The organism is Pseudomonas sp. W2Oct36, assembly GCF_041060465.1.
Classification (GTDB): Bacteria; Pseudomonadota; Gammaproteobacteria; order Pseudomonadales; family Pseudomonadaceae; genus Aquipseudomonas; species Aquipseudomonas graminis_B.
Map to the genome: position 1 here is coordinate 453,286 of NZ_JAUERW010000002.1, position 115,343 is coordinate 568,628.

The window sequence follows — 115,343 nt, forward strand, 5'->3', positions numbered from 1 at the left end:
ATAGGACGCTTGACCCTATAGTGGCTACAGGGTGTTCACTTGGCAACACGCACATTTAGAGACTCAATCCATGAGTGACTCTGTACACAAATCTTCCTCGCACAAACCCGCTCACGACGCGCCCCAACATGCCGAGCACGAGCACGAGCACGCTGCCCATGATCATTCCGGCCATGACCACGCCGATCACGATCACGCCGGTCATGACCACGGCCATGCCAAACTCACGCCCGTGCACAAACACGACCACGCTGCCCACGCGTGCTGCTCCCATGACAGCGCACCGTCCGTCGTGACCATCGATGGCGCATCAGACGCTGAAGGTCAGCTCAGCAGCTTCCGCATCGAAGCCATGGACTGCCCCACCGAGCAGACGCTTATCCAGAACAAGCTCGGCAAGATGAAGGGTATTCAGAAGCTTGAATTCAATCTGATGAACCGGGTGCTGGGCGTGTGGCATGAGCTGCCGTCCACCGATCCCATCCGCGAAGCCATTGGCGCGCTGGGCATGCAGGCGGACTTGATCGAGGAGGGCGCCGACAAGGAAACCGCGTCGCTGCCGCCCGCCAACAAACCGTGGTGGCCGCTGGCGTTGTCGGGTGTCGCTGCGTTGACGGCGGAAGTCATCCATTTCACCAACGCCGCACCCACCTGGGTGGTCGCCATCGTCGCGCTGATCGCCATTTTCAGCGGCGGCTTGACCACGTACAAAAAGGGCTGGATCGCCCTGAAAAACTTCAACCTGAATATAAACGCGCTGATGAGCATTGCCGTTACCGGTGCAGTGCTGATCGGGCAATGGCCGGAAGCGGCGATGGTGATGTTTCTGTTCACCGTCGCCGAGCTGATTGAAGCCAAGTCGCTGGACCGTGCCCGCAACGCAATCGGCGGCCTGATGCAGCTGACGCCGGAAACCGCCACCGTGCAGCAGAACGGCGAGTGGCTTGAGCTTGAGGTCAAGGATATTGCGTTGGGCAGCGTCGTCCGGGTCAAACCGGGCGAGCGCATCGGGCTGGACGGTGAAGTGGTTGCCGGCCAGTCGAGTATCGATCAGGCGCCGATCACCGGTGAAAGCCTGCCGGTCGAGAAAACCGTGGGCGACAAGGTCTTTGCCGGCACGATCAATCAGGCCGGTTCGCTGGAATACAAAGTGACCGCCGCCGCCAACAACTCGACGCTGGCGCGGATCATCCACGCCGTCGAGGCGGCCCAGGGTGCGCGTGCGCCGACTCAGCGTTTCGTTGACAGCTTTTCCAAAATCTACACGCCCGCCGTGTTCGCGCTGGCGCTGGCGATTGCGATCATCCCGCCGCTGTTCATGGGGGCGGTGTGGTTTGACTGGATCTACCGCGCGCTCGTGTTGCTGGTGGTGGCGTGCCCGTGTGCGCTGGTGATTTCCACGCCAGTGACGATCGTCAGTGGTCTGGCGGCAGCGGCGCGCAAAGGCATTCTGATCAAGGGCGGCGTGTACCTGGAGATGGGGCACAAGCTCGATTATCTGGCCCTCGACAAGACCGGCACCATCACCCACGGCAAGCCGGTGCAGACCGATTACGTGTTGCTCGATGCGTCATTGGGCGAACAGGCGCTGGCGATCTCGGCGAGTCTGGCGGGCCGCTCGGATCACCCCGTTTCTCAAGCCATTGCCAAGGCGGCGCAGGAAGGCGCTCGGTTGCCGGTTGAAGCGTTCGAGGCGCTCGCAGGGCTTGGCGTGAAGGGCGAAGTGCAAGGGCGTTTGTACCATTTGGGCAACCACCGTCTGGTGCATGACGCCGGGTATTGCTCGCCGGAGCTGGAAGCGCAACTTGAAGCGCTGGAAAGCCAGGGAAAAACCGTGGTGCTGCTGTTCGATGCCTCCGGCCCGTTGGCGTTGTTTGCGGTGGCCGACACGGTCAAGGACAGCAGCCGCGAGGCCATTGAGCAGCTGCATGCGCTGGGCGTGAAGACGATGATGCTGACGGGTGACAACCCGCACACGGCCAAGGCCATCGCCGCTCAGGTGGGCATCGATCAGGCCCAGGGCAATCTGATGCCGACCGACAAGCTGCAAGCCATCGAAGCCCTGTATGCGCAGAACCATCGCGTGGGCATGGTCGGCGACGGCATCAACGATGCGCCGGCGCTGGCCCGGGCGGAGATCGGTTTCGCCATGGCGGCGGCTGGCACGGACACCGCCATCGAAACCGCCGACGTGGCGCTGATGGATGATGATCTGCGCAAGATCCCGACCTTCATTCGCCTGTCGCGGGACACGGCGGCGGTGCTCAAGCAGAACATCGCGCTGGCGTTGGTGATCAAGCTGATCTTTCTGGCGGTGACCTTCGCCGGCATGGCGACCATGTGGATGGCGGTGTTCGCCGACATGGGCGTGAGTCTGTTGGTGGTGGCCAACGGGTTGCGGTTGTTGAAGAAGTAACGCTGATGACCAGGAATTGATGGCGCTCAGACTTGCCTCTTCCCGGCTGAAGCCGGTCCTACTAACGCCACGCGTACATTGATGATGGTGCCCATGCTCTGCGTGGGCACCATCATCCGGTTACTTCCCGTACTTCTCCCGTCCCCAGGCGATCATTTCTTCCAGCAAGCCTTTCAACACCGCCTGCGTTGGCTCGGCCAGATCGGGGCGGTAGTGGAAGGGCACGAACTCGTCCATGTAGGTGCTCTGCGCCAGTTCCAGTTGCACCGCGTGGATATGGTTGGCCGGATCGCCGTAGTGGCGGGTGATATGGCCGCCCTTGAAGCGCCCATTCAGCACATGGCTGTAAAGCTTCGCGGCAGCGCATGCGGTGTCCAGACGCTGGGCCAGCGCTTCATCACAGCTCGCGCCGTTGAACGTGCCCAGGTTGAAGTCGGGCAGTCGACCATCGAACAAGTGCGGGATGTGCCCACGAATGGAATGCGCATCGAACAGCAGTGCGTAGCCGAACTCGGCGCGCAGGCGTTCGAGCTCGCTGCGCAGCGTGTCGTGATACGGCGTCCAGATATTCTCCAGATAGCTCGCGCGTTCCTCCTTACTCGGCGCCAAACCCTCCCTGAACAGCGGATCCCCCTCGAACAGCGTCGAGGGGAACAACCCGGTGGTCGCGCCGGCGTACAGCGGCGTGTCGTCGGACGGGCGATTGAGGTCGATGACGAAGCGCGAATATTCCGCCGACAGCACGCTGGCCCCCAGATCAGACGCAAAGTCGTACAGGCGCGGAATATGCCAGTCGGTGTCCGGCAGGCTCACGGCCTCGTCCACCAGACCGTCACGCACAACGGGCGTCAGGTGCAGCCCCGGGTGCGGCATGCTGATCAGCAGCGGTACGCGACCGCGAGTGAAACTCAGAACCTTGTCCACAGTATTCCCCTGATTAGAGAGTGCGTTCCACGCCATGACGCACGACGCGTTTGTCCAGATCGCCGCCCAGCCAGTAGGCGAGGTCGGCAGGCCGTTCGATGTGCCAGGCGACGAAATCCGCCTTCTTGCCCACCTCCAGCGAACCATGGGTCCCCGCCATGCCCAGCGCTTGAGCGGCGTGGATGGTTGCGCCGGCCAGGGCTTCTTCCGGGGTCATGCGGAACAGCGTGCAGGCCATGTTGAGCATCAGCCGCAGCGACAGGCCCGGCGACGTGCCCGGATTGAGGTCGGTGGAAATGGCGATCTTCACCCCGTGTTTGCGCAGGGCATCCATTGGCGGCAACTGAGTTTCGCGCAGGAAGTAGAACGCCCCCGGCAGCAAGACGGCGACCGTGCCTGAGGCTGCCATCGCAATGGCGTCTTCTTCGGTCATGAATTCCAGATGGTCAGCCGACAGCGCCTGATAACGCGCCGCCAGACTCGAGCCATGCAGCGAGGACAACTGCTCGGCATGCAGCTTGACCGGCAGGCCCAATTGGCCCGCGGTGATGAACACCTGTTCGACCTGTGCCGGCGAGAAGGCGAGGTATTCGCAGAACGCATCGACGGCATCCACCAGATTTTCCGCCGCCAGCGCCGGCAGCATCTCGCTGCAGATGTGGGCGATGTAGTCATCGGCGCGGTCTTTGTATTCGGGGGGCAGGGCATGGGCGGCGAGGCAGGTGCTGCGCACGGTGACCGGCAGGTTTTCGCCCAGTTGGCGAATGACCCGCAGGATTTTGCGTTCGCTGGCGAGGTCCAGGCCGTAGCCGGATTTCATCTCGATCGTGGTCACGCCATCCCTGAGCAGATGAAGCAGACGACGTTCGGCGCTGGCGTAGAGTTCTTCTTCACTGGCGGCCCGGGTAGCGCGCACGGTGCTGGCGATGCCGCCACCCGCTGCGGCGATCTCGGCGTAGCTCACGCCCTGCAAACGCTGCTCGAATTCACCGCTGCGGTTACCGCCGAACACCGTGTGGGTATGGCAATCGATCAGGCCGGGCGTCACCCACGCGCCGTTCAGGTCGACGCGCTTGACGTCGCCCGGGTCCGGCAGGTCTCGGAGAGGACCGATCCAGACGAGCTGCGCTGCATCGGTCACGATGGCGGCGTCCTCGATGATCGAGTACGTGCCGTTCGCCATGGTTGCTGCGTGACAGTGGTGCCAGAGCGTTTTCATCGATGCCTCCAAGAGTTCGGCAATTCATCAGCTGTTTGGGGTGGCCTTTATCAGGTCCTGCTTCGGCTTGACCCATACCCAGTACGCAACCACCAGCAACCCGATCCACACCGCCCCCACCGCCAGCGCGGCCTGGCTGTCCGGGAAATAACCCAGCACGCCAAACACAAACACCATGAACAAGGTGGCAACAATCGGCGCGACGGGCCAGAACGGCACCGGGAATTTCAGCTGGGCGACTTCCTCTTCGCTCATCGAGCGGCGCATGGCGATCTGCGTGACCAGAATCATTAGCCACACCCAGACCGTCGCGAAGGTCGCAATCGAGGCGATCAGCAGGAACACGTTTTCCGGAATCAGGTAATTCAGCACAACGCCGCAGAGCAGCGCGACGCCCATCACCAGCACCGTCATCCACGGCACGCCCTGAGCAGACAGCTGAGCAAAACCCTTGGGCGCCTGACCCTGTATGGCCAAACCGTACATCATGCGTCCGGCACCGAAAATGTCGCTGTTGATCGCCGAAACGGCTGCGGTGATCACCACGATGTTGAGGACGGTGGCCGCGGATGAAATCCCCAGGTGATCGAAGATCTGGACGAACGGGCTGCCCTGGCTGCCGATCTGCTGCCACGGGTACAGCGACATCAGGACGAACAGCGTGAGCACGTAAAACAGCAGAATCCGCAGCGGCACCGCGTTGATTGCCCGGGGGATCACGCGCTCCGGGTTGCGTGCTTCACCGGCGGTGATGCCGATGATTTCGATGCCGCCGAAGGCAAACATCACCACCGCCAGCGAGGCCACGAGGCCGCCGATGCCGTTGGGCATGAAGCCGCCGTAGGCCCACAGATTGCTCACGCTGCTGACGCCGCCGCCCGACACCGAACCGATGCCGAACAGCATGATGCCGAAGCCCGCGAGGATCATCGCGATGATCGCGCCGACCTTGAGCAGCGACAGCCAAAACTCCGTTTCACCGAACACCTTGACGCTGCACAGGTTCAGCGCGCCGATCAGAAAGACGATGCCGAGCACCCAGATCCAGCGGGGCACCTCGGGAAACCAGAAGCCCATGTAGATGCCGAACGCGGTGACATCGGCCAGACAGACGATGACCATCTCGAACGCGTAGGTCCAGCCAAGGACAAACCCGGCGAGGGGGCCCAGGTACGTGGTGGCGTACTCGCCGAACGAGCCGGACACCGGGTTGCGCACGGCCATCTCGCCGAGGGCGCGCATGACCATGTAAACGGCAGCGCCGGCGATGATGTACACCAGCAGCACGGCGGGGCCAGCCAGCTTGATCGCCGACGCGGAACCGTAGAACAACCCGGTGCCAATGGCCGAGCCCAGCGCCATGAAGCGTATGTGACGCGCGCTGAGCCCGCGTTTAAGATCTGTAGCGTTTTGCGATGTCATTTCACACGTTCCTAGTCTTACTTTTTGCTGCGAAATGAGCGGCTCTTGTGGGAGTGAGCTTGCTCGCGATTGCGGTGTGTCAGACGGCAAATGCGTTTCTGACTTATTGCATCGCGAGCAAGCTCATTCCTACAGGGGTAATCCCCCACTCATTTCAACGACAGGCCATCCTGGCCTGTCCCGATCAAAAACTCGGCAGCAGGTCAGCAGAAACCAGGTCGCTCAGGCAGTTGGAAGCCAGCAGCTCGATGGCGGCCTCGATATCAGGGGCGAAGAAGCGGTCTTTCTCGTAGAACGGGACTTTGCCGCGCAGCGTGGTGCGGGCGATTTCCAGTTTTTCAGAGGTCTTCAGACCGTTGCGCAAGTCCAGACCCTGACACGCAGCCAGCCATTCTACAGCCAGCACGCCGCGAGTGTTCTCCGCCATTTCCCATAACCGCTTGCCGGCGGCAGGCGCCATCGACACGTGGTCTTCCTGGTTGGCAGACGTGGGCAGGCTGTCGACGCTGTGCGGGTGGGACAGTGCCTTGTTTTCACTCGCCAGCGCTGCAGCCGTGACCTGGGCAATCATGAAACCTGAGTTCACGCCGCCGTTGGCCACCAGGAACGGCGGCAGCTGCGACATGTGCTTGTCCATCATCAGCGAGATGCGGCGTTCGCTCAGTGAGCCGATTTCAGCGATGGCCAGGGCGATGTTGTCGGCAGCCATGGCAACCGGTTCGGCGTGGAAGTTACCGCCGGAAATGACTTCACCTTCGGCTGCGAATACCAGCGGGTTGTCCGACACTGCGTTGGATTCGATCGCCAGCACTTCGGCGGCCTGACGCAGTTGGGTCAGGCAAGCGCCCATGACTTGGGGCTGGCAGCGCAGGGAGTAGGGGTCCTGAACCTTGTCGCAGTCCCGGTGGGAGTCGGAGACCTGACTGCCTTCGCCGAGCAGCTCGCGATAGGCCGCAGCCGAATCGATCTGGCCGCGCTGACCGCGAGCCGCATGAATGCGTGCGTCGAACGGCGCGCGGGAGCCGAGCACGGCTTCAACGGTCAGTGCGCCGCAGCTCAGGGCACCGGCGAACAGGTCTTCGGCTTCGAACAGGCCGCGCAGCGCGTACGCCGTCGACACTTGGGTACCGTTGAGCAGCGCCAGGCCTTCTTTGGCCGCGAGGGTCAGCGGCGTGAGCCCGGCAATCGCCAGAGCTTCCACGGCGTTCAGCCATTCGCCCTTGTGGCGCGCCTTGCCTTCGCCCAGCAGCACCAGCGACATGTGCGCCAATGGCGCGAGGTCGCCGGACGCGCCCACCGAACCCTTGAGCGGGATGTGCGGGTAAACCTCGGCGTTGATCAGGGCGATCAGCGCGTCGATGACCTGACGGCGAATCCCGGAAAAGCCGCGGCTCAGGCTGTTGACCTTGAGCACCATGATCAGGCGCACCAGCTCATCGCTGATCGGCCCGCCAACCCCCGCAGCGTGGGACAGCACCAGCGAACGCTGCAGGTTCTCGAGGTCAGCGCTGGCGATGCGCGTCGAGGCCAGCAGACCGAAACCGGTGTTAATGCCGTACGCGGTGCGATTTTCGGCGAGGATCTGGTCGACGCAGGCCACGCTGTCTTCGATCTGCCGATCGGCGCTGGCGTCGAGGGTCAGCGTGACGGGTCGCTGGTAAATCGCGCGCAGCTGGGCGAGGCTCAACTGGCCAGGGATCAGATTCAGCGGGGTCGCCTGTTGGGTGTCGGTCACGATGCTGCTACTCCTGAATGGGTATCGGTCGTCTGCGCTGAACCGGCTCCTGCCTGTCCCGCGCGGGGGGCGCTTGCGCTGCGACCGTTGTTGTCGGTGTCGGGACTAGCGCCTGCCGCGTAGTCGCGGCAGCGCTGGAATACGGTTTCCAATGACTCTTCGTTCTTCAGCAGCGTCACGCTGCTGGCAATGTCCGGGGCCAGCCAGCGGTCTTCGTCGTAGGCCGGCACGCGTTCGCGCAGCAAACGCCAAGCCGCCTCGGTGCCGACGCCAAAGCGCGGGCCCTTGAAAAACTCGAACGCCTGGGCGGCCAGCAAATACTCGATGGCGAGGATCTGCGTCACGTTCTCCAGCACCTTGTGCAGCTTCAAGGCGGCGCTGGTGCCCATGCTCAGATGATCCTCCTGCAGGCCGGACGTCACGTAGTTATCGATGACCGCCGGTTGTGCCAGCTGGCGGTTTTCCGCGCACAGCGAGGCGGCGACGTATTGGGTGATCATCATCCCGGAATTGACCCCCGGCTGGCTGACCAGAAACGCCGGAAGCCCGCTGACTGTCGGGTTGATCAGCCGGTCCAGCCGCCGCTCGGCAATCGAGCCCAGTTCGGCCATGGCAATCGCCAACAGATCAGCGGCCATCGCCACGGACTGGCCGTGGGGGTTGGCCTGGGAGACCACGCGATACGCGTCGGGCCTGCCCAGCAGCAGCGGGTTGTCGGTGGCAGAGTTGAGCTCGATCTCGATCTGCCGGGTCGCATGGGCCAACTGGTCGCGCGTAGCGCCGTGGACCTGGGGGATAGAGCGGATGCTCAAGGCGTCCTGGGTGCGGATGCCCTGACTGTTGGCAAGCACTTCGCTGCCGGCGAGCAGACCGCGCAGGTTTTTGCCCACCTGTTGCATGCCGGGGTGCGGCTTGAGGGCGATGATGGTTTCGTCGAAGGCGTCGAGTTGCCCACGCAGGCCTTCGAAGGTCATGGCGCTGATGACATCGGCCCACTGCATCAGGCGATTCACGTCGGCAATCGCCAGGCAACTGAGGCCGGTCATGCACGGCGTGCCGTTGACCAGACACAGACCGTCTTTCGCACCCAGTTCCACCGGCGACAGGCCTTCTTCGCTGAGCGCCTGCAACGCCGACATCACTTGCCCGCGATAACTGACCTGACCCACGCCGAGCAGGGCAACGCCGATGTGCGCCATGTGGGTGAGATACCCCACCGACCCCTGGGACGGCACTTGCGGGGTGATGCGTCGATTGAGCAAGGCGAGCAAGGCCTCGACCACTTGGCGGTGAATCCCGGACTTGCCCTGGCTGTAATTGATGATCGCGGCGCAGGTGATCGCGCGGGTCTGCTCGTCGGGCAACGCCGGGCCGACGCCGCAGGCATGGCTGAGCAAGGTGTTGCGCGACAGCCGGCCGAGTTGCTCTCCCGCCAGCGACACATTGCACAGCGCGCCGAGGCCGGTGTTCACGCCATAGGCGCGCTCGCCGCTGGCAACGATGCGCTGCACGATCGCCTGGGCATTGTCGATCCGCGCCCACGCGCCTTCGGACAACGACAGCGTTGCGCCATGGCGGGCAACGGCGGTCACGTCCCGCCAACTGAGCGGGCCTTCGCCAATGATGATCTGTTCTGCTCGCGACATGACCGCAGCGTCCTTAGAGAGTCGCCACGCGCCGTTGCACGAAACGATCAACGTAATCGTCTGCAGGCGAGTAGAGGATTTCTTTCGGTGTCCCGACCTGGATCAGCTGACCGTCCTTGAGAATCGCAATGCGGTTGCCGATGCGCACGGCTTCGTCGAGGTCGTGGGTGATGAAAACGATGGTTTTCTTCAGGTTCGATTGCAGCTCCAGTAACTGATCCTGCATCTCGGCGCGGATCAGCGGATCGAGTGCGCTGAACGCTTCGTCCATCAGGATAATGTCGGTGTCAGCCGCCAGCGCCCGTGCCAGGCCGACGCGCTGACGCATGCCGCCGGAGAGCTGATGGGGGTACTTTTTCTCGTAGCCCTTCAGGCCCACCGTGGTGATCCAGTGCTGCGCGCGCTCGGCGCATTGCGTTTTGCTCTCGCCACGAATGGTCAGGCCGTAGGCGACGTTGTCGATCACGGTCTTGTGCGGCAGCAGGCCGAAGCTCTGGAACACCATGCTGATCTTGTGCCGACGGAAGTTTCGCAACGCTTCCATGTCGTAGGTCAGGATGTTCTCGCCGTCGACCAAAATCTCGCCGCTGGTGGGATCGATCAGGCGGTTGAAGTGGCGCACCAGGGTCGATTTGCCGGAGCCCGACAGGCCCATGATCACAAAGATCTCGCCGCTGGAGATAGACAGCGACAGGTCGTTCACGCCGACCACGCAGCCGGTCTGCGCCAGCACCTGATCCTTGCTCTGGTTGTTCTGAACCATCGCCAGGGCATCCTTGGCGCGGTTGCCGAAGATCTTGTACACGTTCTTGACGACGATTTTGCCGCCCGTATTCTCTGGAACGCCCGTGCTCAGTGGATTGCCCGAGCTCGCTGGATTGATAGTCTCGACGCTCATTTGTTCGCCTCATGCCGTGGACGGCCGTAGGCCTGCGTAATACGGTCGATCACGACCGCCAGAATGACGATGGCCAGGCCCGCTTCCAGGCCGCGTCCGACGTTGAGGGTCTGAATGCCGACCAGCACGTCTTCGCCCAGCCCGCGAGCACCGATCATCGAGGCGATCACCACCATCGACAGCGCCATCATCGTGGTTTGGTTGATCCCGGCCATGATGCTTGGCAGGGCCAGCGGCAGTTGCACGCCGAACAGTTGCTGCCAGCGGTTGGCGCCGAAGGCGTTGATCGCTTCCATGACCTCGCCATCGACCTGACGAATGCCCAGATCGGTCAGGCGAATCAGCGGCGGCGCGGCGTAGATGACCGTGGCGAAGATCGCCGGGACCTTGCCCAGACCGAACAGCATCAGCACCGGAATCAGGTACACGAAGCTGGGCATGGTCTGCATGATGTCCAGCAGCGGCATCAGTATCGAGCGCAGGCGATTGCTGCGCGCCGACAGAATGCCGAGCGGTATGCCGATAATCACCGAGATCAGCGTGGCGACCAGCATCAGCGCCAGGGTCTGCATCAGCTTGTCCCACAGGCCAACGGCACCGACCAGAAACAGCAGGCCGACGATGACCACGGTGGTGGTGATCTTGCGGGTCGCGTGCCAGGCGATCAGGCCGACGATGGCCAGCAGCAGCCACCACGGCGCAACGCGCAGCAGGCCTTCGAGCTTGACGATGGCCCACAGCAGCGTGTCGGAGATGTGCCGGAACACGTCGCCGTAGTTGGTGACCAGCTTGTCGACCCAGTCATTGACCCAGTCGGCGATGGAGAACGTGAAGCTTTCGGGGAACATATCGTTATCTCGATGTTTAGAGTGGCGGCCTGGTTCATGTAGGAGCGTGGCTTGTCCCGCGATCTGTCGCGAAGCGGCAGCAAAATCAAACGCTGCGGTGTGTCTGACATACCGCGTTCGGCTTATCTACGACCGGTTCCCGGCCGCTCGCGGGACAAGCCACGCTCCTACAGACAGCGGTGCCTGTCAGAGAGAGGCATCCACCTTCTTCGCCGCATCCTCGCTCACCCACTGATGCCAGACTTCCGGGTGCTCCTTGAGGAAGATTTTCGCCAGCTTCGGCGACTCGATGCGCTCTTTGGTCATGCGCGCCAGATTCTGGTTGAGCAGGTCGATCGGGATGTTGACCTTCTCCATCACCGACACCAGTTCAGGCGCCTGTTCGTGGAACGCCTTGGACAGGCCGACCTTGATCTCGATGGTCTTGTTCACGCCGGCTTTCTCGTCCAGACGCACCATGTCCACCTGGCCCATCAGCGGGGTCGGCGACCAGTAGTACGCCAAGATCGGCTCGCCACGCTTGTAGCTGGACAGAATCGCCGCATCCAGCGCCGGGCCGGTGCCTGGGCGGAAGTTGGTGTATTTGCTTTCCAGGCCATAGCTCTTCAGCATTTCGCTGTTTTCCAGCTCGCAGGTCCAGCCGGCCGGGCAGTTATAGAAACGGCCTTTTTCCGGCTCTTCGGCGTCCTTGAACAGGGCTGCGTATTTGCCCAGATCGGCGATGGACTTGAGGTCCGGTGCCTTGGCTTCCAGCTTGCGCTTGGCGTCGCCTTCGATCACGTAGCGCGGCACGTACCAGCCTTCCACCGCACCCTTGACCGGCGAACCGACGCCGACCACTTTGCCGGCGGCTTCAGCCTTGTTCCAGACTTCGCTGCGGCCGACCCACTCTTCGGCAAACACTTGAATATCGTTGGTGCTCAGGGCGTTTTCCATGGTGATGGAGTTGCCCGGCAGGCTGTCCACTTCGCATCCATAACCCTTGTTCAGCACCACTTGCAGCACATCGGTCAGCAGCATTGCGCTTTCCCAGTTCAGGCCGGCGAATTTCACCGGCTTGCCGGACTCGCACCATCCCGCCGCCTGACTGGCGCCACTGGCGAGTACGCCCGCGGTAAGCAACGTGGATAGCAGGGCCTTTTTCGTGTTCATTGAGTGACGCTCCGGTCTTGTAGTGGATGACGGCAGTAACGAAAACAGACGGCTTCCAGCCGGGGGAGAGGCACTTGTCGGCCTCGTCCCGCTTCTCTCTCCAGCATGCCTCCTGCAACAGACGTGCAGGACGAACGGTCAGTTCACCGCCACGTGCGCAGGGGCAGCGGCGCGACTTGCCTGAGGTGCCCCCGAATCCGTCGGCAGGATCAAGCGATCGGCCACGTTGCCCGGCCACCTCTTCGCCGCCCCGTAGTACAGCACAGCCGGCACGATGAGGCCGATGATCCACGAGATGTCGGTGTCATCGAGGCTCGCCACCAGTGGCCCGGTGTAGAAATGCGTGGAGATGAACGGCATCTGAATCAGCACGCCCAGCACGTAAATCCCGATGCCCATCCCGTTCCAGCGACCGTAGCGACCGTTCGGGTCCGAGAGCGCCGGAATGTCGTAGCGCTCTTTGGTGATGCAATAGAAATCCACCAGATTGATCGCGCTCCACGGCGTGAAGAATGCCAGCAGAAACAGGATGAAGGCCGAGAAGTCCTTGAGGAACGAGTCCTTGCCCAGCAGCGCCAGGGCCGTCGCGATCCCGACCATGGCGAAGATGTACGTCAGCCGCAGCGCGCTGGAGATGTGCCGATTGCCACGGAAGCCGCTGACGATGGTGGCGATGGACATGAAGCTGCCGTAGGCGTTGAGCGTAGTGATGGTCACCTTGCCGAACGCGATGCTGAAATACAGCGCTGCCGCGACCGCGCCGGTCCCGCCGAGGCCGACGATGAACGAGACCTCGTGATGGGCGAAGTTTTTACCGGCCAGCGCCGCCGCGAACACGCCGAACACCATCGACGCCTGCGCGCCGATCACCGACCCCAGACCTACCGCCCAGAATGTTTTGCCGGCTGAGGTGCTACGCGGCAGATAGCGCGAGTAGTCCGCGACGTAAGGGCCAAAGGCGATCTGCCAGGACGCCGACAGGGAAATCGCCAGCAGGAAGCTGCTCAGCGAGAAGTGCTTATTGCCCAACAGCGCGCCGACGTCGTTGCCCGCCAGCAGTGCGGCGAACAGGTAGACGAACGCGATCACGCCAATGAGGCTGGCGACCCGGCCGATCAGGTGGATGACCCGGTAGCCCAGAATGGTCAGTACCACGATGGCCGCCGCGAAGATCACCACGCCCTGCCAGTCCGGCACGTTGATCAGTTGTGCCACCGCCTGGCCCGCGAGCAGCGAGCCGCTGGCGGAAAAACCGATGTACATCAGGCACACCAGCACCAGCGGAATCACCGCGCCATAAACGCCGAACTGCACCCGACTGGAAATCATCTGCGGCAGACCGAGCTTCGGGCCTTGTGCTGCATGGAGTGCCATCACGCCACCGCCGATGAGTTGCCCGATGAACAGCCCGATCAGCGACCAGAACACATCGCCGCCCAGCACCACGGCCAGCGCCCCGGTGACAATCGCTGTGATTTGCAGGTTGGCGCCCAGCCAGAGGGTGAACTGACTGAACAGACGGCCGTGTCGTTCGGCATCAGGGATGTAATCGATCGAACGCCGCTCGATCACGGAAGCAGGTGCAGCACGATCATCTGGAACAGCCATCTCAAACATCCCCGAAACAGTTCTGGAAGCGCTAGTCGTCAGGCACATTTCTACGCGGATCTGTGGGGGCGAGCTTGCTCGCGAAGGGGCCGGTACATCCGCAGCATCACCTGCGTCTGACATTCAGCATTCGCGAGCAAGCTCGCTCCCACAGGGTTCAGCGCGATGGCCACTGAAGTATCAGATCATCGGCAGGTTCAGGCCCTGCTCTTTGGCGCAGTCGATCGCAATCTGATACCCGGCATCGGCATGACGCATCACGCCGGTGGCCGGGTCGTTGTGCAGGACGCGGGCGATACGTTCGGCAGCTTCATCGGTGCCGTCGCAGACGATGACCATGCCCGAGTGCTGCGAGAAGCCCATGCCGACGCCGCCGCCGTGGTGCAGCGAGACCCAGGTCGCGCCGCTCGCGGTATTGAGCAGCGCGTTGAGCAGCGGCCAGTCGGACACGGCGTCGGAGCCGTCCTGCATCGATTCGGTCTCGCGGTTCGGGCTGGCGACGGAGCCAGAGTCCAGGTGATCACGGCCGATCACCACCGGCGCCGACAGCTCGCCGCTGCGGACCATTTCGTTGAAGGCCAGGCCCAGCTTGGCGCGCTGACCCAGGCCGACCCAGCAGATACGTGCCGGCAGACCCTGGAAGCTGATGCGCTCACGGGCCATGTTCAGCCAGTTGTGCAGGTGCGCATCGTCCGGGATCAGCTCTTTGACTTTGGCGTCGGTTTTGTAGATGTCTTCAGGATTGCCCGACAGCGCGGCCCAGCGGAACGGACCGACGCCACGGCAGAACAGCGGACGAATGTAAGCGGGCACGAAACCGGGGAAATCGAACGCGTTGGTCACGCCAACTTCCTTGGCCATCTGACGGATGTTGTTGCCGTAATCGAACGTCGGCACGCCCATTTTCTGGAACGCCAGCATGGCTTCGACGTGCTCGGCCATGGATTGCTTGGCGGCCTTGACCACGGCGGCAGGCTCGGTGGCGGCGCGCTCGCGGTACTGCTCCCATGTCCAGCCTTTGGGCAGGTAGCCGTTGAGCGGGTCGTGGGCACTGGTCTGGTCGGTGACCATGTCCGGGCGCACGCCACGGCGGACCATTTCCGGGAGGATCTCGGCGGCGTTGCCGCACAGGGCGATCGAGATCGCCTTGCCTTCGGCGGTGTACTTGGCGATGCGGGCAAGGGCGTCGTCGAGGTCCGTGGCTTGCTCGTCGACGTAACGGGTTTTCAGGCGGAAATCGATGCGGCTCTGCTGGCATTCGATGTTCAGCGAGCAGGCGCCCGCCATCCCTGCCGCGAGTGGCTGCGCGCCGCCCATGCCGCCCAGGCCTGCGGTCAGTACCCAACGGCCCTTCAGGTTGCCGTCGTAATGCTGGCGACCGGCTTCGACGAAGGTTTCGTAGGTGCCTTGGACGATGCCTTGGCTACCGATGTAGATCCAGCTGCCGGCGGTCATCTGGCCGTACATCGCCAGGCCTTTAGCATCCAGTTCGTTGAAGTGCTCCCAGCTCGCCCAGTGCGGCACCAGGTTGGAGTTGGCGATCAGCACGCGGGGCGCGTTGCTGTGGGTCTTGAACACGCCGACCGGTTTGCCGGACTGCACCAGCAGGGTTTCGTCGTCGTTCAGGTTCGTCAGGCTCTCGACGATCTTGTCGTAGCACTCCCAGTTGCGCGCTGCTCGACCGATACCGCCGTAGACCACCAGTTCGTTCGGGTTCTCGGCGACTTCCGGGTCGAGGTTGTTCATCAACATCCGCAACGGCGCCTCGGTCATCCAGCTCTTGGCGGTCAGTTGCGTGCCACGGGCTGCGCGGATTTCCACATCGCGGCGTTTGGTCCATTGCTGAGCAGGGGTGTTGTGGTCAGTAGTCACTTAACAGTCCTCGATGATCGATCCGGCCTGGACGCGGGAGTCCGTGACGAACGTGGGAATAAGGTTCTGCATGAGTGCTGCCGTTGTAATCCGAACCGGCTGGGAACAGCTTTTATCGACTCATGCTTACTTGTACATACAAGCATATGCAACCAAGAGGCCAACGTTGCTTTTGCAGGTGCAGAAACCCCTTCGGCCCGCATTGCTGCGCGCTTGCCAAGGTTTCAGCCGTGCGAAGGCTTACGGATTCAAGGAAGGTGAAAAGAAGGGAATTGTTACTTTTCGGTGCGAACGCCCCAGCTCAGTGCATGACTGGGGTAACAGAAGAGTTATTTACGGAGCCACTGACCTGTGGGAGCGAGCTTGCTCGCGAAGCGGTTGATACATCCGCAAAATCTCCTGCTGATGTACTGCCATCTTCGTGAGCAAGCTCACTCCCACAGGGCCAGTGTCTGCAGCGCGATACCGTTGTGTCTGGACTCAATCAGTGCTGGGCCAGCTTGCTGCGCAACAGCCACACCCCGGCCAGCGCCGACGCGATCGAGCCCAGCAACACGCCCACTTTCACTTCATCGATCAGATGCGCTGCGCCCGGGAAGGCCAGGTTGCCGATGAACAGACTCATGGTGAACCCGATGCCGCAGAGCAGGGCCACGCCATACAGCTGGGGCCAGTTGCTGCCTTCCGGCAGCGTCGCCAGCCCGGACCGGATCGCCAGCACCGCGGCGAGGAACACGCCGATCTGCTTGCCGACAAACAGCCCCAGCGCCACACCCAGCGGCACCGGGTCGACCAGATTGCCGAGAGTAATGCCCGACAGGGACACGCCCGCATTGGCAAATCCAAAAATCGGCACCACCGCGAACGCCACCCAGTAGTGCATTTTCTCTTCAAGAAACAGCAGCGGCGAGCGGGCTTCTTCCTTGCGCGTGCCCAGCGGAATGCACAGCGCCAGGGCTACACCCGCCAACGTTGCATGCACGCCTGACTGCAGCACAAAGAACCACAACAACAGGCCGAGCAGCAGGTATGGCAGCAATCGCTGCACGCCCATGCGGTTCATGATCACCAACACGGCCAGCGTCGCGAAGGAGGCGCCCAGCATCGGCATGTTCAGGCCGGTGCTGTAGAACAGCGCGATGATGGTGACGGCGCCCAGGTCATCGAGAATCGCCAGCGCGGCCAGAAACACCTTCAGCGAGGTCGGCACCCGCTTGCCCAGCAACGACAGCACGCCAAGGGCGAAGGCGATGTCAGTGGCTGCCGGGATCGCCCAGCCGCTCATGGTTTCGGCGTTGCCCATGTTGACGCCGATGTAGATCAGCGCCGGCACCAGCATGCCGCCCGCTGCCGCGAAACCGGGCAGCGCACGCTGACCCCAACTGGCGAGACCGCCGGCCAATACTTCGCGTTTGATTTCCAGGCCGACCATCAGAAAGAAGATCGCCATCAGCCCGTCGTTGATCCACAGCTCGATCGACAACCCGCCCCAGACACTGTGCAGTGCGGCGAAATACGAGGGGGCGAGGGGGGAGTTGGCGACGATGATCGCGGCGAGGGCGGCGCCCATCAGCACAAGGCCGCCTGCCGACTCCGATGCAAGGAAACTGGCAAGAATGGCGAGGGCTCGTGGGCTTTCTTTATTGTCGTTGAGCATCGTCATGGTCGTCCTTGTGCTGGCGAAAAAAACGCAATCTAACACAGGGACGGCTGGACTCAGACGCGCGACAGCTCGATCACGCACACGCGGCTGGGGCGCGGGGCGTAGAGCACCGCTTCCACGAGCGCGCCCGGGGCGTTCTCCAATTGTAAGCAGTCATGTTTTTCGAGCATTTGCGGGGGGTGCTCGCCGATATTGGCGGTCATCTGCTCGGCGGTGCTGAACACCACGAACACGTCAGCGGAACTGAAAAACCGCTGGGGCTGCATCACGTCGATCCACTGCAGGCGCGCGCGGTAACGGGCTGGCGAATAGATCAGGTTGAAGTCGCGGATCGGGCCGTCGAGCAGCGTGCACGACACCGCGCTGTCGCCGCTGAACGCGAACGGATCGGACGGCAGCAGTGGCTCGCTGTCCTTTCCATCGATAGTCAGCGTCATGCCTGCACCTTGCAGCACGGTGATGATGCGCTGATAACCGAAGAACACCGAAAAGCCGCCCGACTCGGCAATGTCGGCAATCGACAGCCGCCAGCCGAAACCTTCCAGGCCTTCGCCGGCATCGCGGGTGATTTCCTCGGTGCTGCCGCCGCCGTTTTTCCAGGGCATTCGCGGGTAGTCCGCAGCGCGCAGAACAGTCAGTTGAGTCATTTGCTGAAGCGTCCTTCCAGGCGGTGGCGTGAGCCGGGATGAATCAGGCGGGCAGCAGTCACCGGCTGGCGCCCGGACCAGGTGCGCCGACGCACCAGCAGGCACGGTTCGCCCTTCTCGATCTGCAGCAATTTACACTCGTCAGGCTCGGCGAGAATCGCCTCGACCACGTGCTCGCCTTCGGTCAGCGGCGCGACCTGGGAGAGGTAGGCGTAGGGCGTTTGTTGGGTGAAGTCCTGCTGCAGGTAGTCCGGCGCGACGAGGGCGTTGACGAAACGGTCTTCGATTTGCACGGGAATATCGTTTTCGAAATGCACGATCAGCGAGTGAAACACGCGCTGGCCTTCACGCATGTCGAGCGCCAGCGCGCGTTCGGAACCGGCGGCTTCTTCGGTGAGAATGATGACCTGGCAGGTGTGGACATGTCCGCGAGCGGCGATCTCATCGGCAATGTTATGCACTTCGAACAGCGCGGATTGAGTCTTGGGCTCGGCGACGAACGTACCGACGCCTTGCATGCGCACCAACATCCCTTCGGCGGTCATCTCGCGCAGGGCGCGATTGATCGTCATGCGGCTGAAGCCCAGTTGCGTCACCAGTTCGCTCTCGGACGGCACGCGGTGGTGCGGCGGCCAGGTGCCGTTCTGAATCTGCTGGGTGATCATGTGCTTCACCCTGGCGTACAGCGGCGCCGGACTGTCACCCATCTGGGAAGCCAGCGGCAAATTGGCAGGCGGAGTCGGCACAGAGAAATCCTTGTTATGGCGTTATTCAGGCGAGAGAGGTTACAGCGTCCACGCTAACCATTAACACGTGTGCCGACAAGCGCGGCGCAGTTTACCGGCCATGTAAACGTCTGTATATGTATAGACAATTTCACGCAAGGGGTGCCGAGTCATGTCCGTTTTCTTTGCCGAACGCGCGTTGTTGCCCACCGGCTGGGCCAGCAACGTACGTTTCGAGGTCGGTGCCGATGGCCTGCTGAGCCAGGTGCAGACCGACGCCGAACGTGGTGACGCCGAGTGGCTCAACGGGCCGGTCGTGCCGGGCATGCCCAACCTGCACTCCCACGCTTTTCAACGCGCCATGGCCGGTCTGGCAGAAGTGGCCGGCAATCCCAATGACAGTTTCTGGACCTGGCGCGACCTGATGTATCGCCTCGTCGGGCAGATCAGTCCCCGGCAGCTCGGCGTGATCGCGCGGCAGCTGTACATCGAGATGCTCAAGGGCGGTTTTACCTCGGTCGCGGAGTTTCACTACGTCCATCAGGACACCAGCGGCAAGCCCTACGCCGACCCCGCCGAGCTGGCGCTGCAGGTCAGTCAGGCGGCGAGTTCGGTCGGCATCGGTATGACCTTGCTGCCGGTGCTCTACAGCCACTCGGGGTTTGGCGGCCTGACGCCGAACGAGGGGCAGCGCCGGTTCATCAACAGCACCGACAGCTACCTGGATTTGCAGTCCCGCCTGAAGCCCGTCATCGCCGCGCAACCCGCCCAGGCGCTGGGGCTGTGCTTTCATTCGCTGCGCGCCGTGACGCCGCAGCAGATCAGCGACGTAACCGCCGCCAGCGACCGCCATTGCCCGATCCATATCCATATCGCCGAGCAGCAAAAGGAAGTCGACGATTGCCTGAGCTGGAGCGGTCGCCGGCCATTGCAATGGCTGTACGAAAACGTCGAGGTCGATGGGCGCTGGTGCCTGGTTCATGCGACCCATGCCCAGCCGGACGAAGTGGCGTTGATGGCGAAAAGTCGTGCGATCGCGGGGCTGTGCCTGACCACCGAGGCAAATCTGGGCGACGGGATATTCCCGGCGGTGGATTACATCGCACAAGGCGGGCGTTGGGGCATTGGTTCCGACAGTCATGTGTCGCTGAGCGTGGTCGAAGAGTTGCGCTGGCTGGAATACGGTCAGCGTCTGCGCGATCAGCGTCGTAATCGTCTGTACCGGCCGGATCAGCCGATGGTCGGACGTACGCTGTACGACGCGGCGCTGGTGGGCGGTGCGCAGGCGATGGGGCAACCGGTGGGCGCGTTGGAAGTGGGCAAGCGTGCGGACTGGCTGGTGCTCGACGGCAACGATCCTTATCTGGCAACCGCCTCCGGTGATGGCATTCTCAATCGCTGGTTGTTCGCCGGAAGTGATCGTCAGATCAGGGATGTGATGGTCAATGGCCGCTGGGTGATCCGCGACGGCCATCATGCCGATGAAGGGCAGAGCAGCCGTGCGTTCGCTCAGGTGTTGCGGGAGTTGCTGGGCTGAGTCAGTCCGCAGCCGCGCCTACTTTCGAATCCGCTACCCGCCAGATCAGCTTGGTGGTGTCGTAACCCTGTTGCTGCGCTTTCATCAGCAGGTCGTTGCGCACCCCATCCGGCACGTGAGGCGTGCGCGACAGCAGCCACAGGAACTTGCGGCTCGGGCTGCCCACCAGCGCCACTGTGTAGTCGGGGCTCACGTACAGCACCCAGTAATCGCCCTTCGCCACGCCCGGGAAGAGGTTCGAGAACCAGTTATCGAATACGACCCACAGCTTGTCGGTCTTGCCCTGAATCTGCGGTGAAGCGGTCCCGGTTGCCTGCTCCCACTTGCCCTCGAGGGTGCGGCAACGGTTGGTGACGGCAATGTTCCCGTCAGCCTTCAGCGTGTAGTGCGCTTCGGACTGCGCGCAGTTGCGCTGAAAGAACATCGGCAGCCGCGCCACCTCGTACCAGGTGCCTTGATAGCGCTTGAGATCGACATGATCAACCGTCTTAGGCGCCATGGATTCGCTTTCAGGCTTGACCGCACAGCCAGCCAGCCAAACTGCCGCTATCGCCACGGCGCCGAGCTTCAGTGCCTGACGAATATTCATTCAAGCCCCTGCGCTGAGAACAGTACGACCTTGTCGGCGGCGTACTGGACGCTGATGAACGTCTTCGCATCGCCCCACGTGCAGCTGGACATGCCCAGCGCGCCGGAGCATTCCGTCGGGCTGCCGAGCAACTGCTCGACCTGCGCCTTCGACATGCCAGCGGAGATTTTCGAGTAGTTTTCCTGGGTGACCTTGCTGCAGGCCGCCAGCAGAACGCAGAACGACAACACCGCGAGAGTGCGCAAAGACATGAGATGAAACTCCTGAATCCAATGGGGGAGGCAGCGACGCAGCGCCCGGCGATAGCCGCACAGCGCCGACGTGATGCCGCAAGTTTAGAAGAGAAAAGGCGAGGACTGGTTCCGAGGGGCATAGATTTATCCATCGGGCGTGCCCCCCACCAGACAAACAGCCTCACGGTATGAACCAAATTCAGACTAAAATCAGTTTTTTGGCAGGGGAGTCGGACAGATGAAATTTTCATCGCAAGTCAAACCGATCAGTTATTTGAAAAGTCACACTGCAGAAATCGTAAAAAACATCTCAGAAAGCAGGGAGCCTATGCTGATCACCCAAAATGGTGAGGCAAAGCTTGTGGTGATGGACGTCAAGTCCTACGAAGAGCAAATGGAAACTTTCGCACTGCTGAAAATATTGGCGTTAGGAAGCAGGGAAATCGAGAAGGGCGAGTATGAAAGCGTTGAAGATGTTTTTGATGAGCTAGAAAGGATTGGCAAGGAATGAGTTTGAAGGTCGTCATTCTCAACTCCGCAAAGCAGGATTTGAAAGAGCTCCGCAGTTATGTATTGGCCAGATTCTCTGACTCAGTATGGTCAGATACCTCGATGCAGCTAAAGAACGCGATGCAGCTGCTGGCCGTTGCCCCATACGCAGGGGCCGTCCCTGAAGAAATCGAGATGCTGAACCTGAATGAATATCGCCAGGTTGTGTCCGGTAAAAACCGCATTATTTATGAGATCAGGCAGGAGCTTGTATTTATTCACGCAATAATTGATGTGCGCCGAGATATGGTCTCGCAGCTGACGAAGCGCCTGCTACACATCAGTCATTAACGTTTTATCGCGGTTCTTTGGTCATGGCTGTTGCGAGATCTGGAATTCAGACTGCGAAATGACATAAATCCGCCAACAAGGGTGATGGCCGCCAAAGGCGGCCATTCAGAACCTTATTCCTTGTGATACGCCGTTGCGCGTTCCACTTCTTCTTTCGAACCCAGGAACACAGCAACACGCTGGTGCAGGCCTTCGGGCTGAATGTCGAGGATGCGCTGATGGCCGTCGGTCGACGCGCCGCCGGCTTGTTCAACCAGGAACGACATCGGGTTGGCTTCGTACATCAGGCGCAGCTTGCCCGGCTTGGAAGGCTCGCGGGAATCGCGCGGGTACATGAACAGACCGCCACGGGTCAGGATGCGGTGGACGTCGCCCACCATCGCCGCGACCCAACGCATGTTGTAGTTCTTTTTCAGCGGGCCGTCTTCGCCCGCCAGCAGCTCTTCGACGTAGCGCTTGACCGGGGCTTCCCAGTGACGCTGATTGGACATGTTGACCGCGAATTCCTGAGTGGACTCCGGGATCTTGATGTCTTCGTGGCTGAGGACAAAGCTGCCCATCTCACGGTCCAGGGTGAAGCCTTTGACGCCGTCACCCAGGGTCAGCACCAGCATGGTCTGCGGGCCATAGATGGCGTAACCGGCGGCGACTTGCTGAGTGCCAGGCTGCAGAAACGCCTTCTCGTTCAGCGCTTCGTTCTGGCTCAGGTACTCGTTCGGGCAACGCAGCACCGAGAAGATCGTGCCGACCGGCGCGTTGATGTCGATGTTGGACGAGCCGTCCAGTGGGTCGAACACCAGCAGGTAGGCGCCTTTCGGGTATTTGCCGGGGATCTGGTAGGCGTTGTCCATTTCTTCGGACGCCATGCCCGCCAGGTGACCACCCCATTCGTTGGCTTCGAGCAGAATCTCGTTGGACATCACGTCCAGTTTCTTCTGCACTTCACCCTGCACGTTCTCAGTGCCCATGCTGCCAAGCACGCCGCCCAGGGCGCCTTTGGATACCGCGTGGCTGATCTCCTTGCACGCACGCGCCACGACTTCAATCAGAAAGCGCAGATCGGCAGGGGTGTTGTTGGTGCGGGTCTGCTCGATCAGATAACGACTCAAGGTAACGCGGGACATGGAGAGCTCCGAAATGGGGGATAAAAACGCGCACAGTCTAGCGTGAGCGGAAATTTAATACTGCCTGTCAGACCGGGTAGGTAGTGATTCAGTTCACGGGCTACATCCTGGTGGGACCGGCTTTAGCCGGGAAGAGGCCAGTGTGAACACCAAAAATCTTGCAGCGTGACGACCGACGCCTTCCCGGCTGAAGCCGGTCCCACAAGGGATCGCCGTACCCAGTCGCATCGGTTGTACGTTAAGCGTAACGCGATCAGGGTGACGAATTGGCGGGCATCGTCTGCAATTTTTTCGATGCCGGGGCGATTCAGCGTCATCACCCCTACACTTATAATTTGGCGCGTTGTTTTGCGCGTTACTTGCTACGCGACCCGCGCAGTGTGCCAAGCGCCATCCATGCCAGAAAAATCACCCCGAGTATCAGCACGGCCCACAGACCGATGCGCTTCATGTCGGGACCACTGGCCTCCACGGGCGCTGCCGGAGCAACCGGCGCCACAGGTGTCGCGGCCATGGACGCGCTGCCCAGTGCTGCCAGCTTCTCCGGGCTGACACCGGGAATCAGCGTCGCCAGTGGCAACGCCGCACTTTTCACCGTGGCGTTGCCGACGGCCAAGCTGTAAGGCGGCGCGCCGCGACCGAGGAAGACCAGTTGCGTGGCGCGCACGGCAAAGCTCAGCGTCGGCGCGTCATTGCCCAGGCCGCCGCCGCGGTCATCGACCTCAAGTTTAAGCTGCTGCACGACATTGCCGGGCAGCTCCATTTCGTCCTGCACAACGTCCTGACCGTTCTGGCTGAGCCGATAAAGCAGGCCGTTGTCGATCAACTCCCACGCTGCGTTGCTGTCACGACGCCCATAGAGCGTGGCAGGCGCGAGGCTGTTGGGTTGCGCGATGTCGATCCGCATGCGTTCCAGCGGCAGGGCCACCGGCAGTTGCCACACATACACGCCAGGTTTTTCGACGCGGCCATTGATGGCCGGCGACCAGCTCAACGGCAGCACGCCGGGCTGCGTGCTGATCAGTTGCACGGCGTTCAGCGTCGGCGCGGACAGGGGCGATTTCCACAGCAGACGCAGATAGCGGGCGCTGCGCCCCGGCAGACTGACGACGCGCTGCTCAACCAACTCTTCAGCAAATGACAGCCTCGCGACCTGACCCTCGCCCCAGCGCTGCCAGTGCTGGAGGTCGTCGCTGGCCTCGATGCTGAACCGCTGAAAGCCGTCGCGCTCGCTGCTCCAGTCCAGGATCAATTGATCCAGCGGCGCGTTGATCGCGCTGGTGTCGAGCAACCAGCCGCGCAGGATCTCTTCGCCCGCCTCGATCTCACCCTGGGGCTGCACCTCCACCAGCGTGCCGTTCGGCGTTCGCTCGACGCGGATTTTCGGCTCGGCGTCTTTCGCGGCATCACTGTTGTACAGCGGGAACCACTTCACCGAGACCGGGCTTGCGTCGGCTGCACGCTGGGGCGGGCTTTGGGTGATTGCGTAGGGCTGGGCCTGGCCGTCTGCGTTGAAAACGCGCACATCGTTGAGAGTGCTCTGGCGCGCGTTCAACTGCACGCCGAGGGGCAATTCCAGCCGATACCAGGGCCCTTCGCCGCTGACGGTCAGCGGCGCGTGGGTGGTGAAATCATCCGGCAGATCCTCCGCCTGGCTGAGCGGGGCCGCGCACAGCAGCGAGCCCAGCAACGGGGCAAGCAGGGCGGCCTTGATGACGAACTGACGACTCAACTGAACACTCCTTACGCGCTTTATTTCGATGCCCGGTCCGCCGCGTCGGCGTCGGTCAGACCCTCGCTTCGAGCTGGATGCCGGGGCGGCAGGGGGGCGAAATATCCCACCACCAGCAACAGAACGCCAACGCCGATAAAGGAAATGATCCGCTCCAGACCGCCACGATTGCTCAGCTCGACGAAGAACAGTTTGGCCACGACGACCCCGATCAGTGCGGCGCCGGCAATCCACAGGTCCCGACGCGCGCGCAGATGGCCGCCGATCATCAGCGCCAGCGCGGTCAGCGTCCAGACGATGGAAAGCCCGGCCTGCACACGCATCGATTCAAACAGCGCGTCGGGGTGCCAGGCCACGCCGGCCCAGTGATGGGCCGTGCGCAGCACCATGGCGGTGATCAGTGCGAACAGCGATGCGCCGGCAATGACCAGCGCCGCTTTCTGAGCACGCCCCTCGCTGACGCCCAATTGCGGAAGTTGCTGGCGGGTCCAGCTGACGATGCCGGTCAGCGTGATCAACAGACCCAGTTCCAGCGGGTTCAGCAATGGAAGATAGGGCAGGGGGGCGGCAGCGCCTTCGCTGAACCCGTTCGCCAGCCAGAACCAGGCGAGCATCAATGCAGCCAGCGGCGCCGCAGCCCAGACGCGGTACTCACGCGGATACGCACTGACAGGCCAGAGCCACGTGCGGGAAGCCGTCATCGCCAGCAAGTACAGGCTCGGCAGCAACGCCCAGCCCAGCCAGCGCCAGGCGTTATACGCCTCCGACAACACCAGCAGTCCGTAACGAAGTTGCAGCGAGAAAACGCTGATGATCAGCCAGCAGCCGATCACATGGGCCCCGATACGCAGGCGCGGGAGCAGCAGTTTGTCGAGCTTCTTCAAGGACCACAGGTGAACCGCAATCACCGCGAGCCAGCCCAGCCAGCCCCAATCGGCGGCAGGGTTGTAATAGGCGTTGAAGCTCATCAGCACGAGCAACACAGCGCTCATCGGCGTCAGCAGCGTCGTCAGCTGTGCGATCCCCGTCCAGTTCAGGCGCAGGGCTGCCATGGTCCACAGCCCAACGCTAACGCCGCCCAGCACCAGCAACGTCGAGAACACGTTCGGGCCTGCTACGTAGTCAGTCATGATGAACAGCGCTACGGACCACCAAAGCGTTCCCCACATCAGCAACGCAGGTTGCAATACACGCTTGCTTAGCGACAGACGCAAAGTCCCGATGCGCTCCACGGAGAACGCGCTGACCAGACCAGCGAGTGCGATGATCAAGGGGGTCCAGAAATCCCCCTGATTGAACGTCGGCACATACCAGCGCCCGACCACGCCCAGAAACGCGATTCCCGCGCCCAGTTGCAGCAGCAGGCCGAAACCCCGTGCCAGCAAGCGGTTCTGACGCATGCCGAGCCAGAACACCGCCGCGCCTTCGACCGCCCAGGCGACCGTCGTCCATTGCGCGCTGAGGCCGAGGGGAATCGCCAGCGTTCCGAAGACAACGCCCAGCGACAGGCACGTTTCGACCAGCAGCAACGCCCGACCCGGTGCGCGCCCGGCCAGGAACCGAGCGATGCCCATGTACAGCAAGCCCAGCGCCAGTGCGCTCAACGCAGCGCCGAATTCGATGTGTTGAACGAGCGCGTACTGCAGGCCGAAGCCGACGATGGGTGTGCCGAACAACAGGCTGCCGTCGACGTAGTGGGTCTGACGCGAGGACCCGCGCAGGGTGGCTTCCCGGCTGTCGTTGTCGGGCCCGGCGGCGTGTTCTTGCAGCGTGCGCCGGGCGAACAGCAGGCCGATGGCCAGGTACATCAGGAAGAACAGGATCAGGAAGGGTTCCGTGCTCCAGAACAGCTCGGGCGTGTACGCGTCCATGCCCCAGGCGAAGCCGATGCCGAACGTGCCGATGAAGCCAATCAGGTTCAGCGGGCGCCAGGCCTTGAACCACCCGATGGCGACAATGCCGGCGTTGAGCAGGGCGAAATAACTGAACAGCGCGACGTGACTGCCGTCGCCGGAGGATGTCAGCAGCGGCGCGGCAAATCCGCCCAGGGCGGCGACGCAGGCGAGGGCCAGGGAGTTTTGCGTGACGGCGAGAATGGCCGAAAACACGGTGACCGCAACCAGCAGGCTGAATGCCATGCCCGGCGCCAGCAGGGTGTGAACTTTCATCGCGGCGAACACGGTTAGGTACAGCACCGCGACGCCCGTCCCCTGCAGCATCAGCGCAAACGATTCATTGCGATTTCGCAGCCCCCAACCCAACCCCAGCAGCGCCAAGGCTGCCCCCGCGACACCGGCATAACGGGCTTCGATCGGGACGACCATGCCTTCGGTGGCGTAGCGCAGCAGAAACGCCAGGCCGAGAAACAGCAATACGACGCCGACCCGCAGCACGGTGTTGCCACCGAGCAGCCAGTTTTTTGCGCGCATGAAGGCGCTGTCGAACAGGCTTTGCTCGGCAGGGGCGGGCTGGGTTGAAGCGGGCAGGGAGGCGGATGCAGCAGCGGGCGCGTAGCTCGGGGTTGTGGGTGATGGCGCCGGTGCAGGTCGACTCCATTCCAAATCGCCAACGTCCGAGGCGGCCGGCTCGAGGTCCGGTAGATCCCACAGCAGCTCCGGGCCATCGTCTGCGATGGGCTGAACATTCAACGGCGCGGACACGGGTGCATCCGGCAACTGGGCGGCGGCGGAATCCAGCTGGCTGAGGCGTTGTTGTACGGCGTCGAGGTCCTGCCGGGTCTTGGCAAGTTCGGCTTTCTGCACGGCGGTTTCCCGCGTCAATGCACTCAGCCGGAAGCTCAAGCCCGCCGCCAGGCCAATGACCGCCCCGACCGCGCCGCCCAACAGCGACCCATCAAGAAGCGCTCCGACCACCATACCGGCCAGCAGAAGAATCCATTGCACGCGACGACATCCCTTTTCAGCCGATCAACGGCGATGGCGAAAAGTATATCGGGCATCAGGAAAGGGGAAACATTTTGTGTTGGGGAGGGGAGCCAAGTAAAAAAGGACTGCGGTGGAAGTGCGGAGGAAGGGGGATTGGTGGAAGGGGACTGATTTATTTACAACGCTTCACCGTAAATTAATCTGTCCCCGGCCAGGCATTTCTGGTGAATGAAAGTAAGTCTTCGCGAGCAAGCTCCCACAGGAGTTGTACTTGCTGCGAGAGCGAGCGGTCACATCAAGGTGATCGTCTCGGCTGAGACAATCACCTCAAGCGCCCTTAATCCAGCGCGTTCCAGATTTCGGTCGCGTACTCGCGGATGGTCCGGTCCGAAGAGAACCAGCCCATGCGCGCAGTGTTGAGCACCGCCGAACGCCACCATTCTTTCGAATCGTGCCAGCGCGCTTCGACCTTGGCCTGGGCGTGCCAGTACGACTCGAAGTCAGCGCACACGAAGAAGCGGTCGTAGTTGATCAACTGATCGATCAGCCCGGCGTAGCGATACGGATCATCCGGCGAGAACACCCCGCCCCGGATCGCTTGCAGCACGTCATTCAAACGCCCGGACGCTGCGATGTCCTGATGCGCGTTGAACTCACCGGCATGCTTGCGCGCTTCAACTTCCTGCGAGGTCATGCCGAAGATGAACATGTGCTCCAGACCGACCTGCTCGCTCATCTCCACGTTGGCGCCGTCGAGGGTACCGATGGTCAGTGCGCCGTTGAGGCCGAACTTCATGTTGCTGGTGCCGGACGCTTCCAGGCCCGCCGTGGAAATCTGCTCCGACAAATCCGCCGCCGGAATGATGCTTTCCGCCAGGCTGACGTTGTAGTTGGGCATGAACACCACTTTCAAACGGCCCCGCAACGTCGGGTCATTGTTGACCGTGCGCGCGATGTCGTTGGTCAGCTTGATGATCAGCTTGGCCGAGTGATAACTGGCCGCCGCCTTGCCGCCGAAGATCTTCACGCGCGGCACCCAATCGGTGCTCGGGTCGGCACGCATGGCCTGATACAGCGCCACGGTGTGGAACAGGTTAAGCAACTGACGCTTGTACTCGTGGATGCGCTTGACCTGTACGTCAAACATCGCCTCAGGGTTAATCACGATGCCCAGGCGGTCCTGAATGATCGTGGCCAGAGCCTGTTTGCTTTGCAGGCGTTGAGCGGCAAATTCCTGCTGGAATCGTGGGTCTTCAGCCAGCGGCTCCAGTTTCAGCAGCGCGGTCTCGTGGTTGTCGAGTACCTGCTCGCCGAGCTCCTTGACCAGCATGGAAGTGAGTTGCGGGTTGGACTGGAACAGCCAGCGGCGGAAGGTGATGCCGTTGGTTTTGTTGTTGATGCGGTCCGGGTGCAGCTTGTGCAGATGAGCGAAAACGGTCTTGCGCATCAGCTGCGTGTGCAGCGCCGACACACCGTTCACACTGTGTGAGCCAAGGAACGCCAGGTTACCCATGCGCACGCGACGGCCGTTGTCTTCTTCGATCAGCGAGACGGCGCGCAACAGGTCGAACAGGCCAGGATCGTCTTTGAAGTCCAGGCGGACCTTGTCGATGTGCTGGGCGTTGATCATGTAAATGATCTGCATGTGGCGCGGCAGCATGCGTTCCATCAGGCCGACGGACCAGGTTTCCAGCGCTTCAGGCAGCAGCGTGTGGTTGGTGTACGCCAGGGTGCCGACGGTGATGCGCCAGGCTTCATCCCATTCCACGTCGTGCAGGTCGATCAGGACGCGCATCAGCTCCGCCACGGCGATCGACGGGTGGGTGTCGTTCATCTGGATGGCAACGTGTTCCGGCAGGCTGCCGATGCTGTAGCCCATGTTCTTGTGGCGGCGCAGCAAATCCTGCAGCGACGCCGAGACGAAGAAGAATTCCTGACGCAGGCGCAGTTCCTGGCCCGCTTCGGTGCTGTCGTTTGGATACAGCACACGGGAAATACTTTCGGCCCGCACCACTTCCGCCACCGCACCGACGTGGTCGCCGGCGTTGAAGCGTTCCAGATGCAGGTCTTCCACGGCGCGCGCACGCCACAGGCGCAGCGTGTTCACCGCTTTGCCGCGCCAGCCCACGACCGGCGTGTCGTAAGCAATCGCGCGAACGGTTTCGCCTGCGGTCCAGACCTGACGGGTTTCGCCCGAGGCGTCCAGCACAGGTGCGCCGGCTGCATCAAGCAGAGGCTGCACGCTGCCGCCAAAGCCGATCTGGTAAATCACTTCAGGACGTTCGAATTCCCACGGGTTACCAAAGTCCAGCCAGTTCTCGGTCTGCTCCTGCTGCCAGCCATCGACGATGGCCTGACGGAAGAGGCCGTGCTCGTAACGAATGCCGTAGCCATGGCCCGCAATGCCGAGGGTCGACATGCTTTCCATGAAGCAGGCGGCCAGACGACCGAGGCCGCCGTTGCCCAGTGCAGCGTCAGGCTCCAGCGAGCGAATCTGCTCCAGGTCGACGTTCAGGCCTTTCAACGCTTCGCGCGCGGTTTCGAGGATGCCCAGGTTACTCAGGCTGTCGAACATCAGACGGCCGATAAGGAACTCGAGGGAGAGGTAATAGACGCGCTTTTTTTCCTGCCGATAGACGTAGCGCGTGTGGTTCATCCAGCGCTCGGCCATTTTGTCGCGAGTCGCCAGCGCGATGGCCATGAACCAGTCATGGTCGAAGGCATGGTCGGGGTCTTTACCGACGGCATACTCGAGTTTGTTCAGCACAGCTTCTCGGAAGGCTGCCACTTCAGCGTCACGAACGTTGGGTTCCGGAGACATCGGGTACGACCTCAAGTTGGTTTGACGATTAAATGGGTGGGTTGACTGTAGGGCGTGTCATTGGTTATTTCCTCCCGGTCGGACGGAAAATACGCGGTTGCACAACCCTCGGTTCGACTCGAACAAGCTACCCCGGTTCGCCGTCATTGCACATCGAAGGCAATTCTCTGGCGCATTCCCCCGTATCTGGAGACGCCTTGCATTGATCGTTCCACTCTGGCGTTGATCTTGCTCATGTTTTGCTGTCAGCGGGCATGTGCCTGTGACACAGGGGATAACAGTTGGCCGGAATCAGGCAGGCATGTTCATTCGCCGATTCAGGTTTATGATGCCCAACGGCAGATAGACCGCAGCCCCTGAACTGGACTTTTGGAGCACCTATGCAGACTTTGTACCCGCAGATCAAACCTTACGCCCGGCACGATCTGGCGGTGGAAGAGCCGCATGTACTGTATGTCGATGAAAGCGGCTCGCCGGACGGCCTGCCCGTCATATTCATTCACGGGGGGCCGGGTTCGGGATGCGATGCACAGAGCCGCCGTTATTTCGATCCTAATCTCTATCGCATCATCACCTTCGATCAGCGCGGCTGCGGTCGTTCAACGCCTCATGCCAGCCTGGAAAACAACACCACCTGGCACCTGGTCGATGACCTCGAACGCATCCGCACCCACCTGGGCATCGACAAATGGGTGGTGTTCGGTGGCTCGTGGGGTTCGACGCTCTCCCTGGCCTACGCGCAGAAACACCCGGATCGGGTCCATGCTTTGATTTTGCGCGGCATCTTTTTGAGCCGGCCCCAGGACATCAAGTGGTTCTACCAGGAAGGCGCGAGCCGGCTGTTCCCGGATTACTGGCAGGACTACATGGCGCCGATCCCGCCGGACGAGCGCCACGACGTGCTCGGCGCATTCCACAAACGCCTCACCGGCAATGATCAGATCGCCCAGATGCACGCCGCCAAGGCGTGGTCCACATGGGAAGGGCGCACCGCTACATTGCGTCCGAACCCGCAGGTGGTCGACCGCTTCACCGAACCCCATCGCGCCTTGTCCATTGCGCGCATCGAATGCCATTACTTCACCAATGGTGCGTTCCTCGAAGAAAACCAGCTGATTCGCGACATGCCGAAAATCGCCCATCTGCCGGGCATCATCGTCCATGGCCGCTACGACATGATCTGCACGCTGGACAACGCCTGGGAGCTGCACCAGGCGTGGCCGAACAGTGAACTGCAGGTCATCCGCGAAGCCGGTCACTCGGCGTCCGAGCCGGGCATCACCGATGCGCTGGTGCGGGCGGCGTCAGAAGTGGCGCGCCGTTTGCTGGATCTGCCGCCGGAAGAGGCATAAATGAAGGCCTTGCTTCAGCGCGTTTCCCAGGCGCGCGTCGACGTTGCCGGCCAGACCATTGGTGCGATTGATCAAGGTTTAATGGTCCTGATTGGCATCGAGCCTCAAGACACGCCGGCCAGCGCCGACAAGATGTTGCACAAGCTGCTTAACTATCGGGTATTCAGTGACGCCGACGGGAAGATGAATCTTTCGTTAATCGACGTTAATGGCGGCTTACTGCTGGTCTCTCAGTTCACACTGGCGGCAGATACCAAGAGCGGGATGCGGCCGAGCTTTTCAAAAGCTGCACCCCCGGCCCTCGGCGCCGAGCTGTTTGGCTATTTGGTGACGAAGGCCAAAAGCTCCCACGAGACGGTGGAAACGGGCCAGTTTGGTGCAGATATGCAGGTGCACCTGATCAATGATGGCCCTGTGACATTTTTGCTTGAAACCTGAGCGCCCCGGTCTTTTTGATGGCCCCGGATTTACTGGCTTCAAACGCAATAAATAGTTTGCGTCCCCTGATGCGTTGTAACGCGAGCTACTGGATAATCGCGCGCTACAAGGACGGGCCAAAGCCCGTTAAATCGGTAAAACGCAGACTGGTCCGGCACCGCTTGGGGAATCATTGGCCCCTTTTGGAGTCGGAACAGTGCTCGCCAACCCGGCATTTGATAGCTGGCCGTTGGTTTCTTCATCTGTTTTCGGCGAGGGTTGCTCGTGATTGTTAGTCCATGTAATGCACCAAAGAACCCGGGCGGGCGCTTGCGCAGCGCGCTGCTGGCAGGGTCGGCTTTGTTTTGTCTGTTCGGCGCCAGTCAGCTCTGGGCGTTCGATCTAGACGACGTGGCGACAAAGGCCAAAGATCTGGCCGGACAGAAATTCACCGCGCCGAAGAGCAATCTTCCGGCCGAATTCCGCGACATGAAGTTCGCGGACTATCAAAAGATCCGCTTCCTGCAAGACAAAGCCGAATGGGCGAATGACAAGACCCCGTTCAAGGTGTCGTTCTACCACCAGGGCATGCACTTCGACACCCCGGTCAAAATCAACGAAGTCACCGCCAACTCCGTCAACGAGATCAAGTACGACCCGACTCGTTTCGATTTCGGTGACGTGAAGTTCGATCCCAAGTCGACCGAGAACCTGGGCTACGCCGGTTTCCGCGTCACCTACCCGATCAACAAAGACGACAAGCAAGACGAAATCATGACCATGCTGGGCGCGAGCTACTTCCGCGTCATCGGTAAAGGTCAGGTTTACGGTTTGTCTGCGCGCGGGATGGCGATCGACACGGCGATGCCATCAGGTGAGGAATTCCCTCGCTTCACCGAATTCTGGATCGAGAAGCCAAGCCCGGATGACAACCATCTGGTCATCTTCGCCTTGCTCGACTCCCCTCGCGCCACCGGCGCTTACAAGCTGACCCTGCGTCCGGGCACCAACACACTGGTTGATGTCCAGTCGCGCATGTACTTGCGTGACAAGGTCGGCAAATTGGGCGTTGCGCCGCTGACCAGCATGTACCTGTTCGGCGCCAATCAGCCGTCGAAAGTCCTGAATTACCGTCGCGAGCTGCACGACTCCAGCGGTCTGTCGATCCAGGCAGCCAATGGCGAGTGGATCTGGCGCCCGCTGAACAACCCTAAACACCTCTCGGTCAGCAGCTTCTCCGTAGAGAACCCGCGCGGCTTCGGTCTGCTGCAACGTGGCCGCAACTTCAGCCATTACGAAGATCTGGATGACCGCTACGACAAACGTCCAAGCGCCTGGATCGAGCCGAAGGGCGATTGGGGCAAGGGCACCGTTGACCTGGTCGAGATCCCTACTGCTGACGAAACCAACGACAACATCGTTGCGTTCTGGAAGCCGGAAACCCAGCCAGAGCCGGGTCAGTCGATTGACTTCAACTACCGTCTGCACTGGACCATGGATGAGGATGCCATTCACTCGCCAGATCTGGGCTGGGTCAAGCAGACCCTGCGCTCGACGGGTGACGTGAAGCAGTCGAACCTGATTCGTCAACCGGACGGCAGCGTTGCTTATCTGGTGGATTTCGTTGGCCCGACCCTCGCCAAGCTGGGCGAAGATCCGTCGATCCGCAGTCAGGTCATCACCGATGACAATACCGATCTGGTCGAGAACAACCTGCGCTACAACCCGGTGACCAAAGGCTGGCGTCTGACGCTTCGCCTGAAGGTCAAGGATCCGGGCAAGGCGGTTGAGATGCGTGCTTACCTGCTGCGCGAAACCCCTGCCGAGCCGGGCAAGGAGCCAGCGGTCATCACTGCCGATAAGTCGGACAAGAAGCCGGCCGCCAAGGCTGATGCCAAGGCTGCTGTTGCTGCGGCGCCAGTGGTTGCTGCACCGAAGGACGAGAAAGCTGAACTCGTTAAGACCGATGCCTTGAAGGCCGGCGATGCGAAAGACGCGAAAGACATGAAGGACGCTAAAGGCCCTAAAGCCGACAGCAAAGATGCCGCCAAGTCGGCCGAAGCTACCAAGGTAGCCGAAGCCAAGTCGGATGAGGCGTCCAAGCCTGAAGCCGCACTGGGCGACGCTGCCAAGGCCAACAAAGGCATGAAAGAGACCCCGCAGCCAGCGGTAGAGGCTGCATCCACCCAACAGGGGCCGGCCATGATTCAACAAATCCTGACCGAAACCTGGAGCTACCAGTTGCCAGCCGATGAGTAATTCACACGCGGTGCCAGAGCCTTTGAATGAGTCTCTCAGCGAGTACCTGGCGCATCTGCCGATGACCGACGCGCAGCGGGCAGAACTTGCCAGCTGCACCTCGTTCGCTGAGCTGCACGAACGCCTTTCGGCGCAAACCGTCGCTGATCCTGCCGAGGCCTCCCAGGCCTCGGTGGGTCGTCGCCTGACCCTGACGACCGCTGATGAGCTGCACGAAGCCGAGATGCTGAGTGTCGACGCCAGTGGCCGCGTTGTCCTGAAAGCCACGCCGCCGATTCGTCGGACCAAAGTCGTGCCGGAGCCGTGGCGGACCAACATCCTGCACCGCGGCTGGCGTCGACTGACCGGCAAGAGCAATCCTCCTCCGCCCAAGGACGATCTGCCACGCGATCTGCCGAAGGCGCGCTGGCGTACCGTCGGTTCAATCCGTCGCTACATTCTGTTGATCCTCATGCTGGGCCAGACCATCGTCGCCGGCTTCTACATGAAGGGCATCCTGCCGTATCAGGGCTGGTCACTGGTTTCATTCGACGAAATCAGTCATCAAACCCTGTGGCAGACCGCTGTTCAGGTCATGCCGTATGCGCTGCAGACCAGCATCCTTCTGTTGTTCGGGATTCTGTTCTGCTGGGTGTCGGCCGGTTTCTGGACCGCGCTGATGGGCTTCCTCGAACTGCTCACTGGCCACGACAAGTACCGTATTTCCGGTGCAAGCGCGGGCAATGAGCCGATTGAAGCGGGCGCGCGCACTGCGCTTGTGATGCCGATCTGCAACGAAGACGTGCCTCGCGTATTCGCCGGTCTGCGGGCGACGTTCGAGTCGGTCAAAGCTACAGGCGATCTGGACCGCTTTGACTTCTTCATTCTCAGCGACTCCAACGAAACCGACATCTGTGTGGCCGAGCAACAAGCCTGGCTCGACGTGTGCCGTGAAACCGGTGGTTTCGGCAAGATCTTCTATCGTCGTCGCCGCCGTCGCGTTAAGCGCAAGAGCGGTAACCTCGATGACTTCTGCCGTCGCTGGGGCGGTGAATACCGCTACATGGTCGTGCTTGACGCTGACTCGGTCATGAGCGGCGAATGCCTTACCAGCCTCGTGCGTTTGATGGAAGCGACGCCGGACGCCGGTATCATCCAGACCGCGCCGCGTGCCTCGGGCATGGACACGCTGTATGCACGCATGCAGCAGTTCGCGACCCGGGTGTACGGCCCGTTGTTCACCGCCGGCCTGCACTTCTGGCAGTTGGGTGAATCCCACTACTGGGGTCATAACGCGATCATCCGAATGAAACCGTTCATCGAGCACTGCGCCCTCGCGCCGCTGCCGGGGAAAGGTGCTTTTGCCGGCGCTATTCTATCCCACGACTTCGTCGAAGCCGCGCTCATGCGCCGTGCCGGCTGGGGCGTGTGGATTGCCTACGACCTGCCGGGCAGTTACGAAGAGCTGCCGCCGAACCTGCTGGATGAGCTCAAGCGTGACCGTCGCTGGTGCCACGGTAACCTGATGAACTTCCGCCTGTTCCTGGTGAAAGGCATGCACCCGGTGCACCGTGCGGTGTTCCTGACCGGCGTGATGTCCTATCTGTCGGCTCCGTTATGGTTCTTCTTCCTGGTGCTGTCGACCGCGCTGCTGGCGGTGAACACGCTGATGGAACCGACGTACTTCATGGAACCGCGCCAGCTGTATCCGTTGTGGCCACAGTGGCACCCGGAAAAAGCCGTTGCGTTGTTCTCCACGACCGTCGTGCTGTTGTTCCTGCCGAAACTGCTCAGTGTGATCCTGATCTGGGCCAAGGGCGCAACCGGGTTTGGTGGCCGCATCAAGGTCACCCTGTCGATGCTGCTGGAAATGCTGTTTTCCATGCTGCTGGCGCCGGTGCGCATGATCTTCCACACCCGCTTCGTACTGGCCGCGTTCCTGGGCTGGGCTGCGACGTGGAACTCGCCGCAGCGTGATGATGACTCGACGCCGTGGAGCGAAGCGGTCAAGCGTCACGGGCCGCAGACGCTGCTGGGCTTCTGCTGGGCGCTGCTGGTGGCCTGGCTGAACCCGAGCTTCCTGTGGTGGCTGGTGCCGATCGTGGGTTCGTTGATGCTGTCGATCCCGGTGTCTGTGATTTCCAGCCGCACGAACCTGGGCTTGAAGGCGCGCGACACCAAGCTGTTCCTGATTCCGGAAGAGCACACGCCACCGCAAGAGCTGATATCCACTGATCAGTACACCCACGAGAACCGTTGGCATGCGCTGAACGACGGCTTTGTTCGCGCCGTGGTCGATCCACAGCAGAACGCCTTGGCCTGCGCGCTGGCGACTTCTCGCCATCGCGAGGCCGAGCCGATCGAGTGGATGCGTGTCGAGCGTGTGCGTCACGCGATCAAGGGTGGCCCTGAGCTGCTGAACAACCACGAACGCCTGCAATTGCTGAGCGATCCGGTTGCGCTGGCTCGGTTGCACGAACTGGTCTGGAGCGAAGGCAATTCCGCTTGGCTCAATGCCTGGCGCGCGTCGGTGGAAGCCGATCCCCATGCGCCGCTGCTGCCTTTGCAGCCAGCGACCCATGTGAATGACGCGACCCTCGTCAACGCCTGATTCATACGCTGAACAAAACGCCGCCGAAGAGTGATCTTCGGCGGCGTTTTTGTTTGGGCCGGGCCCTTGTGTAGTAGGACCGGCTTTAGCCGGGAAGAGGCCAGCGCGCGTGCTATTAGTTCTGCGGTGTGAATGCACACGCCTTCCCGGCTAAAGCCGGTCCTACAACTGGACGTCGCAGCCGGTTTCGCCTTAACTCACCCGAAACTTCCCGACCATCTCCTGCAGCTGCACACCCAGCCGCGCCAGTTCGATGCTCGACGCGGCCGTCTCCTCGCTGGACGCTGCGGTTTGCTCGGACACATCCCGAACGTTCAGCACACTGCGGTTGATCTGCTCCGCCACGCTGCTCTGTTCCTCGCCCGCCGCGGCGATCTGCTGGTTCATCGTCTGAATCGTCGACACCGTCCGTGTGATGTGTCCCAGCGCGCTGCCGGCCTGGCGACTCAACTCCACGCTGCTGTCGGTGAGGGTTCGGCTGGCATCGAGGGTCATCACCACTTGCTGGGTGCCGCTTTGCAGCGCCGCGATAAGCACTTCGATTTCCTCGGTGGATTCCTGGGTGCGCTGGGCCAGTCCGCGAACCTCATCGGCAACGACCGCAAAACCGCGTCCCGCTTCGCCTGCCCGGGCGGCTTCGATTGCGGCGTTCAAGGCCAGCAGATTGGTCTGCTGCGACACTGACTTGATGACGTCGAGGACACCGCCGATCTTGTCGCTCTCCAGCTTCAGCTTGCCCATGGCTTCGGTGGAATTATTCACCTCCAGCGCCAGGCGCTCGATCTGCGCGATGGCGTCGTTGACCACCTTGTCGCCGTCCCGCGCCTGCTGATCAGCGTGCCGCGCCGCCTCGCTGGCTTCTTCGGCATTGCGGGCCACTTCCATCACGGTTGAGGTCATCTCGTTCATCGCCGTCGCAACGCAGTCCGTTTCGTCTTTCTGACTGTTGACGCCCACGCTGGTCTGCGCCGTGACAGCGGACAGTTGCTCGGCCGCGCTGGCGATCTGGGTCACGCCGTCGCTGATGCCACTGATGAGCTTGCGCAGGCTCAGGGTCATCTCCTGCATGCTGCGCTGAAGCATGCCCATCTCGTCGCGGCGGCCGAGCTCCAGGTCCTGACTGAGATCACCGTTGGCGATGCGCGCCGCCGCACTCAAGGTCAGCCGTAGCGGCGCGATGATCTGCTGGGTGATCAGCCACGCCGCGAGCAGGCCAAGGAGCATTGCCAACCCGGCCACGCCACTGAGCGTCTGCCGCGACTGAGTGGCTTCGGCATCACGCCGCTGGCCTTGCAGCGCAGTGATCTCGCCGGTCGAGGTGAGCAGGCTCTCGCTCAGCGCCTCCATGGACTCCTGGGCCGCTTCAACCTTGACCTGCAGGTCTTTGAACTGGCCCATGTGCTCGCGGTACTTGAGCAGCGTCTTACGCGCCGTGAGCAATTCACTGACGTTGCCATCGGCTTGATCGCTGGCGATCTGCTCGACCTCCTTCAGCGCTTCGTCGATGGCGGTAATGGCGGCAATTTCATAGGACTCTTTACCGCTGAACACATACGCCTGGACTTCATAACGGGCATTTTGCACCTGCCCGCGCAATTGCTGGATGTTGGTGAACTCCCCGAGGCGCTCGCTGCTGTCCTGCTCTTGGCTGACGGCTTTCAAGACCTCGCTTTCCACCTGGCCGATGGACTTGATCGCCTCGTCCGAGAGAACCGCCAGCTGCGCACGCGAGTCGGCTCGCGCACTCAACAGCGTGGTCAGATCGGCAAAGGTGGCTTCGAGCGCCCTGACCGTGTCGCTTTGGCTGTTGAGCAGCTTGAGAATGTCGGCGGGAGGAGTATCGTCGCGCAGCACCACCAGATGCGCTTCGATTTCATTGATGCGGGCAACGACGCGCGAGGCGCTGTCAGCAGTGTTTTCGACCCGAAAGACGATGCGCTCGGCGCGCAGGTCCTTGGTCATCGCGTTGAGCTGAGCGATGGAGGTCAGTGACTCCGAGCGCTCGATCATCGTGTCGAGCCCATGCCACCCGGTCAGGGTAATGGCCAGGGTCAGAAGCAGAACCAGGCCAAAGCCCAGCGAGAGTTTGAGTTTGACGCTGGTGTTGGCCAGCGCCCGGTTGATGCGTTGCAACATGATGCGTCTCCTGCGGATGGGCGATAAACGCGCATCGGCAGGGGAGGCGGAGGCGTGACCTGATCAGGTCGTAGGAGATTTCCGAGGGGCGGGAAGGGGTGACGCGTGTCACAGATTCCGCCCCTATTGGAGGCTTTGCCGGCAGGCCGGTGGCTGATGCGGGTGCGAGCCGGGCAAGCGGATCAGATCCGGAAGCGACTCACCAGCCCTTGCAGATGGCTGCCCAGTCGCGCCAGCTCGACGCTCGACGCGGCGGTTTCCTCGCTGGCGGCGGAGGTCTGTTCCGACACGTCGCGCACGTTGAGCACGCTGCGGTTGATCTCTTCGGCCGTAGCGCTTTGCTCCTCGGCCGCGGCGGCGATCTGCTGGTTCATGGATTGAATCGCAGACACGGTCCGGGTGATGTTTTCCAGTGAGGTGCCGGCGCGGCGGGTCAGTTCGACGCTGCTGACCGTCAGTTCGCGGCTGTTGTCCATGATCGTCGCGACTTGCCGGGTGCCGTTCTGCAAGCCGGAAATCAGCTCTTCGATCTCTTCCGTGGATTTCTGCGTGCGTTGCGCGAGGCTGCGCACTTCGTCTGCGACCACAGCGAATCCGCGACCGGCCTCACCCGCCCGGGCGGCCTCGATGGCCGCGTTCAGGGCAAGGAGGTTGGTTTGTTGCGCAACGGACTTGATCACGTCGAGGACGCTGCCGATCTTGTCGCTCTCGCGCTTGAGTTCGGCCATCGCCTCGGTGGAGTGACCGACTTCGGTCGCGAGAAGCTCGATCTGCGCGATGGCCTCGTTGACGACCTTGTCGCCCTCACGCGCCTGGAGGTCAGCGGCTACGGCGGCCTCGGACGCTTCTTCGGCGTTACGCGCCACTTCCTGCACCGTGGCGGTCATCTCGTGCATCGCCGTCGCTACCTGATCGGTCTCGACCTTCTGGCTGTTGACCCCGGCACTGGTCTGCTCAGTGACCGCCGACAGCTCTTCGGCCGCGCTGGCGATCTGGGTCACGCCTTCGCCGATGCCGCCGATCAATTGGCGCAGCTCCACCGTCATGCGCTGGATGCTGCCCTGCAACTGGCCAAGCTCGTCGCGCCGGTCGACGCTCAAGTTGTGGGTCAGATCACCGGACGCCACGCGCTCGACCGCAACAAGCGTCTGCCCCAGCGGCACCGTGATTTGGCGGGTGATGACCCAGGCGGCGAAAACACCGAGGATCAGGGCCACTATCGTGGCAATGCCAAGGGTCGATTGGGCCTGGCGGGTGTCTGCCTCGCGTTTGGCGTTTTGCGAAATGTTCAGTTGTTCGCTGGCGTCCAGCAGCTGTTGCCCCAGCTCGGTCATCTTGGCGAGGGCCTGAACGCTGACCAGTTGCGCTTCACGGTATTGGCCGACAGCGTCGCGATAGCCTTTGAGCGCCAGGTTGGCCTTTTGCAGCTGCGGGATGTACTGGGAGGAAACGTCGCCGGCCAGCGTGTTGACCCCGACGATGGCTTCATCGATGGCGGCGGTGGCGTTCTTTTCGAAATCCGGTTTGCCACTGAAGGTGTAACCGCGCACCTGGAAGCGTGCCTGCTGGATCTGTTTGCTGACATCCACCGCGCTGTTGAATTGCAGGATGTTGTCGTGCTGCAGCAACGCCTGTTCGATCTGGTTGACGGTATCGACAGCGGCGTCGGCGGACGCGCCCAAGTTGGTTCGGCTGGCTTCGCGGGTCTGGATCGCTTTGGTCATGTCGCCAAAGGCACGGCGGTATTCGCTGGCGGCCTGAGCCTGAGCGTCCATCAGTTTGAGATCGCCGATGCCTTTGACCATGCTCTGGCCGGTTTTCAGGTCAGCGTCGAGCTTGTCCAGCGCGGTCATGACCGCCGTCGCGGCTTCAGCGGTGTATTGAGCCTCATACACCATGCCTGCCGTGCGCAGATCCATCGTCCGCTCACTGATCTGCGAGATCATCCCCAGCTTGTCGCCACGCTCGATCACCGCCTTCACGCTGGACCAGCCCGTCGCCGTGATAAGTAGCGTCAGCAACAGCACAAGGCCGAAACCGACACCCAGTTTGAGACGGACGCTCATATTTCCAAGGCGTTGGGTAAACCAGCGAGACATGATAATTCCTGCGAATTTTTTTATAGACGCTTGTGCATCGGCTGTCGCGCGGCAAACTGAAGTGCTTGATGAGGACGGGAGGTAGCTCGGGGGGGGCAAGGACATTGCCCGCCGTTCTGACACCGCGCGGCGGAGCAGCAGACATGGGCCGTGTGTGGGACTGAGCGTGCTCAGGACGAGGCCGGGACAGTCAGTAACGTTCTCGGGTGACTGAAACTGAGCCTTCGCGAGCAAGCTCGCTCCCACAGGTTCTATGTCTGTGGGGGAATCGGTGTCGCCATGTTCTAGAACAATCGGGCGAGTAGCGCGGTCACGGCGGTTTCAACGCGCAGGATCCGCGCACCCAACTGGACTGGATTCAGCCCCGAGGCCTGCAGCAAATCAACTTCGTATGGAATCCAGCCGCCTTCGGGGCCGATGGCCAGGGTGACGGGCTGCTCGACCGCGCGTGGGCAGGCGGGGAAATCACCCGGATGGCCGACCAATCCCAGCGTCCCTTCAACCACAGCGGGAAGGCGGTCCTCAACGAACGGCTTGAAGCGCTTCTCGATGACGATCTCAGGCAGCACGCTGTCCCGGGCCTGCTCCAGTCCGAGAATCAACTGCTCGCGAATGGCAGCCGGCTCCAGAAAGGGCGTCTGCCAGAAGCTTTTTTCGACGCGGTAACTGTTGACCAGGATGACTCGGGGGACACCCATCGTCGCCACGGTCTGAAACACCCGACGCAGCATTTTCGGGCGCGGCAGGGCGAGGATCAGCGTCAGGGGGAGTTTGGCCGGCGGGGCGTGCTCGAAGCTCACCGAAAGCTCGGCTTCACGAGTTTCCAGACGCAGCAATTGCGCACTGCCCAGCAAGCCGTTCACTCGACCGACCCGCAGGCTGTCGCCGACTTCGCTGCGATGCACTTCCTGCATGTGCTTGAGGCGCCGATCACGCAGCACGACCCGATCCGCCGCGATGAAGTCGGCGTCCTCAAGCAACAGCAGGTTCACGGCTGGGTCGCTGGCGGTTGGCTCTGTTCGTCTTCGGCTTTCTCGTCGTCTTCATGATCGCCGCGCTTGGTGATCATCGAACTGCACAGCACGCCGATTTCAAACAGCAGCCACATTGGCACAGCCAGAAGGGTCTGGGAAAAGATGTCCGGCGGGGTGAGGATCATGCCGACCACGAAGCAGCCAATCACCACGTACGGGCGAATCTTCTTCAGGTATTTGACGTCGACGATGCCGATCCACACCAGCAGCACAACCGCCACCGGAATCTCGAACGCGACCCCGAATGCCAGGAACAGCGTCATGACGAAGTCCAGGTAACTGGCGATGTCCGTCATCATCGACACGCCTTCCGGCGTGACGCTGGCGAAGAAGTGGAAGATCAGCGGGAAGACCAGGAAGTAGGCAAACGCCATCCCGGCGTAGAACAGGATGATGCTGGAGATCAGCAGCGGCACTGCCACGCGCTTTTCGTGCTTGTACAAACCTGGCGCAATGAAGCCCCAGATCTGATACAGGATCACCGGCATCGCCAGAAACAGCGCCACCATCATCGTCAGCTTAAACGGCGTGATGAACGGCGAGGCCACATCGGTCGCGATCATCGTGGCGCCGTCAGGCAGAAACTTGCGCAGCGGGGCCGAAACGAAGGTGTAGATCTTCTGGGTGAAGTAGAACAGCGCGCCGAAGATCACGAAGATCGCCAGCACGCAGCGCAGCAGGCGAGAGCGCAGTTCTGTCAGGTGCGAGACCAGCGGCATTTGCTGGTCGTTTTCCGGGATTTCGCTCATGGGGCTCGTGGTGGCAGTGACGAATCGTTGGCAGAAGGCGCACTTTGCACCGCGGTCGCAGGGGTGATGACCGGCGCAGGTGCGGGTGCAGAATCCGGCCCGACAGGCGAAGGTGCAGGCGCAGCAGGCTCGACATGAACGGGCGGCGGCGTAACCGACGCGCTTTCCGCCGGAGCGGCCGGGCCAATGTCGGCGCTCTGGGCCGGTGAGGCCGCACCCATGACCGGCGCTGTAGAGGCCGGAGCCGGTGGAATCGGCGTCTCGGCAGCGGGTTCAGCCGGTGCCGGTGTCGCGGGGGCTACAGGCGCTGCAGGCGGTTGCTGTGGCTGCATGATCTTGCGAGCTTCCTCTTCCAGCGAAAGGATATGCTCGTTGTGCAGCTGACGCCGAATCTCGTCAGCGCCGATTTCGCGCTCAACTTCCTGTTTGATCGCATTGAAGCTGCGTTTCAGGCGGCCGATCCAGAGCCCGGCCGTCCGTGCTGCGCCCGGCAGACGCTCGGGCCCCAGGACCAGCAGGGCAACGAGGCCGACCAGCAGCAGTTCAGAAAAGCTGATACCAAACATGCGTCACGACCTAGTCTTTGCGGAGGGGGTCTTCGACTCGTTGCGCCTGAGCGTCGATGGTGTGCGGCTGGTGCAGCGGCTGAGTCGGAGGGACAGGCTGCGCGGTTGGCTGTGGCTGAACCGGCGGCTGCACGGTTGGCTCTTCCGGATGTTTGTCGTCGTCATTCATGGCCTTGCGAAAGCCCTTGATCGACTCACCCACGTCAGTCCCCAGATTCTTGAGTTTCTTGGTGCCGAAGACCAGCACGACAACCACAAGAATGACGATCCAGTGTTTCCAGTCAAAAATGCCCATAACGCGTTCCTCACAAGAAATTTCGGGCCGCAGCCCCTGTGTTTATTCCGCCGAGCGAGATGCTTTCTCGGCGTGGCCGGACAGGCCGAAACGGCGGTCCAGCTCATCGAGCACGGCTTGCGGGTGTTGGCCCAACTGGGCAAGCATCACCATGCTGTGGAACCACAAGTCGGCGGTTTCGTAGACGACATCACTGCAGTCACCGCTGATGGCAGCGTCCTTGGCAGCGATTATGGTTTCGACCGACTCTTCGCCGACCTTCTCCAGAATCTTGTTCAGTCCCTTGTGATACAGGCTGGCGACGTATGACGAGTCGGCAGCCGCGCCCTTGCGTGATTCGAGCACCTCGGCAAGGCGTGACAAGGTATCAGTCATGTTCAGTGTCCTGCTTGGTAAATGGCTTCCGGATCTTTGAGTACCGGGTCCACGGTCTTCCAGCCAGCATCATCGTAGACGCGGTAGAAGCAGCTCTCGCGGCCGGTATGGCAAGCGATGCCGCCAATTTGCTCGACCATCAGGATAATGACGTCGGCATCACAGTCCAGACGCAGCTCATGAAGCTTCTGCACGTGGCCCGACTCTTCGCCCTTTCGCCACAACTTGCCACGCGAACGTGACCAATAGATAGCGCGCTGTTCGCTGGCAGTCAGGCTCAAGGCTTCACGGTTCATCCACGCCATCATCAGCACGCGACCGGTCTTGTGGTCCTGTGCGATGGCGGGCACCAGGCCGTCCTTGTCCCACTTAATCTCGTCCAGCCAGTCTTTCATCATCGGCTCCGGCCGTTCCAGGGGAGGGTTAGTGTGCCAGCGGCTTGCGCCGATGGCTATCGGCGAACAACCAGATAGACGCCTGCCGCCAGCATCAGCAAGGCAGGCCAGGCACTCAGGGTGTTCAGCGCTGCGCCGGTCTGGGTATGGGTGATTGCCAGCAGCACGCCGCCGGCCAGCAGGCCCGCGCCGAGCAGCCGAAGGGCCCAATGATCGCCATCGCGCCGGTAGGGCGGGGGCGGATCGTGGCGATGGGGCTGCGACAGGCGCTCGAGCAAATCCCGGGTCATGTTGGCCAGATGCGGAATCTGTTCAACCTGGGACTGCAGGTTGCCCAGCAGGGTTTTCGGGCTGACGCGCTCGCGCATCCAGCGTTCGAGGAACGGCTGCGCAGTCGCCCAGAGATCCAGCTCCGGGTACAGCTGACGGCCGAGGCCTTCGATATTGAGGAGCGTCTTTTGCAGCAGCACCAGTTGCGGCTGCACTTCCATGTTGAAGCGGCGAGCGGTCTGGAACAGGCGCATCAGTACCTGGCCAAAGGAAATGTCTTTCAGGGGCTTCTCGAATATCGGTTCGCACACCGTACGGATGGCCGCTTCGAATTCATTCAGCTTGGTCTCGGCCGGCACCCAGCCCGAGTCAATGTGCAGCTGAGCCACACGGCGGTAGTCGCGCTTGAAGAAGGCAAACAGGTTGCGCGCCAGGTAGTCCTGATCCTCAGGGGTCAGACTGCCCACAATTCCGCAGTCGATGGCGATGTACTGGGGATCCCACGGCGTGACCGTGCTGACGAAAATATTGCCGGGGTGCATGTCGGCGTGGAAAAAGCTGTCACGAAAAACCTGGGTGAAGAACAGCTCGACGCCGCGCTCCGCCAGCTTCTTCATGTCGGTGCGCTGATCGGCGAGGGTCGCCAGATCGGTCACTTGCACGCCGTAAATGCGCTCCATGACCAACACCTTCGGCCGGCACCAGTCCCAGTAGACCTGCGGCACGTAGAGCATGGGCGAGCCCTCGAAGTTGCGGCGCAGCTGGCTGGAGTTGGCCGCCTCGCGCAGCAGGTCGAGCTCGTCGTAGATGGTTTTTTCGTAATCGGCGACCACGTCCACCGGGTGCAGCAGGCGGGCGTCTGCGGAAACACGCTCGGCAATCTTTGCCAGAATGAACAGCCACGCAAGATCGGAACCGATGATCGGCTTCAAGCCTGGCCGTACGACCTTTACCACCACCTCCTCGCCAGTCTTCAGGCGCGCGGCGTGGACTTGAGCGACAGAAGCAGAGGCGAGCGGGGCCACATCGAAACGGCTGAACACTTCGCTGATCTTCGCGCCCAGCTGCGACTCGATCAGCGCCACGGCTTTGGCCGAGTCGAACGGCGGCACGCGGTCCTGCAGCATCATCAGCTCGTCGGCCACGTCTTCAGGCAGCAGATCCCGCCGGGTGGACAGCAACTGCCCGAACTTGATGAAAATCGGCCCCAGGTCCTGCAACGCCAGTCGCAGACGGGCACCACGGCTCAGTTCGTTCTTGCGCCGCGACAACCAGCGCCATGGCAGCACGAAGCGCACAGCCAGCAGCCACCACGGCAAGGGCAGGGCGAACAACAGGTCATCGAGGCGGTAACGGATTACGACACGCTGGATGCGAAACAGGCGGCGGACGGCAAGCAGGCTCATGCGTTATCGCTGGATGTGAGGGAGTGGGCCAGACGCTCGAAGCGGGCTTCGAGGCGTTCCAGGTCTTGTTTGGTCTGATCCAGTTCGGCGAAGCGGGCTTCGGCCTCGCGTTTGCCGACCAGCGTGCGGGATTCTTCGGCCAGGTATTCGGCCAGGTTGTGGCTGAGGCTGGCCGCGCTGTCGCGGGTCCAGCGCGCGCTGTTGCGCAGGTGCCCGCCGATCAGGGGCGCCGCGACAGGGCCGAGCCAGCGTTGCAGCTCGTACTCCCAATCGAGGTCCAGGTCCTGCAGCACGCCCACCAGCTCAAGCAGCACGGCGCTTTCGCCCTCCAGCTCGACTTCCGGGCTGTGCAGCACGGCATTTTTGTCTTTGCTCATCGCCAGGCGCATCAGGCTCGCAGCGGGCGCGCGCAGGGTCACATCAGCACCGCCTTCCCAGTTCGCCGCCAGCATCAGGCCGTCGTCGCCGGGCAGCACGTGCAGATGAAACGTCGGGCTGGTGCACTCGATCGCGATGACCTTGCCGCTCAGCCGGTCAAGGCGCGGCAAGGCGGTGCTGTCCATGCGCAGCACGCGGTTGATGCCGTGTTCGGCACTGGCGAGCAAGCCGTTGATCAGCATCAGGGTTTGATGCCCCGGTGCAGCGCCACGATGCCGGAGGTCATGTTGTGGTAGGTCACTCGGTCGAAACCGGCCTGGACCATCATTGACTTCAGGGTTTCCTGATCAGGGTGCATGCGGATCGACTCTGCCAGATAGCGGTAGCTTTCCGAATCGTTGGTGATCAGCTTGCCGGCCAGCGGCATGAAAGCGAACGAGTAGGCGTCGTAGATCTTGGACATGACTTTGCTGGTGGGCTTGGAGAATTCCAGCACCAGCAAACGACCACCCGGCTTGAGCACCCGCAGCATGGAGCTGATGGCGTCTTCCTTGTGCGTCACGTTGCGCAGGCCGAAGGCGATGGTCACGCAGTCGAAGTGGTTGTCAGGGAACGGCAGCTTTTCAGCGTCGGCCTGGACGAACTTGATGTTGCCGGCCACTCCGCGATCCAGCAGGCGGTCACGACCGACCTTGAGCATCGATGCATTGATGTCAGCCAGTACGACCTCACCGGTCGGGCCGACAAGATGGGAGAACTTCTTCGCCAGATCACCGGTGCCGCCTGCGATGTCGAGCACGCGGTTGCCGCTGCGAACGCCGGACAGTTCGATGGTGAAGCGCTTCCAGAGGCGATGCATGCCGCCGGACAGTACGTCGTTCATCAGGTCATATTTGGCCGCGACGGAGTGAAATACCTCGGCGACTTTCTCGGCCTTCTGGCTTTCCGGTACGTTTTTGTAACCGAAGTGGGTGATGGGTTCGGCATCGCTGCCTTTGCGCGGATCATTCATATCGCTGTCACCGGAATAAAGTGGCGCCATTCTAATCGTCGGGGCTGGCTTTGTCTTGACAAGGCGCACGGCCAACAGTTTCTTCGCTTCGGGCCGCTGGTATAGTGCGTCGACGATTTAAGCCGAAGCAGGAGCCCGTCAGTGGCCAGAATTACCGTGGAACGCCAGCACACGCTGGGAAAGGAAAAGGCCCGCGACAAGGCTGAGATCATGCTGCAGAAACTGTCCGACAAGTACGGCATCGAGCACGAGTGGACAGGCGACACCGTGGCCCTGGAAGGCAAGGGCGCCAAGGGCACTGTCGCGGTCGAAGATGAATGGGTGCGGGTGAACATCGATCTCAACTTCTTCCTCTCCGCCATGAGCGGTTCGATTCAGTCGGAAGTTGAACGGCAGCTGGACAAGGTGCTGACCGCCTGACGTCTGGAGCGACGGCTAGAGCATCAGCTTGATGACTTGCTCGGAAGGGTCGCGGGATTTGCCGGCGGCCTTGAGCTCGGCCAGGTACTCCTCCCACAGTTGCGCCTGGCGTTGCGCCAGTTGCTCCAGGTATTCCCAAGTAAACAAACCGCTGTCATGACCGTCGTCAAAGGTCAGCTTCAGCGCGTACTGGCCGGCGGGTTCCACTTTGGTAAGCCCGACGCCCAGCTTGCCGAACTGCAAAATCGGGTTCCCATGGCCCTGCACCTCCGCCGAAGGCGAGTGCACACGCAGAAATTCCGCCGGCAGGCGGTATTCCTCGTCCGGCCCGTATTTCAGGCTGAGGACTTTCGACGCTTTGTGCAGCTGGACAGCGGTGGGAATGCGGGTCATAGAGGTAATCTCAGCTACAAGCTACAAAGCTACAAGCTACAAGCTACAAGCTACAAGCTCCAAGCGAAGCAGATTCGTGCAGCCAGTGAAATCTGCTTGCCGCTTGAAGCTAACCGCTTGCAGCTGCTTTAAAGGATATAACGCGACAGATCTTCGTCTTCCGCCAGCTCACCCAAGTGGCTGTTCACGTACTCAGCGTCGATCTGAATCGTCCCGCCATCCTGCGCACCCGCCAGATCACCGGCACTGAAAGAAACCTCTTCCAGCAACCGCTCAAGCAGCGTATGCAAGCGACGCGCACCGATGTTCTCGGTCTTCTCGTTGACCTGCCAGGCGATCTCGGCCAGACGCTTGATGCCATCCGGCAGGAACGCAATGTTCAGGCCTTCGGTCTTCAACAGCTCGCGGTATTGCTCGGTCAGCGAGGCATGGGGTTCGGTCAGGATGCGTTCGAAATCCTGCGGGCTCAGCGCTTTGAGCTCGACGCGAATCGGCAGACGACCCTGCAGTTCAGGCACCAGATCGCTCGGCTTGCTCAGGTGGAACGCGCCGGACGCGATGAACAGGATGTGATCGGTCTTGACCATGCCCAGCTTGGTGTTGACGGTGCAGCCTTCGATCAGCGGCAGCAGGTCGCGCTGAACGCCTTCGCGTGAAACATCGGCGCCGCCGACATTGCCGCGTTTGGCCACTTTGTCGATCTCGTCGATGAACACAATGCCGTGCTGCTCGACCGCTTCCAGCGCTTGCACTTTCAGCTCTTCGTCGTTGACCAGACGGCCCGCTTCTTCATCGCGAACCATCTTCATCGCGTCTTTGACTTTCAGCTTGCGGCTTTTCTTCTTGCCCTTGCCCATGTTGGCAAACAGGCTCTGCAGCTGGTTGGTCATCTCTTCCATGCCCGGCGGCGCGGAAATATCGACGCCGCCCATTTCCGCGACCTCGATCTCGATTTCCTTGTCGTCCAGCTGACCTTCGCGCAGGCGCTTGCGAAACAACTGACGGGTGTTGGAATCACTGCCCGATGTCGCGTCTTCGTTGAAGCCCGCGCGCGCCGGTGGCAGCAGGGCGTCGAGAATGCGCTCTTCGGCGGCGTCTTCAGCGCGGTGGCGGACCTTGGTGATCTCCTGTTCACGCAGCAGCTTCATCGCCGCGTCAGCCAGATCACGGATGATCGACTCGACATCGCGACCCACGTAGCCGACTTCGGTGAACTTGGTCGCTTCGACTTTGATGAAAGGCGCGTTGGCGAGCTTGGCCAGACGACGGGCGATCTCGGTTTTACCGACGCCGGTCGGGCCGATCATCAGAATGTTCTTGGGGGTGACTTCGACGCGCAGCTCTTCAGGCAGCTGCATCCGGCGCCAGCGGTTACGCAGGGCGATGGCGACGGCGCGCTTGGCATCGTCCTGGCCGATGATATGGCGATTGAGTTCGTGGACGATTTCACGGGGAGTCATGGACATGGTTTTCAACGGTCCTCGGCAGAGTGCAAGTCGGGCAGGCCGCGATGAATGGCGGCCATTACCTCAGGCTTACTCGGCGAGGTCCTGCTCCTCAATGGTGATGTTGTGGTTAGTGAAGACGCAGATGTCGCCGGCAATGTGCAAGGCGGTTTCGGCGATTTCACGGGCAGAGAGTTCGGTCTTCAGCAGCAGCGCGCGGGCTGCGGCCTGGGCAAAGGCACCGCCGGAACCCATGGCGATCAGGCCATCTTCGGGCTCAACCACGTCGCCGTTACCGGTAATGATCAGCGAGGCGTCTTTGTTGGCAACGGCCAGCATGGCTTCAAGGCGGCTGAGCGAGCGGTCGGTACGCCATTCTTTCGCCAGCTCTACGGCGGCGCGAATGAGGTGACCCTGGTGCTTTTCCAGTTGGGCTTCGAAGCGCTCGAACAGGGTGAAGGCGTCAGCGGTGGCGCCTGCGAAACCGGCGATGACCTGGCCGTGGTAAAGGCGCCGGACTTTCTTGGCGTTGCCTTTCATGACGGTATTGCCCAGGGAAACCTGGCCGTCACCGGCCATGACGACTTTGCCTTGGCGGCGCACTGAAACGATGGTGGTCAAGGGGAGAGTCTCCACGCTGCGGGGCGAAAATGCCCTGATGGAAACTCATATGGGGGTGGGGGCGGGTATTTCAACCGTTGAGTGGGTTGAGGGATGAATGGCGGTGCGTCAGGTTGCTTCAAGTTTGTGTAGGAGTGAGCTTGCTCGCGATTGCGGTGAATCAGGCACCCATTATGTTGGATGTGCCAATGTCATCGCGAGCAAGCTCACTCCTACAACTGATCGTGCCCGCGTGGAGCGGGACCGATCGTTGGTCCTGCGGTGGGCGACAGTGCCCTAGCGAGCCTGGCGCTGTTGCAGGAGCAGGTTGCTGAAGCCGCCGCCCGCCAGTTGCTTCTGCGCGATGGTCAGCTGTTCGCGGTTGCTGAACGGGCCGACCAGCACGCGGTACCAGGTTTCATCCTTCACCGTGCCCGACTCCACGGTCGAGGTTTGCCCCAGCAGAATAATCTGCGCGCGCACTTTTTCGGCGTCGGCCTGTTTGCGGAACGAGCCCGCTTGCAGGAAGAACGTCGTCACGGCCGCCGGCTTGGCCACCGGAGGCGCTGGCGGTGGCGTCAGACCGCTGAGTGCCGCCTGGGCACGAGCCGTGTCGATCTTCGCGGCCACTTCAGGCGTAACCGGCGTGCTTGGCGCAACGACCGGTGGCGTCTTCTCTGGCACCGCTTCATTCGGCACGATGACTTCCGACTCAGGCAACAGCGTGTAGAAGTCGTACTTCGGCTTCACGGGCGCGGTCGGGCTGGGCGGCGTCTTGTTCGCTTCGGCGATCTTCGCGGCCTTGGCTTCAGCCTTGACGCGCTTGATATCGTCGCCACTGCCGGGTTCGAGCTTCATCAGAAAAACAACGAAAGCGCCGACGGTCAGGCCGATCGCCATCCACACCCAACCCGGAATCGGCGTCTTCGCGGGTGCCTGATACCGGCTGGCGCCGCGCTTGGGAGCAGGTTTCTTTTTAACGGCCAACTTACATACGCTCCAGAGTGTCCAGACCCAGCAACTGCAGGCCTTGCTTGAGGGTGCGACCGGTCAGGGCGGCGAGGCGCAGACGGCTTTGCTGTTGTTCAGGGCTTTCTGCCGCCAGGATCGGGCAGTTCTCGTAGAAACTGGAGAACAGACCGGCGAGGTCGTACACATAGGCGCAGAGCACATGGGGCGTGCCCTTGTCGGCGACGGTGTTGACGGTCTCGCCGAACTGCGCCAGACGCGCGGCCAGGTCTTGCTCCTGAGGTGCGTCCAGGATGATTTGGCCCTGGCTCGCGTCGAAGGTTTCGCCCTTTTCTTCGAGCTTGCGGAATACGCCGGCCACACGGGTGTAGGCGTACAGCAGGTAAGGCGCGGTGTTGCCTTCGAAGCTGAGCATCTGGTCGAAGTTGAAGCTGTAGTCGCTGGCGCGATGCTTGGATAGGTCGGCGTATTTCACCGCGCTGATGCCCACGGCCTTGGCGATCGAGCGCAACTCGTCTTCGGCGACGTCCGGGTTTTTCTCTTTCACCAGCGTGTAGGCGCGTTCTTCGGCTTCGTCGAGCAGGTCGACCAGCTTGACCGTGCCGCCGTCGCGGGTCTTGAACGGACGGCCATCGGCGCCATTCATGGTGCCGAAGCCCATGTGCTCCATCTGCATGCCGTTGGTGACGAAGCCTGCGCGGCGCGCCACTTCGAAGACCTGCTGGAAGTGCAGGGCCTGACGCTGATCGACGAAATACAGCGCGCGATCGGCTTTCAGCACGTTGCTGCGGTAGCGAATGGCGGCGAGGTCGGTGGTGGCATACAGATAACCGCCACCGGCCTTTTGCACGATCACCGGCAGCGGCGTGCCTTCAGCGGTTTTGAATTCTTCAAGAAACACACATTGCGCGCCGTTGCTCTCAACCAGCAGGCCGGCTTTCTTCAGGTCAGCGACCACATTGGCGAGGTCGTCGTTGTAGGCGCTTTCGCCCATGACGTCCTTCGGCGTGAGCTTGACGTTCAGGCGTTCGTACACTTCCTGACAGTGAGACAGGGAGATGTCCTTGAAGCGCGTCCACAGGCTCAGGCACTCGGCGTCGCCCGCTTGCAGCTTGACCACCAGCCCACGTGCGCGCTCGGCGAACTCTTCGGACTCGTCGAAACGGCCCTTGGCGGCGCGGTAGAAGTTTTCGAGGTCAGCCAGCTCGTCGCTGGTCGCCGGGGTTTCCTGCAAATAGGCCAGCAGCATGCCGAACTGGGTGCCCCAGTCGCCCACGTGGTTCTGACGGATCACGGTGTCGCCAAGGAACTCAAGAACGCTGGCCACGCCGTCGCCAATGATGGTCGAGCGCAAGTGGCCGACGTGCATCTCTTTGGCCAGGTTCGGCGCGGACAGGTCGACCACAACGCGTTGAGCAGGGCCGTTCTTGCGCACGGACAGGGTCGCGTCGGCCAGCGCTTCGTCGAGGCGCGAAGCCAGGGCCTGGGTGTTCTGGAAAAAATTGAGGAAGCCGGGGCCGGCGATGTCGACCTGGGTGATCTGCTCGTCGGCGGGCAGCGCGGCGACGATTTTCTCGGCCAGATCGCGAGGTTTCAAGCCGGCAGGCTTGGCCAGCATCATGGCGATATTGCTGGCGAAGTCGCCGTTTTTCTTGTCCTTGGCGTTCTCCACCTGAATCGCCGGCGTCAGCCCTTCCGGCAAGACGCCATCGGTGACGAGTTGGCTCAGAGCCTGTTGAATCAGCTGGCGGATGGTGTCTTTCATGGTGCTCTCTTTCGACCGCAAGCGCGGCCGCGCCTGGATGCGCGGGTGGAAAAACTGGGCATTATCCGTGGCCGGAGCCGCCTTGCCAACCGCGCTGGATGCGCGGTCAATCGATGCGAATCAATAAAGGTCCACCGGGTCCACGTCCAGCGACCATCTGACCTGGCGCCCGCTCGGCATGTTTTCCAGCGTCAGCAGCCAGGTCGCGAGCAGCTTGTGCAGTGGCGCGCGGGCGTTGGCCTGGACCAGCAACTGAGCGCGATAGCGTCCGGCGCGTCGTTCCATCGGCGCCGGGACCGGACCCAGCAGCTCGATGCCGCCCAGCGCCATGTCCTTCAATAACCGCTCGGCTTCGGTGCAGGCTTCGTCAAGAAACCCTTCGGCCTGACCCGGCTTGTGCGCTTCCGCGCGCAACAGCGCCAGGTGTGAAAACGGCGGCAGCCCGGCGGCGCGACGTTCGCTCAGCGCCTGCTCGGCAAAGGCGAAATAACCCTGCTCGGTGAGTTGAATCAATAAAGGATGGTCGGCCAGGTGGGTCTGGATGATCACCTTGCCCGGCTCTTCGGCGCGCCCCGCCCTGCCTGCGACCTGCACAATCAATTGCGCCATGCGCTCGCTGGCGCGGAAGTCACCGGAGAACAGCCCGCCATCGGCGTCGAGAATCGACACCAGCGTCACACGCGGGAAGTGATGCCCTTTGGCGAGCATCTGGGTGCCCACCAGAATGCACGGCTGGCCTTTCTGGATGGTCGCAAACAGCTGATTCATTGCGTCCTTGCGCGAAGTGCTGTCGCGATCGACGCGCAACACCGGGTAGTCGGGGAACAGAATCGCCAGCCGCTCCTCGGCACGTTCGGTCCCTGCACCCACGGGGCGCAGATCAACCTTGCCGCATGCCGGGCAATTGCGTGGCACCCGCTCGACATGGCCGCAGTGGTGACACCGCAGCTCGCCCGAGCGCTGGTGAACGGTCATGCGCGCGTCGCAACGGGGGCATTCCGACAACCAGCCACAGTCGTGACACAGCAGAGTAGGGGCAAACCCGCGGCGATTGAGGAACACCAGCACTTGCTGGCCCGCCGCCAGGGTCTGGGCGATGGCTTGCTGCATGGGGCCCGAGATGCCGCTGTCGAGGGGACGACTTTTCACATCCAGCCGCAGGAAGCGAGGTTGCTGCGCACCGCCTGCGCGCTGATTCAGGCGCAGGAGCGCGTACCGACCGGTGTGGGCGTTGTGCAGGCTTTCGAGCGAAGGCGTCGCCGAGCCGAGCACGATCGGGATGTCCTCCTGATGCGCCCTCACCAGCGCCAGGTCCCGGGCGTGATAGCGCAGGCCTTCCTGCTGTTTATAGGAGCCGTCGTGCTCCTCGTCGATGATGATCAGCCCGGGGTTTTTCATGGGGGTGAACAGCGCCGAGCGGGTGCCGATGATGATGTCGGCTTCGCCATCGCGTGCTGCCAGCCAGGCGTCCAGCCGATCGCGATCGTTGACCGCCGAATGCAGCAGCGCGATGCGCGCGTTGAAACGCTGCTCGAAGCGCGCGAGGGTCTGCGGGCCAAGGTTGATCTCCGGAATCAGCACCAGCGCCTGCTTGCCCGCTTCCAGCGTCTCGCGGATGAGCTGCAGATAAACCTCGGTCTTGCCACTGCCGGTGACCCCCGCCAGCAGTGAGGCGTGAAAGCTGCCGAACCCCGACCGAATGGCTTCATAGGCGGCCCGTTGCTCGGTGTTGAGCGGCAATTCCGGCTGCGCCAGCCAGTGCTCGTGCCGCTCGACGGGGCCATGACCGCGCACCTCGACGGTCACCAATCCTTTGGCGAGCAGCAAGTTCAGGCTGTCCCGGTTGAGCATCAGCTTGCTCAGCAACTGATGAGCCACGCCGTGGGGATGCTGGGCCAGGGTGCGCAGCGCTTCCTTTTGTTTCGGCGCCCGGGCGATGCGCGGGTCATCGACGCTGGCGTCCGGGGCTGCGTGCCAGAACCGCTCCTGCCGCGCTTCCGCAGGTTCCCCTTGGCGCAGCAACACCGGCAACGCCCAGCTGAACGTGTCGCCCAGGCTGTGCTGGTAATACTGGGCCGTCCACAGGCACAGCTTGAATAATGCAGGCGGCAGCGGCGCTTCGGCATCCAGCACGGCAATGGCCGGCTTGAGCTTGTCGGCCGGCACGTCGCTGTGATCGACGACTTCCACCAGCACGCCGATCATTTCCCGACGGCCGAACGGCACGCGCAGGCGCATCCCTGGCTGCAAGGTACTGCGCGCCACACCTGCGGGGGCAAGGTAGTCGAACAGGCGACGCAGCGGCGAGGGCAGGGCGAGGCGCAAGATGGCGTCGGGCACGCGGGGGATATCCTGTTACGGAGTATGACGAAGGGCGCGATCTTAGCAGACGACCGGCGTGAACGTTCCCTTGCGTGATTGGCGTTGTCTGTTAATATGCGCGGCCTAATTCCGTGCGGTATTCAACAATAGTGTTGGGTGGCGGCACGATAGCCTGAGGAAATACCCATGAAAGCTGATATCCATCCAGTTTACGAAGCCATTGACGCAACCTGCAGCTGCGGCAATGTCATCAAAACCCGTTCCACACTGGCCAAGCCTCTGAGCCTGGACGTGTGCAACGAGTGCCACCCGTTCTACACCGGCAAGCAAAAAACTCTGGACGTCGGCGGTCGTGTCGACAAGTTCAAGTCGCGCTTCGGTGCGTTCGGTCCTACCAAAGCTCCTGCTGCTGCAGAGTAAGGTTGGCCGTTCTGGAGTCGCCGATGCGTTTCTCCAGGCTGCTTAAAAAGGCGTCCCTCGCGGGCGCCTTTTTTATGTCTGCGATTTGGCTTTCGGAGGCCCAGGCCTTGTGCCCTGCGCCGCCGTCTCTGCCTGTGGTTCAGGTGCAGCAAGTGGTCGATGGCGACACGGTGCGCCTGAGCGATGGTCGCAGCGTTCGCATGATTGGCCTGAATACGCCAGAAACCGGCAAAAAGGGCCAGTCCGCCCAGCCGTTTGCCGAAGCGGCCAAGCGTCGTTTGCAGGCATTGGTGGATGCCAGTGACGGGCAGGTCAGGCTACGTGTCGGTGAAGAGCCGACCGATCACTACGGACGCACCCTCGCCAACGTCTATGGCCGCGATGGCGCCAATCTCGAGGCGCAACTGCTGGCGGAAGGCCTAGGCTATCTCGTCGCAGTCTCCCCTAACGTTGCACTGGTGAGCTGCCAGCAGGCCGCAGAGACGTCAGCACGCCAGGCCGGACGGGGCCTGTGGCGCAACTCGCCGGTTCAGCCGGTCGAGCAGATCAGCACGGGCGGGTTTGCGCTGGTCACTGGGCGCGTGACCAGCGTGCAGCGCAATGGCGGCGGCCTGTGGATCGAATTCGGCGATGCGCTGGTGCTGCGCATTGCGCCCAGGCTGCTCGGCCAGTTCGACACTGCCGCGCTGCAGCGGTTGAAAGGTCAGCGAATCGAGGCGCGTGGCTGGGTGGTCGATCGTTCGCGCAGGGGCGGGCTTAAATCAGGTCAGCCTCGCTGGATGATGCCGATCACTCATCCCGCAATGTTGGATACAGTCAATAAATAAATTGTAGACAGTTCTGGTCAGGATTGTCGTCGCTGGAGGCCTTGTGTTCTGCGTCTCTACTCTGAAAGTCGTAGATGCGGCCTCTTGACACAGGTGACCCGCCAGTCTTGTTAGGACTTTATGACTTGCGTATGCTCGGCGGTCCGTCTGTCCAACAGCAAAAAAGCGGAATGCCCCCATGTCAGATTTGAAAACTGCCGCTCTCGAATACCACGCTCATCCCCGTCCCGGGAAACTCAGCGTCGAGCTCACCAAAGCCACTGCAACCGCTCGCGATCTGTCGCTGGCTTACAGCCCGGGTGTGGCTGAGCCGGTCCGCGAAATCGGTCGCGATCCGGAACTTGCCTACAAGTACACCGGCAAAGGCAACCTGGTAGCGGTGATCTCTGATGGCACCGCGATTCTGGGTCTGGGTAACCTCGGGCCTCTCGCCTCCAAGCCGGTCATGGAAGGCAAGGGTGTGCTGTTCAAGCGCTTTGCCGGTATCGACGTGTTCGATATCGAAGTCGACTCGGAAAGCCCGCAGGCCTTCATCGACACCGTGCGACGCATCTCCATCACCTTCGGCGGCATCAACCTGGAAGACATCAAGGCACCTGAGTGCTTCGAAATCGAAAAGGCGCTGATCGAGCAATGCGACATTCCGGTTTTCCACGATGACCAGCACGGCACCGCGATCGTTACCGCGGCCGGCATGATCAACGCGCTGGAAATCGCTGGCAAAACTCTGGAAACGGCGAAGATCGTCTGCCTGGGCGCTGGCGCTGCGGCCATCTCCTGCATGAAGTTGCTGGTGAGCATGGGCGCGAAGATCGAAAACATTTTCATGATCGACCGTAGCGGCGTGGTTCACGACGGACGTACCGATCTGAACCAGTACAAGGCCCAGTTCGCTCACACCACCGACAAGCGCACGCTGGCCGATGCACTGGAAGGCGCTGACGTGTTCGTCGGTCTGTCCGGTCCGAACCTGCTGAGCGCTGAAGGCCTGAAATCGATGGCGGCCAATCCGATCGTGTTCGCCTGCTCGAACCCGGATCCGGAAATCTCGCCGGAACTGGCTCACGCCACCCGCAACGACGTGATCATGGCGACCGGCCGTTCGGACTACCCGAACCAGGTCAACAACGTGCTGGGCTTCCCGTTCATCTTCCGTGGCGCACTGGACGTTCGCGCCAAGCGCATCAACGAAGAGATGAAGATCGCAGCGGCCAACGCCCTGCGCGAACTGGCCAAGCTGCCGGTGCCTCAGGAAGTCTGCGACGCCTACGGCGGCATCGCCCTGGAATTCGGTCGTGAGTACATCATCCCGAAACCAATGGACGCACGCCTGTTGGGCTTGATCTCTGATGCAGTTGCCAAGGCAGCCATCGAGAGCGGTGTCGCGACCCTGCCGTATCCAAAGCACTACCCGCTGAAGAGCGTGGATGAAGTGTTCAACGGCTGATAGCAGCGCCCATAAAAAACCCAGCCAAGTGCTGGGTTTTTTTATGGGCGTTCGTTTTGCCGTCCGGCGGGGCACAACACCCTTGTTCAGGATACGAAATCCTTGTGGGAGTGAGCTTGCTCACGAATACGGTTGCTTCAGCCGCTGAAGAGGTAGCGGATGTTCCAGCCTTTTCGCGAGCAAGCTCGCTCCCACATGGATGGTGTTGATGCCTGAGGATCAATCTCCTACTGATCTACGCCCCACTAGAAAAGATCGATCGGCGCCGATTCGTCCGCTGGCAGCGGGCTGCCTGGGGGTGGGCTGCCGCCGAGTTCGTTCACACTAGGCGGCGTGTCTTCGCTCTTGAACAGCTCGAAGAACGCACCCGGCGTGCTCGGCGTCGCAGAGCGGCCACTGACCGGATCGATGCGCAGGCTAAGGATGCCGTCCGGTTCTGCCTGAACGTGTGGTGGCTTGTCCTTCAGCGCGGCGCTCATGTACTTCATCCAGATCGGCAGCGCGACCGTGCCGCCGAACTCATGACGACCGAGGCTTTCAGGCTGATCGAAACCGGTCCAGACCGTGGTCACGTAGTCAGCGTTGTATCCCGTGAACCACGCATCTTTCGATTCGTTGGTGGTACCGGTTTTGCCTGCGATGTCCGGACGGTTCATGGCCAGGGCGCGGCGACCGGTGCCGCGCTTGATCACGTCCTGCAGCATGCTGTTAAGGATGTAAACCGTACGACCGTCAACAATCCGCTCCGCGACCACCGGGGCCGGCGCTGCGCCCGAAGTATCCAGTGCGTTCGGCACAACGTTGGCAGTCAGCGGTGGCGTGTCTGGCGCTGCATAGGTCGATGCGCTGCTGATGGCCGCTTCGCTGACCGCTTTCGGATTCGGGTCATTGGCGGGCACCGTCGGCGGGTTGGCGACGAACAGGGTTTTGCCTTCACGGTCCTCAATCTTCTGGATGAGGTACGGGCTGATCTTGTAGCCGCCGTTGGCAAACGCACTCCAGCCGCCGACGATTTCCATCGGCGTCAGGGTGGCTGTGCCCAGGGCCAGGGACAGGTTGGGCGGCAAGTCCTGTTTGTTGAAGCCAAAGCGCGTGATGTAGTTGATGGCCGTGTTCACGCCCAGGCTTTGCAGCAGGCGGATCGACACGAGGTTACGCGACTTGTACAACGCCTCGCGCAGCCGAATCGGACCGAGGAAGGTGCCCGTGTCGTTCTTCGGGCGCCAGACCTTGTCGATGGTTTCGTCAACGAACACGATCGGCGCGTCGTTGACCAGGCTGGCGGCGGTGTAGCCGTTATCCAGCGCTGCCGAGTACAGGAACGGTTTGAAGCTGGAGCCCGGCTGACGCTTGGCCTGCATTGCCCGGTTGTAGTTGCTCTGCTCGAACGCGAAACCGCCGACCAGCGCGCGAATCGCGCCGTTCTGCGGATCCAGCGAAACCAGCGCGCTCTGCGCCACCGGAAGCTGGCTGAACTTGAGCGAGTTGTCCGGCTGACGCTGCAAACGCACCAGATCGCCGACATGGGCCACATCGCCAGGCTGCTTGGGATTGGCACCGACGCTGTTGGTGTTCAGGAACGCCTTGGCCCACTTCATGCTGTCCCAGGCGACGGTTTCTTCGTTCTCGTCGCTGCGGGTCAGTACGCGAATGCCGGTCTTGTCGACTTGGGTGACGATGGCCGGCTCCAGACCGCTGATCGGACGCTGTTTGCTCAGTTCCTGCACCCAGCCCTCGCGGGTCAGGCCGGGGAATCGGCTCTCAGGCCCGCGATAGCCATGGCGCTGGTCGTATTCGATCAGGCCGTCCTGCACCGCCTTGTTGGCGTCTTCCTGCAAGCCGCTCGGCACGGTAGTGGTGACCCGGAAGCCTTCTGTGTAGGCTGCGCTGCCATAACGACCCACCATTTCGGCGCGCGCCATTTCAGCGATATACGGCGCATTCACTTCAGGGCTCTGAACGTGGTAGCTGGCGTTGATCGGCTCGACAAGGGCGGTCTGGTAGGTGTTCTGGTCGATTTTCCCCAGCTTGAACATGCGGCCCAGAATCCAGTCGCGGCGCTCTTTGGCGCGCACCGGGTTGGCCAGTGGGTTGAATCGTGACGGCGCCTTGGGCAGGCCGGCAATCATTGCCATCTGCGCAACGCTCAGGTCGCGGATGGATTTGCCGTAGTAAACCTGCGCTGCGGCCTCGATGCCGTAAGCCCGGTTACCCAGATAGATCTTGTTGACGTACAGCTCGAGAATCTCGTCCTTGGTAAGTTGGCGCTCGATTTGCAAGGCCAAGAGAATCTCGGTGGTTTTGCGCGAAAAACTGCGCTCGCTGGTCAGGAAATAGTTTTTCGCGACCTGCATGGTGATGGTCGAGCCGCCGGACTGAATGTGACCGCTCTTGACCAGCTGGCTGGCCGCGCGCATCAGGCTGCTCGGGTCCACGCCGTAGTGGTTCTCGAAGTTATCGTCTTCGGCAGACAGCAAGGCGTTAATGAAATTGGGGGGAATGTCGGCGAAACGGATAGGAGAGCGGCGCATTTCGCCGAACTCTGCAATCAGCTTGCCGTCGCTGCTGAACACTCGCAGCGGGATCTGCAGCTGGATATTGCGCAGCGCATCGACCGAGGGCAGGTTCGGGGCCAGGTAGAGGAAGGCGCCGCTCAGGCCGAGCACCAGCCCGCAGACGACCGCGACGATGGACCACCAGACAAACTTCAGCAGGCGTATCAAGGCTTTTGGATTTCCAGAAAAAAGAATGAGTTAGACGCAGGCATTTACAAATGAACACGCCTTGAAGCTTCGCTACACGAAAAAAACGCTGGGCATTATAAGCATTTTTCGTCGTCGAGCGTTATTTGCGCTACTGTCAAGTCAGCCGACAGTGGCACTGGACTAGAAATCATCCGTAAGTGACGGAAACGCATAGGGAATCGGTTGTGTTCGAACTCTTCAGTAAGAAGGCCAACACCCTTCTAGGGATCGATATTAGCTCCACCTCGGTCAAGCTCCTGGAGCTAAGTCGGTCCGGCAACCGTTACAAGGTCGAGTCTTATGCGGTTGAACCGCTGCCGGCCAACGCAGTGGTCGAAAAGAACATCGCGGAGCTCGAAGGTGTCGGCAGTGCTTTGACGCGTCTGCTGGTAAAAGCCAAGAGTAACGTCAAAATCGCGGCGGTTGCCGTTGCAGGTTCGGCTGTTATCACCAAGACCATCGAGATGGACGCAGGCCTTTCCGACGACGAGATGGAAAACCAGCTCAAGATCGAGGCCGACCAGTACATTCCCTATCCGCTGGAAGAAGTCGCCATTGATTTCGAAGTCCAAGGCTACTCGACGCGTAATCCCGAACGCGTCGAAGTATTGCTGGCCGCTTGCCGCAAGGAAAACGTAGAAGTGCGCGAAGCCGCGCTGGCACTGGCCGGGCTGACCGCTCGCGTCGTCGACGTTGAAGCCTATGCCCTGGAGCGCTCGTTCGGTCTGCTGTCTGCCCAGTTGGGTCAGGACCACGAGCAGTTAACCGTCGCCGTCATCGACATCGGCGCGACCATGACCACCCTCAGCGTGCTGCACAACGGCCGCATCATTTATACCCGCGAACAATTATTTGGCGGTCGCCAGCTCACCGAAGAAATCCAGCGCCGTTATGGTTTGTCCGTCAGCGAGGCCGGGCTTGCGAAAAAGCAGGGCGGGCTCCCCGACGACTACGTCATGGAAGTTCTGCAGCCGTTCAAAGACGCCGTGGTGCAGCAGGTGTCCCGTTCGCTGCAGTTTTTCTTCGCGGCCGGGCAGTACAACCGCGTCGACTACATCATGCTGGCCGGCGGCACCGCCTCTATTTCCGGTCTTGATCGGCTGATCCAGGAGCGCCTGGGCACGCCAACGCTGGTGGCAAACCCCTTTGCCGACATGGCGCTGAGTGTCAAGGTTAACGCCGGCGCGCTCGCCAGCGATGCGCCTGCACTGATGATCGCGTGCGGTCTGGCCCTGAGGAGCTTCGACTGATGGCACGGATCAACTTACTCCCCTGGCGTGAGCAGCAGCGCGAGGAGCGCAAGAAGCGCTTCATTCTGGCGCTGGCCGGTGTGCTGGTGCTGGGCATCGGCGCCATTCTTTTGGCTGATCAATATTTGAGCAGTGCCATCGCCCATCAGAACGCCCGCAATCAATTTGTCAGGACCGAAATCGTCCAGCTCGACGCGCGCATCAAAGAGATCAGTGAGCTCAAGGCGCGTCGCAAACAATTGCTGGAGCGGATGAAGATCATTCAGGACCTGCAGGGCAACCGGCCGATCATCGGGCGCATCTTCGATCAGATGGCTCGTACCCTCCCCGATGGCGTCTATTTCAACGACGTGAAGATGACCGGCCAGATGATCAGCATTTCCGGCGCTGCCGAATCCAATAACCGGGTGTCGGACCTGCTGCGGAATCTGGATGCCTCTGACTGGCTGGAGTCGCCGAGTCTGACCGAGGTCAAGGCGAACACTGCGGCGGGTGGCGTGGATCAGACCAACACCTTTCAGTTGACGGTGCGCCAGACGCAGCCAGCCGTTGAGGGGGTCAAGCCATGAGCATGAATGATTGGCTCGATAGCCTCAAAAAGATCGACCTTAACGACCTGGACATCAATAACCTGGGTTCATGGCCTGCTGCGGTCAAGACCATTGCCGGCGCGCTGTTGCTGGCGCTGGTGCTGGCCGGTGGGTACTTCTTCTATATCCAGGACATGCAGACTCAGCTCGATCAGGCCCGTGGCGAAGAGACGGCGCTGAAAGAGCAGTTCGCGACCAAGGCCTACCAGGCTGCCAACCTCGCGGCCTACAAGAGCCAGATGGTGGAGATGGAAAACACCTTCGGCGCCTTGCTGCGGCAGTTGCCGAGCGACACTGAAGTCCCCGGCCTGCTTGAAGACATCACCCGCACCGGTCTGGGCAGCGGCCTGGAATTCGAGGAGATCAAGCTGCTCCCTGAAGAGGCTCAGCAGTTTTATATTGAATTGCCGATCCAGATTACCGTGACAGGCAGTTATCACGACCTCGCGACCTTCGCCAGTGGCGTCGCCAGCCTGCCACGAATCGTGACGCTGCATGACTTCGAGATCAAACCGCTGGACGCCAAGACCCCCGGAAAGCTGCGCATGAGCATCCTTGCCAAGACCTACCGGTATAACGACAAAGGTCTTCAGAACGTTGACACGAAAGGGCCAGCGAAATGAGCGCGATGCGTTGGTTGTGCGTCGGCGTCACGCTGATGGGGCTGGCGGGTTGCGACAGCTCGAACGAATTTGACGATCTCAAGCAGTTCATGGCCGAGGTGCGCGCACGGCCGGTGGGCACCATCGAGCCGATGCCCAAGTTCCGGCCGTATGAGGCCTTTACCTATGCGGCGGCGAGTTTGCGCAGTCCGTTTCAGCCGCCGATCAAGATCGATCTGGTTAACCGTCCGAAGGGCTCGCACCTGGTGCAGCCTGATCCGACGCGGGTGAAGCAGTTCCTCGAAGGCTTCAACATCGACTCCTTCGAAATGGTCGGCACGTTGAGCAATGAAACCGGCACGTTCGCGCTGCTTCGCGGAGCGGGGGGCGTGCATCGGGTGAAAGTGGGCGATTACCTGGGGCGTAACGATGGCCGGATCACGGCGATCACCGACTCGGCGTTGCAAGTGATGGAAATCGTTCCGGATGGAGAGGGCGCGTGGCTTGAGCGACCGCTCAGTATTTCCCTCAAGGAACGCTCATGAAGACGGCAAGCAAGCGAAGCACCTTCGGATCTGCACAGTGGTGGAATGTGAACATGAACAGGATTCTTTCGATTATCGGCCTGTCGCTAGGGATGGCGATGCTTTCACCGGTTGTCCAGGCGGCTAACCTCAAGACGCTGGATGTCGCCGCATTGCCGGGGGATCGAGTCGAACTGAAACTGTCCTTCGACGGTCCGGTGGCGGCGCCGCGCGGCTACACCACCGAGCAGCCGGCACGAATCGCGCTGGACCTGCCTGGGGTGACCAGCCAACTGGCGATCAAAAGCCGTGACCTGGGTTCAGGCAACGCCCACAGCGTTGTGGTCGTCGAAGCCAAGGACCGCACGCGGGTGATCATCAACCTCACCACGCTCGCGCCCTATAGCTCGCGTGTCGACGGTAACAACCTGTTCGTCGTCGTGGGCCAGGGCGCTGCTGCGGCCCAGGGCTCGCAGCCAAGTACTGCCATGGGCGCGGCGCGAGTGAGTGTGCCGGCCGCGCAATCGGCAAAACCTGTTGCCCGCTCGTACGCGCCAGGCCCACGGTCGGTGAAAAACGTCGACTTCCAGCGCGGCGAGTTGGGTGAAGGCAACGTCATCATCGAGCTGAGCGACACCGGCATTGCCCCGGACATTCAGGAGCAGGGCGGCAAGATCCGCGTCGACTTCGCCAAAACCCAGTTGCCTGAACCCCTGCGCGTACGTCTGGACGTCAAGGATTTCGCGACCCCGGTGCAGTTCGTCAATTCCAGCGCCACGGGTGACAAGGCCAGTATTTCCATCGAGCCGTCCGGCGCGTTCGACTACTCCGCCTACCAGACCGATAACAAGCTGACCATCAGCGTGCGTCCCCTGACCAACGAAGATCAGGAGCGCCGCAATTCGGAAAAACTGGTCTACACCGGCGAGAAGCTGTCGCTGAATTTCCAGGACATAGACGTGCGTTCGGTGCTGCAACTGATCGCTGATTTCACCAACCTCAATCTGGTGGCCAGCGACACCGTTCAGGGCGGCATCACCCTTCGCCTGCAAAACGTACCGTGGGATCAGGCGCTGGATCTGGTGCTCAAGACCAAGGGCCTGGACAAGCGCAAGATCGGCAACGTATTGCTGGTCGGTCCGGCCGACGAGATCGCCGCGCGGGAGCGTCAAGAGCTGGAGTCCCTGAAGCAGATTTCCGAGTTGGCCCCACTGCGTCGCGAGTTGCTGCAGGTTAACTACGCCAAGGCGGCCGACATCGCCAAGCTGTTCCAGTCGGTCACCAGCGCTGAATCGAAGACCGATGAGCGCGGTTCGATTACGGTCGATGAGCGCACCAACAACATCATTGCCTACCAGACCCAGGACCGTCTGGACGAGCTGCGCCGCATCGTTTCGCAACTGGACATTCCGGTGCGCCAAGTGATGATCGAGGCGCGCATCGTCGAGGCCAACGTCGATTACGACAAGTCTCTGGGCGTGCGCTGGGGTGGTTCGAGCAGCAAGGGCAATTTCACCACCGGCGGCAGTGGCACGGTGACAGGCGCCTCGGCGACCAATGGCCCTTACGTCGACATGGGCGTAACCGACGCCACTTCGTCGATCGGCCTGGGCTTCCTGACTAACAACACGATTCTCGATCTCGAACTGACGGCGATGGAGAAGAGCGGCAACGGCGAAGTGGTCTCGCAGCCCAAGGTCGTTACCTCGGACAAGGAAACCGCGAAAATCCTGAAAGGTACGGAAGTGCCGTATCAGGAGGCCAGTTCCAGCGGCGCGACGTCGGTGTCGTTCAAAGAGGCGTCGCTGTCCCTGGAAGTGACCCCGCAGATCACGCCTGACAACCGCATCATCATGGAGGTCAAGGTCACGAAAGATGAGCCTGACTACGTGAACACGGTGCTGGGTGTGCCACCGATCAAGAAAAACGAAGTCAACGCCAAGGTGCTGGTGGCCGATGGCGAGACCATCGTAATTGGTGGCGTGTTCTCGAATACGCAGAGTAAAGTCGTCGACAAGGTGCCATTTTTAGGCGATGTGCCGTATGTTGGCCGCCTTTTCCGGCGCGATGTGGTTTCGGAGTCAAAATCCGAGCTGTTGGTGTTTCTCACTCCGCGTATCATGAACAACCAGGCGATTGCTGTGAGTCGTTGATTCTGTGCGAAATTTAATTCTTGTGGGGCCGATGGGGGCTGGTAAAAGCACCATCGGCCGCCTGCTGGCCAAAGAGCTTCGACTGCCGTTCAAGGATTCCGACAAGGAAATCGAGCTGCGAACGGGCGCCAATATTCCCTGGATCTTCGACAAGGAAGGCGAGTCGGGTTTTCGTGATCGTGAACAGGCGATGATCGCCGAGCTCTCCGCACTGGACGGCGTAGTCGTGGCCACCGGCGGAGGCGCAGTCATGCGCGAAGAAAATCGCCGCGCCCTGCATGCCGGTGGTCGGGTGGTGTATTTGCACGCTTCCGTTGAGCAGCAGGTGGGCCGGACCTCGCGGGATCGCAATCGCCCATTGTTGCGCACGGCTGACCCGGCCCGGGTGCTGCGCGAACTGCTGGCCATCCGCGATCCGCTGTACCGCGAGATCGCCGATGTCATCATTGAAACCGATGAGCGGCCCCCACGAATGGTGGTTATCGACATCCTCGCTCTGCTGGCCGAGCTTCCTCCCCGTTAAAGCGCAGACGGAAATGCGCTATCCTCGGCGACCATAAAAAGTGGGGTCGCTACATGGCCTTGCGCCATAGCCGGTGTTGGCGTTTTTCAAGACGTGCACAGGCAACCAATTGTTAACAGCGTGGGGACACATGCAGACACTCAAGGTCGAGCTTGGCGAACGCAGCTACCCGATCCATATCGGCGAAGGCTTGCTGGATCAGCCCGAGTTGCTCAAGCCGTACATTGCCGGTAAACAGGTGGCGATCGTCTCCAACGCCACCGTTGCGCCGCTCTACATGGAACGCCTCACCCGATCCCTCGCCGGTTACAGCGTCTTGCCGATCGTGCTTCCCGACGGTGAAGCCTTCAAGAACTGGGAAACCCTGCAAACCATCTTCGACGCGTTGCTCACCGCACGCCACGACCGCCGCACCACGGTGATTGCGCTGGGCGGAGGCGTTATCGGTGACATGGCCGGCTTTGCGGCTGCCTGTTACCAGCGCGGCGTCGAATTCATTCAAGTGCCGACCACACTGCTCTCCCAGGTCGATTCTTCGGTCGGTGGCAAAACCGGCATCAATCACCCGCTGGGCAAAAACATGGTGGGTGCTTTCTATCAGCCCAATGCGGTGCTGATCGACACGTTGTCGCTGAACACCCTGCCTGAACGCGAACTGTCCGCCGGTCTTGCCGAGGTCATCAAATACGGTTTGATCTGTGACGAACCGTTCCTGACGTGGCTCGAAGAGAACATGGACAAGCTGCGCGGGCTGGATCAGGTCACCCTGACGAGGGCAATCGAGCGCTCGTGCGCCGCCAAGGCGGCTGTCGTTGGCGCCGATGAGCGCGAGTCCGGCGCGCGTGCCACGCTGAACCTCGGCCACACCTTCGGCCATGCCATCGAAACCCACATGGGTTACGGCGTGTGGCTGCACGGCGAGGCGGTGGCGGCAGGCACGGTGATGGCGCTGGAAATGTCGGCGCGTCTGGGCTGGATCAGCGAGCAGGAACGTGACCGCGGCATCCGTATTTTTCAGCGCGCCGGCTTGCCGGTGGTTCCGCCGCAAGACATGACGCCCGAGCACTTCCTCGAGCACATGGCGGTGGACAAAAAGGTCATTGACGGTCGTCTGCGTCTGGTGCTGTTGCGTCGCATCGGTGAAGCAGTGGTAACTGACGAATATCCACAAGAAGTACTACAGGCCACACTGGTCGCGGACTATCGCGCCTTGGTGGATCAGCTTAGAGGTTAATGAGAAATCCATGACTAGTTTGCACGCCGATGAGGCCTTCCTCGGTCATTACCAGTTGAGTCATGACCCCTTTGCAACGCGGGTTCCCGGCTTCAAGTTCTTCCCCGCACAGCGCAAGCCCGTGCTGGGCCAACTGCATCACCTCGCGCGCTACAGCCAGCTGCTGCTGGTCGTGACCGGGCCTCAGGGCAGCGGCAAAACGCTGTTGCGTCAGGCCCTGGTGGCGAGCACCAACAAGCAGTCGGTGCAGAGCGTTGTGGTGTCGGCGCGCGGCGCCGGTGATGCGACGGGCGTGTTGCGCCAGGTTGCTCAGGCGCTGAACGTTGCTCAAGCGGAAATGCGTCCGATCCTGGCGCAAGTCGTGCAGTTGGCGCTGACCGGCCAGGAAGTCTACATCCTGGTGGACGATGCCGAACAACTGGGCGAATCCGCACTCGAAGCGTTGTTGGGATTGGCAGCAGGCACCCCGGAAGGGCGTCCGCATGTCTTCCTGTTCGGCGAGGCTTCGATCATTGATCGCCTGGATCAGCTGTGCGCCGAGAGCGGTACCGAGGAAGAACGCTTCCACGTTATCGAGCTGGCGCCGTACACCGAAGAAGAAACCCGTGAGTATCTGGCTCAGCGTCTCGAAGGCGCAGGGCAGGGTGTTGAGTTGTTCAGCGCCGCGCAGATCACTGATATCCACGAGCAGTCCGGTGGATGGCCAGGCGCGATCAACCAGGTCGCGCGCGATTCGATGATCGAAGCCATGATTGCCAGCCGCTCTGCGGTCAAGCGTCCAAGTATGGGGTTCAAAATGCCTAAGAAACACGTGTTGGCTTTGGGTGGGGTTGTTGTCGCGGCCGTTCTCGCGGCGTGGCTGATTCCAGGCCGCAGCAACGCTCCTGCCACGGCGCCAGCCAACTCTCAGGCTCAACTGCCTCTGGGTCAGGGCCAGGCGCCTGCGCAACAATCGAACAACGGTGGCCCGGCCATCGAGTTCGCCGGTAATTCGCAACCGATGCCGCTGCCCATGAATGGCTCGCAGCCTGCGACCCGCGCGCCGCTGGCTGAAGCTGCGGGCTCGGGCGAGGGTGATGGCGAAGATGGCGGTCCTGCGGCTAATCAATCGCTGCAGCCGCCGACCGTGACCACCACTGCGCCACCGGTGGGCGCGACGGCAAGTCCTGCGCCGACCGTGGCGCAGCAGCCGGTCCCGGCAACGCGTCCGGCCCCGGCCGCCAAGCCGACGCCCGCTCCGGCCCCTGCCGCGAAACCTGCGCCGGCGCCGACCCAGGTGGCCACCGCCAAACCTGCCCCGGCACCGACGGCCAAGCCGGCAGCTGCAGCGTCTGGCGCGGCGGGCAGCGGCTGGTATGCGGGTCAGGCACCGACGCATTACGTGGTGCAGATCCTCGGCACCAGCTCCGAAGCCACCGCTCAGAGCTACGTGAAAGAGCAGGGCGCCGAGTACCGTTACTTCAAGAAAACCCTGCAGGGCAAGCCTCTGTTCGTGGTGACGTACGGCAGCTTCGCAGACCGCAATGCGGCACTGACCGCTATCAAGGCCTTGCCAGAGAAGGTTCAGGCTGGTAAACCTTGGCCTCGTACTGTCGGCAGTATCCAACAGGAACTCGCCGCCGCCCGCTGATGACGCAGGGACCTTATCCAGGTCCCTCGCTTGGCCCTCCCGATATCACGCATGAGCGTGCTGCCAACGAGCAGCGCGCCTTACGGTGTCTGCGTCTCAGACGCGCATTGATCTTCGGGCTCTCATTGGTCAGACTCGCAAAAAAGCTCTGGCTAGCACGAGAATCGATATAAAACCTTTCATGAATGCGACATAAATTTGCGACACTTCGTCGTCAAATTTGTGAGGACTTGTGTCGCTGTGTACAATGACCTCCCTTTTGCTCCCGCAAAGCCGGCATACGTTCGGCGTGGATGGTAAATGGTTGAATTGAAAAGAAATTTGCCTCGTTAAGGGGCAGCCTGGTGAGAATGTGTCTATGAAAGCAGGTCTGTACCATCCAGAAGAATTCAAGGATAACTGTGGTTTCGGCCTGATCGCCCATATGCAAGGCGAGCCCAGTCATCACCTGTTGCAGACGGCTATCGAAGCCCTGACCTGCATGACCCACCGTGGTGGTATCAACGCCGACGGCAAGACCGGTGACGGTTGCGGGCTGTTGATGCAAAAACCGGACACCTTCCTGCGTGCAGTGGCCACCGAGCATTTCGGCGTTGACCTGCCGCGTCAGTATTGCGCTGGCATGGTCTTCCTCAATCAGGACGACGCCAGGGCCGAAGCCGCCCGCGAAAACATGAACCGTGAAATCCTGGCGGCCGGCCTGACCCTGATCGGCTGGCGCCAGGTGCCGATCGACACCAGCGTGCTGGGTCGTCTGGCCCTTGAGCGTCTGCCGAAGATCGAGCAGGTGTTCATCGGCGGCGAAGGCCTGAGCGATCAGGAATTCGCGATCAAGCTGTTCTGCGCACGTCGTCGCTCCTCAGTGGCCAACGCCGCCGACACTGACCACTACATCTGCAGCTTTTCCCACAAGACCATCATCTACAAAGGCCTGATGATGCCGCGTGACCTCACGGCCTTCTTCCCGGACCTCAACGACGAACGCCTGCAAACCGCGATCTGCGTGTTCCACCAGCGCTTCTCGACCAATACCCTGCCGAAATGGCCGCTGGCACAGCCGTTCCGCTTCCTCGCCCACAACGGCGAGATCAACACCATCACCGGTAACCGCAACTGGGCCCAGGCCCGTCGCACCAAGTTCACCAACGACCTGATGGACCTCGACGAGCTGGGCCCGCTGGTCAACCGCGTGGGTTCCGACTCTTCGAGCATGGACAACATGCTCGAGCTGATGGTGACCGGTGGCATCGACCTGTTCCGTGGCGTGCGCATGCTCGTGCCGCCGGCGTGGCAGAACGTCGAGACCATGGACCCGGATCTGCGCGCGTTCTACGAATTCAACTCCATGCACATGGAACCGTGGGACGGCCCGGCCGGCATCGTCATGACCGAAGGGCGTCACGCCGTCTGTCTGCTCGACCGCAACGGCCTGCGCCCTGCGCGCTGGGTCACCACCAAGAACGGCTACATCACCCTCGCGTCGGAAATCGGCGTGTGGAACTACAAGCCGGAAGACGTTATCGCCAAGGGCCGTGTCGGTCCGGGCCAGATCTTCGCCGTGGACACCGAAACCGGGCAGATCCTCGATACCGATGCCATCGACAGCCGTCTGAAGTCGCGCCACCCGTACAAGCAGTGGCTGCGCAAAAACGCCCTGCGTATTCAGGCGACGCTGGAAGACCACGACCACGGTTCGGCGTTCTACAACCCGGATCAGCTCAAGCAGTACATGAAGATGTTCCAGGTCACGTTCGAAGAGCGTGATCAGATCCTGCGCCCACTGGGTGAGCAGGGTCAGGAAGCGGTCGGCTCCATGGGCGATGACACGCCGATGGCGGTCTTGTCGCGTCGTGTCCGCACGCCGTACGACTATTTCCGTCAGCAGTTCGCGCAGGTCACCAACCCGCCGATCGACCCGCTGCGCGAAGCCATCGTCATGTCGCTGGAAGTCTGCCTCGGTGCCGAGCGCAACATTTTCCAGGAATCGCCTGAGCACGCGTCTCGCGTGATCCTCAGCTCGCCGGTCATTTCCCCGGCCAAGTGGCGCTCGCTGATGACCCTGGATCGTCCGGGCTTTGATCGTCAGATCATCGACCTGAACTACGACGAAGCCATGGGCCTGGAAGCGGCCGTGCGCAACATCGCCGATCAGGCTGAAGAGGCCGTGCGTTCGGGCAAGACCCAGATCGTCTTGAGCGATCGCCATATCGCGCCGGGCAAACTGCCGATTCACGCGTCGCTGGCCACCGGTGCGGTGCATCACCGTTTGACCGAAAAAGGCCTGCGCTGCGACAGCAACATCCTGGTCGAGACCGCGACAGCACGCGATCCGCACCATTTCGCTGTGCTGATCGGCTTCGGCGCTTCGGCGGTCTATCCGTTCCTGGCGTACGAAGTGCTGGGCGACCTGATCCGTACCGGCGAAGTGCTGGGCGATCTGTACGAAGTCTTCAAGAACTACCGCAAAGGCATCACCAAAGGCCTGCTGAAGATCCTGTCGAAGATGGGCATCTCGACCGTCGCTTCGTACCGTGGCGCCCAGCTTTTCGAAGCCATTGGCCTGTCGGAAGAAGTCTGCGACCTGAGCTTCCGTGGCGTGCCGAGCCGCATCAAGGGCGCGCGTTTCGTCGATATCGAAGCCGAGCAGAAAGCTCTGGCCTTCGAAGCCTGGAGCGCGCGCAAGCCGATCCAGCAGGGCGGGCTGCTGAAGTTTGTCTACGGTGGCGAATACCACGCCTATAACCCTGATGTGGTGGCGACGCTGCAAGCCGCCGTTCAGCAGGGTGATTACGCTAAATTCAAGGAATACACAGCGCTGGTGGACAACCGTCCGGTGTCGATGATCCGTGACCTGCTCAAGGTCAGAGAGCTCGACACGCCGCTGGGCATCGATGAAATCGAACCGCTTGAAGCCATTTTGAAGCGCTTCGACTCGGCGGGTATCTCGCTGGGCGCGCTGTCGCCGGAAGCCCACGAAGCGCTGGCCGAGGCGATGAACCGTCTGGGCGCGCGCTCCAACTCCGGTGAGGGCGGCGAAGATCCGGCGCGCTACGGCACCATCCGCAGCTCCAAGATCAAACAGATCGCGACCGGCCGTTTTGGCGTAACGCCTGAGTACCTGGTCAACGCCGACGTGCTGCAGATCAAAGTCGCCCAGGGCGCCAAGCCGGGCGAGGGTGGTCAATTGCCGGGCGGCAAGGTCAACGGCCTGATCGCCAAGCTGCGTTACGCAGTGCCGGGCGTGACGCTGATTTCGCCGCCGCCGCACCATGACATCTACTCCATTGAAGACTTGTCGCAGCTGATCTTTGACCTCAAGCAGGTCAATCCGGCCGCGCTGGTCTCGGTCAAGCTGGTGGCTGAAGCAGGCGTGGGCACGATTGCGGCCGGTGTGGCCAAGGCCTACGCTGACCTGATCACCATTTCCGGCTATGACGGCGGCACCGGTGCGTCGCCGCTGTCGTCGATCAAATACGCGGGCTCGCCATGGGAAATCGGCCTGGCCGAGACTCACCAGACCCTGCGCGGCAACGACCTGCGCGGCAAGGTCCGGGTACAGACCGACGGCGGCCTGAAAACCGGCCTGGATGTGATCAAGGCAGCCATCCTCGGCGCCGAAAGCTTCGGCTTTGGTACGGCGCCAATGATCGCGCTGGGCTGCAAATACCTGCGCATCTGCCACCTGAACAACTGCGCCACCGGCGTCGCGACCCAGAACGACAAGCTGCGCAAGGACCACTACATCGGCACCGTCGACATGGTGATCAACTTCTTCACCTACGTGGCTGAAGAAACCCGCGAGTGGCTGGCGAAGCTGGGCGTTCGTTCGCTGGAAGAGCTGATCGGGCGTACCGACCTGCTGGACATCCTGCCGGGTGAAACCGCCAAGCAGCAGCATCTGGACCTGACGCCCCTGCTGGGCAGCGACCACATTCCGGCCGACAAACCGCAGTTCAGCCAGGTTGATCGCAACCCGCCGTTCGACAAAGGCCTGCTGGCCGAGAAGATGGTGGAACTGGCGATCTCTGCCATTCAGGCCAAGAGCGGCGGCGACTACGAACTGGATATCTGCAACTGCGACCGCTCCATCGGTGCGCGGATTTCCGGCGAAATCGCCAAGCTCCACGGCAACCAGGGCATGAACGACGCGCCGGTGACTTTCCGCTTCAAGGGCACGGCCGGTCAGAGCTTTGGCGTGTGGAACGCAGGCGGTCTGAACATGTACCTGGAAGGCGACGCCAACGACTACGTCGGCAAAGGCATGACCGCTGGCAAGCTGGTGATCGTGCCGCCGAAAGGCAGCCCGTTCAAGACCCAGGACAGCGCCATCATCGGTAACACCTGCCTGTACGGCGCTACCGGCGGCAAGCTGTTCGCGGCGGGCACGGCAGGTGAGCGTTTCGCGGTGCGTAACTCCGGCGCTCACACCGTTGTGGAAGGCACGGGCGATCACTGCTGCGAATACATGACCGGCGGTTTCGTCTGCGTGCTGGGCAAGACCGGCTACAACTTCGGCTCAGGCATGACCGGCGGCTTCGCCTACGTGCTCGACCAGGACAACACCTTCGTTGACCGGGTCAACCACGAACTGGTCGAGATCCAGCGCATCAGCGGCGAAGCGATGGAAGCCTATCGCAGCCATCTGGAGCGCGTGCTGGCCGAATACGTGACCGAAACCGACAGTGAGTGGGGCCGCAATCTCTGGGAAAACCTGGACGACTACCTGCGCCGCTTCTGGCTGGTGAAGCCGAAGGCCGCCAACTTGAAATCGCTGTTGTCCAGCACCCGCGCGAATCCGCAATAACAGCAGCTGCGAGCGGCAAGCTTCAAGCCGCCAGTTAACGGCAGCGCGCGAGTGCCTGCGAACATGATTTTCTTGCAGCTTCAAGCGTGGCGCTTGGGGCTGTAGTCAGGAGTTCTAACACCATGGCTGAACGTCTCAGTAACGACTTCCAGTTCATCGAAGTCGGGCGTAAAGATCCGAAGAAGAAACTGCTGCGTCAGCGCAAGAAAGAGTTCGTGGAGATCTACGAACCTTTCAAGCCTCAGCAGTCCGCCGATCAGGCGCACCGTTGCCTGGGTTGCGGCAACCCGTACTGTGAATGGAAATGCCCTGTGCATAACTTCATTCCCAACTGGCTGAAGCTGGTCTCCGAGGGCAACATCCTCGCGGCCGCCGAGCTGTCGCACCAGACCAACACCCTGCCGGAAGTTTGCGGCCGTGTGTGCCCGCAGGATCGTCTGTGCGAGGGCGCGTGCACCCTCAACGACGGCTTCGGCGCGGTGACCATTGGTTCGGTCGAGAAGTACATCACCGATACGGCCTTCGCCATGGGCTGGCGCCCGGACATGTCCCGCGTTGTGCCCAACGGCAAGCGCGTGGCAATCATTGGCGCAGGGCCTGCGGGTCTTGGTTGCGCTGACGTTCTGGTGCGTGGCGGCGTGAAGCCGGTGGTGTTCGACAAGAACCCGGAAATCGGCGGTCTGCTGACCTTCGGTATTCCCGAGTTCAAGCTCGAGAAGAGCGTGCTGAGCAATCGCCGCGAAGTGTTCACCGGCATGGGCATCGAGTTCCGCCTCAACACCGAGATCGGCAAGGACATCACCGTCGAGCAGTTGCTGGAAGAGTACGACGCGGTGTTCATGGGCATGGGCACGTACACGTACATGAAGGGTGGCTTCCCCGGTGAAGACTTGCCGGGCGTGCACGACGCGCTGGATTTCCTGATCGCCAACGTCAACCGCAACATGGGCTTTGAAAAGTCGCCGGAAGATTTCGTCGACATGAAGGGCAAGAAGGTCGTGGTACTCGGCGGCGGTGACACGGCGATGGACTGCAACCGCACGTCGATCCGCCAGGGCGCCAAGTCAGTGACCTGCGCCTATCGTCGCGACGAAGAAAACATGCCGGGCTCGCGCAAGGAAGTGAAGAACGCCAAGGAAGAGGGCGTAAGGTTCCTCTACAACCGTCAGCCCATCGCCATCGTGGGCGAGGATCGGGTCGAAGGCGTGAAAGTCGTCGAAACGCGCCTGGGCGAGCCGGATGCGCGAGGCCGTCGCAGCCCGGAGCCGATTCCGGGTTCCGAAGAGATCATCCCGGCGGATGCCGTGGTCATCGCCTTCGGCTTCCGGCCAAGCCCGGCATTGTGGTTCGATCCGCAGGGTATCCAGGTCGACAGCCAGGGCCGTGTCGTGGCGCCGGAGCAGGGCCAGTTCAAGCACCAGACCAGCAACCCGAAGATCTTCGCCGGCGGCGACATGGTGCGCGGGTCTGATCTGGTGGTGACGGCGATCTTTGAAGGCCGCAACGCGGCTGAAGGGATTCTGGATTATCTGGGCGTCTAGTTGACGCAAGCTGCAAGCGGTAAGCGGTAAGCGGTAAGCGCCAAGCCACAAGCTAATGGCAGACGCTGATCTGCTTTTACTTGAAGCTTGCCGCTTGAAGCTCGCCGCTGCATTGATGCGACAAATCGCCCCGATAAATAAAAGGCACGGCACCGACCGTGCCTTTTATGTTGGTGTCTGAGAAAATGCCCGCACTTTTTTTCCGGATGCCGACATGACTGCCCTGAAGAACGACCGTTTCCTTCGCGCCCTGCTCAAGCAGCCTGTTGACGTCACGCCTGTATGGATGATGCGCCAGGCCGGCCGCTACCTCCCGGAGTACCGCGCCAGTCGCGCCAAGGCCGGAGACTTCATGAGCTTGTGCATGAACCCGGCGTTTGCCTGCGAAGTCACCCTGCAGCCCCTTGAGCGCTATCCGCTCGACGCCGCCATTCTGTTCTCCGACATTCTCACCGTTCCCGATGCCATGGGCCTGGGCCTGTACTTCGAAACCGGCGAAGGTCCGCGCTTCCGCAAAACCGTCACCACCCTGGCTGACATCGAAGCGTTGCCGATCCCTGACGCGCAGAAAGACCTCGGCTACGTCATGGACGCGGTCAGCACAATTCGCCGCGAGCTCAACGGCCGTGTGCCGCTGATCGGGTTCGCCGGCAGCCCGTGGACCCTGGCGACGTATATGGTCGAAGGCGGCTCGTCCAAGGACTTCCGCAAATCCAAGGCCATGCTCTACGACAACCCCCACGCCATGCACTTGCTGCTCGACAAGCTCGCGCAGTCGGTGACGGCGTACCTGAACGGCCAGATTCTGGCAGGCGCCCAGGCGGTGCAGATCTTCGACAGCTGGGGCGGGAGCCTTTCGGCTGCGGCGTATCAGGAATTCTCACTGGCTTACATGCGCAAGATCGTCAACGGCCTGATCCGTGAGCACGACGGGCGCAAAGTGCCGGTCATCCTGTTCACCAAAGGCGGCGGCATGTGGCTGGAAAGCATCGCCGACGCGGGCGCCGATGCGCTGGGCCTGGACTGGACCTGCGACATCGGCGAAGCCCGCCGCCGCGTCGGCAGCAAGGTCGCGCTGCAAGGCAACATGGACCCGACCGTGCTTTACGCCAATCCTCAAGCCATCCGCCAGGAAGTCTCCAACATCCTCGCCAGCTACGGCAGCGGCACCGGCCACGTCTTCAACCTTGGCCACGGCATCACCCCCGAAGTCAACCCGGCCAATGCCGGCGCCTTCATCGAAGCGGTGCACGAAATGTCGGCGAAGTATCACCAGTAAGCGCTTTGCAGCTATGAAAACGCCCGGCACATGCCGGGCGTTTTTGTGTGGGGTTCAGGCTGCGGTTAGCTTAGATCGCGAACCGGTAGCGCGTGCAGTCAGTGAAAGCGCCTGTGAACGCAAATGTAGGACCGGCTTTAGCCGGGAAGACGTCAAGCGTCACACCGCAAAATTGACGGCGCGCATAAGGGCCTCTTCCCGGCTGAAGCCGGTCCCACTAAAACAGCGCGCGCATTGCCCAATATGACCTTGGCTCAAACCTGCACATTCACCGCCAGCGGTTTCACTTTAGCCAGTTTCAGCGCAACGGCGAGGGCGATCAGCAGGAGGGTGCCAATGAAGGCGCCGATGCCGTTCCAGCCGGCGTAGTGCCAGAATACGCCGCCGCCGGTGCCGGCAACGCTGGAGCCTACGTAGTAGCTGAACAAGTACAGCGACGACGCCTGGCCTTTGGCTTTGATGGCGCGGCGGCCGATCCAGCTGCTGGCGACGGAGTGGGCGCCGAAGAAGCCGAAGGTGAACATCAGCACGCCGACGATCACCACCAGCAGCGGGGTGAACAAGGTCAGCGCCACGCCGACGAGCATCAGCACGATCACGGCCCACAGCACGTTGCGCCGGCCCAGTTGGTCGGCCAGTGCGCCGATCTTCGCCGAGCTGTAGATGCCTGACAGATACACCACCGAAAACAGCCCGACTACGGCCTGGCTCAGGTTGTATGGGTCTGCCAGCAAGCGGTAGCCGATGTAGTTGAACAGCGTCACGAACGCGCCCATCAGCAGGAAGCCTTCCAGAAACAGCCACGGCAGCCCGGCATCACGGAACTGCAGGACGAAGCCTTCCAGCAGGCTGCGGCCATTGAGCGGTCGTGCGCGGAAATTGCGCGACGGTGGCAGGATTTTCCAGAACACACCGGCTGCGCCCAGCGCGATGATGCCCATGATCAACAGTGCCGTGTGCCAGCTGACGTAATCGCTCAACACCCCGGTGATCACCCGGCCACTCATGCCGCCGATGGCGTTGCCACCGATGTACAGACCCATCGCCAGGCCGATGTGCTGCGGGTGGATCTCTTCGCTGAGATAGGTCATGGCAACGGCGGCAAGGCCGCTCAGCGACAAACCCACGAACGCCCGTGTAATGAGCACGCCCTCCCAGGTCGGCATCAGTGCGCTGGCGATGGTGAAGAGGGCGGCCGAAAACAGCGAGAACACCATCACCGATTTGCGCCCGAGGCGGTCGGAAACGGGGCCGGTGATGAGCAACCCGATCGCCAGCATCGCGGTGGACACCGAGAGAATCATGCTGCTCTGGGCGGCGTTGATGGAGAAGTCCCGCGACAGCACCGGCATCATCGGCTGCACGCAGTACAGCAGCGCAAACGTCGCGAAACCGCCAGAAAACAGCGCCAGCACCGTGCGAATGAAAGCGGGCGTGTCCTTCTCGATGTAGGAATCGCCCAACGGAATGGCCGCTGTGGCGAACTCGGCAGACGCGGCGGGGGATGCAGCAGTATTCACGGGTGACCTCAGGCGGGAGAGCGGGGAGCAGTGGCAAAAGAATATAGCCGCCTAACGATCGCTTCCAATATATTGTTCGACCTGTTTGATAGGTTTGACGACCTAATGGAATGATCGTGGAATTACGACACCTGCGTTACTTCATCGCTGTCGCTGAAGAGCTGCATTTTGGACGCGCTGCTCAGGCGCTCGGCATCTCGCAACCGCCGTTGAGCCAGCAGATTCAGGCCCTGGAGCAGGAACTCGGCGCGCGTCTGTTTGAGCGCACCAATCGCCGGGTGGAACTGAGCGAGGCGGGCCGGTTGTTCCTCGATGAAGCCCGTCTGGTGCTGGCGCAGGTCGAGAAGGCCTCGGACGTCGCTCGGCGCGCGCAGTTGGGCGAGCTGGGCGAGCTGAAGATCGGCTTTACGGCATCCGCGCCGTTCACCTCAAGCATCCCGCAGGCCATCTTCGCGTTTCGCCAGCGCTATCCCGCTGTGCACCTGGCGCTTCAGGAAATGAGCAGCCGGGAGGTTGCCGAGCGGCTCGAGAACGAGTCGATGCAAGTGGGCATCATGCGGCCCCTGCCGCTGCCGGATTCACTGGTCGCCGTGGAGCTGTTGCACGAGCCGTTGGTGGCAATCCTGCGCTCGGACCATCCACTGGCCGAGGGCTCGGAACGCGGCATTTATCTGCGGGAACTGGCCAGTGAGCCGTTTGTGTTCTTCCCGCGCAGTTACGGCAGCGGGCTCTACGCACAGTTGCTGGATCTGGCGCGGGAGGCGGGTTTCAGCCCGTTGTTCACCCAGGAGGCGGGCGAGGCGATGACCATCATTGGTCTGGTGGCAGCCGGACTGGGCGTGACGGTGCTGCCGGCGTCCTATCAACGCATGCGCATCGAGGGGGTGGTGTACCGGACGCTGCTTGATGCCCAGGCCACCTCAGCGGTGTGGCTGGTGCAGCGCAAGGATCAGAAATCGCCCATGGCCAAGGCGTTTGTCGAACTGGTGACGCGCAAGGCGGGCTGAAGCCGAGGCACGGTGTAGAAGCCGATGGCGTTATTGCAGATGGTCCAGAGTGCAGGGCAACGCCGTCATTTGCTCACCTTGCCCAAGAGTGGAGTGACCACGTATTTCAGTTCGCCGCTCTCCATGCTGATCCGGAACACACCCGCGGAGGCGTAATCGACAAACCAGCGATCGTCCAGGCTGCGACCATAGGGACGCAGCTGCACGCCAGGGTAGTCAAAGCGCACTTCCTCGAGGGACGTCAGGGCGAAAAGCACGGCGGCGAACAGCTCCCTTGCCTCGTGGTTGGGGGGCAGTTGGCTGTCTGCCTTCCAGCGCTCTTCGCGAAGCTGCTGACGCGCCACGGGAGTACCGAGGGTGTCCAGCAACGAGAAGCGCAGGCCGTGGCGCTCCTTCTGAATCGTCATCAGCCACTCTTCGCGCTGACTGGCTTGCTCACGCTGGACCTGCAGCTGCACGGGGAATTTGATGTGAGGTATTTGCGCAGGCAGCGGCGCATGGCTGGCGCAGCCACTGACTAACAGCACGCATAACAGCAACAAAGCGCGAATCATGAAGCTTTACCTTCCAGGTGTGCCGACAATTTGTATTCCCGGGCTTCGAGTCGCCGAAATGACACCGGCTATGGCGCGGCGCCATCACCGAGTGACGGGCATTATCTCGATGCCAGCGCACTGAGGCAAACGTTGAAACAAATAGTGAGTTTACTGAGGACTACTCTTAAGGGCAGAGCAGTGGCGTCTGACATTATTTTGTAGGTGCAATCAGACTTCTGATGTTCCAGGCTGGGTGCTTGCAGTCAGATTTTTCCGAGAGACTCGCCCTACTCATCGCGATTGCCTAGACTCGGGACCATTCATCGGGTCGCAGGCGATCCTTCACGGCTAGACAGCAACAGGGAGTCTTACATGCGGCGTGTGGTGTTCAATCAGAAGGGCGGCGTTGGCAAATCCAGCATCGCCTGCAATCTGGCGGCTGTCAGTGCTCATGAAGGTTATCGGACGCTGTTGATCGATCTTGATGCCCAGGCCAACTCGACGCAGTACCTGACCGGGCTGACTGGCGACGAGATTCCCATGGGCATCGCCGATTTCTTCAAGCAGACCTTGTCATCCGGGCCTGGGGCTAAAAAGAACCAGGTCGACATCTACGAGACGCCCTTCGACAACCTTCATGTGGTGACCGCTACGGCGGAGCTGGCTGATCTGCAGCCCAAGCTGGAAGCCAAGCACAAGATCAACAAGCTCCGCAAACTGCTGGATGAGCTGAGCGAAGATTACGAACGCATCTACCTGGACACGCCCCCGGCGCTGAATTTTTACGCGGTGTCGGCGTTGATCGCGGCGGATCGGGTGCTGATTCCGTTCGACTGCGACAGTTTCTCCCGTCAGGCGCTTTACGGGCTGCTGAAAGAAATCGAAGAGCTCAAGGAAGATCACAACGAGGATCTGGAGGTGGAGGGCATTATCGTCAACCAGTTCCAGGCGCGGGCGAGCCTGCCCCAGCAGATCCTTGATGAACTCATCGCGGAAGGGCTGCCGGTGCTGCCGGTCTACCTCACCAGCTCGATCAAGATGCGTGAATCCCACCAGGCCAACATGCCGCTGATCCATCTGGAACCGCGGCATAAGCTGACTCAGCAGTTTATTGAGCTGCATCATTTGCTGGAAACGGGTGCCGGGAATCGCTGACTGACGAGATGCGAAGCAAGATGAAGGCTCAGGTCAGCGGCGCGTGGCTTTCCCGACGGGCTCGGGTCATGTGCTTGGCTCGCTTGCGCGCCTTTTCGGCCATGTCCTTGGGAATGTCGATGGTCGCGTCCATGTCGGCCTGAAGCTGATCCTGGCTGGCGATCAGGCGATGGGTGCCTTCCGCGCAGCCGCAGCGCACCGTCTGTCCATGGGTCGCCACGGCGACGAGTTCGTCGATGAAGGTCGGATTGCCTTGGGCAATGAAGCCGATCTGTGCACACCCCTCGCACCAGACCGGATCGCCCATCCGCGCCAGGCGCCGCTCCTCCCATGTGTGCGAGCCTGAAGCGCTCAACACCACGCCGCCGGTTGTCGTTGAATCGCCCTCTCTGACCACGTATGTCATTGCTAACCACTCCAGGGTGCCGATAGGAATGGCGAAGCCTAGACGCAGAATTCGACGGACTCGGGGCAAAGAAGCGCTTTCAGAACATCCCTACAGCGCTGGCTGTCACGCACTTCGATCGCCGAGGAAACGCCTTTCATATTCCCTGACTGGTCAGCCAGGCCATCAGCTGTTGCAACGGCATCGCGCCGCTCTGCCGGGCAACTTCACGACCGTCCTTAAACAGGATCAAACTCGGGATCGAGCGAATACCCAGCTGCGCGGAAAGCTGCTGATTGGCTTCACTGTCCAGCTTCGCCAGGCGAACCCTACCGCTTAGCTGAGTTGCCGCTTGCTCAAACGTCGGCGCGAAGGATTTGCACGGCCCGCACCACTCGGCCCAGACGTCCACCAGCAACGGCAGATCGCCCTTTATCTGACTGGCGTAATCGCCCTGCGTCAGGTTGAACGGCTTGCTCAGCAAAACCGGCTGCTTGCAACGCCCGCATTTAGGCTGGTCGGACACCCGCGCGGCAGGGATGCGATTGAGCCCGTTGCAATGCGGGCAGGGGATCAGCAGGGAATCGGACATGGCAGAGGCCTGAGTAGGGTTGATGACTACTAGGTGGAGCCGGCGGGGTGAGTTATCAAGCTTTACGGTTTCACCGTTATCGCCGGGTCGTCGTAAATGGCTGGCTTCGTTGGCTACCTCAAATCCGAGGTGTGAGCTGGCTCACCTCTTCATCGCTCGCTGGGTACCCCTCGCTCACAAAATCTCAAACCTGAAGAAGCAACAAGCTCCCCTTTCATCCTTGGTCCCAGCCCCTGACTGCGCGCGTTAAGCCGAATCCCCAAGCGCTAATTATCCGAAAGCATCCCCCGTTCGCCCAACTGTTCGCCCTCCCTGCCCGTCGTTAGTGTCGACGCGAGGGGCTGACTGACGAATATGCGCGTCGGCCCCTGTCATCTCATAGCCAGGGAGTCGCCCATGATCAGCCAGATCCAGGCCGCCGTTGCAGCGGTTGTCGCGAACAAAACACAAGCCCTCGGCACTGTCGCGACCAGCGATCCAAAAGCTGTCGACAAGGCCGCACCGGCGACTGCCGACAAAGCGACGTTTTCGACACTGGCGGCTCAGTTGAACGAGAGCGCAGCGCGAGCCGAGAAGAGAGACGCAGGGATGACCCATGCCGAATTGGGGCAATACGGGCGTAATCGCATCAATGAGTTTTTGATCGAAGGCCGCGCGGCCAACAGCGGCACCCGGGCGATGGAAGTGCCCAAGACGAACGACCCTGAGTTGCTGGACCGTGCGCGCGAGGCCAGTGCGTTCGTGACCCGGACGCTGGCGGGCGACAAGAACGCCAAGAGCCTGTTCGAGAATCTCTCCCGCGAACAACTGAACCTGATTGCCTTTGACGACAGCGCAAGCTTCACGCTCAACGAACGGCGTGCGGCCTGGCAGGGCGTGCAGAAGATGGACGAGGACTGGCGCAAGGTTGCGATAAACGGGGGAGTGATCGAGCAAGCCCGGACGGGCCAGGCATCCCGGTTCTATAACGACGCTCTGAGCTACCTCAAGTCGCTGCCCGCGATTGAAAGGGCGGTGAGTTATCCCAAGGGAGCGCAAGCCATTCTGGAGGCGCGAATCAAGAGTGACCCGACGCTGCCCAGCCTGCCGGGCGCTTTTGGACGTCAGGCGGCGGACCGCAAATTGATCCTCTATGACATTCTGGCCGGCATCGTCGACACCAGCAAAGACAAGAAAGCCGACCCAAACAACATCGCCTACACGAAGAAGTTCGCGCCTCGTAGTTCACCTGAGCCAGCTACGGCGGCGCACGGGCTTGAAAAGCCAGCGGCTGCGAATGCCGGTACGCAAGTTGAGCAAGTGAGTACCACGACCAGGAATGAGAAGGCAGCAGGATAAAAAATGCTCCGGCCATTGCAGTTGGTAATGGTCGGATGGGTCGCTAAGCTGGATATTGCACGCACAACGGTAGGGAAATGCACGTCATCACTGAAAAGCGAATCTGGGAGGCAAAAAAGAGATGGCCACAATCGGCAACGGCTCTGGACGCTTGGTACCGCTTAATCAAAGCATCCAGGCTGAACGATTTTAGTGCGATGAGAACGATGTTGCCCTCTACAGATAAAGTGGGAAGATTTCATGTTTTTGATATCGGCGGGAACAAGATCCGGCTGATTGCGTCGGTTAACTACTCAGCGCAGCGGCTGTACATAAAGCATGTGTTCGACCATCGTGAATACGACAAAGGTAAATGGAGGGATGAGCAATGAGCGCGCTCATTAAACAGGCTGCGGAGCACTGGCATCACTTGGCGCCATTGCTGACTCGGCCTGAAACGGAAGCTGAATATGACCTGCTTGTCAGCGGGCTCGACGAACTGTTGGAGATCATCGGAGAGGATGAGCAGCACCCTCTGAATCGTCTCGCCATATTGGTCAGCGAAATGATTGAAGCCTATGACCATGAGCATCGGCCCATGCCTATGGCCTCAGGCTCCGAGACGCTGCGTTACCTGATGCACGAGCACAACCTTGGCCAAGGCGACATGCCTGAAGTGGGGAATCAGTCCGTCATTTCCGAAATACTCTCAGGCGAGCGCCAGTTGAGCCTCAAGCAGATCCGCAAGATTTCGGAACGTTTCGGCGTGCCGGCAGAGGTCTTTATCTGACCTCAACTCACCCCCACTCACGACGAGCAACTGATCTCCAGATGCTTCCCCCAATCCGGAGGACGCTGTGCATAACCCTCCATTCCAGGCTGCTCATCGAACGGTGTGCACAGCACCTGATGCAGGCGGCGGACTTCGCTGTCATCGCCTTGTTCGGCCGCTTCGATGGCGCGTTGGGCCAGGTAGTTACGCAGGATGTACAGCGGATTGACCGCGTGCATGCGCGTGCGGCGATCCTGTTGGCTGGACTCGGGTTCGCGGGCGATGCGGGCTTTGTAGGCGTCGGCCCAGGCGTCGAAGCCGAGCATGTCGACGAAGTCGTCGCGCAACGTGCCTGCCGCGACGTCGGCTGACTCCTCCCCCAATTGGCGGAAAAACAGGGTGTAGTCGACGCCGCTGTTCTGCATCAGTTGGAGTAAGCGCGCGATCAGCTCAGCGTCATCCTCTTCCGCCGTTGTGAGGCCCAGACGTCGGCGCATCAGGTCCAGGTAATGCGCCTGATACAGCGGCAGAAACAGGTCCAGCGCCCCGCGTAAATCCTCGACGCTGACGAAGGGCGTCAGCGCCTGCGCCAATGCGCTGAGGTTCCACTGGCCGATGGGGACCTGATTGCTGAAGGAGTAGCGCCCTTCGTGATCGGAATGGTTGCAGACGAAATGCTGGTCGAAGTCATCCAGAAACGCGAACGGGCCGAAGTCGAAGGTGATGCCGAGAATCGACATGTTGTCGGTGTTCATCACGCCATGACAGAAGCCATAGGCCTGCCATTTGGCAATCAGCTCGGCCTGACGCTCGACGATCACGCGAAACATCGCCAGGTGCGGTTCGGGCTGTTCCAGGCACTCGGGGTAGTGCAGGGACAGCACGTGATCGGCCAGTTGCTTCAGCTGTTCCGGCTGTTTGGTGTAGAAGAAGTACTCGAGGCTGCCGAAGCGCACGTGGCTTTGCGCCAATCGCAGCACCATCGCCGCACGCTCCTGGGTTTCGCGCCACACCGGGGTGCTGGAGCCGATCACACAGCCCGCGCGGCTGGTCGGGATGCCCAAGGCATGCAGAGCTTCTGAGGCCAGAAACTCGCGGATCGACGAGCGCAATACAGCACGACCATCGCCCATGCGCGAGTACGGTGTCTGTCCGGCGCCCTTCAGGTGCAGGTCCCAGTGTTCGCCGGCGTCGTTATATACCTCGCCGAGCAGCAAACCGCGGCCATCACCCAGGCGCGGGTTGTACGAACCGAATTGATGACCCGAATAAACCATCGCCCGCGGATCAGCCTCGGCCCACAGTTTGTGACCGCTGAAAATTTCAGCAAACAGAGGTTGTTCTGCCTGAGCGAGGTCCAGATCGAGCAACGCGAGGGCCGCTTCGCTGGCAACCACCAGCCGCGGGTCGGCGATGGGCTCGGGCAGCACGGTGGTGGAAAACGCATCACCCAGACGGGCAAAACGATTATCGAAGGTCAGCTCGTCGAGGGCTTTCAAGGGATGCCTCCAGCAGAATGTCCGACCATTCTGCTGGGTTTTCCATGGTCAGTCGAGCCTGACTTCGGGCGGCTCCGGAGCATCTTTTGGCGCTGGAGGCACAACAGTGGTCGGCGTGATGGTTTTCTGCTCGGGCTCGACCGGCACCATCTTGTACTCCTGTCCCTGCATATTCTTGAGGTAAACCTCCATCTGCCGGAACGAGATATTGATGTGCTGCTTCTTGAATTCCTTGTTGATGAACCGGTTGATCTCGTCGAGCACTGGATTGCGGTCGCCCAAGTCACGCACATGCATGCGCAGCTCGTGGTCGAGGGTGCTTTCACCGAAATTGAGGAAGTAAACGATCGGTTCGGGCTCTTTCAAGACCCGCGGATTATCACGGGCGGCCTTGAGCAGCAGGCTGCGCACCAGGTCCAGATCCGAGCCGTAATCCACGCCCAGCTTCAGCGTCACGCGGGTGATCGTGTCGGTCAGCGACCAGTTGATCAGTTGTCCGGTGATGAACGTCTTGTTCGGGACAATGATGTCCTTGCGGTCGAAGTCAGTAATGGTGGTCGCGCGGATGCGGATCTTGCTCACCGTACCCGACAGGGCGCCAATGGTGATCGTGTCGCCGATCCGCACCGGGCGTTCGAACAGGATCATGATCCCGGAGATGAAGTTGGCGAAGATCTCCTGCATGCCGAAACCCAGGCCCAGTGACAGCGCCGCCACCAGCCATTGCAGCTTGTCCCAGCTCACGCCGAGGGCCGACAGCGTGGAGACAAACCCCACGCCGACGATGGTGTACGACAGCAATGTGGTGGTCGCGTACGAACTGCCCTGCTTGAGGTTGAGCTTCGACAGCACCAACACTTCCAGTAGGCCCGGCAAGTTGCCGGCGAGCACGAAGGTAATGCCGATGATCACCAGCGCGCCGATCAAGTCGCCCAGGCTGATCGGCACCATGCTGATGTTGGCGCCGGTACCGCTGGTGTATTCGTACAGCGTGATGTTATCGAGGTACGAGAACACCGAAATCAGGTCGGCCCAGACGAAGTAGAGCGCGCCGATGAAGCCTGCGATGAGTGCCAGACGAATCAGTCGCAGCGACTGCTGGTTGACCTGCTCGATGTCCAGCGTCGGCTCTTCGATCAGTGTTTCGCCTTCTCCGGCTTCTTTCGCGGCCTGACGCTTGCTCAGCGCACGCTGATACGCCAGACGGCGCGCGGCGACGCTCAGCCCGCGCACGAAGGCGGCTTCGATGACCAGCCACAGCATCAGCAGGTACAGCGTGTCGATCAGGCGATCACTGAGCTTCAGCGCGGTGTAGTAATAGCCAAAGCACACGGCGACGAACAGCGCGACGGGCAGGGCGGTAAAGGCCAGCCCCACTGCGCGGCGAAACAGTGAAGCGCTGTGGTGGGTCGGGCTGGTGAGCAGCAGGCGCGCGAGCAGCCAAGTCATCAGGGCGTAGCACGTCAGCACCACGGCGATGCCGATCACGTCGTCGGCCAGCGCTGAAGGTTCGTGCTCGGCCACCGCGACCACTGTCACCAGCGCCAGCACCACAAGCCCCAGACGACGGATCCAGCCGCGCAGGAATTCCACTTGCGGTTTTTCCCAGCGGAAGTGCAATTGCGCCACGCCGCCCGGCGCGAGAATCCGGTAGGCGGTGTAGAACACCAGCCAGGCCAGCGCCACTTGCAGCAGTGCCGAACCCAGATTGATGTTCTGCCCGCGGGCGTCGATCTGCAGCGCGAATGCACACACCGCCAGGGTCAGCGACAACGGCATCGCCAGCAGCACGTTGATGAAAATGGCCAGCGGCGTCTGCCACTGCCGGTCCCGTTTGAAGTGGCCGATGTCGGCGTGCAGTCGATTGAGCTTGTCGTACAGCGCCTTGCGTTTCCACATCAGCGCGCCGATCACCAGAAACAGCGGCAGGAAGATCAGCGGACGCTGGGTCAGTCCGTCGTAGAGCTCGCTGACGCTGGACGTCCAGGGCAGGGTGGTCACCTGTTTGACGAGTCGCGGCTGAATACGCTCGAACCACTCCAGGTCCAGCGGCTTGTTGCTCGGAATCCAGAACATCTGCTCATCAAGGGTGGCTCGCAGGCTGTTGGCCGTGCTGACCAGCTGTTTCTGATTGAGCTGCAGGGTGATGGATTCGTTGAGCAGCGCACTGAGCTCGCGGTTCAGCCGCTCGAGCAGGTCGCTGCGCGTGGTCGCCAGATCAAGCAGCGTCTTGCGCAGCGCAGGCGTGACGTCTTCCGGCTTCTGCGTCGCCAGCAGCGTGTCGACGTAAGCGCTTGGGCTGCTCATCTGCTCGCGCTGCTGATTGACCTCGAATTGGTACAGGCGAATGTCGGCGATTTCGTCAGCCAGGCCGCTGTCGAGCTTGAGCTTGGGCAGCGACTGCTTCTGTTTGTAGAGGATTTTCGACAGCAGCAGGCTGCCGCTCAACACGTTGATCTGCTCGTCCAGCGCCTGATCGGTTTGCGTGATGGCATCCAGCTGGGTCTTGGTTTTCAGGTTCTGCTGGGTCAGCTCGTTGAGGCGGTCTGTGCCGCGCAGCAGGTAGTCCGAGAGCTTGAGGTTGGCGGCGCTTTCGGTCGCCAGCAGGCTGCTGCCGCCTGCTTTCTGCGCTTCGAGGGACAACTGCGCCACGGTTTCCTGGGACTGGGCGCGACGCTTCTCGTTGATCAGCGTTTGCAGGTCCTGGATTTCCTGATCCTGGCGATTGACCTTTTCCGTGAGCAAATCGCGCTGGCTGCCGCCGAGGTCCTGCAACTGGCTGTTGCCGGCGAGCTCCTGACGACGCAGGGCAATCAATGCATTCAACGAGGCCTGTTCAGCGTTCAAGGCGTTGCGCTGGTCGGCGTTGATGGTCTTGCCACCGTCCTTGCCGGACTTGAGGATGCTGTTAATGGCCTGAATGCGCGTCTGGCTGCTGCTGATCTCGGCCTGGGCGCGCTCTGGTCTGGTTTGCGCAGTGATGGTCAGGCTGTTGGCATCATTGAGGGCTTTCTGCAGATCAGCCTGCTGGGCGCTGCGCTGACTCAGTACTTGCTCAAGCTGCGGCACGTCCAGATTGGCGTAACGCTGCGCGACCGGTATGACTTTGCTGGCTTTGAGCTTGGTCAGCTCGCGCTGGTTCTCGGTGGTCTGTCGGGGTGCATCGGCAAGCTGCTTTTTAAGGTCTTCCAGCTTCTGCTGGTTGTCCTTCTGGCTGGACAGAAACGTCAGCGTCTGTTCCAACACCTGCTGCAGCGCTTTCTGGTCGTCAGCGGTCAGCTTGCGGTCGGCGATCTTGTCCAGACTGCGCTGGACGGCCTCGCTGGACAGGGGGGGCGTATCGGCGGCATGCGCCGGTACGGACGACAGGCAAAGCCCAAGCAGGGCCGAGGCAAAAAGGTTTCGCAGCGTGAACATAGACACCGGGTCGAGCGAGCAGAAATGGGGGGCAGTTTAAAGGAACAGCCCGGGGCCCGGGCGGCTTCCTTCGGGGAATCTGACGCCCACTTTGAGGATCTTGTTCCCGTCCATAACCGCAACCGTCCAAATAGTTCCATTCCATTCGATCTGGTCGCCCACGATCGGCGCGCCGCGATTCTTCTGAATGATGAACTGACTCAGCGGCATCCCCGGATCCAGCCCGTCAAGTTTCAGGCCGTAGAGTGCCGCGACAGCCCCCAGCTCAGCGTCTCCTTCGAGAACGAAGTCGCCGAAGAAACGCAGATCCAGACCCCGCTGCGGCGCCTGACTGAACAGCTTGCCGAGGGCAGGAAGGTCGTGTTCGTGGCCGATGACGCACAGCAGATCGCCGACTTCCAGCACCGTACTACCCGACGGGTGGAGCAGTTGCTGACCACGGAACAGCGCTGCGATCCGCGTGCCTTCGGGCATTTTCAGCTCACGCAACGCGGCGCCGATGCACCACTTTTCGGCGCCAAGGCGATACACGAACAGCTCCCACTCGCTGGTGACATGCACCTCCAGAGCCGCGCGGGAAATCGGCGCCGGATCAGGCGGCACCGTCACTTTCAGCCATTTCGCCACCCACGGCAGGCTCGTGCCCTGAACCAGCAGCGACACCAGCACGATGAAGAACGCGAGGTTGAAGTACAGCTGCGCATGGGGCAGGCCGGCCATCAGCGGGAACACCGCCAGAATGATCGGTACCGCGCCGCGCAAGCCTACCCAGGCGATAAAGGCTTTTTCGCGACCGTGGAACACCCGGAAGGGCAGAAGCCCCGCCAGCACCGACAGCGGCCGCGCCACCAGAATCATCCACAGCGCCAGGCCCAGCGCCGGCAGCGCAATCGGCAGCAAGTCGTGGGGCGTGACCAGCAGACCCAGCACCAGGAACATGCCGATCTGCGCCAGCCAGGCCATGCCGTCGAGCATGTGCAGAATGCCGTGGCGGCTGCGAATCGGCTTGTTGCCCAGTACCAGACCGCACAGGTAAACCGCGAGGAAGCCGCTGCCGTGGATGGCGTTGGTCAGTGCGAAGACGACGAGACCACCGGCGACCACCAGGATTGGGTACAGGCCGTTGGCCAGATTAATCCGGTTGACCAGCTGCAGCATGATCCAGCCGCCGCCCAGCCCGATGATGCCGCCGATGCCGAATTCCTGAATCAGGTGGCCCAGCAGGCTCCAGTGCAGGCCGGTCTGTCCGCTGGACAACATGTCGATCAACGTGACCGTGAGGAACACCGCCATCGGGTCGTTGCTGCCGGATTCGATTTCAAGGCTGGCGGTCACCCGCTCGTTGAGGCCTTTGCCGCCCAGCAGCGAGAACACGGCGGCGGCGTCTGTGGAACCGACGATGGCGCCGATCAACAGGCCCTGGATGATGTTCAGGTCAAACAGCCAGGCGGCAACCATGCCGGTCAGCCCCGTGGTGATCAGCACCCCGACCGTCGCCAGCGACAAGGCGGGCCAAAGTGCAACCCGGAAGCTCGCCACCCGCGTGCGCAAGCCGCCATCGAGCAGGATGACCGCCAGCGCCAGGTTGCCGACCAGATAGGCCGTTGGGTAATTATCGAAGATGATGCCGCCGCCATCGACGCCCGCCACCATGCCGACGGCGAGGATGATCACCAGAATGGGAATGCCGAGGCGGGAGGACAGCGAGCTGACCAGAATACTTGCACCCACCAGCAACGCGCCGATCAGGAACAGGCTGTTGATGGTCGTGGCATCCAAGGGCGGTACTCCAGAAACGAATTCGAACAAACGAGGGCGCGAACTGACCATGCAGTCCGCGTGCCAAGGGATTTAACCTGTTGAATTGCATGGCTGTCAAAGCGTAATTCCAGATGGGTGGACTAATGTTGCCGCAGGGCCCGTCCTGCTACTCGCATGCCGCTGTGCATACACGTTTCCCAGATGACGGCGGTAATACCTATTTATGCCAGTCACTGGCGTGGACTCTGGTCACCTTCTGTTTCTATCCAGAAGAAGTGATCACCATGAACGTACAAGCCCACCCATTACCCGAATCGGATGAGCGTCAGCTCAAAAAAATGGCGAGCCGTTATGTCGCCGATTACCCCGATCTCAACGCGCTGGCGAGGTCCGCTGCGCAGAACATCCTTTTCAGGCACACCGGTAAGCATCTGGATCCTGATCAGGTGTATTGGCATCGTTTCTCAACCGCCAGCAGCAGTTCACGGTCTTTTACCGGATGGCAGCATGCCGGTAAGGCGGTGAAGTCGATGACCATGACCGAGTTGGTGATTCGCCGTTTCGACGTTAGCGAGCAGCAAGCCCCGGACGAGCTGGCGGTGTATGGAGGTTTCTACACCGACGGCCCCGAACATGGCGTTTTCAACGAACAGAATGAAGTGCGCATGCTTCCGGCAGAGGTGCTCAACGATTTCTGGGCCCTCGATTTCAGTGCGGGCTACCGGCGCCAGATGGACCGGTTCTGGGCTCAGCACAGCGACAACTTCTGTGTGCTTGCCAAGGTGCGCTACCTGGCGTCTGCGGGAGAAAGCCTGAGCAGAGGTCTGTTGTCGGTGACGGATTTCGACAGGCTGCGCAGCGTCCTGACTGCCGGGGGTGACTCTGTGACGCTTGAGCAGCTGCGTGAGCCCGCGCCTGCGACGTCAGCGGTATCGGTGTTCCATCTGGAACTGGGCGCGTTCAAGGCTCGGGACATTTTGCGTGTTGTCGATGAGGGTGGCCGTCAGATCCTCTATGTCTGCGGTGCGCAAACCCCTTTCTACTGCTTCGATACCCATCAACAGGTGTACGAATGGTTGAAGGCGCAGTTCCTTTCCCTTGGCACTCGAGAGGCTATTTGCGCTCGCTTTCTGCATTCGGCGAGCGATTGGGACACGCACCGCGGTGCGTTTCAGCGCGATGTGACTCAGCTGCTGATGAGCGACCACGATAACGCGGGGGTCGATCGACTCGTCAATCGCGGGGCGGCACCGATTCCGGGTGATCCGTTCGCCTATCTTCGTGATGTCGCCCGTCACGACATGACCGCTGACGCCACCACCCTGTTGACCGATAACAGCGATCTTCGCAAGCAGATCTGGCTGGGGTATCTGAACGCCTTTCTCTCCGTGTTCGGCAATCTGGCGCCGCTGGGTTGGCCGCTGGCATTGGCTGTGGTGGGCGCGAGCCTGATCAGCACCGGATTGAGCATCGATCAGGCGGTCAACGCTAAAAACGCCGAACAACGCAGGCGGGGTATCTTGGGCGCCATCGCCAGCGCTATTTATCTGTTCGTGAACCTGCCGCTGCTGTCGCGCCTGGGAGCTGATGTCAGGGAACCCATGAGGCCCCGAAGCCCAACGGGGCTGAGCGCAGGTGCCGATGCCATGCCGACTCCCGTGGCCACCGATCCTTTGTCCGGCATGAGCAACAACGTTGTCCTTGAATCGCTGACGCCGGTCTCGGAGCAAGGGCTCCATGAAGGGACATATCGGCTGGGCAATGGCGAGACATGGGCGTTCATCGACGGGCAGGCGCATCGTTTGAGCCTCGATGAAAGCCTGGGCAGCTGGGTCATCGTCGATCCCCAGAACCCGTTTGCGTTCAGTGGCAGATGCCCGGTTCGGTTCGATGGGCAAGGCCGGTGGGAACGGCTTCCCATCCCGGGCCTTGCTGGCGGTGCACCCATGGACGCCGGCGCCCTGGCGGTCACTTCGCCGCCTGCGACGCCCTTTTCCAGCGTGCAATCGGCATTCTGGGATCGCTTCATGCAGCTCAACCTGTTTGATGAGCAGCTGTATTCCGAGGCCGCTCTGGCCCGGCAAAAGGCCGTGGTGGAAGTGTTCTGCATGGAGCCACAGGAAATAGTCTCGACCGACTCCGAGGGTGAAGACGTGCATTTTGATCAGTGGGGCGCCAGGCATCGCGTGTTCAAGACCGCAGACGGTGAATACGTCGGCTCTTCCATCAAGCACTACACCCACGAAGACGATGCGTATAACCAGTTTTTGCGAACCGGCGTGGCGATCTATTCCGATCAAGTCGCGCTGGTACAAAAGCTCGTCGAGGACGTCAGCACGCTGGGGTACAACAACGACGTCGCACTGTATCGCGGCGGCAGTGGGGCGCGTGGGACGTCGGGGGCCTTTTTTCGCACCGGCGAGGTGACCGTGGGCGATGTGCTGGTCAATACCGACATCACCTCGTTCAGCGAAAATCCCTATCAGGCGCGCACTTTTGCCAGCAGTCAGGCAGGCGCCCATGCCAGTGCCACGAATACCCCGGTCCGTTTCGACGACACCAGCGTGGTGTTTGTGCTGCCGGAAAAACAGTACTTGAGCGCGGCACCCATCGCGCCGTTCTCCGCGAGTCCGGACGAGGCTGAGGCTATCTTTTTGCCCGGGCACTATTTTCAGATCGACAGCATCGAGCAAGTGATCGGGACGTTTTACCGGTTCATGAAAGTACAGCTGCGCGAAGTCACCGGTCCGGTCCCGGGCCGAAAGTTGCTTGACATGCGAACCGCAGAGCCTTTCAGTCGCCAGGGTTACGCGACCCGACTGGGAAGCGCCGGGCGGGTGTTGGTCGATTGTTTTTTCCCGTCTCAACAACCCTGAACTGCCTGCTCATTTCGTAAGCAATAATTATCTATGGTGGCCCGGCGTGCCTGTCGGTGGACTCTAAGGGCTCACTCACTGACAGGATGTCGGGTTATGAAAGACAGAAAGGATACGACCGCTCTGCAGCGCAGAGCTGACGCGCCTGGGCGCAGCCGCGACAGCTCGCGACCTTCGGGCTGGGGTGGCCAGCGAGGCGAAGACTGGGGAGACAGTGGCTGGAATGAGCCACCCGTGCCGCGCGACCAAGACGGGTGGCCCGTCGAGCCTGCCCCCGGGAAAGAAGTCGACGCTCACGCCACGCTGCTGAGCGACTGGCTCGGTCAGCAGCACGTGCGGTACGAATCGCCCCATGACTACGCACGCACGCAGGCGCAAGCCTACCTGCTCCAGCACTTCCCGGAAGAAACTGACCCTGATGAATTGCTGATCACCACGCTGTACCTCAATGGTCAGGATGCTGCGCCCCAGCGAGCCAACATCGCTCACGCCTTCACGCTGACCGACGCGCTGATGCATAACTGGCAGCAGGCAGGTAACGGCGACTGGTTTGATCATCTGGGTCACGTGCAGTCATATCGCGAGGGAGGGTATCCCGCACGTGTCTCGCCCACGCCTCTGAACCTTCCGGATTGTTTCGCCTATGAGGCCGTTTATCGCAGAACCTCCCCGCAGCGATTTGATGCCTCCACCCACACGTCCATCGACCCCAAGGCGTTCAAGGCCTTCGTCTGGGATAACGCATTGCTCGATCACTACGAGAGGACGCTCGACACGTTCTGGGAACAGCATGGCGGTGACTACAACCTGCTTCTCAAGGCTGCCTTGCTCAAGTCAGCCTACATCCAGCATTCCGAAGGCTCGATGAGCCAGGAGGACAAAGCGCTGGTGCTCAAGTCCCTGGGCCTCGATCCGTCACAAGCCTGGGAGCAACTGACATTCGAATCATTCCGCGATGCACCTCTTTCCCATGCGTTCACGTTCCGCGAACTCATTCTGTATCGCTATGCAGCGACCGACATCATTGTGATCAGGGATGAACAGACAGGCCGGCTAGTGGTTTATATCCCCGGCAACTCGTCGCCTTTTCATGGCTTCAACGATCTCACAGCGCTACAGAACTGGATCGCGCTGCAGTGTAAAGACACCCGCAAACGGCAGGCCCTGGAGCGTCACTTCAAACTTGAAGACGACAGCGACGGTCTTTTTCTGAGCGGTCTCCATACTACGCTGGCCGGTCTTGCGGTCTTTCCGCACCTGCTGAACGGTGCGACAGGCAGTTGGCCCCCTTATCGGGAGATCGCGCTCGGTGCCGCACTTTCCCCTTGGCCGTTTTCCCACTTTCGCCAAAGCCTGCAGGATCGGCAGCGCTCTGATGCGGCGCTGAGTATTCGCACGCAAAGCGACTACCGCAAAGAGGTGCTCGCGCAGCGGTTGTCCACCGCCATCAGCGTCACGGGAGCCGTCGCAATGGTCGTGCCCGAGCTGTGGCTGCCATTGGCGGCGATGTCGGTCGCGCTTCTGGGGCTAGGGGCAGACGAGGTGATCGAGGGCAAGACCTATGAAGAACGAAAAAACGGTGTTGGCCGCCTTGTCTTCGGTGTTTTGAATGCGGTGCCGGCCATTGCCCAGGGCGCCGTGGAGATTATTGACGCGGCGGCTGCGGCGCAGCGTGCAGGCGAAGTCGTTCCGGGTGCGGCAGATGAAGTGGGGCAGGTGATCGACAGTCGGAGCGCCGAGCAGAAAGCGGCAGCGTCTGCACAACAGCAGGAGATCGATGAGGAGATTGCGCAGCAGGCGCACGAGCGAGCCAACGAAGATGCAAGCGCACGAGAGGCCCGACTGGCGCAGGAAGAGCACAGTCGCCTGCTGCGCAAAACCCAGCACGAAGCAGGTTATGACAGCGCGAAGGCGTTTGGTGTTGAGCCAGAGGGCCTTCGATCGTTGCCCCCACGTTTACGGGCGGAACTGACCAGGTTCGAGTACAGCGAGCCCCTTGATCTTTCGGGCAGCTGGACACGCGATGACGTCGGCGCCGTTTACAAGGCCGTCGATCCAGCGTCAGGCGAGACCGTTTATTTCGCCAGGATTCATTCGAAGATCTACCGGGTCGAGCGGGTCGACTCGGTCAAGCAGTACCGGATTTTCTCTCCCGAAGATGCGGCCATCAAAGGTCCTTATATCAAGCGCCTTAATGGATTCTATTCAGACCTGGACCTGAGGCCAGGACTGCGGGGAGGGGAAAGCTATGGCGATGCCGTCACAGCGGCTTCCACGAAAGACCAGGGCGTGACTGCGCCTGTCGAGCGCGTTCGGGCACAGCCCCGGGTTCAGATCGATGTGCCGATGGACGGCATTGAGCAGAGGACGCTGACTGACAGTTCCGGTCATCAGGTCCATCGGTTTTACGCCATGAATACGCCGGAAGGTACGGGCGTTTATTATGATGCTGACGTCGCGTGCTGGAGACATAAAGTCACTGAGGAGCTGCTTTGGCTGGATAACAACGGCAAGTGGAGCGTGGGGGACGAGCGTCGTTATCTGAGCGTCAAAGGCCGCCTTCGCGCCGGTGTGAATGACACGGTTTACACATTTCCGCGGCTGCCAGGCGTGTCTGCGAAGTCTTTGCCCATCGATCGTACGATTCATCAGATCTGGCTAGGCGATGGATTGCCCGGACCACACCTGATCGAAACGATCAAACAGAACATCAGGACCAGTCCGGATCTCAAGTTCGCACTTCATGTCGATATCGATTACTCCGCAACAGTGGACGGCTTGACCGCCGAGCAGCAGTTGCAGGCTGAATTTTCCAGCTTTCCCCAGATGACCATTTCGAGCCTCCAGGACGAGCAGTTCTTCGATGGCTTTTCCCTGTACGAGCAGGAAAGTGCCGAGCCGTACGCCTACTTCCGGCATGGCCAGAACCAGAACCTTGCGGCCGCTGCGGATGTGCTCAGGTACCGCCTGATCAGGGAGTACGGGGGCATCTACATGGATTGCGATGATGTCCTGGCCCAGTCGTTCAAGGGCCAGGCACTTGCCGCAGGCCCTTCCGATGTGCTGGTGGGCAGGTCAGTCAGCTCCGAAACGCTCATGCACGTCGGCCCTGCAAACAGTCACTTTGCCAGCCATCGGGATAATCCGGTGCTCAGAGCGATGGAGACAGCGTTGCACCAGAGATTCAAGCTGGGGGAAGAGGCGTTGAGGGCCCTCAAACATTCGTCCTCGGACGCCAAGAGGTATCTCGCCGAAGTGTCCCGTATCACGGGACCCGGTTTGTTCCTGGACGTCATTAAGTCGTCCCGGCCCGATTATGCGGGGCTGCTGACCGGAAACTATCGGGCGACCAGCAACATACTCTCCGTCGCGTATTCGGAACGTCTGGAGGAAGTGGAGCGGTTTTATCTGCCCTTCGCCAACCGACTGAAAATCGAGCCGGGTGGCGAAAACCTCCGGGGAGAGGCGGCGGGCCCCACTGAGGGCGTCTCGATCGTTGATCTGCCCGAGGTCCTGCCACCGACCCAGAGTGGTTTCCTGCAGCCGGATGCCCCCGCGATCAAGGTGGCGATTCCCATCGACGGCGTCAGCACGTCTGGCGGGCGTTATTCGATCATGATCGATGGCAGACAGCGCGGGGTCATTTACGATGACGACGCGAAAACCTGGAAGCTTCCGGGCACCGACTCAAGAGGGCTGAGGCTGGACCAGAATGGAGACTGGCAGTCGCGAAGCGTGCTGGATGAACCCCAGCCTATCAACCCGCACGCCAACGTCGAGGTGGTCGAACTGCCACGGCTGCCCACGATGCCCACTCACCTCAAGCCGATACCGAGAAAGATTCACTACATCTGGGTGGGCGATCAGCCGCTGGAGGAAGCCCGCATGGAAAACCTCATCAGAAACGCAAATCGCAGCCCGGATTTTCAGTCTGTTTTGCATGTGGATGTCGACAGTCAGGAAACGCTGAATCGCATTCGCGCAAGCGTGAAAAGTCGTGCGCCGTCGCTGGCGGTGTCGAACCTGCAGGATGAGAATTTCTTCGCCGCGTTCCTTCGCGGCAGGCATCAGGCGCTGTATCGCGAGGCACGAGGCGGTGCAGGTAAAAACTATGCTGCCGCCTCCGACATCCTCCGTTATCCCCTGATCGACGCCTACGGAGGCATCTACATGGACTCCGATGATGTGCTGACCGCTTCCATCAACGGTGTTCATCTTGAGGCGGCCCATGGCGACTTGCTGCTCGGCAAAGCGGTTGCTGTGCCCTCGCTGGATTTTCGCGGCTATGGCAATAGCCTGTTCGCCAGTCATGCGGGAAACCCTGTGCTTGCTCGTCTCAGCGAAGAGCTGGCCTTGCGAAACCAGGCGCAGCCCGGGTTTTTCGAGACGCCCCCTCCCACGGTTGATCGTTCCACGCCGGTCACCGAGTTGCTGACCTCGCAGGCGATGAAGGGGTACCGCAAAACCGTGTTCGAGCTGACGGGCCCGGCGCTGTTCAACGATGTGTTGCGAGAGCAGCGGCCGGACTACTATCACCTGGGCATCGATCCGCCCAGTCACCTGCCCGTTCGCTCCGCCGCGTTTCAGCGGCAGCTGGAAGCATTGCAGGATCACTTCTTCCCGTTCAAACGCAAAGCGCCTGTCGAAATCGGAAATGGACACGACTGGTAGCAGGTGAGCGCGGCACTCAGAACCACGCGTCGTGCATCGTCAGGCACGCATCATCCCGGCGCTCGAGGATCGCCAGTTCATGATGGCAGCCCGGTACTTCCCATGTCAGGAAGTACCGGGCGGCCTGCAACTTGCCCTTGTAGAAGTCGCTATCGGCTTCGTCGTTCTTCTCCAACCCTTCCTGGGCGCGAATCGCCTGCGCCAGCCAGCGCCAGCCAATCACTGCGTGCCCGAACGCCTTCATGTACAGCGCCGAGTTGGCCAGTGTCGCGTTGACCTTGCCCTGGCCCAGATCGGTGAGCAATCCAAGGGTGACCCCTTGCAGGCGGGTGACCAGTTGCTCCAAGGGTTGTCGCAATACCGTCAGCGATTCATGGGCCTGCGCGCGCTCGCAGGTATCAGCGATCAAACGAATCAGTTGCTTGAGCCCGGCGCCTCCGTTTTGCGCCAGTTTCCGGCCCAGCAGGTCAAGCGACTGAATGCCGTGGGTGCCTTCATGAATCGGGTTCAGGCGGTTGTCGCGGTAATACTGCTCCACCGGGTACTCCCGGGTGTAACCATGGCCGCCGAGAATCTGGATCGCCAGTTCGTTGGCCTTCAGGCAAAACTCCGAGGGCCAGGACTTGACGATGGGCGTCAGCAGGTCGAGCAGCTCGTGGGCGTGTTTGCGCACCTCCTCGCTCTCGCCCGTTTGCGTGTCGTCGAACAGGCGAGCGGCGTACAGACCCAGGTCAAACGAGCCTTCGACGTAGGCTTTTTGCGTCAACAGCATACGTTTCACGTCGGCGTGCTGAATGATCGACACCGGCGCGCCGTCCGGTGACTTGCTGTCAGGCAGTCGGCCCTGGGGGCGTTCGCGGGCGTATTCCAGTGAATACAGATAACCGGCATAACCCAGCATGACTGCGCCCATGCCGACGCCGATGCGCGCCTCGTTCATCATCTGAAACATGCAGCTGAGGCCTTGATGGGGCTTACCAACCAAGTAGCCGACGCAGTTGCCGTTGTCGCCGAAGTTCAGCGCGGTAGACGTGGTGCCGCGCCAGCCCATCTTGTGAAACAGGCCGGCCAAGAGGACGTCGTTGCGCTCACCGAGGCTGCCGTCGTCGTTAACCAGAAACTTGGGGACGATGAACAGGGAAATGCCTTTAACGCCCGCTGGTGCGTCGGGCAGTTTGGCGAGGACCAGGTGGACGATGTTTTCGGAGAGCGGGTGATCGCCGCCCGAGATAAAGATCTTGTTGCCGCGCAGGCGATAGCTGCCGTCTGCGGCGGGCTCGGCGCGGGTGCGGATGTCTGACAGCGACGAGCCCGCGTGGGGCTCGGTCAAAGCCATAGTGCCGGAGAAGCGACCCTCGATCATCGGTTGCAAAAAGCGACGCTTTTGCTCGTCGGTGCCGAAGTTTTCGATCAGATTTGCCGCGCCCATGGTCAGGAAGGGGTAGGACGCCGTCGCGGCATTGGCGGACTGGAAGTGGGCAAAGCAGGCCTGAGAAAGCAGGGTCGGCAGCTGCATGCCACCGGCTTCAAAGTCCCGGGCGGCATTGAGAAAACCAGCCTCGAGGAAAGCGTCCACGGCGGGTTTTACTTCCGGGATCAGCACCGCTGCGCCGTTCTCATAGCGCGGCTCGTTCTCGTCGTTTTTACGGTTGTGGGGCGCGAAGTATTTCTCCGCGACGTTGCGTGCCGTGCTGATCGCCGCATCGAAGGTTTCCCGACTGTGCTCTGCGAAACGCTCGCGTTGGGTCAGCGCCTCGGCGTCCAGCACTTCATACAGCTCGAAAGCCAGATTGCGGGAACTGAGCAGCGTCTCGGACATGGCGGCGTACCTTTCTCGGGAATGCCGTCGAGTCTAAGAGGGGTTATATGAAGTGAATAGCAAGATTGATTTGGGTGATGCTCGGGCAGAACGGTGAGTTAGGGGCAGTTCAACGTGGGACCGGCTCTAGCCCGGAAGATCTCCTTACCTACGCATGGCAAGGTTGTGAATGGGCGGAGCCCATTCAAAGGCCAAAGCCGGTCCTGCCGACCCCCCTGAAATAATCAGATCCAGGTTTTCCTAAAATCTGCTCAATAGACCACGTCTGAAATACATTGTGTGTCGAGAGACATTTCATGGTCTGGTCCTGCTCGAAGCATAACTTATTAGATTAATTGGCGATTAACCTTATAGCCAAGCATCTTATAGTGGCAGTCAATACTTTGTTTTTCATAAGTTTCAGCGATTTTGAAAATGGCTGGGTGTTTTTTTATATGTGCGAAAGAAATGCTGTCGGCTAAGCTAAATCAAGTACCAGTTTTTTGTCTGGTGCGGCAGAATTTTTATGATTCTTACAGGAGTATTAATTATGAGTGACGCAAGGAATGATCAAGTTCGAGCCGATCTAGCCCCCCCGAAGTTGGATTTTACTGACCCTTCCGGCGCCGCCATGGTGTTGGATTCCATCGAGTTGCTACCGTCTGAAGGTATCCGATTCCAGGCGCAGGGGCCCAAAGCCAATGCGAGTTCCGAGATTTTGACGCCGCCTCTGTCTTTCCCTCTTAAATGGACCATACCGAATCATGTGATAACGCAGAATGCAGGGCTTTTAGTCCAGCTTAGCTACTGGATAGGTGACCCTCTGTCTGGGCAGGGTTATGAGTCTCCGGGAGTGGGTATTGTTTTGGTGACTTTTCCGGTCTGAAAATGTTGCTCTGCGCGTGCATGGGTGACTGTCAAGGTGTAAATAAAAAAGAGTGCCTAGGCACTCTTTTTTATTGCCAATCAAACGATCAACCAATCGTCATTAAACTCGCGTTACCGCCCGCTGCTGCGGTATTCACGCTCAGCGCACGCTCGATCACCAGGCGCTCCAATGCAATGTTGGTTTCGCCTTTGGACAAGCCGTGAACGCCGACAATAGCGCCGCTGCGTTGAGCGACCTGTTCGCAGATGGCGCGCAACTGATCGGAATCACCGTGGTGCAATACCGCGTCAATGGCGACCTCGTCCTTGTGCCAGTCGGCGACCAGCTTGATGCGCGACTGAACGTCCTTCGGCAGACGGTTGCGCAGCGACTTGGCCGGCTCAACGTCCGGCACGATCGCCGTGCTGCCCACCGCCATCACGGCGGCCAGTTGCGCCAGCAGATCCGTCTCATCCTCGGCCAGGCACAACACGTGTTCACGGGGCAGGATGCTGTAACTATTGCGCTCGCCGGTGGGGCCCATGAGCGTGCGGGTCACGCCGCTTTGGGATTGCTCGGCGAACTGGCTGCACAGCGCTTCCAGGCCGCTGAGTTGCTGAGTGCCTGCCCAGGCGTTGAGCGCATTCAGCGGCTTGAGCATCGCCTCTTGCATGCGGGTGTCCGGCGCCTGCTGTGCATCGCGGGCGGCGAAGGATTTCTGCACGGCGTCGGCGGGGCGCGTCGACAGCAAACGGTACAGATACAGCGGTCCACCGGCTTTCGGACCGGTCCCCGACAGACCTTCGCCACCGAACGGCTGCACACCCACCACGGCGCCAACGATGTTGCGGTTGACGTACATGTTGCCGGCGTTGACGTTGTCGATCACCTTGGCGATGGTCTCGTCGATGCGCGTGTGCACGCCCAATGTCAGGCCGTACCCGGAGGCGTTGATCTGCGCGATCAGTTGATCCAGCTCACGGCGCTTGTAGCGCACGACGTGCAGTACCGGGCCAAAGATTTCCCGTTGCAACTCGTCGAAGCTGTCCAGCTCGATCAGCGTTGGCATCACGTAGGTGCCGCGCTTGATCTCGTCGCTGTCGGCAATGGCGACCTGATACACAGTGCGGCCTTTGTCGCGCATGGCCTGAATATGTTTCTCGATACCGGCCTTGGCTTCTTGATCGATCACCGGACCGATGTCCACCGACAGGCGTTCCGGGTTGCCGAGGCGGCTCTCAGCCATCGCACCTTTGAGCATCTCGATGACACGATCGGCGGAGTCTTCCTGCAGGCACAGCACGCGCAGCGCTGAGCAGCGTTGACCGGCGCTGTCGAACGCCGAGGACACCACGTCGATGACCACTTGCTCAGTCAGCGCCGAGGAATCGACGATCATCGCGTTCTGGCCACCGGTTTCAGCGATCAGCGGAATCGGCCGGCCCTGGGCATCGAGACGGCCGGCGACGTTGCGCTGCAGCAAGCGGGCAACTTCGGTAGAGCCGGTGAACATGACGCCCTTGACGCGATCATCGCCGACCAGTCGCGCGCCAACGGTTTCACCCCGGCCTGGCAGCAGTTGCACCACGCCTTCGGGAATACCGGCTTCGAGCAGAATGCGGACGGCCTGCGCGGCAATCAGCGGTGTCTGTTCAGCGGGTTTGGCGAGTACCGGATTGCCCGCCGCCAGGGCTGCGGCGACCTGACCGCTGAAAATCGCCAGCGGGAAGTTCCACGGGCTGATGCACACCACAGGCCCCAACGGGCGGTGAGCGTCGTTGCTGAAATCATTGCGCGCCTGCACCGCGTAGTAGCGCAGGAAATCCACGGCTTCGCGCACTTCGGCGATAGCGTTGGCGAAGGTCTTGCCGGCTTCGCGAGCCAGCAGGCCCATCAACGGCTGAATCTCGGCTTCCATCAGGTCGGCGGCGCGCTCAAGGATGGCGGCACGTTCGGCAGGCGGCGTCGCTTGCCAGATCGGGCCGGCGCTGAGGGCGCTGAGCAGGGCGTTATCGACGTCTTCCAGACTCGCTTCCTGCACGTGGCCAACCACGTCACGCAGATCGGACGGGTTCAGGACTGGCGCTTCAGTGCCGGCGCTGACCGGGCTGCCCAGCATAGGGCCGGCCTTCCAGTCGTTGTGCGCCGTGGCGAGCAGGGCCGAAGACAGCGACGCCAGACGGTGTTCGTTGGCCATGTCGATGCCGGCCGAGTTGGCGCGTTCGCTGCCGTACAGGTCGCGCGGCAACGGAATGCGCGGGTGCGGCAGGCCGAAACCACCTTCCTGAGTCGCCATACGCTCGATGCTGGACACTGGGTCGGCCACCAGTTCCTGTATCGATATGGACTGGTCGGCGATGCGGTTGACGAAGGAAGTGTTGGCGCCGTTTTCCAGCAGTCGACGCACCAGATACGCCAACAGCGTTTCGTGGGTGCCGACCGGTGCATACACCCGGCACGGCCGGTTCAGCTTGCCGTCGGCGACTTTGCCTACGACCTGCTCATACAAGGGCTCGCCCATGCCGTGCAGGCACTGGAACTCGTACTGACCGGGGTAATAGTTCTGACCGGCAATGTGGTAAATCGCCGACAACGTGTGGGCATTGTGGGTCGCGAACTGCGGGTAGATGACTTCCGGCACCGACAGCAGTTTGCGCGCGCAGGCGATGTAGGAAACGTCGGTGTAAACCTTGCGCGTGTAGACCGGGTAGCCTTCCAGGCCCTCGACCTGAGCGCGCTTGATTTCGCTGTCCCAGTACGCGCCTTTCACCAAACGGATCATCAGGCGATGACGGCTGCGGCGTGCCAGGTCGATGACGTAATCGATCACGTAAGGGCAGCGCTTCTGATAGGCCTGAATGACAAAACCGATGCCGTTCCAGCCGGTCAGTTGCGGTTCGAAGCACAGGCGCTCAAGCAGATCCAGCGACAGCTCCAGGCGGTCGGCTTCTTCGGCATCAATGTTCAGGCCGATGTCGTATTGCTTGGCCAGCAAGGTCAGCGAAAGCAGGCGCGGGTACAACTCGTCCATCACGCGCTCGTATTGCGCCCGGCTGTAACGCGGGTGCAGGGCGGACAATTTGATGGAGATGCCCGGCCCTTCATAGATGCCACGGCCGTGGGAAGCTTTGCCGATCGAGTGGATGGCCTGCTCGTAGGACGCCAGGTATTTCTGCGCGTCGTGCTCGGTCAGCGCTGCTTCGCCGAGCATGTCGTAGGAATAACGGAAACCTTTCGCCTCGAACTTGCTGGCGTTGGCCAGGGCTTCGGCGATGGTTTCGCCGGTGACGAACTGCTCGCCCATCAGGCGCATGGCCATGTCCACGCCCTTGCGAATCATCGGTTCGCCGGACTTGCCGATGATGCGGCTGAGCGAGGAGGTCAGGCCGGCCTCGTTGTGGGTGCTGACCAGTTTGCCGGTCAGCAGCAGGCCCCACGTGGCGGCGTTGACGAACAGCGACGGACTGTTGCCCAGATGCGGGTGCCAGTTGCCGGTGCTGATCTTGTCGCGGATCAACGCGTCGCGGGTGCCTTTGTCGGGGATGCGCAACAAGGCTTCAGCCAGACACATCAGTGCCACGCCCTCCTGGGATGACAGCGAGAATTCCTGCAGCAGGCCCTGGACGATGCCGGCGCGCCCGCCGGCGCTCTTCTGGTTACGCAGCTTTTCGGCAATCGACGCGGCGAGCTTGTGCGTTGCATCGGCCATCGGCGCAGGGAGGCGCGCCTGCTCGATGAGCATCGGCACCACTTCAGGCTCGGGGCGGCGGTAGGCCGAGGTGATCGCAGCGCGCAACACCGACTGGGGAAGAATGCTTTCGGCGAATTCAAGAAATGCCTGATGGCCATTTTCGGCGGGCAGGTCACCCTGATCGTCGGCGTCTTTGCCACCTTGTCCACTGAGTTCATTCAGCGTCGCACCGCCCTCGAGCTTCTCCAGATAATTGAAGATCGCCTGCTTGATCAGCCAGTGGGGCGTCCGGTCGATGGACTGCGCCGCCGCTTTCAATCGCTCACGGGTGGGGTCGTCGAGTTTGACACCGAGGGTGGTGGTGGCCATTTCTTATCCTCATGACAGCCACGGTCATGTGGCTTAGCTGCGGCAAGATTAGCTGTGCGACTGCAAGGGTGCAACCGGGTGCAACCGCTTTTTTCAAAGTGTTTCACGGGTGCCCCGTATTGAGCCGAACCGCCCTGATTCAGCTCCGTTGAGGTGCCCCGCAGGGCAGGGCTCTATTTGGCGGCTCCCCGTAAACACGGCATATGTGGCACTTTGATCTAATTTGTAAAAAAGCTCAGTGAAGTCTTTTTTCGGGTTGCACCTGCTCCGGGATGTCCTCTAGGATGCGCCGCTTTGGTGCATTCAAGCGGTGTGCAGCGGCGAACTTTTTGCCAGCCCGCAACATACGCGAGCAGCCTTGCTGCGAACCTGATGCCTCAGGAGAACGTCGCTCTGCTCGCGCCTATAAAAACAACGCCGGAACCTAACCGATGAGTGTCAGCAACCCTACCTTGATCACCTTCGTGATCTACATCGCCGCGATGGTCCTCATAGGACTCATGGCCTACCGCTCCACCAATAATCTCTCGGACTACATTCTCGGCGGGCGCAGCCTCGGCAGTGTGGTCACGGCGCTTTCAGCCGGTGCATCTGACATGAGCGGCTGGCTGCTCATGGGCTTGCCGGGCGCGATCTACATGTCCGGTCTGTCGGAAAGCTGGATCGCCATCGGGCTCATCATCGGGGCCTACCTGAACTGGCTGTTCGTCGCCGGTCGCCTGCGGGTACAGACCGAGCACAACGGCGATGCGCTGACCCTCCCGGATTACTTCTCCAGCCGCTTTGAAGACAACAGCGGCCTGCTGCGGGTGATTTCCGCCATCGTGATTCTGGTGTTCTTCACGATCTACTGCGCCTCCGGCATCGTCGCTGGCGCGCGGCTGTTCGAAAGCACGTTCGGGATGTCCTACGAAACCGCCTTGTGGGCCGGCGCTGCGGCGACGATCGCCTACACCTTCATCGGCGGCTTCCTGGCCGTCAGCTGGACAGACACCGTGCAAGCCACCCTGATGATCTTCGCGCTGATCCTTACGCCGATCATCGTGCTGCTGGCGACCGGTGGCGTCGACACCACGTTCATGGCCATCGAAGCGCAGGACCCGAGCAACTTCGACATGCTCAAGAACACCACTTTCATCGGCGTCATTTCGCTGATGGGCTGGGGCCTGGGCTACTTCGGTCAGCCGCACATCCTGGCGCGTTTCATGGCCGCTGACTCGGTCAGGTCGATTGCCAAGGCCCGCCGTATTTCCATGACCTGGATGATCCTCTGTCTGGGTGGCACCGTTGCCGTGGGTTTCTTCGGCATCGCGTACTTTTCGGCGCATCCGGAGGTGGCAGGGCCCGTGACTGAAAACCACGAGCGCGTCTTCATCGAGCTGGCCAAGATCCTGTTCAATCCGTGGATCGCCGGTGTGCTGCTGTCGGCGATTCTTGCGGCGGTCATGAGCACGCTGAGCTGTCAGTTGCTGGTCTGTTCAAGTGCGCTGACCGAAGACTTCTACAAAGCCTTTCTGCGCAAAAGCGCGTCCCAGACAGAGCTGGTGTGGGTAGGCCGGGCCATGGTGCTGCTGGTTGCGCTGATCGCGATCGCCTTGGCCGCAAATCCTGAAAACCGCGTGCTGGGTCTGGTCAGCTACGCCTGGGCAGGGTTCGGCGCGGCATTCGGGCCAGTGGTGCTGATCTCGGTGATCTGGAAAGGCATGACCCGCAACGGCGCGCTGGCGGGGATTCTCGTCGGCGCGATTACCGTCGTGGTGTGGAAGCACTTCGAGCTGCTGGGCCTGTACGAAATCATCCCCGGCTTCATCTTCGCCAGCATCGCGATCGTGCTGTTCAGCGTCGTCGGTAAAGGCCCGACGCCGGGCATGCTGACGCGCTTTGAAGCAGCAGAAAAAGAGTACAAGGCGGCGTAAAGGCCGCCTGCTCAAAGCCCGCGCGACGTCAACGCTCGGGCTCTTGAGCGACCGCACCCGATTTAGTTGTGGTCGGCGTCCAGGTTGAAGAACATGGTCTTGCCGCCTTCGCTGGTATAGCCAGTGTGATCCTGGGTATAGACCCCGGCCTTGAAGTAAAGCTGCTGTTTACTCCAGGTGGCGCTGATCCGGTCGTTCCAGCCCATCCCGTGGGCGGTCACGCTGAGCAACCCGGCTTTATTCAGGTGGATCACGTAATTGAACGTCTCGTTCAGGCTGACGTTTTCCGCCACCGTGATTACGCGCGCTTTTTTGTCGTCGGGGTGATAGCGGACCTTGGCGACGATGTTGCCCATGTGCGTCGCTTCCAGGTACTGATATTCGACCTTCAGCAGGGGCTGCGTGCTTTCGTAGACGTGGATCTGACCGATGACCACCCTGCCGGAGGACGGCACCTGAAGGACCTTGAGCTTGGCATTCAGGTAATTGTCGGCGTCCTGGTAGTACCAGTTGTGCAGCGTGCCGTTGGACCAGGTCTCGCGCAATTCGGTACGTGGGTAGATCGCATTGGCGGTCTTGCTTCCGGTGACCGGTGCCCAGAATGTGATGTTCGATGAGCCGGACTTGAAGTACTTGCCGTCGTAACCTTGAAGCAGTTGCTGTGTCTCGATAGTGGCGGGGGGCGAGCCCACTGGAATGCTCAGATTCCACGTTCCCAAATCAATCATGTCTAGTCGTCCGATATGTCTCATTGCCAGCAAAGTTGCGGGCGAAAGGGGGTTGGGGGCAGCTTTTTATACGGTTCCACGGCGCGTTTGTTAACGTGAATCTGTCGGATGGTTGACGTCAAAGTGCCGCTATTTGAGCCGCAGCGCAGAGTCCTCCTGACATTCAGCGCCGTTACCGTTAGTCGGTTGGATGGCACTTTTTGGATGGCGCTACTATGGCCGCCTTCTTTTTTCCCCAATCGAAGCTAGAGTAATGGCCTATCAGGCCCTCAGCGGGGACGTTCCCCGGGCAGTAAAGTGAATGATGAGTAGCAGCATGGAATGCGTGCAGTCCCTGCCACTAAGTGGCAAATCAGTATTGTTGGTTGTTGATGATTACCCGGAAAATCTGGTGACCATGTGCGCAGTCCTGCAGCGACAGGACCGGGAAATCATCACCGCTGCCTCAGGCATGGAAGCGTTGGGTATTTTGCTGGACCGAGATGTCGATCTGGTGCTGCTTGATGTGCAAATGCCGGACATGGATGGTTTCGAAGTCGCCCGCCTTATGCGTGGCAGTCTGCGAACGCGGTTGACGCCGATCATCTTTCTCACTGCCAACGAACAATCCCGCGACTCGGTGCACAAGGGCTACGCCAGCGGCGCAGTCGATTACCTGTTCAAGCCCTTCGATCCCAATATTCTCAGGCCCAAGGTTCAGGCGCTTCTTGAGCAGCAGCACAATCGGCGTGCCCTGCAGAAGCTGAGCCGCGAGCTTGAATCGGCGCGGGCATTCAACGCCTCGGTGCTGGCGAACGTGGCCGAAGGCATTCTTGTGGTGTCCGAAGACGGCGTTGTCAGTTTCGCCAATCCGGCGATCTGCCGCTTGCTGGGCATGACTGACGGCGAGCTGCGCGGCACCGCGTTGCGCGCCTATTTGCACGAGCCCAGCGTCGGGGAATGGGTCGACTCCGGCTTTTATCATCACTATCGCCGTGCCGACACCTACCGCGTCCACGACGCCGTGTTGCGAACACCCGAGGGGCGTCAGGTCCCGGTTTCGTTGTCCTGCGCGCCGCTGCCCGCCGAGCAGCGTGCCATGGTGCTCAGCGTGCTCGACATGTCAGTGGTGCGTGACCTCTACAGTCAGCTCGAGCACCAGGCCGTGACGGATTCGCTCACCGGTCTGCTGAACCGCCGTGGTTTCTATCAGACGGTCGAAGGGATGCTGCTGCGCAATGAGCATGCCGGCAAATACCTGGTTGTGCTGTACCTGGACCTCGACGGCTTCAAGGATGTGAACGACTCTCTGGGCCATGACGCCGGCGATCAGGTGTTGCAGTGGGTCGGCGCGCAGTTGAAAGACTGCCTGCGTCCTTACGACGTGCTTGCGCGGATGGGCGGCGACGAGTTCGTGGTGGTCATCGACGGGCTGGATTTCCCCGAACACGCTGCCAAGGTCGCCGAAAAGCTGATCGAGCGTGTGTCCGCGCGGCGTTTGGTGGACGGGGTCGAAGCCACGCTGGGAGCCAGTATCGGCATCGCGGTCTACCCGGACTGCGGCGCCAATCTGGATGGCCTGCTGCGTGCGGCGGACATTGCCATGTACGAAGCCAAGCGGGCAGGGCGTCAGCAATATCGTTTTTTCGATCAGTACATGAACGGTCGCGCGCGCTCGCGTCTGATGCTCGAAGAGAGCGTGCGCACGGCAATCGACGGCAAAGACTTTTCCATGGTCTACCAGCCGCAGGTCAATGTCGTCACCGGCAAGACCCGGGGCTTCGAGGCGCTGCTGCGCTGGCACCATCCGGACGCGGGCGACGTGCCGTCAGGCGTGTTCATCCCGCTGCTGGAAGAGACGCGGCTGATCAACAAGCTCGGCAGCTGGATTTTCGAGCAGGGTGCGGCGCAGCGCCAACGCTGGAGCGACGTATTCCCGGACGATCTGATCATGAGCGTCAGCGTGAGCCCGGCGCAATTCAGCCTGCCCAATCTTGCGGCCGAGCTGCAACGTGCGATGCAGATACATGGCCTGAAACCCCGGCAGCTGGAAATCGAGCTCACCGAGCCCTCGCTGGTCCATAACCTGGTGCACAGCCGCAAGCAGCTGCAGAACCTGCATGACATCGGCGTGCGCGTGTCGCTGGATGATTTCGGTGCAGGCGACAGCTCCCTTGCCCACCTGCGTAACCTCGATCTGGACACCCTGAAGCTCGATCGGCACTTCATTGGCGGCATGCTGGGATCGCCCCGAGACCTGGCCGTCGCGCGCAGCATCATTGACCTGTGTCGCATGCTCGATATCGAGGTGATTGCCGAGGGCGTCGAAACCTACGAGCAGTATGAGTGGCTGGTCGACAACGGCTGCCAGATCATTCAGGGCTTTCTCATCGCTCACCCGATGCCGCCCCTGGAGGCAGAGCGTTTCGTCGAGCCGGTCGACCTGCCGATCGCGTTACAGCTGCTCGGCCAGGACTGACGCGGTAGACTCGCGCTTTTCCTGCGACCCGGTTCGACCATGACTGTCACCACGCCCATGCCGCTCAAATACCTGCAGGCCTATCCCGAAGGCCTGCAGGATCAGGTTCGGCAACTGATCGCGCAGAACCGGCTGACGGATTATCTGCAGCAGCGTTACCCGGATCGTCACGAAATCCAGAGCGACAAGGCGCTGTATGCCTACGCCCTGTCGCTCAAACAGGAATACCTGCGCAACGCGCCAAACATCGACAAAGTGCTGTTCGACAACCGCCTCGACCTGACCCACCGAGCGCTGGGCCTGCATACCACGGTGTCGCGGGTGCAGGGCGGCAAGCTCAAGTCCAAAAAGGAAATCCGGGTGGCGGCGTTGTTCAAGGAGGCGGCGCCGCAATTTCTGAAGATGATCGTGGTCCACGAACTGGCGCATTTCAAAGAGTCGGACCACAACAAGGCGTTTTATCAATTGTGCGAACACATGCAGCCGGGCTATCACCAGTTGGAATTCGACCTGCGCATCTACCTGACCTGGCGAGACATGCAGACGGCCGTGCGCTGATCAACCGCTAACGCTTTTCAAGGAAGTTTTGATGGAAGTCAGCAAGACCAAGAGCAGTTTTTATCGCCGCCTGTATGTGGCGTATCTGATCGACAGCGGCATCGCCAGCAGCGTCCCGGCCCTGACCGACGTCACCGGCATGCCCCGTCGCACCGCCCAGGACACCATTGCGGCGCTGGCTGATCTGGATATTGTCTGCGAGTTCGAGCAACTTGATGGCGCCCGCAATCACGCCGGCGGTTACCGGGTTCGTGACTGGGGCGCGATTGACCGTCGCTGGATCGAAGGGAATCTGCAGACCATCAAGACGGTGCTGGGGTATCCGTGACGTCGTGTCAGGGGCGTTGATTCAAGAGCTTCCCGGCTAAAGCCGGTCCTACAACGGTCCTACAACTGGTCCTACAAGTCGTCCGAGTCCGGATGGATCCGGCCCGGCAAGAGCCATCGGGGTTCAGATGCCGGATCAGTCCAGATCGCGACGCATGCTGATGTGAGGAATGCCGTCCTCGACGTAGACCTCGCCCACCGGATTGAAACCGTAGCGGCTGTAGTAGCCCTGCAAATGCGCCTGGGCCGAGAGGAATATCGGCTGGTCCGGCCATTGGAGCTCAGCGTGCTTCAGCGCCTGAACCATCAGCTCATGGCCCATTCCCTTGTTGCGCATCGATGGTGCAGTTACCACCCGGCCGATGGTCACGTCACCGTTCTGCTGAATCGGGTCCAGCAGGCGCAGGTAAGCGACCAGCTGATCATCCTGCCAAGCCATCAGATGGCAGGTATCGCCCAGCAAATCCTGACCGTCGACGTCCAGATACCAGCATTTCTGCTCCACCACGAACACTTGCGCCCTCAGTTGCAGGATGGCGTACAGCTGCTCTTTTCCAAGGTCGGTATGGTGTTTGCAAATCCAGTTGATAGACATGACGCCGGCCTGCGAGAAGAAGTGGATGCCGGATACTAAACGCATATCGGCGCAAGCCCAAATTCGGGGCAAACCGGGCGAGACGGAGGGTGCGGTTAACGGTGTGTCATTTTGTTGAACTGCTGCACAAACATCACAGTGTTACCAGTTGTGCAAAGCTCAAAATGAGTCTTCACTGAAGGCCAGTTGCCACAAGGAAGCTGAGCATGATGCGTTTGCTGTGCGCCGCAGGGCTGTTGGGAATGATGCTGATAGCCCAAGGCGCGGTCGCGCAGACATTGCGTCTCGCCGGCGATGCGTGGGCGCCCTATGCCGACGTGTCATTGCTGCACGACGGGCTTTCCACTGACCTGATTCGCACGGCGCTGGGTCGCGCCGGTTACGACACCGAATACGAACAAGTCCCGTGGGCGCGGGCGATTCATGGGCTGAGCGAAGGGCGGTATGACATCGTCATCAACGCCTGGTACAGCGAAGACCGCACGCGCATTGGCGTGTTCTCCGCGCCTTACCTGATCAACCGCCTGCGTTTTCTGAAACGCAAAGACGCCTCCATTGAATTTCAGACCCTGTCCCAGCTGCACGGCTATTCGATTGCAGTGGTGCGCGGCTACGCCTATTCGCCGGAATTCGACGCCGATGCCAACCTGGAAAAGGTGCCGGTGGCGAGTTTCTCGATCGCCGTCAGGATGCTCGCTGCGGGCAGGGTCGACTTGACGGTGGAAGACGAGTACGCGGCGCGGTTTGCCCTCAAACGCGAGCCTGCAGACGTGCAGGCCGACGTCGATTTCCTGCCCAAATCACTCAGCGAAAACAGTCTGCATGTGCTGGTGAGCCTCAAGCGGGCGGATCACCAGCAGATCGTTATGGATTTCGACAAGGCGATCGCCGACATGAAAGCGGACGGCACGTACGACAAGCTCATCAAGCTGCACGGTCTGTGATGTCGGGTTCTTTGACCGGCTCTTTGATCAAGTGCGCCGCCAGCGTGCGCAGTGGGCCTAGCTGACGGCAGATCAGCGCCAGTTGGGTTTGCACCAGCCGTTGGCCTTCATCGATTTCTTCCGGCATCTGTTCCAGGCTCGTCGCCAGCGCTTCTTCGGCATCGCTTTGCACGGCAACCGGCTCACGCATCGCCAGGCTTTGGGCGATCTCATCGATGCTCGCGGCAAGGCTTGCTGCGGCGCCCTCGATCAGTTGCTCGCGCACTTCAGGCGGCAGCGGTGCGTCGCGGTGCGCGCCCAGCCCCGACAGGTAACTGAGCAGGGTGTGTGACAGCACCAGAAAGCGAAAACCGACGTCGGCCTCTTTGCGGAAATGCCCCGGCTCCATGAGCATGTTGGCCAGTGTGGTGGACAGCGCCGCGTCGGCGTTATGGGCGTTGCGGCGGGCCAGTCGATAGGCCAAATCGTCACTCTTGCCGTTCGCGTATTGCTGCATGATCTGGCGCAGGTAAATGCTGTTGCACGACAGCGTGTTGGCCAGCACCTTGTTGAGCCGGCGACCTTGCCAGTCCGGCAGGAACAGGAACACCGCCAGGCCGGCGATCAGGCTGCCCAGCAGCGTGTCCAGCAGGCGCGGCAGGAACACGCCGTAACCGTCGCCGACCTGATTGAAGCAGAACAGAATCATCACCGTGATCGCCGCCGTCGACAGCGTGTAGCGCGTGGTCCGGTTGACGAAGAACACCACGCCGGCCAGCACCGCGCACATCGATTGCAGAACTGGCGTGGTGATCAGGTCAAACAGAATCCAGCCCGCCGTCAGGCCAATGGCCGTGCCGATGATGCGCTGCCCGAGTTTGCGTCGCGTGGCGCCGTAGCTTGGCTGGCAGACGAACACCGTGGTGAGGATGATCCAGTACCCCTGGGACGGGTGAATCAGGTGAACCATGATGTAGCCGATGACCAGCGCCAACGGCAGGCGCAGGGCGTGACGGAACAGCAGCGAGGTCGGCGTCAGTTGCAGGCGCAGGCGCGTCCAGACGTCTTTGAGGTTGCGCGGCGAACGGTCCAGCAGGCTGCTGTCAGTAGCGTCGGCCAGGGCGTCGGGATTGCTCGCATCGCTGAGCAGCCGGTCGAGGGTGCCAAGGTTATTGGCCAGCGCCCGCAACGAACGCAGCAGCCCGCGCCACGCCGGATTGCTCTGAATCCGAAGGTGTTCGAGGGAGGCGCGCAGATCATTCAGCGCGTGGGCGAAGCTGTCGTCATAGATGAACGGCTGGCGCAGCTGGATCGACGCCGACAGGTCACGGCAGGCGCGGCCTTGCTGGCGCAGCAGGCGCTGGCAGCGAAACAATACGTCGCTATGAAAAAACGCTTCGGCCAGGGAGTTGTAGGGATAGTGCGACGAACTGGCCCGTTCGTGGATGTCCTGGGCCAGAAAGTACAGCTTCAGGTAGCGACTGACCTTCGAGCCCGGGCGACCGCTGCCGACGCGGTTAAGGATGATTTCCTTGGTCACGTTGAGCGCGCCGACGACCTTGCCGTTCTGCTTCGCAAGCTCAAGGCGCTTGGCTTCAATATCCAGGGTACGAATCGGCTCGAACAGCTCTGATTTGAGCTTCAGGTACAGGCCCAGCTCGCGAAACAGTCGGGCCAGCGCCTGCTGCACCGGCTGATTGGAAAACAGCATCTGCCACAGCACCGACAGCAGGCCGTACCACGCGGCGCCTGCCACCAGCAGCATGGGTTCGTGCCAGAAATCGGTGACTTCCCCGCCGCGCTGATCGACGCCGATCATGGTGTAGACCGAGAGAATCAGCGTCGCGTAGGCAATCGCGCCATAGCGCTCACCCAGCGCGCCGAGCATCGTCAGGCAGAACGCCGCGAAGGCAAACGCGCAGATGAACACCACGGGGTAGGGGAACAGCAGCTCCACGGACAGCGCCGCGATGCTGAAACACACCAGCGTCACGGCCAGCGCATTGAGGCGGCCTTGCCAGCTGTCATCGGTCTCCGACAGGGCGCTGGCGATAATCCCGAGGAACAGCGGGATCAACTGGGACATCTCGTTCTGGTACCAGCACAGCGCCATGCTGCCGGTCAGCGCGATGAAAACCCGCACGCTGTAGGAAAACTTGTCCAGCGCCCAGAGACGGCGGAATGTATTGCGCAACGATGTCGATGCCATGAACGCTGACGGCCTTGTTCGCGATTGATTTTGCTGAGGGATAT

85 protein-coding genes are annotated in these 115,343 nt (G+C 61.2%); 36 read left to right on the forward strand and 49 right to left on the reverse strand.

Going from position 1 to position 115,343, the window contains the following annotated elements:
- Positions 1-70: 70 nt before the first annotated feature.
- The gene (locus tag QWI18_RS04845) at positions 71-2,416 is read left to right on the forward strand and encodes a heavy metal translocating P-type ATPase (RefSeq protein WP_369318309.1); all 2,346 of its coding nucleotides are present in this window, start codon (positions 71-73) and stop codon (positions 2,414-2,416) included.
- 120 nt (positions 2,417-2,536) lie between these two features.
- On the opposite strand, the gene hutG is transcribed toward QWI18_RS04845, so the two are convergent.
- The 13 genes from hutG to hutC all read right to left on the reverse strand — a co-directional run bounded on the left by hutG (position 2,537) and on the right by hutC (position 18,757).
- Positions 2,537-3,340 carry an N-formylglutamate deformylase gene (hutG, locus tag QWI18_RS04850; RefSeq protein ID WP_369318310.1) on the reverse strand — a complete coding sequence of 268 codons (804 nt, stop codon included), beginning with the start codon at positions 3,338-3,340 and terminating at the stop codon, positions 2,537-2,539.
- A 13-nt stretch (positions 3,341-3,353) separates the two neighbouring features.
- Complete coding sequence (hutI, locus tag QWI18_RS04855) at positions 3,354-4,559, reverse strand: imidazolonepropionase (protein WP_369318311.1); 1,206 nt, start codon at positions 4,557-4,559, stop codon at positions 3,354-3,356.
- 27 nt (positions 4,560-4,586) lie between these two features.
- The gene (locus QWI18_RS04860; RefSeq protein ID WP_369318312.1) at positions 4,587-5,981 is read right to left on the reverse strand and encodes an amino acid permease; all 1,395 of its coding nucleotides are present in this window, start codon (positions 5,979-5,981) and stop codon (positions 4,587-4,589) included.
- A 184-nt stretch (positions 5,982-6,165) separates the two neighbouring features.
- Positions 6,166-7,689: a histidine ammonia-lyase gene (gene hutH, locus QWI18_RS04865; protein WP_369318360.1), complete on the reverse strand. Its 1,524-nt coding sequence runs from the start codon at positions 7,687-7,689 to the stop codon at positions 6,166-6,168.
- Between the two features lie 23 nt (positions 7,690-7,712).
- Positions 7,713-9,362: a histidine ammonia-lyase gene (gene hutH, locus QWI18_RS04870; RefSeq protein ID WP_369318313.1), complete on the reverse strand. Its 1,650-nt coding sequence runs from the start codon at positions 9,360-9,362 to the stop codon at positions 7,713-7,715.
- Between the two features lie 13 nt (positions 9,363-9,375).
- Positions 9,376-10,260, reverse strand: a complete 885-nt coding sequence (locus tag QWI18_RS04875; RefSeq protein WP_065986706.1) for a glycine betaine/L-proline ABC transporter ATP-binding protein — start codon at positions 10,258-10,260, stop codon at positions 9,376-9,378.
- Positions 10,257-11,108: a proline/glycine betaine ABC transporter permease gene (locus tag QWI18_RS04880; RefSeq protein WP_192130864.1), complete on the reverse strand. Its 852-nt coding sequence runs from the start codon at positions 11,106-11,108 to the stop codon at positions 10,257-10,259. The genes QWI18_RS04875 and QWI18_RS04880 overlap by 4 nt, the downstream gene beginning before the upstream one ends.
- Positions 11,109-11,294: 186 nt before the next feature.
- Positions 11,295-12,260 carry an ABC transporter substrate-binding protein gene (locus QWI18_RS04885; RefSeq protein ID WP_369318314.1) on the reverse strand — a complete coding sequence of 322 codons (966 nt, stop codon included), beginning with the start codon at positions 12,258-12,260 and terminating at the stop codon, positions 11,295-11,297.
- A 138-nt stretch (positions 12,261-12,398) separates the two neighbouring features.
- On the reverse strand, positions 12,399-13,868 hold the full coding sequence (locus tag QWI18_RS04890) for a cytosine permease (protein WP_369318315.1): 1,470 nt from the start codon (positions 13,866-13,868) through the stop codon (positions 12,399-12,401).
- 180 nt (positions 13,869-14,048) lie between these two features.
- Complete coding sequence (hutU, locus tag QWI18_RS04895) at positions 14,049-15,740, reverse strand: urocanate hydratase (RefSeq protein ID WP_192130870.1); 1,692 nt, start codon at positions 15,738-15,740, stop codon at positions 14,049-14,051.
- A 484-nt stretch (positions 15,741-16,224) separates the two neighbouring features.
- Positions 16,225-17,403, reverse strand: a complete 1,179-nt coding sequence (gene nhaA, locus QWI18_RS04900; RefSeq protein ID WP_192130872.1) for a Na+/H+ antiporter NhaA — start codon at positions 17,401-17,403, stop codon at positions 16,225-16,227.
- A gap of 53 nt (positions 17,404-17,456) precedes the next feature.
- Positions 17,457-18,050, reverse strand: coding sequence for a HutD family protein (locus QWI18_RS04905; RefSeq protein ID WP_369318316.1), 594 nt, complete (start codon positions 18,048-18,050; stop codon positions 17,457-17,459).
- Positions 18,047-18,757 carry a histidine utilization repressor gene (hutC, locus tag QWI18_RS04910; RefSeq protein WP_167355769.1) on the reverse strand — a complete coding sequence of 237 codons (711 nt, stop codon included), beginning with the start codon at positions 18,755-18,757 and terminating at the stop codon, positions 18,047-18,049. Before hutC ends, QWI18_RS04905 begins: the two co-directional genes overlap by 4 nt.
- Positions 18,758-18,947: 190 nt before the next feature.
- On the opposite strand from hutC, the gene QWI18_RS04915 reads away from it, so the two are divergent.
- Positions 18,948-20,312, forward strand: a complete 1,365-nt coding sequence (locus tag QWI18_RS04915; RefSeq protein WP_369318317.1) for a formimidoylglutamate deiminase — start codon at positions 18,948-18,950, stop codon at positions 20,310-20,312.
- A gap of 1 nt (position 20,313) precedes the next feature.
- Here QWI18_RS04915 and QWI18_RS04920 read toward each other — a convergent pair whose 3' ends face one another.
- Both QWI18_RS04920 and bamE read right to left on the reverse strand, forming a co-directional pair.
- Complete coding sequence (locus QWI18_RS04920) at positions 20,314-20,901, reverse strand: lipocalin family protein (protein ID WP_369318318.1); 588 nt, start codon at positions 20,899-20,901, stop codon at positions 20,314-20,316.
- The gene (bamE, locus tag QWI18_RS04925; protein WP_369318319.1) at positions 20,898-21,152 is read right to left on the reverse strand and encodes an outer membrane protein assembly factor BamE; all 255 of its coding nucleotides are present in this window, start codon (positions 21,150-21,152) and stop codon (positions 20,898-20,900) included. The genes QWI18_RS04920 and bamE overlap by 4 nt, the downstream gene beginning before the upstream one ends.
- 220 nt (positions 21,153-21,372) lie before the next feature.
- On the opposite strand from bamE, the gene QWI18_RS04930 reads away from it, so the two are divergent.
- Together QWI18_RS04930 and QWI18_RS04935 are read left to right on the forward strand one after the other, a co-directional pair.
- Positions 21,373-21,645 (forward strand): type II toxin-antitoxin system Phd/YefM family antitoxin, encoded by a 273-nt coding sequence (locus tag QWI18_RS04930; protein WP_065986686.1) that lies wholly within the window; start codon positions 21,373-21,375, stop codon positions 21,643-21,645.
- Entirely contained in the window at positions 21,642-21,974 is a 333-nt protein-coding gene (locus QWI18_RS04935) for a type II toxin-antitoxin system RelE/ParE family toxin (RefSeq protein WP_369318320.1), read from the forward strand. Before QWI18_RS04930 ends, QWI18_RS04935 begins: the two co-directional genes overlap by 4 nt.
- Before the next feature lie 113 nt (positions 21,975-22,087).
- Here the strand turns inward: QWI18_RS04935 and QWI18_RS04940 are convergent, their stop codons facing one another.
- The 4 genes from QWI18_RS04940 to QWI18_RS04955 all read right to left on the reverse strand — a co-directional run bounded on the left by QWI18_RS04940 (position 22,088) and on the right by QWI18_RS04955 (position 30,536).
- Entirely contained in the window at positions 22,088-23,098 is a 1,011-nt protein-coding gene (locus QWI18_RS04940; protein WP_065986681.1) for a class 1 fructose-bisphosphatase, read from the reverse strand.
- A gap of 355 nt (positions 23,099-23,453) precedes the next feature.
- Entirely contained in the window at positions 23,454-24,800 is a 1,347-nt protein-coding gene (locus QWI18_RS04945; RefSeq protein ID WP_369318361.1) for a DUF3999 domain-containing protein, read from the reverse strand.
- Positions 24,801-24,850: 50 nt separating this feature from the next.
- Positions 24,851-27,733, reverse strand: a complete 2,883-nt coding sequence (locus QWI18_RS04950; RefSeq protein ID WP_369318321.1) for a DUF2339 domain-containing protein — start codon at positions 27,731-27,733, stop codon at positions 24,851-24,853.
- Between the two features lie 319 nt (positions 27,734-28,052).
- Positions 28,053-30,536 (reverse strand): glycogen/starch/alpha-glucan phosphorylase, encoded by a 2,484-nt coding sequence (locus tag QWI18_RS04955; protein ID WP_192130884.1) that lies wholly within the window; start codon positions 30,534-30,536, stop codon positions 28,053-28,055.
- A 380-nt stretch (positions 30,537-30,916) separates the two neighbouring features.
- Here QWI18_RS04955 and pip point away from each other — a divergent pair, with 380 nt between their 5' ends.
- The 4 genes from pip (at position 30,917) to mdoH (ending at position 37,154) form a co-directional block, all read left to right on the forward strand.
- Entirely contained in the window at positions 30,917-31,888 is a 972-nt protein-coding gene (gene pip, locus QWI18_RS04960) for a prolyl aminopeptidase (protein ID WP_296310919.1), read from the forward strand.
- Complete coding sequence (gene dtd / locus QWI18_RS04965) at positions 31,889-32,326, forward strand: D-aminoacyl-tRNA deacylase (protein ID WP_065986671.1); 438 nt, start codon at positions 31,889-31,891, stop codon at positions 32,324-32,326. It abuts the gene before it with no gap.
- 258 nt (positions 32,327-32,584) lie between these two features.
- The gene (locus tag QWI18_RS04970; RefSeq protein ID WP_083233003.1) at positions 32,585-34,564 is read left to right on the forward strand and encodes a glucan biosynthesis protein; all 1,980 of its coding nucleotides are present in this window, start codon (positions 32,585-32,587) and stop codon (positions 34,562-34,564) included.
- Complete coding sequence (mdoH, locus tag QWI18_RS04975; protein ID WP_369318322.1) at positions 34,557-37,154, forward strand: glucans biosynthesis glucosyltransferase MdoH; 2,598 nt, start codon at positions 34,557-34,559, stop codon at positions 37,152-37,154. Before QWI18_RS04970 ends, mdoH begins: the two co-directional genes overlap by 8 nt.
- Positions 37,155-37,346: 192 nt before the next feature.
- Here mdoH and QWI18_RS04980 read toward each other — a convergent pair whose 3' ends face one another.
- From QWI18_RS04980 to ubiE, 11 genes are all read right to left on the reverse strand, one after another.
- Positions 37,347-39,290: a methyl-accepting chemotaxis protein gene (locus tag QWI18_RS04980; protein WP_369318323.1), complete on the reverse strand. Its 1,944-nt coding sequence runs from the start codon at positions 39,288-39,290 to the stop codon at positions 37,347-37,349.
- A gap of 182 nt (positions 39,291-39,472) precedes the next feature.
- Positions 39,473-41,389, reverse strand: a complete 1,917-nt coding sequence (locus QWI18_RS04985; protein WP_369318324.1) for a methyl-accepting chemotaxis protein — start codon at positions 41,387-41,389, stop codon at positions 39,473-39,475.
- A 284-nt stretch (positions 41,390-41,673) separates the two neighbouring features.
- Positions 41,674-42,381, reverse strand: coding sequence for a 16S rRNA (uracil(1498)-N(3))-methyltransferase (locus tag QWI18_RS04990; protein WP_296309040.1), 708 nt, complete (start codon positions 42,379-42,381; stop codon positions 41,674-41,676).
- Positions 42,378-43,172, reverse strand: a complete 795-nt coding sequence (gene tatC, locus QWI18_RS04995) for a twin-arginine translocase subunit TatC (RefSeq protein WP_065986665.1) — start codon at positions 43,170-43,172, stop codon at positions 42,378-42,380. The genes QWI18_RS04990 and tatC overlap by 4 nt, the downstream gene beginning before the upstream one ends.
- Entirely contained in the window at positions 43,169-43,738 is a 570-nt protein-coding gene (gene tatB / locus QWI18_RS05000; protein ID WP_065986663.1) for a Sec-independent protein translocase protein TatB, read from the reverse strand. The genes tatC and tatB overlap by 4 nt, the downstream gene beginning before the upstream one ends.
- A 10-nt stretch (positions 43,739-43,748) precedes the next feature.
- Positions 43,749-44,033, reverse strand: coding sequence for a twin-arginine translocase TatA/TatE family subunit (locus QWI18_RS05005; RefSeq protein ID WP_065986662.1), 285 nt, complete (start codon positions 44,031-44,033; stop codon positions 43,749-43,751).
- A 42-nt stretch (positions 44,034-44,075) separates the two neighbouring features.
- Positions 44,076-44,408, reverse strand: a complete 333-nt coding sequence (locus QWI18_RS05010; protein WP_065986654.1) for a phosphoribosyl-ATP diphosphatase — start codon at positions 44,406-44,408, stop codon at positions 44,076-44,078.
- A 2-nt stretch (positions 44,409-44,410) separates the two neighbouring features.
- Entirely contained in the window at positions 44,411-44,803 is a 393-nt protein-coding gene (gene hisI, locus QWI18_RS05015) for a phosphoribosyl-AMP cyclohydrolase (protein WP_065986652.1), read from the reverse strand.
- 56 nt (positions 44,804-44,859) lie between these two features.
- Positions 44,860-46,479 carry a ubiquinone biosynthesis regulatory protein kinase UbiB gene (ubiB, locus tag QWI18_RS05020; RefSeq protein ID WP_369318325.1) on the reverse strand — a complete coding sequence of 540 codons (1,620 nt, stop codon included), beginning with the start codon at positions 46,477-46,479 and terminating at the stop codon, positions 44,860-44,862.
- Positions 46,476-47,099, reverse strand: coding sequence for an SCP2 domain-containing protein (locus QWI18_RS05025; protein ID WP_065986648.1), 624 nt, complete (start codon positions 47,097-47,099; stop codon positions 46,476-46,478). Before QWI18_RS05025 ends, ubiB begins: the two co-directional genes overlap by 4 nt.
- Positions 47,099-47,869, reverse strand: a complete 771-nt coding sequence (ubiE, locus tag QWI18_RS05030; RefSeq protein ID WP_369318326.1) for a bifunctional demethylmenaquinone methyltransferase/2-methoxy-6-polyprenyl-1,4-benzoquinol methylase UbiE — start codon at positions 47,867-47,869, stop codon at positions 47,099-47,101. Before ubiE ends, QWI18_RS05025 begins: the two co-directional genes overlap by 1 nt.
- A 141-nt stretch (positions 47,870-48,010) precedes the next feature.
- On the opposite strand from ubiE, the gene QWI18_RS05035 reads away from it, so the two are divergent.
- Complete coding sequence (locus QWI18_RS05035) at positions 48,011-48,289, forward strand: polyhydroxyalkanoic acid system family protein (protein WP_369318327.1); 279 nt, start codon at positions 48,011-48,013, stop codon at positions 48,287-48,289.
- A gap of 15 nt (positions 48,290-48,304) precedes the next feature.
- On the opposite strand, the gene QWI18_RS05040 is transcribed toward QWI18_RS05035, so the two are convergent.
- The 5 genes from QWI18_RS05040 to argS all read right to left on the reverse strand — a co-directional run bounded on the left by QWI18_RS05040 (position 48,305) and on the right by argS (position 53,461).
- Positions 48,305-48,682: a gamma-butyrobetaine hydroxylase-like domain-containing protein gene (locus QWI18_RS05040; RefSeq protein WP_369318328.1), complete on the reverse strand. Its 378-nt coding sequence runs from the start codon at positions 48,680-48,682 to the stop codon at positions 48,305-48,307.
- A gap of 128 nt (positions 48,683-48,810) precedes the next feature.
- Entirely contained in the window at positions 48,811-50,148 is a 1,338-nt protein-coding gene (gene hslU, locus QWI18_RS05045; protein ID WP_065986640.1) for an HslU--HslV peptidase ATPase subunit, read from the reverse strand.
- A 69-nt stretch (positions 50,149-50,217) separates the two neighbouring features.
- The gene (gene hslV / locus QWI18_RS05050) at positions 50,218-50,748 is read right to left on the reverse strand and encodes an ATP-dependent protease subunit HslV (protein WP_065986638.1); all 531 of its coding nucleotides are present in this window, start codon (positions 50,746-50,748) and stop codon (positions 50,218-50,220) included.
- A 276-nt stretch (positions 50,749-51,024) separates the two neighbouring features.
- A complete protein-coding gene (locus QWI18_RS05055; protein ID WP_065986637.1) occupies positions 51,025-51,714 on the reverse strand; it encodes an SPOR domain-containing protein in 690 nt (229 codons plus the stop codon).
- Between the two features lies 1 nt (position 51,715).
- Complete coding sequence (gene argS / locus QWI18_RS05060) at positions 51,716-53,461, reverse strand: arginine--tRNA ligase (RefSeq protein WP_296310018.1); 1,746 nt, start codon at positions 53,459-53,461, stop codon at positions 51,716-51,718.
- Between argS and QWI18_RS05065 the strand changes: the two genes are divergently transcribed.
- Positions 53,460-53,588 carry a hypothetical protein gene (locus QWI18_RS05065; protein ID WP_274605108.1) on the forward strand — a complete coding sequence of 43 codons (129 nt, stop codon included), beginning with the start codon at positions 53,460-53,462 and terminating at the stop codon, positions 53,586-53,588. The two genes, argS and QWI18_RS05065, sit on opposite strands and share 2 nt — an antisense overlap.
- On the opposite strand, the gene QWI18_RS05070 is transcribed toward QWI18_RS05065, so the two are convergent.
- Entirely contained in the window at positions 53,582-55,801 is a 2,220-nt protein-coding gene (locus QWI18_RS05070) for a primosomal protein N' (protein WP_296310013.1), read from the reverse strand. The two genes, QWI18_RS05065 and QWI18_RS05070, sit on opposite strands and share 7 nt — an antisense overlap.
- Positions 55,802-55,969: 168 nt before the next feature.
- Between QWI18_RS05070 and rpmE the strand changes: the two genes are divergently transcribed.
- The 3 genes from rpmE (at position 55,970) to QWI18_RS05085 (ending at position 58,477) form a co-directional block, all read left to right on the forward strand.
- A complete protein-coding gene (gene rpmE / locus QWI18_RS05075; protein ID WP_065986634.1) occupies positions 55,970-56,203 on the forward strand; it encodes a 50S ribosomal protein L31 in 234 nt (77 codons plus the stop codon).
- Positions 56,204-56,226: 23 nt separating this feature from the next.
- On the forward strand, positions 56,227-57,030 hold the full coding sequence (locus QWI18_RS05080) for a thermonuclease family protein (RefSeq protein ID WP_369318329.1): 804 nt from the start codon (positions 56,227-56,229) through the stop codon (positions 57,028-57,030).
- 178 nt (positions 57,031-57,208) lie between these two features.
- The gene (locus QWI18_RS05085) at positions 57,209-58,477 is read left to right on the forward strand and encodes a malic enzyme-like NAD(P)-binding protein (protein WP_065986631.1); all 1,269 of its coding nucleotides are present in this window, start codon (positions 57,209-57,211) and stop codon (positions 58,475-58,477) included.
- Between the two features lie 245 nt (positions 58,478-58,722).
- Here QWI18_RS05085 and QWI18_RS05090 read toward each other — a convergent pair whose 3' ends face one another.
- Positions 58,723-61,200, reverse strand: coding sequence for a penicillin-binding protein 1A (locus QWI18_RS05090; RefSeq protein WP_369318330.1), 2,478 nt, complete (start codon positions 61,198-61,200; stop codon positions 58,723-58,725).
- Positions 61,201-61,406: 206 nt separating this feature from the next.
- Here QWI18_RS05090 and QWI18_RS05095 point away from each other — a divergent pair, with 206 nt between their 5' ends.
- The 11 genes from QWI18_RS05095 (at position 61,407) to hemE (ending at position 77,351) form a co-directional block, all read left to right on the forward strand.
- A complete protein-coding gene (locus QWI18_RS05095) occupies positions 61,407-62,471 on the forward strand; it encodes a pilus assembly protein PilM (RefSeq protein ID WP_065986628.1) in 1,065 nt (354 codons plus the stop codon).
- A complete protein-coding gene (locus QWI18_RS05100) occupies positions 62,471-63,040 on the forward strand; it encodes a PilN domain-containing protein (protein ID WP_192130910.1) in 570 nt (189 codons plus the stop codon). Before QWI18_RS05095 ends, QWI18_RS05100 begins: the two co-directional genes overlap by 1 nt.
- Positions 63,037-63,684 (forward strand): type 4a pilus biogenesis protein PilO, encoded by a 648-nt coding sequence (pilO, locus tag QWI18_RS05105; protein ID WP_296314724.1) that lies wholly within the window; start codon positions 63,037-63,039, stop codon positions 63,682-63,684. The genes QWI18_RS05100 and pilO overlap by 4 nt, the downstream gene beginning before the upstream one ends.
- Positions 63,681-64,208, forward strand: coding sequence for a pilus assembly protein PilP (locus QWI18_RS05110; RefSeq protein WP_369318331.1), 528 nt, complete (start codon positions 63,681-63,683; stop codon positions 64,206-64,208). The genes pilO and QWI18_RS05110 overlap by 4 nt, the downstream gene beginning before the upstream one ends.
- Before the next feature lie 53 nt (positions 64,209-64,261).
- Positions 64,262-66,340: a type IV pilus secretin PilQ gene (gene pilQ, locus QWI18_RS05115; RefSeq protein WP_065986738.1), complete on the forward strand. Its 2,079-nt coding sequence runs from the start codon at positions 64,262-64,264 to the stop codon at positions 66,338-66,340.
- A gap of 4 nt (positions 66,341-66,344) precedes the next feature.
- A complete protein-coding gene (gene aroK, locus QWI18_RS05120; RefSeq protein ID WP_369318332.1) occupies positions 66,345-66,863 on the forward strand; it encodes a shikimate kinase AroK in 519 nt (172 codons plus the stop codon).
- A gap of 130 nt (positions 66,864-66,993) precedes the next feature.
- Positions 66,994-68,097, forward strand: a complete 1,104-nt coding sequence (gene aroB, locus QWI18_RS05125) for a 3-dehydroquinate synthase (RefSeq protein ID WP_369318333.1) — start codon at positions 66,994-66,996, stop codon at positions 68,095-68,097.
- Between the two features lie 10 nt (positions 68,098-68,107).
- A complete protein-coding gene (locus QWI18_RS05130; protein WP_369318334.1) occupies positions 68,108-69,727 on the forward strand; it encodes an SPOR domain-containing protein in 1,620 nt (539 codons plus the stop codon).
- 358 nt (positions 69,728-70,085) lie between these two features.
- Positions 70,086-74,531 carry a glutamate synthase large subunit gene (gene gltB / locus QWI18_RS05135; protein WP_065986615.1) on the forward strand — a complete coding sequence of 1,482 codons (4,446 nt, stop codon included), beginning with the start codon at positions 70,086-70,088 and terminating at the stop codon, positions 74,529-74,531.
- Positions 74,532-74,653: 122 nt separating this feature from the next.
- Complete coding sequence (locus tag QWI18_RS05140; protein WP_065986613.1) at positions 74,654-76,072, forward strand: FAD-dependent oxidoreductase; 1,419 nt, start codon at positions 74,654-74,656, stop codon at positions 76,070-76,072.
- 214 nt (positions 76,073-76,286) lie between these two features.
- On the forward strand, positions 76,287-77,351 hold the full coding sequence (gene hemE, locus QWI18_RS05145; protein WP_369318335.1) for a uroporphyrinogen decarboxylase: 1,065 nt from the start codon (positions 76,287-76,289) through the stop codon (positions 77,349-77,351).
- Positions 77,352-77,605: 254 nt separating this feature from the next.
- Here the strand turns inward: hemE and QWI18_RS05150 are convergent, their stop codons facing one another.
- Positions 77,606-78,871 carry an MFS transporter gene (locus QWI18_RS05150; RefSeq protein WP_369318336.1) on the reverse strand — a complete coding sequence of 422 codons (1,266 nt, stop codon included), beginning with the start codon at positions 78,869-78,871 and terminating at the stop codon, positions 77,606-77,608.
- Positions 78,872-78,987: 116 nt separating this feature from the next.
- Between QWI18_RS05150 and QWI18_RS05155 the strand changes: the two genes are divergently transcribed.
- Positions 78,988-79,878, forward strand: coding sequence for a LysR family transcriptional regulator (locus QWI18_RS05155; RefSeq protein WP_192130926.1), 891 nt, complete (start codon positions 78,988-78,990; stop codon positions 79,876-79,878).
- Between the two features lie 65 nt (positions 79,879-79,943).
- Here the strand turns inward: QWI18_RS05155 and QWI18_RS05160 are convergent, their stop codons facing one another.
- Entirely contained in the window at positions 79,944-80,432 is a 489-nt protein-coding gene (locus QWI18_RS05160) for a DUF3261 domain-containing protein (RefSeq protein ID WP_369318337.1), read from the reverse strand.
- Between the two features lie 354 nt (positions 80,433-80,786).
- Here QWI18_RS05160 and QWI18_RS05165 point away from each other — a divergent pair, with 354 nt between their 5' ends.
- Positions 80,787-81,569, forward strand: coding sequence for a ParA family protein (locus QWI18_RS05165; protein WP_065986605.1), 783 nt, complete (start codon positions 80,787-80,789; stop codon positions 81,567-81,569).
- A 28-nt stretch (positions 81,570-81,597) separates the two neighbouring features.
- Here the strand turns inward: QWI18_RS05165 and QWI18_RS05170 are convergent, their stop codons facing one another.
- Together QWI18_RS05170 and trxC are read right to left on the reverse strand one after the other, a co-directional pair.
- Positions 81,598-81,975 carry a PAAR domain-containing protein gene (locus QWI18_RS05170; RefSeq protein ID WP_065986603.1) on the reverse strand — a complete coding sequence of 126 codons (378 nt, stop codon included), beginning with the start codon at positions 81,973-81,975 and terminating at the stop codon, positions 81,598-81,600.
- A gap of 136 nt (positions 81,976-82,111) precedes the next feature.
- Complete coding sequence (gene trxC, locus QWI18_RS05175; protein ID WP_369318338.1) at positions 82,112-82,546, reverse strand: thioredoxin TrxC; 435 nt, start codon at positions 82,544-82,546, stop codon at positions 82,112-82,114.
- Between the two features lie 396 nt (positions 82,547-82,942).
- On the opposite strand from trxC, the gene QWI18_RS05180 reads away from it, so the two are divergent.
- The 3 genes from QWI18_RS05180 (at position 82,943) to QWI18_RS05190 (ending at position 84,653) form a co-directional block, all read left to right on the forward strand.
- Positions 82,943-83,884, forward strand: coding sequence for a hypothetical protein (locus QWI18_RS05180; RefSeq protein WP_192130931.1), 942 nt, complete (start codon positions 82,943-82,945; stop codon positions 83,882-83,884).
- Between the two features lie 77 nt (positions 83,885-83,961).
- Positions 83,962-84,255: a type II toxin-antitoxin system HigB family toxin gene (locus tag QWI18_RS05185; RefSeq protein ID WP_192130934.1), complete on the forward strand. Its 294-nt coding sequence runs from the start codon at positions 83,962-83,964 to the stop codon at positions 84,253-84,255.
- Positions 84,252-84,653: a type II toxin-antitoxin system HigA family antitoxin gene (locus tag QWI18_RS05190; protein WP_065986595.1), complete on the forward strand. Its 402-nt coding sequence runs from the start codon at positions 84,252-84,254 to the stop codon at positions 84,651-84,653. Before QWI18_RS05185 ends, QWI18_RS05190 begins: the two co-directional genes overlap by 4 nt.
- Before the next feature lie 17 nt (positions 84,654-84,670).
- Here the strand turns inward: QWI18_RS05190 and selO are convergent, their stop codons facing one another.
- Genes selO through QWI18_RS05205 form a run of 3 tightly spaced genes read right to left on the reverse strand, consistent with a single transcriptional unit; the run spans position 84,671 to position 91,330 of the window.
- On the reverse strand, positions 84,671-86,134 hold the full coding sequence (gene selO / locus QWI18_RS05195; protein ID WP_369318339.1) for a protein adenylyltransferase SelO: 1,464 nt from the start codon (positions 86,132-86,134) through the stop codon (positions 84,671-84,673).
- Positions 86,135-86,182: 48 nt separating this feature from the next.
- A complete protein-coding gene (gene mscK / locus QWI18_RS05200; protein ID WP_369318340.1) occupies positions 86,183-89,551 on the reverse strand; it encodes a mechanosensitive channel MscK in 3,369 nt (1,122 codons plus the stop codon).
- Between the two features lie 36 nt (positions 89,552-89,587).
- Positions 89,588-91,330, reverse strand: coding sequence for a potassium/proton antiporter (locus QWI18_RS05205; RefSeq protein ID WP_065986589.1), 1,743 nt, complete (start codon positions 91,328-91,330; stop codon positions 89,588-89,590).
- Positions 91,331-91,596: 266 nt separating this feature from the next.
- Between QWI18_RS05205 and QWI18_RS05210 the strand changes: the two genes are divergently transcribed.
- Complete coding sequence (locus QWI18_RS05210; RefSeq protein ID WP_369318341.1) at positions 91,597-94,188, forward strand: DUF6543 domain-containing protein; 2,592 nt, start codon at positions 91,597-91,599, stop codon at positions 94,186-94,188.
- A 96-nt stretch (positions 94,189-94,284) separates the two neighbouring features.
- Complete coding sequence (locus QWI18_RS05215; RefSeq protein WP_369318342.1) at positions 94,285-98,859, forward strand: DUF6543 domain-containing protein; 4,575 nt, start codon at positions 94,285-94,287, stop codon at positions 98,857-98,859.
- Positions 98,860-98,875: 16 nt separating this feature from the next.
- Here the strand turns inward: QWI18_RS05215 and QWI18_RS05220 are convergent, their stop codons facing one another.
- Both QWI18_RS05220 and putA read right to left on the reverse strand, forming a co-directional pair.
- Positions 98,876-100,678 (reverse strand): acyl-CoA dehydrogenase, encoded by a 1,803-nt coding sequence (locus tag QWI18_RS05220; protein ID WP_369318343.1) that lies wholly within the window; start codon positions 100,676-100,678, stop codon positions 98,876-98,878.
- A gap of 953 nt (positions 100,679-101,631) precedes the next feature.
- A complete protein-coding gene (gene putA, locus QWI18_RS05225) occupies positions 101,632-105,585 on the reverse strand; it encodes a trifunctional transcriptional regulator/proline dehydrogenase/L-glutamate gamma-semialdehyde dehydrogenase (protein WP_369318344.1) in 3,954 nt (1,317 codons plus the stop codon).
- Between the two features lie 431 nt (positions 105,586-106,016).
- Between putA and putP the strand changes: the two genes are divergently transcribed.
- Positions 106,017-107,501: a sodium/proline symporter PutP gene (putP, locus tag QWI18_RS05230; protein ID WP_065986581.1), complete on the forward strand. Its 1,485-nt coding sequence runs from the start codon at positions 106,017-106,019 to the stop codon at positions 107,499-107,501.
- A gap of 62 nt (positions 107,502-107,563) precedes the next feature.
- Here putP and QWI18_RS05235 read toward each other — a convergent pair whose 3' ends face one another.
- The gene (locus tag QWI18_RS05235; protein ID WP_065986578.1) at positions 107,564-108,229 is read right to left on the reverse strand and encodes a polysaccharide lyase family 7 protein; all 666 of its coding nucleotides are present in this window, start codon (positions 108,227-108,229) and stop codon (positions 107,564-107,566) included.
- A gap of 316 nt (positions 108,230-108,545) precedes the next feature.
- Between QWI18_RS05235 and QWI18_RS05240 the strand changes: the two genes are divergently transcribed.
- The 3 genes from QWI18_RS05240 to QWI18_RS05250 are packed head-to-tail and all read left to right on the forward strand — an operon-like array spanning position 108,546 to position 111,573.
- Entirely contained in the window at positions 108,546-110,687 is a 2,142-nt protein-coding gene (locus QWI18_RS05240; protein ID WP_192130950.1) for a bifunctional diguanylate cyclase/phosphodiesterase, read from the forward strand.
- A 39-nt stretch (positions 110,688-110,726) separates the two neighbouring features.
- Positions 110,727-111,245: a YgjP-like metallopeptidase domain-containing protein gene (locus QWI18_RS05245; protein WP_065986574.1), complete on the forward strand. Its 519-nt coding sequence runs from the start codon at positions 110,727-110,729 to the stop codon at positions 111,243-111,245.
- Positions 111,246-111,276: 31 nt separating this feature from the next.
- Complete coding sequence (locus QWI18_RS05250; protein ID WP_192130952.1) at positions 111,277-111,573, forward strand: helix-turn-helix domain-containing protein; 297 nt, start codon at positions 111,277-111,279, stop codon at positions 111,571-111,573.
- A 135-nt stretch (positions 111,574-111,708) separates the two neighbouring features.
- Here the strand turns inward: QWI18_RS05250 and QWI18_RS05255 are convergent, their stop codons facing one another.
- Complete coding sequence (locus tag QWI18_RS05255; protein ID WP_192130954.1) at positions 111,709-112,167, reverse strand: GNAT family N-acetyltransferase; 459 nt, start codon at positions 112,165-112,167, stop codon at positions 111,709-111,711.
- A gap of 206 nt (positions 112,168-112,373) precedes the next feature.
- On the opposite strand from QWI18_RS05255, the gene QWI18_RS05260 reads away from it, so the two are divergent.
- On the forward strand, positions 112,374-113,111 hold the full coding sequence (locus QWI18_RS05260; protein WP_369318345.1) for a substrate-binding periplasmic protein: 738 nt from the start codon (positions 112,374-112,376) through the stop codon (positions 113,109-113,111).
- Here the strand turns inward: QWI18_RS05260 and yccS are convergent.
- Positions 113,092-115,299: a YccS family putative transporter gene (yccS, locus tag QWI18_RS05265; protein WP_065986569.1), complete on the reverse strand. Its 2,208-nt coding sequence runs from the start codon at positions 115,297-115,299 to the stop codon at positions 113,092-113,094. The genes QWI18_RS05260 and yccS overlap by 20 nt on opposite strands.
- Between the last annotated feature and the right edge of the window lie 44 nt (positions 115,300-115,343).

Coding starts and splice junctions, on each gene's coding strand:
- QWI18_RS04845 (WP_369318309.1), top strand. CDS start 71: ATGAGTGACTCTGTACACAAATCTTCCTCGCACAAACCCGCTCACGAC.
- hutI (WP_369318311.1), bottom strand. CDS start 4,559: ATGAAAACGCTCTGGCACCACTGTCACGCAGCAACCATGGCGAACGGC.
- QWI18_RS04860 (WP_369318312.1), bottom strand. CDS start 5,981: ATGACATCGCAAAACGCTACAGATCTTAAACGCGGGCTCAGCGCGCGT.
- hutH (WP_369318313.1), bottom strand. CDS start 9,362: ATGTCGCGAGCAGAACAGATCATCATTGGCGAAGGCCCGCTCAGTTGG.
- QWI18_RS04875 (WP_065986706.1), bottom strand. CDS start 10,260: ATGAGCGTCGAGACTATCAATCCAGCGAGCTCGGGCAATCCACTGAGC.
- QWI18_RS04880 (WP_192130864.1), bottom strand. CDS start 11,108: ATGTTCCCCGAAAGCTTCACGTTCTCCATCGCCGACTGGGTCAATGAC.
- QWI18_RS04885 (WP_369318314.1), bottom strand. CDS start 12,260: ATGAACACGAAAAAGGCCCTGCTATCCACGTTGCTTACCGCGGGCGTA.
- QWI18_RS04890 (WP_369318315.1), bottom strand. CDS start 13,868: ATGGCTGTTCCAGATGATCGTGCTGCACCTGCTTCCGTGATCGAGCGG.
- nhaA (WP_192130872.1), bottom strand. CDS start 17,403: ATGACGATGCTCAACGACAATAAAGAAAGCCCACGAGCCCTCGCCATT.
- QWI18_RS04905 (WP_369318316.1), bottom strand. CDS start 18,050: ATGACTCAACTGACTGTTCTGCGCGCTGCGGACTACCCGCGAATGCCC.
- hutC (WP_167355769.1), bottom strand. CDS start 18,757: ATGGGTGACAGTCCGGCGCCGCTGTACGCCAGGGTGAAGCACATGATC.
- QWI18_RS04915 (WP_369318317.1), top strand. CDS start 18,948: ATGTCCGTTTTCTTTGCCGAACGCGCGTTGTTGCCCACCGGCTGGGCC.
- QWI18_RS04920 (WP_369318318.1), bottom strand. CDS start 20,901: ATGAATATTCGTCAGGCACTGAAGCTCGGCGCCGTGGCGATAGCGGCA.
- bamE (WP_369318319.1), bottom strand. CDS start 21,152: ATGTCTTTGCGCACTCTCGCGGTGTTGTCGTTCTGCGTTCTGCTGGCG.
- QWI18_RS04930 (WP_065986686.1), top strand. CDS start 21,373: ATGAAATTTTCATCGCAAGTCAAACCGATCAGTTATTTGAAAAGTCAC.
- QWI18_RS04935 (WP_369318320.1), top strand. CDS start 21,642: ATGAGTTTGAAGGTCGTCATTCTCAACTCCGCAAAGCAGGATTTGAAA.
- QWI18_RS04940 (WP_065986681.1), bottom strand. CDS start 23,098: ATGTCCCGCGTTACCTTGAGTCGTTATCTGATCGAGCAGACCCGCACC.
- QWI18_RS04955 (WP_192130884.1), bottom strand. CDS start 30,536: ATGTCTCCGGAACCCAACGTTCGTGACGCTGAAGTGGCAGCCTTCCGA.
- pip (WP_296310919.1), top strand. CDS start 30,917: ATGCAGACTTTGTACCCGCAGATCAAACCTTACGCCCGGCACGATCTG.
- dtd (WP_065986671.1), top strand. CDS start 31,889: ATGAAGGCCTTGCTTCAGCGCGTTTCCCAGGCGCGCGTCGACGTTGCC.
- mdoH (WP_369318322.1), top strand. CDS start 34,557: ATGAGTAATTCACACGCGGTGCCAGAGCCTTTGAATGAGTCTCTCAGC.
- QWI18_RS04980 (WP_369318323.1), bottom strand. CDS start 39,290: ATGTTGCAACGCATCAACCGGGCGCTGGCCAACACCAGCGTCAAACTC.
- QWI18_RS04985 (WP_369318324.1), bottom strand. CDS start 41,389: ATGTCTCGCTGGTTTACCCAACGCCTTGGAAATATGAGCGTCCGTCTC.
- tatC (WP_065986665.1), bottom strand. CDS start 43,172: ATGAGCGAAATCCCGGAAAACGACCAGCAAATGCCGCTGGTCTCGCAC.
- tatB (WP_065986663.1), bottom strand. CDS start 43,738: ATGTTTGGTATCAGCTTTTCTGAACTGCTGCTGGTCGGCCTCGTTGCC.
- QWI18_RS05005 (WP_065986662.1), bottom strand. CDS start 44,033: ATGGGCATTTTTGACTGGAAACACTGGATCGTCATTCTTGTGGTTGTC.
- QWI18_RS05010 (WP_065986654.1), bottom strand. CDS start 44,408: ATGACTGATACCTTGTCACGCCTTGCCGAGGTGCTCGAATCACGCAAG.
- hisI (WP_065986652.1), bottom strand. CDS start 44,803: ATGAAAGACTGGCTGGACGAGATTAAGTGGGACAAGGACGGCCTGGTG.
- ubiB (WP_369318325.1), bottom strand. CDS start 46,479: ATGAGCCTGCTTGCCGTCCGCCGCCTGTTTCGCATCCAGCGTGTCGTA.
- QWI18_RS05025 (WP_065986648.1), bottom strand. CDS start 47,099: ATGCTGATCAACGGCTTGCTCGCCAGTGCCGAACACGGCATCAACCGC.
- ubiE (WP_369318326.1), bottom strand. CDS start 47,869: ATGAATGATCCGCGCAAAGGCAGCGATGCCGAACCCATCACCCACTTC.
- QWI18_RS05040 (WP_369318328.1), bottom strand. CDS start 48,682: ATGACCCGCATTCCCACCGCTGTCCAGCTGCACAAAGCGTCGAAAGTC.
- hslU (WP_065986640.1), bottom strand. CDS start 50,148: ATGTCCATGACTCCCCGTGAAATCGTCCACGAACTCAATCGCCATATC.
- QWI18_RS05065 (WP_274605108.1), top strand. CDS start 53,460: ATGGTGCTCTCTTTCGACCGCAAGCGCGGCCGCGCCTGGATGCGCGGG.
- argS (WP_296310018.1), bottom strand. CDS start 53,461: ATGAAAGACACCATCCGCCAGCTGATTCAACAGGCTCTGAGCCAACTC.
- rpmE (WP_065986634.1), top strand. CDS start 55,970: ATGAAAGCTGATATCCATCCAGTTTACGAAGCCATTGACGCAACCTGC.
- QWI18_RS05080 (WP_369318329.1), top strand. CDS start 56,227: ATGCGTTTCTCCAGGCTGCTTAAAAAGGCGTCCCTCGCGGGCGCCTTT.
- QWI18_RS05085 (WP_065986631.1), top strand. CDS start 57,209: ATGTCAGATTTGAAAACTGCCGCTCTCGAATACCACGCTCATCCCCGT.
- QWI18_RS05100 (WP_192130910.1), top strand. CDS start 62,471: ATGGCACGGATCAACTTACTCCCCTGGCGTGAGCAGCAGCGCGAGGAG.
- pilO (WP_296314724.1), top strand. CDS start 63,037: ATGAGCATGAATGATTGGCTCGATAGCCTCAAAAAGATCGACCTTAAC.
- QWI18_RS05110 (WP_369318331.1), top strand. CDS start 63,681: ATGAGCGCGATGCGTTGGTTGTGCGTCGGCGTCACGCTGATGGGGCTG.
- pilQ (WP_065986738.1), top strand. CDS start 64,262: ATGAACAGGATTCTTTCGATTATCGGCCTGTCGCTAGGGATGGCGATG.
- aroB (WP_369318333.1), top strand. CDS start 66,994: ATGCAGACACTCAAGGTCGAGCTTGGCGAACGCAGCTACCCGATCCAT.
- QWI18_RS05130 (WP_369318334.1), top strand. CDS start 68,108: ATGACTAGTTTGCACGCCGATGAGGCCTTCCTCGGTCATTACCAGTTG.
- gltB (WP_065986615.1), top strand. CDS start 70,086: ATGAAAGCAGGTCTGTACCATCCAGAAGAATTCAAGGATAACTGTGGT.
- QWI18_RS05140 (WP_065986613.1), top strand. CDS start 74,654: ATGGCTGAACGTCTCAGTAACGACTTCCAGTTCATCGAAGTCGGGCGT.
- hemE (WP_369318335.1), top strand. CDS start 76,287: ATGACTGCCCTGAAGAACGACCGTTTCCTTCGCGCCCTGCTCAAGCAG.
- QWI18_RS05160 (WP_369318337.1), bottom strand. CDS start 80,432: ATGATTCGCGCTTTGTTGCTGTTATGCGTGCTGTTAGTCAGTGGCTGC.
- QWI18_RS05165 (WP_065986605.1), top strand. CDS start 80,787: ATGCGGCGTGTGGTGTTCAATCAGAAGGGCGGCGTTGGCAAATCCAGC.
- QWI18_RS05170 (WP_065986603.1), bottom strand. CDS start 81,975: ATGACATACGTGGTCAGAGAGGGCGATTCAACGACAACCGGCGGCGTG.
- trxC (WP_369318338.1), bottom strand. CDS start 82,546: ATGTCCGATTCCCTGCTGATCCCCTGCCCGCATTGCAACGGGCTCAAT.
- QWI18_RS05180 (WP_192130931.1), top strand. CDS start 82,943: ATGATCAGCCAGATCCAGGCCGCCGTTGCAGCGGTTGTCGCGAACAAA.
- QWI18_RS05185 (WP_192130934.1), top strand. CDS start 83,962: ATGCACGTCATCACTGAAAAGCGAATCTGGGAGGCAAAAAAGAGATGG.
- QWI18_RS05190 (WP_065986595.1), top strand. CDS start 84,252: ATGAGCGCGCTCATTAAACAGGCTGCGGAGCACTGGCATCACTTGGCG.
- mscK (WP_369318340.1), bottom strand. CDS start 89,551: ATGTTCACGCTGCGAAACCTTTTTGCCTCGGCCCTGCTTGGGCTTTGC.
- QWI18_RS05210 (WP_369318341.1), top strand. CDS start 91,597: ATGAACGTACAAGCCCACCCATTACCCGAATCGGATGAGCGTCAGCTC.
- QWI18_RS05215 (WP_369318342.1), top strand. CDS start 94,285: ATGAAAGACAGAAAGGATACGACCGCTCTGCAGCGCAGAGCTGACGCG.
- QWI18_RS05220 (WP_369318343.1), bottom strand. CDS start 100,678: ATGTCCGAGACGCTGCTCAGTTCCCGCAATCTGGCTTTCGAGCTGTAT.
- putA (WP_369318344.1), bottom strand. CDS start 105,585: ATGGCCACCACCACCCTCGGTGTCAAACTCGACGACCCCACCCGTGAG.
- putP (WP_065986581.1), top strand. CDS start 106,017: ATGAGTGTCAGCAACCCTACCTTGATCACCTTCGTGATCTACATCGCC.
- QWI18_RS05235 (WP_065986578.1), bottom strand. CDS start 108,229: ATGATTGATTTGGGAACGTGGAATCTGAGCATTCCAGTGGGCTCGCCC.
- QWI18_RS05240 (WP_192130950.1), top strand. CDS start 108,546: ATGGAATGCGTGCAGTCCCTGCCACTAAGTGGCAAATCAGTATTGTTG.
- QWI18_RS05245 (WP_065986574.1), top strand. CDS start 110,727: ATGACTGTCACCACGCCCATGCCGCTCAAATACCTGCAGGCCTATCCC.
- QWI18_RS05250 (WP_192130952.1), top strand. CDS start 111,277: ATGGAAGTCAGCAAGACCAAGAGCAGTTTTTATCGCCGCCTGTATGTG.
- QWI18_RS05255 (WP_192130954.1), bottom strand. CDS start 112,167: ATGTCTATCAACTGGATTTGCAAACACCATACCGACCTTGGAAAAGAG.
- QWI18_RS05260 (WP_369318345.1), top strand. CDS start 112,374: ATGATGCGTTTGCTGTGCGCCGCAGGGCTGTTGGGAATGATGCTGATA.
- yccS (WP_065986569.1), bottom strand. CDS start 115,299: ATGGCATCGACATCGTTGCGCAATACATTCCGCCGTCTCTGGGCGCTG.